Genomic DNA, 113,480 nt, shown 5'->3' with positions numbered 1-113,480 from the left:
GATCCGGGCACCGGCGGCCACATACTCGTCGTCCGTGATCGAGGAGCCGACGCCGGCGGCGCGCTCGATGACGACCTGGTGGCCATTGCGCACCAGCTCGTGCACACCGGCGGGGGTGATGGCCACCCGGAACTCGTTGTTCTTGACCTCGCGGGGGATGCCGACCTTCACGTCGATCACGGTCCTTGGCTCAGAGGGTATGGGGGGTGCATTACATGACATACCCAGGCATGCAGGGCACACCGGGAGACACCGCAGGAGGACGCGGCAGAGCCAGTTTAATGAAGGTGTTCCGGCTGTCTAGCCTTTCATTGCATCAATCTTCGTCGGATGCACTACGGATTTCGCAGGCTTCAGCGTCCTGTTTCGGACTTGTTTCGTCCTCCAGGGTCTCCCCGATCAGCATGCGCTCGGCCGCGCCGCGGTGCAGACAGGCGGCGGCCGAGTCGCCGAGACGCTCCAGCGTGTCGGCCAGCCGGAGCTGCAGCGCCGCCTGCAGCCGGACGTCGTCGGCACGCCGCGCCCACTCCACCGCCTCCTGGCAGGTGCGCAGCGACTCCGCGAGCCGCCCCGCGTACTCCTGCACCCGGGCCAGCTCGCTCAACGCCCGCGCGTGCGCGGCGACATCGCCGCCCTTGCGATACCCGGCGACGGCGGCCCGCCAGTTCCTGAGGCCCTCGCCGTAGCGGCCCGCGTAGGTGTGCGCGGTGGCGATCCGGCCGTACAGCCGGGCGGCCTGCTCGCGCTCGCCCCGGGCCAGCCGCTCGGCCAGCGCCCGGCCGAACCAGTCGGCGGCCCGGTCGTAATCCCCCAGCTCCTGGTAGGCGCCACCTACGGATTCCATTGCGCGGCCGGTTGCATACGGGTCATTTGCTCTGCGCCCGGCATCCAATGCCAACCGATATCGTGCCAGCGCGTCCTTCGTACGGCCGGTCTGGGCGTCCACGTCGCCCAGGTTCAGCAGGGCCGCGGCCTCCTCCCGGGGCAGGCCGCGCCGCTTGGCGACATCGAGGACCAGGCTGTGTACGTCGTACAGATCGGGCGCCGCCGCGTGGGTGCCCTCATGCGCCACCATGGCCCTGACCAGCTGGGACATCAGCCGGCGGGCGAGGTTGTCCAGCTCGCCGTCGGCCACCGCGAGCCGCGCGGACGCCAGCAGGGCGGGCCGCCGGATGCGCAGCCAGTCGGCGGCCGCCCTGGGGTGCGGGAAGCGCACTTCGCGGGGCATCGCGTTCAGCTTCTCGCGGGCCTGCGGGCTGTCCGTCTCGGTGATCGCCCGGCAGGACTGCAGCAGCCGTACGGTCCGCTCCAGCATCCGGGCCCGGGCCAGCTGCAGCTCCGCGGGCCGCTCCTGGCTGTGCGCAGCGGCGCGCAGCAGCGGGTGCAGACAGCCGGGGACGTCGTACTGGGGCAGCGGGGAGTCCACCGCGCGCAGCAGGCCGAGAGCCACGAAGTCGTCCAGGGTGGTGCGGGCGAAGCTGACCGAGCAGCCGGCGAGGGCCGAGGCGGTGTGCGGGTCGATCAGGCCGGCCGGGGCGAGGGAGAGCAGCCGCAGGATGCGGGCGGCCTGGCCGGGCAGCTCCTCCTGGACCTGCCGGAAGACGTGGGCCGGCGGGGTGGTGTCGCTGCCGTCGTCGGGGACCATGCGCAGCCGCTTGGCGAGGTCGGAGACGGCGGCCTTGGGACGCGCGGCGAGCCAGCCGCCGGCCAGCACGAGCGAGGCCGGATGCCCGTGGCAGGCTTCCACCAGGCTCTCGGCGGAGCGCGGGTCGACCGTGATGCGGACCGCGCCGGTGTAGCGGGTGAGCAGTTCCACCGCGGACTTGGTGTCCAGGCCGCCCAGGGTGCAGGGGCGGACGTCCGCGATACCGGTCAGCGGGCCCGAGGAGACGGCCACCACCAGGCACTCCGGGGCGTCCGGGAGCAGCGCGTCGACCTGCTCGGCGCCGGCCGCGTCGTCCAGCAGCAGCAGTGTGCGCCGGTCGGCGAGGGCGGCGCGCAGCACCCCGGTCAGCTCGTCCTCGGCGGCGCCGGCCGGGGCCGACCGCTCCAGCGCGGCGAGCAGCTGACGGGCGACGTGCCCGACCGGGACGGGGGTGCCGTCGGGCTCGCTGAGCCGGGCCCGCAGCACCCCGTCGGGGTAGCGGTCCGCCACCTGGCGTACGAGTTCCTCGGCGAGGGCGGTGCGGCCGGAGCCGGGGCGGCCCGCGATCAGGAGCACGCGCGCGCGAGGGGCTTTGCGGCCGGAGAGGGTGTCCAGTCCCGCGCGCTCGATGTCGGCGCGCAGCTCCTTCAACTCCCTTGTACGGCCCAGGAAATGGTCTTCCGCGCTCTCGCGCGCCGACAGCCGCACGCCGCCTGTGTCCACCACCTGATCCGTCACGGGCCACGCTCCCGTCCCACCGCACACGCAAGCCCGCCGGATCTTCCGCAACGGGCGTACACGAGCCTAGTTCACGCTCTGCGACGTGCTGTGAGGAGCGCGGCGGACGGATCCCCTGATCGGATCAGGCGATCGTCACACCAGTCAGCCGAACGGGTGCGGCTCAGGCCGTGAACGGGCGGGCCGGCCAGGGGGCGTCGGCCGGGCGGAGCGCGTCGAGGCCGTCGCCGCTGCGGGCGGCCACCAGGGACAGGACGCCGACGACCAGGCAGTTGTTGTGCACATCGCCGGCCAGGACGCCGCGCACCAGTTCCTCGACCGGCACGCGCGCGTACTGCATGTCGGTCTCCTCGTGCTCCGCCTCGAAGCGCTCGCCCTGGGCCTCGGACAGGCCACGGGCGAGGAAGACCCGTACGGCCTCGTCGCAGCCGCCGGGCGTGGTGTAGACGTCGGTCAGCACCCGCCAGTCCTCGGCCTTGACGTGCGCCTCCTCGTACAGCTCGCGCTGGGCGGCGTGCAGCGGGTTCTCACCGGGGATGTCGAGCAGGCCGGCCGGGATCTCCCACAGCTTGTGCCGCACCGGGTGGCGGTACTGCTTGATGAGCAGCACCCGGTCCTCCTCGTCCAGGGCGAGGACGGCGACCGAGCCGGGGTGGACCTGGTAGTCGCGGCGGACCACCGAGCCGTCGGGCATGACCACCTCGTCCGTGCGGACGGAGGTCTTGTTGCCCACGAAGGGGGTCTCCGTCGCCCGGATCTCCCATGCCTCGGGGGTGTCCTTGATCGTCATGCCCTGTCCCTCCACACGTGCACCGGCGGCCGGGGCGCGGTCTTTCTGCGTCCGCGCGCCCCGGCCACCGTACAACTCCTGTGCTACTTCGCGATCTTCCGCTCGACGGCGGCCTTCACCAGGCCGGCGAAGAGCGGGTGCGGACGCGTCGGCCGCGAGCGCAGCTCGGGGTGCGCCTGGGTGGCGACCAGGTAAGGGTGCACCTCGCGCGGATACTCGACGTACTCCACGAGCTTGCCGTCGGGCGACGTGCCGGAGAACAGGATGCCCGCCTTCTTCTCCAGCTCCGCGCGGTAGGCGTTGTTGACCTCGTAGCGGTGGCGGTGGCGCTCCTCGACGTACTCCTTGCCGTCGTACACCTCGCGCACGATCGAGCCCTCGGCCAGCTTGGCCGGGTACATGCCGAGCCGCATGGTGCCGCCCATGTCGCCCTCACCGGCGACGATGTCCATCTGCTCGGCCATGGTGGAGATCACCGGGTGACCGGTGGCCGGGTCGAACTCGGTGGAGTTGGCGTCCGGGATGTCGGCCAGGCTCCGCGCGGCCTCGATCACGATGCACTGCAGGCCCAGGCAGAGGCCGAGCAGCGGGATCTTGTTCTCGCGGGCGAAGCGGATGGCGCCGACCTTGCCGAGCACACCGCGGTCGCCGAAGCCGCCGGGGATGCAGATGCCGTCGACGTCGCCGAGCGCCGCCTTGGCGCCGGCCGGGGTCTTGCAGTCGTCCGAGGTGACCCACTTGATCTTGACGCGGGCCTTGTTGGCGAAGCCGCCGGCGCGCAGCGCCTCGGTGACCGAGAGGTAGGCGTCGGGCAGGTCGATGTACTTGCCGACCAGGGCGAGGGTGATCTCGTGGTCGGGGTTGTGGACGCGGTCCAGCAGGTCGTCCCAGGTCGTCCAGTCGACGTCCCGGAACGGCAGGTCGAGCTTGCGCACGACGTAGGCGTCCAGGCCCTCGGTGTGCACGACCTTCGGGATGTCGTAGATCGAGCGGGCGTCGGGGCAGGCGACCACGGCGGCCTCGTCGACGTCGCACATCAGCGAGATCTTGCGCTTGATCGCGGTCGGCACCTCGCGGTCGCAGCGCAGCACGATCGCGTCGGGCTGGATACCGATGTTGCGCAGCGCGGCGACGGAGTGCTGGGTCGGCTTGGTCTTCAGCTCGCCGGACGGGCCGATGTACGGCAGCAGCGAGATGTGCACGACGAAGACGTTGTCCCGGCCGACCTCGTGGCGGACCTGGCGGACGGTCTCCAGGAACGGCAGTGACTCGATGTCGCCGACCGTGCCGCCGACCTCGGTGATGACGACGTCCACCTCGTCGGTGGCCATACGGCGGATGCGGTGCTTGATCTCGTTGGTGATGTGCGGGATGACCTGCACCGTGTCACCGAGGTACTCGCCGCGCCGCTCCTTGGCGATCACGGTCGAGTAGACCTGGCCCGTAGTGACATTGGCGCTGCCGTCCAAGTCGCGGTCGAGGAAGCGCTCGTAGTGTCCGATGTCCAGGTCGGTCTCGGCGCCGTCGTTGGTGACGAAGACCTCACCGTGCTGGAAGGGGTTCATCGTGCCCGGATCGACGTTGAGGTACGGATCCAGCTTCTGCATCACGACGCGCAGACCGCGGGCCTTGAGCAGCATGCCCAGGCTGGAGGCGGTCAGGCCCTTGCCGAGCGAGGAGGCGACGCCCCCGGTGACGAAGATGTGCTTGGTCGTCGTGGCTGTGCTCGATCGAAAAGCACTGGGCGGCATGGCCAAGAGGGGGCTCCCGTGGTCGCTGTCTGTGATGCGGTGCGGCTGCCTGCCCGGCGATTTCCGGGGGTGCCGTCGCTGCGGTTCGGGGGTTTCAGGCCCACCGGTCCACGGGCTACCAGGGTATCAGCGCCTGGACGAGATGGCTTCCGGCCACGCTCCGCGCATGTCCGGGCACAAAATGTCTCACCGTCCGTGTCAGCACAGGCACGCCCAGGTCACACGGTTATTACCCGCTGCTCACCCGTTCGGCCCACACGGGTTGCCCCGAGGGGCACGCAGATCATCTACGTGCGTCGTATCCTGCTCGGACACTCGCTGCCGTGCCCGGCCGGACCGAGGGCACACCCCCGCCTGCATCACCCGGAAACAACGAGCGCGCGGCAGTTCGTTGAGCAAAGACTGTCGTGTTGCCTCAGGGCTCGGCGGGCTGCTTTGCTTCACCGCTCAACGACGCATAACAACGACCCCTTGACCGCACTAGCGACCGCCCCCTGCGCGGGGGTGACGTGGCCGTTCGACTGGAGTTGCACGTGGCCGGGCGCATCGAAGACTACGCACTCATCGGAGACATGCAGACCGCCGCACTGGTCTGCCGGGACGGCACAGTGGACTGGCTGTGCCTGCCCCGCTTCGACTCGCATGCCATCTTCGCCGGCCTGCTGGGCACCGAGGAACACGGCTTCTGGCGGCTCGGCCCGGCGCACGCCGCCGACTCGGCTCCGCCGACGGCCACCCGGCGCAGCTACCGCGGTGACTCGCTGATCCTGGAGTCGGAGTGGGACACCCCACGCGGCACGGTCCGGGTGACGGACTTCATGCCCCCGCGTGAGGGCGCTCCGCAGCTGATCCGGATCGTGGAGGGCGTCACCGGCCGGGTGCCGATGCGCTCGGCCCTGCGGATGCGGTTCTCCTACGGCCGGGTGGTGCCCTGGGTGCACAAGCACGAGGGGCGGACCGTGGCCGTCGCCGGTCCCGACTCGGTGTGGTTCGACACCGAGGCGGAGACCTACGGAAAGTCGCTGACGACGTACGCCGACTTCACGGTCGCCCCGGGGGACCGGATCGCGTTCACGATCTCGTGGCAGGCCTCGCACAAGGAGCCGCCGCCGCTGCCGGAGCCGGAGGCCTCGCTGGAGGCGACGGAGGACTTCTGGCGCGAGTGGGTCGAGCACTGCACGTACCACGGGCCGTACCGCGAGGCGGTGGTCCGCTCGCTGATCACCCTCAAGGCGCTGACGTACGCCCCCACCGGCGGCATCGTCGCCGCCCCGACCACCTCCCTGCCCGAGGACATCGGCGGCGTCCGCAACTGGGACTACCGCTACACCTGGCTGCGCGACGCCGCGATCACCCTGTCCTCCCTCCTGCGCACCGGCTACCGCGAGGAGGCCCGCGCCTGGCGCGAGTGGCTGCTGCGCGCGGTCGCCGGCGACCCGGAGAACCTGCAGATCATGTACGGCATCGCCGGCGAGCGCGAGCTGGGCGAGGCCGAGCTGGACTGGCTGCCCGGCTACGAGCAGTCCGCCCCGGTCCGGGTCGGCAACGGCGCCGCCCACCAGCTCCAGCTGGACGTGTACGGCGAGGTCACCGAGGCCCTGCACCTGGCGCACATGACGGGCCTGGCCCGCAACGACTACGCCTCCCTGCTCCAGCTCAAGCTGATCCGCTACCTGGAGGACCACTGGCAGGAGCCGGACGAGGGCATCTGGGAGGTGCGCGGACCGCGCCGGCACTTCGTCCACTCCAAGGTGATGGCCTGGGTGGCGGTGGACCGCACCATCAAGCTGATCGAGTCCGGGGACGCGGACGGCCCGCTGGAGCGCTGGAAGGAACTGCGCGACGACATCCACCGGGACGTCTGCGAGAAGGGCTACGACAAGGAGCGCAACACCTTCACCCAGTCCTACGGCTCCCGGGAGCTGGACGCCTCGCTGCTGCTGATCCCGCAGATGGGCTTCCTGCCACCCGACGACAAGCGCGTCATCGGCACGATCGAGGCGATCCAGCGTGAGCTGTCCACCCCGGACGGGTTCATCCTGCGCTACCCGACGGAGGGCGCCCACGAGGGCGTCGACGGCCTGCCGGGCGACGAGGGCGCCTTCCTGGCCTGCTCGTTCTGGATGGCGGACGACCTGGCGATGATCGGCCGGGTGGACGAGGCCCGCAAGCTGTTCGAGAAGCTCCTCGCCCTGCGCAACGACCTCGGTCTGCTCGCCGAGGAGTGGGACCCGCGCCTGCAGCGCCAGGTCGGCAACTTCCCACAGGCGTTCAGCCATGTGCCACTGATCGACACGGCACTGCGACTGACCGCCTCCGGCGCCTACGGCGGCTAGCTTACGGCGGCTGGAAGGGTGTCGGTCGTCTGCGGGTCCGTCGTGGCTGGTCGCGCAGTTCCCCGAGCCCCGTCGGGGCGCTCCGGCCTAGGCTGGTAGCGCACAAGACCCCCTTCACCGGAAAGGGGGCGGCGATGGCTTCCCCCTCCAAGGCGCGCACGGCCCTCGCCGGGTTGCGCGAAGACCTGGCGGGCGAGGTGTTCGCCCCGCAGGACCCCGGCTACGACGAGGCCCGGGCGGTCTTCAACGCGATGATCGACCGGCGCCCGGCCGTGATCGCCCAGTGCGCGCACGCGACCGATGTCGTACGGGCCGTGCGCTTCGCCCGCGATCTGGATCTGCCGATCGCGGTGCGCGGCGGCGGCCACAGCGTGGCCGGGTCGGCGCTCGGCGACGGCGCGCTCGTGGTGGACCTGCGCCGGATGCACGAGGTGACCGTCGACCCGGCGGCCGAGGCGGTCCGCATCGAGGGCGGCGCCACGATGAGGGACCTGGACCGGGCCGCCCAGCCGTACGGCCTCGCGACCACCGGCGGCCGTGCCTCCACCACCGGGGTCGGCGGCTTCGTCCTCGGCGGCGGCACCGGCTGGCTGGACCGCGCCTTCGGCCTCGCCGTGGACAACCTCCTCGGCGTGGAGCTGGTGACCGCCGACGCCGAGCGGGTGCACGCCAACGCGGACGAGAACCCCGAGCTGTTCTGGGCGCTGCACGGCGCAGGCGGCAACTTCGGCATCGCCACCGCGCTCACCCTGGAACTGCACGAGCTGCCGGTGTTCTCCGTCGCGCTGCTGATGTACCGGCCGCGGCTCGGCCCCGAGGCGATCCGTACCTTCCGCGATGTCGTCCTCGGCGGGCCCGACGAGGCCGGCGGCGCCGTGCTGTACGTGACGGGGCCACCGGAGGCGTTCGTACCGCCGGAGCTGGTCGGCAGGCTGCTGTGCGGGCTGCTGCTCACCTACGCGGGCGACGAGGAGGGCATGCGCAAGCTCGCCGAGCCGCTGCTGGCCCTGCCGCACGAGGTGGAGGTGGCCGGTGCGATGCCGTACGCCGATGTGCAGTGCATGCTCGACTTTCCGGCCGGACTGCGGAACTACTGGTCGGCGGAGTACCTGACCGGTCTGCCGGACGAGCTGGTGGACGTCTTCTGCGCCCGCGCGGACAGCATGCCGGTGCCGACCGGCAGCCAGCAGATCCTGTTCCCGCAGGGCGGGGCGGTCGCCGCCGGTCCGCACGCGTACCCGGTGCCGTACCGGGACGCGCCCTGGGCGGCGCACCCGTTCGGCATCTGGGCGGACCCGGCCGAGGACGAGGGGGCGATCGCCTGGGTGCGGGGCGTGTGCGCCGACGTACGGCCCTGGAGCACCGGCGACGTCTATCTGAACTTCATCGGCGACGAGGGCCCGGAGCGGGTGCGGGCGGGGCTCGGCGAGGGCAACACACTGCGCCTGGAGAAGGTGAAGCGGCGCTACGACCCGGACAACGTCTTCCGCTTCAACCACAACATCAAGCCCATCTGACAGGGAGCTGTCCCGAGGGCGTTTACGCAGGTAGCGTCCGCTGCATGGACAGCCGTACGGACCACCGATTCGACACCCAGGGCGCCGGGATCACCGTGCAGCGGGCGCTGGAACTGCCCGGACTGCGCAGCGGGCTGCCGGAGATCGTGGCGGGGGCCGACCGGCTGGGGCGCACGGTGCGCTGGGTGCACGCGGGCGAGGTGCCGAACATCGCCTCGCTGCTCAAGGGCGGCGAACTGCTGCTCACCACCGGCTACGGCCTCGGCACCCGCCCGGCCGAGCAGCGGGCGTTCGTGCGCACCCTCGCCGAGCGCGGGATCGCCGCCCTGGTGGTGGAGCTGGGCCCGCGTTTCGCGCGGCTGCCCGCCGCCCTGGTGGACACCGCCCGCGCCGCCGGGCTGCCGCTGGTCCAGCTGCACCGCGAGGTGCCGTTCGTGACGGTGACCGAGGAGATCCACACCGAGATCGTCAACGGCCACTACGCCCTGCTGCAGCGGGCCGAGGAGGTGCACCGGCGCTGTACCGAGGCGCTGCTGGGCGGCGGCGGGGTGCCGCAGGTCCTGGGCATCCTGGCGGACTTCAGCGGCAACCCGGTGTTCCTGGAGACCGCCGACGGCCGGCTGCTGTACGCCGCCGGAGAGGGCCCGGAGGGCGCGGATCCGCTCCAGGTGTGGGAGGGGCTGCGCGGCCCGCACAAGGACGCGCCGCCGCCCGCCGGTTCGGTGCTGGTGGACGTGCCCGGCGGTGGCCCGGGTACGGCGGGCTCGGTGCGCGCCCGGCTCGTCCTGCTGCCGGTGCGCTCGCCGCTGGCCCCCGTGCACCGGATCGCCGCCGAGCGGGCCGCGGGCATCCTCGCCGTGGTGCTGATGCAGGCCCGCCAGGAGGAGGAGCTGGCCGCCCGCGGGCGCGGTGACTTCCTCACCGATCTCGCCGAGGGCCGGATCGCCGCGGAGGACGCCCCGGCGCAGGCCCGGGTCCTCGGGTTCAAGCCCGGTGACAGCCCGCTGCTGCCGGTGGTGATGCGGATCGGTGACTCCCTGTCCCCCGGCGGGGGTTGGGCGGTGCTGGCGCGCGCGGTGTCCGAGGAGCTGGCCGCGGTGGGGGTGCCGGTGCTGCTGGGGGTGCGGCCGGTGGAGGGCCGGGTGCTGGTGCTGCTCGGGCTGCGCTCGGAGTCGGAGCGCTCAGCGGTCGCGGACCGGGTGGCGACGGCGCTGCGGGCGGGCGTGGAGCGGGCCGGGATGCGCCGGCCGGGCTCGCCGCCGCCGGTCGTGGTCGTCGGCGTGGCGGGCGGCTGGGCGGCCGCGTCGGCGGGGCTCAGGCACGCGGCGGAGACGGCGACGGCCGCGCAGGGCCTGACCGACCGGCCCTGGTACGACGCCCGCCGCCTGGACATCGACCTGCTCCTGTGGCGGCTGCGCGACCACCCGGATCTCGCCGCGTTCGTGGACCGTGCGATCGGCCCGCTGCGCGACCACGACCACCGCTCCAAGCCACCGCTGCTGCCGACCCTGCAGACCTATCTGGCGCACGCGGGCCGCAAGGCGGAGACGGCCCGCGAACTGCACCTGAACCGGCAGACCCTCTACAACCGGCTCGCCCGCATCGGGGAGTTGCTGGGCACCGACCTCGACGACCCGCAGACGGTCCTGGCGTTGAGCCTGGCGCTGCGGGCCCGCCGGCACGTGCCCTGACGGACTGGAGGCCGACCACCCTGCGGCGGGCGCGCGCCTTGCACTCCGCGTCGGCCGGGTTCGCCTTCGCCAGGTCCTGACTCTGTCGGGGATCTTGGCGGTCTGCTCAGTCTCTGGCGGACCGCCAAGACCTCGGCCGGGGGATCCCGTGCTGGTCCAGGTAGTTCTGGAAGGCGGTCGGCGGCCGTGACGGGGGTGTTTCTCCGGTCGGCGGCCGTCGGCTGAGGCGCTCGATGTTTGCGGCGATGGCTGTGAACACGTGCTGTAAGTGGGCTTTGTGCTGTCCCCGGTAGCGGCAGCGGCGCATGCCGTGTCCGTGGGCGAGTTCGTTGATGGTGCCTTCCACTCCGGAGCGGACCGCGTAGCGGGCCTGCCATTCGGGTGTCTGCTGCTCGGCGCGGACGCGGAGTTGCAGGTCACGGAGTTCTCGCGGGGGAAAGCCCACGCTCCGGGCGTTGTCGGTGGTGGTCGTGCAGCGGGTGCGGACCGGGCAGGGACGGCACTGGCTCTTGGTGAACCGTGCCACGATCAGAGGTGCCGCGGTGGGTGAGGAGGTCGGGTAGGGGCCGTGCCATCCCGCGCTGGTCTCGCCCTGCGGGCAGGTGACCTGGCGGCGGTCGAAGTCGATGTGGAAGTCGTCGCGGCCGAAGCCGTTGTTCCTGCGGTTCTGGCGGGTGGTGTTGACCGGCAGTGGTCCGGTGACCCTGACCTGGTGTTCGCGGGCTGCCTGTTCCAGATGGACCAGGGAGGTGTAGCCGCCGTCGACCAGATGCTCGGCGGGCAGCAGCCCGCGATGCTTGAGCCGGGTGTGGATGCCGGGCAGAGCCTTCGCGTCGTACCCGGTGGCGTCGGTGGTGGCCACATCTGTGATCACGTTGACGCCGTCGGGATCACAGGTTTCGGTGAGGTGTGCGACGAACCCCTTCCAGCGGGTGATGTGTCCGCGGCGCGCGTAGCGGGCCGTCGGGTCGTAGGGCGAGACGACTGCGACGGCAGAGGGCGGCAGCCCGCCGTCCTCGGCGGTGCGCCAGCGCAGGCGGCCGGCCCCGTCGCGGTAGTAGTTCTGCACCATGATCTGCCGCAGGGCTTGGACGCGGGGACCGGACAGGCGTTCCGGCCCGTGCTGCCCGAGGTGCTCGATCAGCCGGACGGCGTCGCCTCCGGTGGCGAGGATTCTGGTCTTGGGGCGGGTGGGGTTCTTGCCCAGACGGACCGGGCGGCCGTAGCGGCGCCCCCACTCCTCGTCGACCAGGCCGGCCAGCAGGTGCGAAGCTGTGCCGGCCAGTTCTTCCAGCGCGGCGCGGACGGCCTCGGTGACCAGTTCCAGCCGGGTCAGGTCGCGGACCGCGGCCAGGACGTGGGTGGAGTCCGTGCGCTGGGTGGTGCGCTCGCGGACGAGACCGGCCTCCTTCAGGCGCGCGAGCGCGAGGTCGAGGAGACGGTCGGCTCGGCCGTCCTCGGTGAGACGGTCGCGGAAGTCGGCCAGCACGCTGTGGTGGAAGCCGGGATCGTCCAGGTCCATGGCCAGCGCGTACTTGAAATCGATGCGGCAGCGAACCGCTTCGGCCGCCTGCCGGTCCGACAGACCGAGGAGGAACTGGAGCACGCAGACGGTGGCCAGCTGGGCGGGCGAGAGGCTGGGGCGGCCGTCACGCGGGTACCAGTCGGCGAAGTCCTCGTCACCCCACAGCCCGCCCAGGTGGTCTCTCACCCACATCGCCGTTGTACCGCCCGGATTGCTCGCCCGCGCCATCTGCGCGGTCAGAGACGGGACTTGCTCACCAGAACGGGCATGGAGCGACAACGAGCACCTCGACAACTGCATCGGTCCTTGAACAGAGCCGAGCATGCCCGTTGATCACGCTGCCCCGCCGGGGATCCTCAAGATCCCCGACAGAGTCAGGACCTAGGCGAGCGGGCGGGGCTGGGCCAACTCGTCGTAGATGCTGAGGACTTGGGCGACGGTCTCGTCCTCGGTCGGCCAGCTCACGGCCTGCCGTACGCCCGCCTCGCGCAGTTCCTCCCGGCGCTCGGGGTCGGCGAGGAGGCGTACGACGGCGTCCGCGAGTGCGTCCGGGTCGCCGTACGGGACGAGTTCGGCCGCCTCGCCGACGAGATCGGGGATGCCGCCGACCCGGGTGGCAATGAGCGGCACGCGCGCGTACAGCGCCTCCTGGGCCAGGACGGAGCGTGATTCCCAACTGCTCGTCAGCAGCGCCAGATCGGCCGCGGCGAGCAGTTCGGGCACGTCCTCGCGGCGGCCGATGAGCCGCACCGGCAGACCCTCGTCCTCGATCCGCCGCTGCAGCGCCGGCCGCTGCGGTCCCTCCCCGGCGATGACGAGCAGCGGCACGGGGTCGAGATCGCGCCAGGCACGGGCCGCGTCCAGCAGGACGTCGTAGCCGCGGTGCCGGTCGAGGGAGCCGACCGCGATGAGCAACGGGCGGTCGGTGGCGCCGAGTTCGGCCCGGACCTTGGGGCGCAGCCGGTCGGGATCGTCGAGGACGACGGGCCGGCGCTGTCCAGGCAGCCCGACGGCGGCGAGCCGGGCGTCCCGCGCCCCCGTGCTGCGGGCCCGGTCCACCAGGTCGGAGCTGGTGCCGAGGACCACGGACGCCGTACGCACCACCCGCCGCTCCAGCAGCCGCAGGAACTGTGCCCGCGCGCCCTGTGCCTGCGCCCGGTCGTGCCAGGTGACCACCAGCGGGGTGCGCCGGCCGCTCAGCGCGAGCACCGCCCGGAAGGAGGCGTGCAGCCCGTGCGCGTGCACCAGGTCGGCATCCGTGCAGGCGGCCCGCAGCGCGGCCACGGAGCCCGGGTCGCTGCTGCGCGGCACATGCACATGCTCGGCACCGGCGCCGGTGAAATCGTAGGCGCGGTCGGCCTCGACGGGGGCGCACACCGTGACCCGTACGCCCCTCGCCACGAGCCCCTCGGCCAGCGAGCGCACGTGCGCGCTGCTGGCGGCGTTGCCTCCGCCGAGCACCTGCACGGTGCGCAGCGTCGACTGGCCGTGCGACGCGTTGCTGCTCAGGGGGGTCACGGGGCCGGGGCTCCTGGTTCGACGTGGGCGGTCACGAGGAAACGTACAGAAGGTAGCGGGATCACGGGGGCGGACGGACGTACCCCGCGCGCCTCCCGCGCGGACCGTGTTCCCTCAAGCATGCCAGGGCGATGGGCCGTTACGGGAAATCCGGCGGGCGCACCGTGCGGCGGGCCGGGGCAATGCGCCGGAGCACGTCACCCACATGGGTGAGGCCAACTCGCCTCGGCCGCACCCGGGCGATCGCGTCCGGCGAGGTCAGAGGGTCACAGCGAGCGGGCCCACGCGGTCACCCGGTCTCCGTGCACGGCCGCGGCCACGACCGCGACGGCGTGCGCGAGCAGGCCGGGGCGCCGGTTTCCGGCCACGACGGCCGCCCCCAGCGCCGCACCGAGGGCATGCGCCCCCGTGTCCCCGATCATCGCGCGCTCCGCGAGATCGTCCGGCAGGACGGCCGCGGCCGCGCCCATAGCGGCGGCCGACAGCTCGGCCCCGGGCTCCTTCCGCAGCAGCCCCGGCGCGCCGAGCGCGAGCACCGCGCCGGCGGCGCGCCCCGGCCGTACGTCGACGAGGTTGACGAAGTGCGCCGTACCGGCGATCACGCACCCGGCGAGGAGCTTGTCCAGCGGCCGCTCCTTCAGGAGCGCTCCCGCGACCAGCGCGGCGGCCGAGATCCCGAACAGCTTCACGGCCCCGCTGGTGACTTCGCCGTCCCGCAGCGCACCGAGATGCGCGCGGAAGCCGCGCCGGGTGTCGCCGGAGAAGTAGCCGGCGACGTCGTCGTACGCCCCGCAGGCGCCGACGGCGAGCACGGCGGCCCCGGCGGCGGGATGCACCCGGGCGGCGGAGAGCGCCACGCCGACGGCGGAGGCGGGCCCGGCGTACAGCTCGACGGTCCGCCCGGCGTAGTTCTCGCGCTCCCAACGCGCCCGCGAACCCGGCGCGTTACGGCGCAGGGCGGCGATCCCCGCCCCGGTGACGGCGGCGGCCAGCGCGAAGGCGCCCGCCCGGCCCCTCACCCGTCCGCCCGGGCCGTCGCCAGCAGTTCCTCCGCGTGCGCGCGGGCCGTCTCGGAGTCCTCCTGCCCGGCCAGCATCCGGGACAGCTCGCGGATCCGCTCCTCGCCCTCCAGCACCTTCACACCGGACCGGGTGACCGAGCCGTCGTTGGTCTTCTCGACCAGCAGCTGCCGGTCGGCGAAGGCGGCGACCTGGGGCAGGTGGGTGACCACGACGACCTGCGCGGACTTGGCGAGCTTCGCGAGGCGCCGGCCGATCTCGACCGCTGCCTTGCCACCGACACCGGCGTCGACCTCGTCGAACAGATACGTCGGCACCGGGTCCGTGCCCGCGAACACGACCTCGACGGCGAGCATCACGCGGGACAGCTCACCGCCGGACGCGCCCTTGGCGATCGGCCGGGGCGGCGCGCCCGGGTGCGGGGCGAGCAGCAGCTCGACCTCGTCCACGCCCGACGGCCCGTACGCGACCGCGCGTCCGCCGACCTCGACGCCCTCCGGGTCCTCGGTCTGCCGGATGGCGAAGGACACGCGCGCGTGGGGCATCGCCAGCGAGGCCAGCTCGGCCGTCACGGCGGCGGCGAACCGCTCGGCGGCCTCCGTCCGCGCGTCCGTCAACGCCTGGGCGAGTCCGCCCAGTTCGGTGCGGAGCGCATCCCGCTCGGCGGTCAGCTCCTCGATCCGCTCGTCGTCGCCGTCCAGCTCGGTGAGCCGGGCGGCACTCCGCTCGGACCACGCCAGTACGGCGTTGACGTCGTCGCCGTACTTCCGGGTGAGCGCGGTCAGGGCCGCCCTGCGCTCCTCCACCGCGGCCAGCCGCAGCGGATCGGCGTCGAGGTCGTCGGCGTACCCGGCCAGCTCCCCGGCGACGTCGCCGAGCAGGATCCCGATCTCGCCGATGCGATCGGCGAGGGAAGCCAGCGCCGGGTCGTGCGACCGCACGGCCTCCAGTGCCCGATGGGACCCCGCGACGAGGGTCGAGGCGTCGATGCCCTCGGGGTCCTCGGGATTGCCCGCGAGAGCGGCGTGCGCGGCCGTCGCTGCGGACGACAGCGACTCCGCGTGCCCGAGCCGCTCGGCCTCCTCGGCCAGTTCGACGTCCTCGCCGGCCCGTGGCTCGACGGCGGCGATCTCGTCGAGGCCGTACCGCAGCATGTCGGCTTCCTGTGCCCGCTCACGCGCGCGTGTGGTGATCTCCGCCAGCTCGGCGGAGACGGCCCGCAGCCGGCGGTAGGCCTCGGTGTACTTGGCGAGCGGCACGGCGACGCCGTCGCCCGCGTACCGGTCCAGCGCCTGTCGCTGCCGGGACAGCTTCAGCAGCCCCTGCTGGTCGGTCTGCCCGTGCACGGCCACCAGCTCGTCGGCCAGCTCGGCGAGCAGCCCCACCGGCACCGAGCGCCCGCCCAGATGGGCCCGGGACCGGCCCTCGGCGGAAACGGTACGGCTGATCAGCAGGGACCCGTCGTCCAGCTCGGCCCCGGCCTCCTCGGCGCGTACGACGGCGGCGGCGCCCGCGGCGACGCTGAGCCGCCCCTCCACGACCGCCTTCTCGGCCCCGATCCGCACGAGCGCCGGGTCCGCCCGCCCACCGAGCAGCAGCCCCAGGCTGGTGACCACCATGGTCTTGCCCGCACCCGTCTCACCGGTGACGGCGGTGAACCCGGGCGACAGCTCGACGACGGCATCGTCGATGACCCCGAGCGACCGTATCCGCATCTCCTCCAACACGGAACAGACCATACGAGGTCCGGGGCGGAGAGTGCACACAGGCCGCTCTTTCTAGTGAGGCGCCCCGCGCCACCCCGTGGTCGGCAGGGCGAATTTCGCCACAAGTCGATCGGTGAAGGACGAATGATGCAGCCGAGCGAGCCGCACCGGCACGGCTCCCCGCCGCACCTCCACCCGCGCCCCCGGCGGCAGCTCGACGGTCCGCCGCCCGTCGCACCACAGAACGCCCGGCGAGATGTGCGGCAGAACCTCCACGGCGAGCACCGAATCCGGCGACGTGACCAGCGGCTTGGCGAACAGCGCGTGCGCGCTGATCGGCACCATCAGCAACGCCTCGACCTCGGGCCACACCACGGGCCCGCCCGCGGAGAACGCGTACGCCGTGGACCCGGTGGGCGTGGAGAGGATCACCCCGTCGCAGCCGAACTCCGACACCGGCCGGCCGTCGATCTCCAGCACGACTTCCAGCAGCTTCTCGGCGCCGGCCTTCTGCACGGCCGCCTCGTTCAGCGCCCAGTCCGTGTGCACGAGGTCCCCGTTGCGGTGCACGACGACATCGACGGTCATCCGCTCCTCGACCTCGTACGACCGCGCCACCACCCGGTCGACCACCCGGTCGAGGTCGTCCCGCTCGGCCTCCGCGAGGAACCCCACCCGGCCGAGGTTGACGCCGAGCATCGGCACCCCGGAGGCCCGGGCGAACTCCGCCCCGCGCAGCAGCGTGCCGTCGCCGCCGAGCACGATCAGCAGCTCGCATCCGTCGAGGCACTGCGGAGTGGCCTCCTTGACCAGCACCACCTCGTCCGGCAGCGGCAGGTCGCACGCCTCCTCCTCCAGCACCCGCACCCCGATGCCATGCCGCAGCAGGCCCTTGACGACGAGTTCCGCACTGCGGATCGCCGCGGGCCGCCCGGTGTGGGCGAGCAGGAAAACAGTACGCGCCAGGTTCTGTGTCAACGCGGCCCCTCCGCCACTGCACGGTCGACGTCGGCCGGGTCCACCTGGGGTGCCCCCGCCCGCAGCCAGAGAAAGTACTCCACGTTCCCCGAGGGCCCCGGCAGCGGACTGGCGGTGACCGAACGCACCCCGAGCCCCAGCTCCCAGGCCTTCTCGGCCACTGTCCGCACGGCCTCCGCCCGCAGCTGCGGACTCCGTACGACACCCCCGCTGCCGAGCCGCTCCTTCCCCACCTCGAACTGCGGCTTGACCATCATCACCAGGTCGGCGTCCGGCTTCACGCACCGCTTCAGGGCCGGCAGCACCAGCCCGAGCGGGATGAAGGACAGATCGCCCACGACAAGATCCACAGGTTCCCCATCGATCGCCTCGAGCGTCAACTCGCGTACGTTCGTACGGTCCTTGACGGTGACGCGTTCATCGCTCTGCAGAGACCAGGCGAGCTGGCCGTACCCGACGTCCACGGCGACGACATGGGCGACGCCCGCGCGCAGCAGGACGTCGGTGAAGCCGCCCGTGGACGCGCCGGCGTCCAGCGCGCGCCGGCCCTCGACCACGAGCCCCTGCGGCACGAAGACATCGAGCGCGCCGGCGAGCTTGTGCCCGCCCCGGGAGACGTAGTCGGGGTCGTAGTCGTCGTCCTGGACCACGATCGAGGCGGCGGTCTCGACCTGGGTGGCCGGCTTGGTCGCCACGGTCTTGCCGACGGTGACCCGGCCGGCGGCGATCAGCTGGCCGGCGTGCTCACGCGAACGCGCGAGCTTCCGGCGGACCAGCTCCGCGTCCAGACGACGGCGTGCGACTCCTGCCACGTTCGGTTCAGCTCCTGCTCTGGTGGTACGAGGGTGACTGGGGGGCCGGAGGGCCCGGGCGGGCGTCGAGCGCGGTGAGCGCGTCGCGCAGCCCCCCGTGTACATCCTCGTACACCTCGACATGTCCGTCGGTGGCGAGGTGGTCGGCGTCGGCCAGCCGCTCCAGCCGGGCGTCGACCTCGGCGTTGCCGGTGGGGGTGCGCGGGACGTTCAGGGGGGCGGGCGCGGCGGGGTCGTACGCCTGCGGCGCCTGCGCCGCCTCCTGCACCGAATCCTGCGGGATCTCCGTCTCCGGAACCGAGTCGTTCATGCCCCGACGCTACCTCGAACCGCTGGGGTACCGTCGGGGGCGATGGCCACGATCGAGGAGTGCCGCGCCGCACTGGGAAAGCTTTCGGACAACATGCAGGGCGCCGAGGGCGACGTGCGCGCGGCCGCCGTGCTGGACCGCTCGGTGAGCTGTCACATCACCGATCTGGACGTCACCTTCGCCGGCCGGATGACGGGCGGCCGGATCGAGGTGGACGGCACCCACCCCGGCCCGCCGCGGGTCAAGGCGCAGATCAGACTGGCCATGGCCGGGGACGACCTGGTGTCCCTGGTGGCCGGCGAGCTGAACTTCGCGACCGCCTGGGGCAAGGGCCGGGTGCGGCTGGAGGCGAACCTGCTGGATCTGTTCCGGCTCAGGAAGCTGCTGTGACCTTCTCCGACCGTGCCTTGCGCGCCGCCGGTACGACCAGCGGGGTGCCGGTCTCCGGGTCGTCGATGACCTGACAGCGCAGCCCGAACACCTGCTGTACCAGCTCGGCGGTGACGATGTCGTTCGGGGCGCCCTCGGCGATCACTTCGCCGCCGCGCAGCGCGATGAGGTGGGTGGCGTAGCGGGCCGCGTGGTTGAGGTCGTGCAGCACGGCGACCAGGGTGCGGCCCTGGGTCTCGTGCAGTTCGGCGCACAGGTCGAGGACGTCGATCTGGTGCTGGATGTCCAGGTAGGTGGTCGGCTCGTCCAGGAGCAGCAGCGGGGTCTGCTGGGCGAGCGCCATGGCGATCCACACCCGCTGCCGCTGCCCGCCGGACAGCTCGTCGACGTACCGGTCGGCCAGCTCGGCGACTCCGGTCTGCCGCATCGACTCCTCTACGACCCGCTCGTCCTCGGCCGACCACTGGCGCAGCAGGCCCTGGTGCGGATAGCGGCCGCGGCCGACCAGGTCGGCGACGGTGATGCCGTCGGGCGCGATGGACGACTGCGGCAGCAGGCCGAGGGTCCGCGCCACCTTCTTGGCGGGCATCGACTGGATGGCCTGCCCGTCGAGCAGCACCCGCCCCGCAGTCGGCCTGAGCATCCGTGACAGCGCCCGCAGCAGCGTCGACTTGCCGCACGCGTTCGGACCGACGATCACCGTGAAGGAGTTGTCGGGGATCTCCACCGACAGCTGCTCGGCGATGACGCGCTGGTCGTAGGCGAGGGTGACGTTCTCGGCGGACAGGCGGTTCACAGTGCTCCTCTTGCTGACTGACTCGGGGACGGCGCTCATATCCGGCCCGCCCTGCGCTCGGTGACCAGCAGCCACAGCAGATAGCCGCCGCCGAGGACGCCGGTGACCACGCCGACGGGCAGCTGGTCGGCGCCGAAGGCGCGCTGGGAGGCCCAGTCGGCGGCGACCAGCAGGGCGGCGCCCATGCACAGGGAGGGCACCAGGTTCGGGCCCGGCATGGGGGCACCTCCCGCGCCCTTAAGGCAGCGGGGGAGGGTGAGGCGCCGGGCGAGCTGGGGCGCGGTGAGCGCGACGAAGCTGACGGGTCCGGCGGCCGCGGTGGCGGCCGCGGTGAGCAGCACGGCGCAGACCATCAGCACCAGCCGGACCCGGTGCACACGCACCCCGAGGGCGTTCGCGACGTCGTCGCCCATCTCCATCATCCTGAGGCCGCGCGCGTTCGCGAGGACCACCGGGACGAGGACCGCGCACAGGGCGAGCAGTGGCCAGACCTGGTCCCAGTCACGGCCGCCCAGGGAGCCGGTCATCCACACGACCGCGCGGGCCGCGTCGACGAGGTCGGCCTTGGTGAGCAGATAGCCGTTGACGGCCGTGGCGATCGCGGAGACGCCGATGCCGACCAGGACCAGCCGGTACCCGTGCACGCCCTGCTTCCAGGCGAGCAGATAGATGGCGAGGCCGGTCGCCAGGCCACCCGCCAGGGCACCGAGGGTGACCTGGGTGGTATTGCCGGACAGCAGCACGATCACGACCAGCGCGCCGGCCGTCGAGCCCTGCGACAGGCCGAGGACGTCCGGGCTGCCGAGCGGGTTGCGGGAGACGGACTGGAACAGAGCGCCGCCGAGGCCGAGCGAGGCGCCGACCAGCAGGCCGACCAGGACCCGCGGCAGCCGCAGCTCGTTGACGATGAAGTCCTGGTAGGCGTTGCCGTTCCCGGCGAGGGTCCGGAGCACGTCGGCGGCCGGTATCTTCGCGTCGCCGGTGCCGATCAGCGCGACGCCCGCGGCGCAGGCGGCGACCAGCAGCAGGGCGACGACGACGAGGGCCCGCAGGTCGAGGCGCAGGGAGAGCCCGCCCGGCGTGCGTACGGCCCGGTTCATGGATCGGGTCTTCACAGCTGGGCCGTCCTCCGCCGTCGTACGAGAAAGATGAAGACCGGGCCGCCGATGATCGCGGTGACGATGCCGACCTGGAGCTCCGAGGGGCGGGCCACGACCCGGCCGATGACGTCGGCGCCGAGCAGCAGCACGGGCGACAGGACCGTCGCGTACGGCAGGATCCAGCGCAGGTCGGGGCCGGTGAAGGAGCGCACGACGTGCGGGACCATCAGGCCGACGAACACGATCGGACCGCAGGCGGCGGTCGCGGCACCGCACAGCACGGTGGCGGCGAGCATGGCCAGCGCGCGGGTGCGGCCCAGGTTGGCGCCGAGGGCGCGGGCGGTGTCGTCGCCCATCGTGACCGCGTTCAGCGGCCTGGCCAGCCCGAGCGCGAGAAGCGTGCCGACCGCGAGGAACGGCAGCACCTGCAGGATGGTCGAGTTCGTGGCCGAGGCCAGTGAACCCACCGTCCAGAAGCGCATCTTGCCCAGCGCCGCGTCGTCCATGATCATCACGGCCTGCAGATAGCCGTACAGGGCGGCACTGATGGCCGTGCCGGCGAGCGCGAGCCGCACGGGGGTGGCGCCCCGGCTGCCGCCGAGGAACCAGACCAGCGCGCCGACCGCGGCCGCCCCGAGGAAGGCGAACCACACATAGCCCGTGAGGCTGGTGACGCCGAAATAGGTGATGGCCGTGACGACGGCGGCGGAGGCACCCGCGTTGATCCCGAGCAGTCCGGGGTCGGCCAGCGGATTGCGGGTGAGCGCCTGCAGCACCGCGCCCGAGAGGCCGAGCGCGGCACCGGCGAGCAGGCCCAGGACCGTGCGCGCGAGCCGCTCGTCCACGACGATGTCGCCATAGCTCCCGGTGTCATGGAACAGGCCGTGCCAGACCTGGTCCGGTGACAGGGCTTTCGCCCCGATCGCGATACTCGCCAGAGCGACGAGCACCAGGATCGCGGCGGAGAGCAGGAGCCCAAGAGCCCTTGCCGCCCGACGGGTTGGGGGCGCGGGGGCGGTCTCCGCGCGCTGTTCCGGAGGACTGTCGACCAACACGAGGTTAGGTTAGCCTACCCTGGCTACCGATCTCGATCCCGGGCCTCGTCGCTGTCGTTCGCCGGGCCTCGTCGATCTCGATCTCCGAGCCTCGTCGTACTCGTTCGCCGCGGCCTCCTCACAGCCCGAGACGCGCCAGTGCCTTCCCCCCGTCCAGCTCGCAGGAGCCCTCGCCGGCCGCCGTCCAAGCCGCCGCGCACAGGGCCCGCAGCCCGTCCAACGGCTCGCCCTCACCCTCCAGTTCCATCCGGTCCGCCCCGGCCGTCGCCGTGAACCCTCCGCAGCAGAAGCCCTCCACGAGCGGGACCACCTCCGGCTGCCCGGTGAGCAGCCCGCGCAGATCCGCGTCCACGAACGTCGGCCGGTGCCGCGGCGGCGCGGCGAGCAGCTGGGCGCCGTCGGTGACACCGGTCAGCACCAGCAGCGAGTCGACCCCGCCGTTGAACGCACCCTCGATGTCCGTGTCCAGCCGGTCCCCGACCACCAGCGGCCGCTCGGCGCCGGTACGGAGAATCGTCTCCTTGTGCATGGGCGGCAGCGGCTTGCCCGCCACCTGCGGCTCCTTGCCCGTCGCGATCCGTACGACCTCCACAGCCGCGCCGTTGCCCGGCGCGATGCCCCGCCCGCTCGGGATCGTCAGATCGGTGTTGGAGGCGAACCACGGCACCCCGCGCGCGACCGCGTACGACGCCTCCGCGAACCGGCCCCAGGCCAGATCCGGCCCGCCGTACCCCTGCACGACCGCCGCCGGATCGTCGTCCGCCGACTCCACGGGGGCCAGCCCCCGCTCGCGCAACGCCGCGCGCAGCCCCTCACCGCCGACGACCAGCACCCGCGCCCCGGCCGGCACCTGCTCGCTGATCAGCCGTGCGACCGCCTGCGCGGAGGTGATGACGTCGTCCGCCGCCGTCGGTATGCCCAGCTCCGTGAGGTGCTCGGCGACGGTGTCCGGGGTCCGCAGCGCGTTGTTGGTGACGTACGCCAGATGCATCCCGCCCGAGCGGGCCACCGCCAGCGAGTCGACTGCGTGCGCGATCGCGCTCCCGCCCGCGTACACCACCCCGTCCAGATCGAGCAGCGCCGTGTCGTACGCCTCGCTCAGGGGCTGCCCACTGCCCTCGGGCCTCGTCCTGACCGCCTGGCTCATTCCGCATCGCTCCTCGTTCAGTGACCTTCAATGGCGTCCAAAGGCCTTTCCCCCGATCATCCCGCACGCCACTGACACACGTACGATGCCCTGATGAACACTGCAGGTCACTCGGAAGCAACGGCGCACCGGGGCCTGGAACTCACCCCGTTCCGAGGCCTTCGCTACGACCCCGACCGGGTCGGCAGCCTCGCCGCCGTCACCTCCCCGCCGTACGACGTCGTCGTACGCCCCGATGGGGTGCACCACCTCCAGTCCGCCGACCCGCACAACATCGTCCGTCTGATCCTCCCGCAGGCCGGCACCCCGAGCGCCAGTACCGAGCAAGCGGCCGACACCCTGCGCCGCTGGCTGCACGAGGGCATTCTCGCCGCGGACCCGGAGCCCGGCCTGTACGTCTACGAACAGCGCGACGGAGGAGACATGCTGCAGCGCGGTGTCATCGGCGCGCTGCGGGTCTCGGAGCCCGCCGAAGGCGTGGTGCTGCCGCACGAGGACGTCATGCCGCCCGTGGTCGCCGACCGCGCCGCCCTGATGCGCGCCACGCGCGCGAACCTCGAACCGCTGCTGCTGACCTACCGCGGCGACGGGACCGCGGCCGAGGTCGTCGAACGCACGGCGGAGAAGCCCCCGCTACTGGACACGACCACCGAGGACGGCTTCCACCACCGCCTGTGGTCCGTCACCGACCCCGCCGACGTGGCCCGCATCCAGTCCGACCTCGCCCGCCAACAGGCCCTGATCGCCGACGGCCACCACCGCTGGGCCACCTATCTGCGGCTGCGCGCCGAGCATCCCTCCCCCAGCCCCTGGGACCACGGCCTGGTCCTGCTCGTCGACACCGCCCGCTACCCGTTGCGTGTCCGCGCCATCCACCGCCTGCTGCACCGCCTGCCGGTCGCCGACGCGCTCACGGCGGTCGAGGGCCTGTTCCGGACACGACGCCTCGACACACCGCTCACCGAGGCGCTGGCGGCGCTCGCGGACGCGTCCTGCGCGGGCAACGCCTTCCTGCTGGCCGGCGACGGCGCGTTTCACCTGCTCGACCGCCCCGACCCGGAGCTGCTGGCCCGGACGATCCCGGCCGACCGCCCACCCGCCTGGCGCTCCCTGGACGCCACGGTCCTGCACACCACGCTCCTCGACCACGTCTGGCACATCCCCGAGGACTCCCCGGCCCACATCGCCTACATCCATGACACGGCCGCGACGGTCGCCAAGGCGGAACGCGACGGCGGTACGGCGGTCCTGATGCACCCCGTCCGCGAGGAGGTCGTACGCGACCTGGCCCGTCAGGGCGTGATGATGCCCCGCAAGTCGACCTCGTTCGGCCCGAAGCCGGCGTCCGGGCTGGTGCTGCGGGCACTGGAGATCTGAGCCGTACCGGCCCCCGAGCTTCCTGACGCCGGAACGCGAAAGAGGGCAGGCCCCCTGGGGAGCCTGCCCTCTTCTCGTCTCAGCGACTACACGTCAGCCGTCGTCCGGCACGTCAGTTCTCGTCGGCGTCTCCGTCGCCGTCCTTCTGCGCCGCGTTCTCGGGCTCGCCTTCGCCCTCGCCTTCGCCCTCGCTGTCGTCCAGCGCGTCGACGAACTCCACGCCGTCCAGCTCGGCGAGCCGGTCGGAGGCGTCCGTGCTTCCGTCCCGGTCGGCCTCCACGGCCTTCGCGAACCACTCCCGCGCCTCGCCTGCGCGGCCGGCGGCCAGCAGGGCGTCGGCGTAGGCGTACCGAAGGCGCGCGGTCCACGGCTGGACCGAGTTGGAGGCCAGCTCCGGGCTCTGCAGGGTCACGATGGCCGCGTCCAGCTGTCCCATGTCACGCCGTGCACCGGCCGCGACGAGCCGCATCTCGACCTGACCGGCCTTGTCCAGCTTGTGCACATCCGGGGCGCCGGCCATGTCCAGCGCCTTCTCCGGCCGGCCGAGCCCGCGCTCGCAGTCGGCCATCACCGGCCACAGCTCCACGCTGCCGGTCATCCGGCGCGCGGCCCGGAACTCGGCGAGGGCTTCGCTGTACTTCTGGTTGGCGTACGCCGCGAACCCCGCGGCCTCGCGTACGGCGGCCACACGGGACGCCAGCCGCAGGGCCACCTTCGAGTAGCCGTAGGCGCCCTCGGGGTCCTCGTCGATGAGCCGGGCGACCATCACCAGGTTCTTGGCGACGTCGTCCGCGAGCGTCTTCGGCAGGCTCTGCAGCTCCTGCCGCACATCCTTGTCGATCTCGTCACCGGTGACGTCCTCCGGGATCGGCAGCCGCTTGATCGGCTCCCGGTCGCGGTCGCGGTCCCTGTCGCGGTCGTCGCGGAAGCGGCCACCGCCGCGCCGGTCGTCACGGCGGTCGTCACGGCGGTCGTCACGCCCCCGGAACCCACCCGGCCGACCACCGCGGTCGTCCCGACGGGGCCCACGGTCACGGTCGTCCCTACGGCCGTAGCCGCCACGGTCACCGCGGTCGTCCCGGCCGCGGAACCCACCACGGTCACCCCGGCTGTCGTCCCGGCGGAAGCCACCGCGGTCATCGCGACGGTCGTCACGGCGGTCGTCACGGCGGTCGCCGTAGCCACCACCACGATGGTCATCGCGCCGGCCGTGGCCGCCGCGGTCGTCCTCACGGCGGAAGGCGGGACGCTCCCCGCCGCGGTCGTCACGCCGGAAACCACGGTCGTCACGGCGGTCGTCCCGACGCGGCCCACGGTCATCCCGCTGGAACCCCGGACGCGGACCCCGGTCACCCTCACGACGGTCATCCCTACGGCCGTAGCCACCACGGTCACCACGGTCGCCGTAGCCGCCACCGCGACGGTCGTCCCGGCGGAAGCCACCGCGGTCATCACGCCGGTCGTCGCGACGGTCGTCGCGACGGTCGCCGTAGCCACCACCACGATGGTCGTCACGCCGGCCGTGGCCGCCGCGGTCGTCGTCACGGCGCAAGGCCGGACGCTCCCCGCCGCGGTCGTCACGCCGGAAACCACGGTCGTCACGGCGGTCGTCCCGACGCGGCCCACGGTCACGGTCATCCCGCTGGAACGCCGGACGCGGACCCCGGTCACCCTCACGACGGTCATCCCTACGGCCGTAGCCGCCACGGTCACCACGGTCGTCCCGGCCGCGGAACCCACCGCGGTCACCCCGATTGTCGTCCCGGCGGAAGCCACCGCGATCATCACGACGGTCATCACGACGGTCGTCACGGCTTCCGTCGCGACGGTCGCCGTAGCCACCACCGCGGTTGTCGTCGCGACGTCCGTAACCACCCCGGTCGTTGTCACGACGGTCGTTGTCACGACGGAAGCCGCCACGGTCGCCCCGGTAGCCGCCGCGGTCACCGCGGTCACCACTGTCCCGTCGGCGCTGGTCGCGCTCCGGTCGGTCGTCGGGAGAGTTGGTGGACATGGTGACTCCTGTCTTCGGTACCGCAAGCATTGTAAAAACAAAAGGACCCCTGGTCCCAGCTGAACGCTGGGACCAGGGGTCCTCCAAAGATTGTTCGGCGGTGTCCTACTCTCCCACAGGGTCCCCCCTGCAGTACCATCGGCGCTGTGAGGCTTAGCTTCCGGGTTCGGAATGTAACCGGGCGTTTCCCTCACGCTATGACCACCGAAACCCTAATGGTTTCGAGCGAACAAGCACACTTTGTAGTTATGCGTTCTGCTCTGAGCTGGCAACAGTCGTTGCCTCAGAACTAACACAGTGGACGCGAGCAACTGAGGACAAGCCCTCGGCCTATTAGTACCGGTCACCTCCACCAGTTACCTGGCTTCCAGATCCGGCCTATCAACCCAGTCGTCTACTGGGAGCCTTACCCCATCAAGTGGGTGGGAGTCCTCATCTCGAAGCAGGCTTCCCGCTTAGATGCTTTCAGCGGTTATCCCTCCCGAACGTAGCCAACCAGCCATGCCCTTGGCAGAACAACTGGCACACCAGAGGTTCGTCCGTCCCGGTCCTCTCGTACTAGGGACAGCCCTTCTCAAGACTCCTACGCGCACAGCGGATAGGGACCGAACTGTCTCACGACGTTCTAAACCCAGCTCGCGTACCGCTTTAATGGGCGAACAGCCCAACCCTTGGGACCGACTCCAGCCCCAGGATGCGACGAGCCGACATCGAGGTGCCAAACCATCCCGTCGATATGGACTCTTGGGGAAGATCAGCCTGTTATCCCCGGGGTACCTTTTATCCGTTGAGCGACGGCGCTTCCACAAGCCACCGCCGGATCACTAGTCCCGACTTTCGTCCCTGCTCGACCCGTCGGTCTCACAGTCAAGCTCCCTTGTGCACTTACACTCAACACCTGATTGCCAACCAGGCTGAGGGAACCTTTGGGCGCCTCCGTTACCCTTTAGGAGGCAACCGCCCCAGTTAAACTACCCATCAGACACTGTCCCTGATCCGGATCACGGACCCAGTTAGACATCCAGCACGACCAGACTGGTATTTCAACGACGACTCCACACACACTGGCGTGCATGCTTCACAGTCTCCCAGCTATCCTACACAAGCCGAACCGAACACCAATATCAAACTGTAGTAAAGGTCCCGGGGTCTTTCCGTCCTGCTGCGCGAAACGAGCATCTTTACTCGTAGTGCAATTTCACCGGGCCTATGGTTGAGACAGTCGAGAAGTCGTTACGCCATTCGTGCAGGTCGGAACTTACCCGACAAGGAATTTCGCTACCTTAGGATGGTTATAGTTACCACCGCCGTTTACTGGCGCTTAAGTTCTCAGCTTCGCCTGGACGAATCCAAGCTAACCGGTCCCCTTAACGTTCCAGCACCGGGCAGGCGTCAGTCCGTATACATCGCCTTACGGCTTCGCACGGACCTGTGTTTTTAGTAAACAGTCGCTTCTCGCTGGTCTCTGCGGCCACCCCCAGCTCACCGAGTAAATCGGATCACCAGGCGTGGCCCCCCTTCTCCCGAAGTTACGGGGGCATTTTGCCGAGTTCCTTAACCATAGTTCACCCGAACGCCTCGGTATTCTCTACCTGACCACCTGAGTCGGTTTAGGGTACGGGCCGCCATGAAACTCGCTAGAGGCTTTTCTCGACAGCATAGGATCATCCACTTCACCACAATCGGCTCGGCATCAGGTCTCAGACTTAATGGCGTGCGGATTTACCTACACACCGTCCTACACCCTTACCCCGGGACAACCACCGCCCGGGATGGACTACCTTCCTGCGTCACCCCATCACTCACCTACTACCAGATTGGTCCGGCGGCTCCACCACTTTCCATTCCCCGAAGGGTCCGGAACGGCTTCACGGCCTCAGCATCACTGGATTCGATGTTTGACGCTTCACAGCGGGTACCGGAATATCAACCGGTTATCCATCGACTACGCCTGTCGGCCTCGCCTTAGGTCCCGACTTACCCTGGGCAGATCAGCTTGACCCAGGAACCCTTAGTCAATCGGCGCACACGTTTCTCACGTGTGTATCGCTACTCATGCCTGCATTCTCACTCGTCAACCGTCCACGACTACCTTCCAGTGCCGCTTCACCCGGCAGACGACGCTCCCCTACCCATCACAGCACCCGTTGGGGCTTATACTGCAATGACACGACTTCGGCGGTACGCTTGAGCCCCGCTACATTGTCGGCGCGGAATCACTAGACCAGTGAGCTATTACGCACTCTTTCAAGGGTGGCTGCTTCTAAGCCAACCTCCTGGTTGTCTCTGCGACTCCACATCCTTTCCCACTTAGCGTACGCTTAGGGGCCTTAGTCGATGCTCTGGGCTGTTTCCCTCTCGACCATGGAGCTTATCCCCCACAGTCTCACTGCCGCGCTCTCACTTACCGGCATTCGGAGTTTGGCTAAGGTCAGTAACCCGGTAGGGCCCATCGCCTATCCAGTGCTCTACCTCCGGCAAGAAACACACGACGCTGCACCTAAATGCATTTCGGGGAGAACCAGCTATCACGGAGTTTGATTGGCCTTTCACCCCTAACCACAGGTCATCCCCCAGGTTTTCAACCCTGGTGGGTTCGGTCCTCCACGAAGTCTTACCTCCGCTTCAACCTGCCCATGGCTAGATCACTCCGCTTCGGGTCTTGAGCGTGCTACTGAATCGCCCTGTTCGGACTCGCTTTCGCTACGGCTTCCCCACCCGGGTTAACCTCGCAACACACCGCAAACTCGCAGGCTCATTCTTCAAAAGGCACGCAGTCACGAGAACGTGCAAGCACGTTCCGACGCTCCCACGGCTTGTAGGCACACGGTTTCAGGTACTATTTCACTCCCCTCCCGGGGTACTTTTCACCATTCCCTCACGGTACTATCCGCTATCGGTCACCAGGGAATATTTAGGCTTAGCGGGTGGTCCCGCCAGATTCACACGGGATTTCTCGGGCCCCGTGCTACTTGGGTGTCTCTCAAACGAGCCGCTGACATTTCGACTACGGGGTCTTACCCTCTACGCCGGACCTTTCGCATGTCCTTCGTCTACATCAACGGTTTCTCACTCGTCCCACGGCCGGCAGACCGCAGAAGAGAGATCCCACAACCCCGTATACGCAACCCCTGCCGGGTCTCACACGCATACGGTTTGGCCTCATCCGGTTTCGCTCGCCACTACTCCCGGAATCACGGTTGTTTTCTCTTCCTGAGGGTACTGAGATGTTTCACTTCCCCTCGTTCCCTCCACACTGCCTATGTGTTCAGCAGTGGGTGACAGCCCATGACGACTGCCGGGTTTCCCCATTCGGAAACCCCCGGATCAAAGCCTGGTTGACGACTCCCCGGGGACTATCGCGGCCTCCCACGTCCTTCATCGGTTCCTGGTGCCAAGGCATCCACCGTGCGCCCTTAAAAACTTGGCCACAGATGCTCGCGTCCACTGTGCAGTTCTCAAACAACGACCAGCCACCCATCACCCCACCAGAACATCCGGTGAGTGCACTGGGGCCGGCGACTGAGGAAAGGTTCGTTCCCTCAGACACCCAACAGCGTGCCCGACACGACCAGCCGACCAGATCAGCGTTCCACGCCCCGAAGAGCAGTACTAGCGCCTGGTCCATCCTGGACCGTGCCGAATAATCAACGTTCCACCCATGAGCTGACCACCGCCAGACATTTGCTGGCGTAGTGGCTCTGGCTGCCTTGCGGCAGCTAGATGCTCCTTAGAAAGGAGGTGATCCAGCCGCACCTTCCGGTACGGCTACCTTGTTACGACTTCGTCCCAATCGCTAGTCCCACCTTCGACAGCTCCCTCCCACAAGGGGTTGGGCCACCGGCTTCGGGTGTTACCAACTTTCGTGACGTGACGGGCGGTGTGTACAAGGCCCGGGAACGTATTCACCGCAGCAATGCTGATCTGCGATTACTAGCGACTCCGACTTCATGGGGTCGAGTTGCAGACCCCAATCCGAACTGAGACCGGCTTTTTGAGATTCGCTCCACCTCACGGTATCGCAGCTCATTGTACCGGCCATTGTAGCACGTGTGCAGCCCAAGACATAAGGGGCATGATGACTTGACGTCGTCCCCACCTTCCTCCGAGTTGACCCCGGCGGTCTCCTGTGAGTCCCCATCACCCCGAAGGGCATGCTGGCAACACAGAACAAGGGTTGCGCTCGTTGCGGGACTTAACCCAACATCTCACGACACGAGCTGACGACAGCCATGCACCACCTGTACACCGACCACAAGGGGGACCCTGTCTCCAGGGTTTTCCGGTGTATGTCAAGCCTTGGTAAGGTTCTTCGCGTTGCGTCGAATTAAGCCACATGCTCCGCCGCTTGTGCGGGCCCCCGTCAATTCCTTTGAGTTTTAGCCTTGCGGCCGTACTCCCCAGGCGGGGAACTTAATGCGTTAGCTGCGGCACCGACGACGTGGAATGTCGCCAACACCTAGTTCCCACCGTTTACGGCGTGGACTACCAGGGTATCTAATCCTGTTCGCTCCCCACGCTTTCGCTCCTCAGCGTCAGTAATGGCCCAGAGATCCGCCTTCGCCACCGGTGTTCCTCCTGATATCTGCGCATTTCACCGCTACACCAGGAATTCCGATCTCCCCTACCACACTCTAGCTAGCCCGTATCGACTGCAGACCCGAGGTTAAGCCTCGGGCTTTCACAATCGACGTGACAAGCCGCCTACGAGCTCTTTACGCCCAATAATTCCGGACAACGCTTGCGCCCTACGTATTACCGCGGCTGCTGGCACGTAGTTAGCCGGCGCTTCTTCTGCAGGTACCGTCACTTGCGCTTCTTCCCTGCTGAAAGAGGTTTACAACCCGAAGGCCGTCATCCCTCACGCGGCGTCGCTGCATCAGGCTTGCGCCCATTGTGCAATATTCCCCACTGCTGCCTCCCGTAGGAGTCTGGGCCGTGTCTCAGTCCCAGTGTGGCCGGTCGCCCTCTCAGGCCGGCTACCCGTCGTCGCCTTGGTGAGCCATTACCTCACCAACAAGCTGATAGGCCGCGGGCTCATCCTTCACCGCCGGAGCTTTCCAGCCTCCACGATGCCGTGGAGGCTCGTATCCGGTATTAGACCCCGTTTCCAGGGCTTGTCCCAGAGTGAAGGGCAGATTGCCCACGTGTTACTCACCCGTTCGCCACTAATCCACCCCGAAGGGTTTCATCGTTCGACTTGCATGTGTTAAGCACGCCGCCAGCGTTCGTCCTGAGCCAGGATCAAACTCTCCGTGAATGTTTTCCCGTGATCGGGATGAACACCACGAGAGCGGAACAGTCGGATGGAATGACCCGACCGTTCACAGCGTCCTCGCTGTGTTTTTCAAAGGAACCTCGACCATCGGAATGTTTCCGACGGACGGGGTATCAACATATCTGGCGTTGATTTTTGGCACGCTGTTGAGTTCTCAAGGAACGGTCGCTCCCTTTGTACTCACCCTCTCGGGCTTTCCTCCGGGCGCTTCCCTTCGGTGTTTCCGACTCTATCAGATCCTTTCGGCGTCCGATTCCCGGTCGGCGGGATTCGTCTGGGGGTTTTCGGCTTTCGCCGTGGCCCTTTCGACATTCACTACGTTAGCTCATTCTCTCGGCGACTCATAATCGAGTCTCGCGGCTTCGAATTCGGGCACACGGGCGCGCCGAAATCGACCCCGCAGAGGGGTTGTAGCTGAGTAGTGGGGGTGCCGCTCCGGCTGCAGGCGAGTGCCGTACCCGGTTCAGCGGCTCGGGATACATTACGCACCTTCTCAAGGCACGTCAACTTGAGCGGCGCTTCGGTACATGGGCCCGATAGGGGCTCACCGTCGGGTCGTTGGCCACCCAGTAGCGCCAGGGATGGACGTCGCCGTTCCCGCCTTCGCCGGCGACTCCGGTGCGGGGGCCGCTTCGTACCTGGTCAGCGGGTACGGGCGTACCGGTCAGCATCCGCAACGGAGTCTCGCCGGTGGTGCACGCGTCCGTACCGTCCAGGGCGCGATCGACTTCCAGGGCCGTCGCGAGGCGGGCCGGACCCTTGGCCAATTCCTTGTCGTTCCGGGCCGAAAGTCGTCGTTTGCGGGCCAGTTCGACCCCCTCGACAACCTCGCCGGCGCGGAGCAGCACGGCGCTCGCCCGGCCCTCGGGGCCGCAGACGAGGTTCATGCAGTGCCACATGCCGTAGGTGAAGTAGACGTACACGTGTCCGGGCGGACCGAACATCACCGCGTTGCGGGCGGTGCGGCCGCGGTAGGCGTGTGAGCCGGGGTCGTTTGGGCCGTCGTACGCCTCGACCTCCGTGAGGCGGAGGGCGATCGGGCCGTCGGGGGTCGTACGGACGAGGATGCGGCCGAGCAGGTCCGGTGCCACGTCGAGGACCGGGCGGTCGAAGAACTCTCGGGGCAGTGGCGTACGGTCCGGTGGCGCGATCATGCCGTCCGAGGGTAGTGCAGCCGGGACACCGGCCCGGCGGAACCGGTCAGAGGCGGAGCGCGTTTGTAGGGGTCGAGGGTCCTTCGTAAAGGGAGAGTCAATGGCGTTCAAGAAGCTGCTCGCGAGCCTCGGTGCCGGTGGGGCGTCGGTCGAGACCGTGCTCACCGAGGTCAATGTGGTGCCGGGCGGTGTCGTCCAGGGTGAGGTGCGCATCCAGGGCGGCTCCGTGAACCAGAGCATCGAGGGGCTGTCCGTCGGTCTGCAGGCCAAGGTCGAAGTGGAGAGCGGCGACCAGGAGTACAAGCAGGACATCGAGTTCACGAAGGTGCGACTGGGCGGTGCCTTCGAGCTGCAGGCCGGTGCCGTGCACGCGGTGCCGTTCGGTCTTGAGATCCCCTGGGAGACGCCGGTCACCATGATCGGTGGGCAGGCGCTGCGCGGGATGCACATCGGGGTGACGACCGAGCTGGCGATCGCGCGGGCCGTGGACTCCGGCGACCTGGACCCGGTCAACGTCCACCCGCTGCCGGCGCAGAAGGCCATCCTGGACGCCTTCATCCAGCTGGGCTTCCGCTTCAAGAACGTGGACATGGAGCGCGGTCACATCCGGGGGACGCGGCAGACGCTCCCCTTCTACCAGGAGATCGAGTTCTACCCGCCGTCGCAGTACCGGGGTCTGAACCAGGTGGAGCTGAGCTTCGTGGCCGACGAGCACGCGATGGACGTCGTACTGGAGATGGACAAGAAGCCGGGCCTGTTCAGTGAGGGCTCGGACACCTATCGCTCCTTCCAGGTGGGACAGCACGACTGGCAGGGGACCGACTGGGCGGCTCATCTGAACCAGTGGCTGTCCGAGGTCGGCAGCAAGCGCAACTGGTTCTAGGCTCGGGAACTGCTGGTTCCAGATCATCGATCAGGAGGTACCGAGGTGACCGAGCTCAAGCGGCGGCCGCTCCCCCACGACTTCCATCCGCCCGTGCCGTCGTTCACCGTGACGAGCGCGGACGTCGCGGAGGGTGCGACGCTCAAGAGCGCCCAGGTCTACGCGGAGGGCAACACCTCTCCGCAGCTGCGCTGGGCGGGCTTCCCGCCCCAGACCAAGAGTTTCGCCGTGACCTGCTACGACCCCGACGCGCCGACCGGCAGTGGGTTCTGGCACTGGGTCCTGTTCGACATCCCGGCCTCCGTGACGGAGCTGCCGGCGGGTGCGGGCAGCGGCAAGTTCGAGGGCCTGCCCGAGGGCGCGGTGCATGTGCGCAACGACTACGGGTCGAAGGACTTCGGCGGTGCCGCACCGCCGCCCGGGGACGGGCCGCACCGGTACGTCTTCACGGTGTATGCGGTGGACCAGGAGAAGCTCGGTCCGGATGCCGATGTCTCGCCCGCCGTCGTCGGTTTCCATCTGCGGTTCCACGCGATCGCGCGGGCCCAGCTCATCGGTGAGTACGAGAATCCCGCGCAGGGCTGAGCGCAGCGCCGCGATTCAGCCGAGCGTTCATTGAACGTTTGCCCGCCTCCGGTCTTGGACGTGATCGGAGGCGGGCATTTTTTATTGCGTTGTCCATCTCGGCGCGCCCGTACAGAGTTGATCCCAGCCCGCCGGGGGTGGGCAGGTGCGCACGGGAGGTGGGCTGGAATGCGGGACACGCTGGTTCTGAATGCGAGCTTCGAGCCGCTGTCGACGGTGACGTTGAATCGAGCCGTCGTTCTGGTGCTCCAGGACAAGGCCGTCGTCGAGCAGGCCCATCCCGAGCTGCGTATGCGCGGTGCCGATGTGGACATACCCGCGCCTCGGGTGATCAGGCTGTGCAGGTATGTACGGGTGCCATTCCGAAGACAGGCGCCGTGGTCGAGGCGGGGTGTGCTGGTCCGGGACCGGCACCGGTGCGCGTACTGCGGGCGCAGGGCGACGACCGTGGACCATGTGGTGCCGAGGGCGCAGGGTGGGCAGGACACGTGGCTGAATACGGTGGCCGCGTGTGCGGAGGACAATCACCGGAAGGCCGACCGGACTCCCCAGCAGGCCGGTATGGATCTTCTTCGGGAGCCGTTCGAGCCGACGCCGGCCGATGCGATGCTCTTGGCTTTGGGGCGGGAGGACTTCGATGCGCTTCCTGAGTGGCTTGCTCGAGATGCTGCCTGATCGTCTGCCGAGTTCGCCGTGGCGGCGGCTGCAGGATGTCTTTGGTTGATCGCGCCCACGCGGCGGAGTCGCATATTGATACGTCCCCGCGCCCTGAGGGGCGCGGGGAATCCGGCGTTTTCCGGTAGCCCTCAGTCGATGTTCGGCTTTTCCCAGCGGTCCGGGCCGTTGTTCTGGGGCGGGACGGATTTTCCGTTGTTGCCCGAACCGCCGCCCAGGGAGCCGAAGTTGCCCATGGCGCCGGAGAGGCCCTTGAGGGCGTCGCCGATTTCGCTGGGGACGATCCAGAGCTTGTTGGCGTCGCCCTCGGCGATCTTCGGGAGCATCTGGAGGTACTGGTAGGAGAGGAGCTTCTGGTCCGGGTCTCCGGCGTGGATCGCCTCGAAGACCGTACGGACCGCCTGGGCCTCGCCCTCCGCGCGCAGGGCGGCGGCCTTGGCCTCACCTTCGGCGCGCAGGATCTGGGACTGCTTCTCGCCCTCCGCGGTGAGAATGGCGGCCTGGCGCGTACCTTCCGCGGTGAGGATCGCGGCGCGCTTGTCACGGTCGGCGCGCATCTGCTTCTCCATCGAGTCCTGGATGGAGGTCGGCGGCTCGATGGCCTTCAGCTCGACGCGGTTGACGCGGATGCCCCACTTGCCGGTCGCCTCGTCGAGGACGCCGCGCAGAGCTGCGTTGATCTCCTCGCGGGAGGTCAGGGTGCGTTCGAGGTCCATGCCGCCGATGATGTTGCGGAGCGTGGTGACCGTCAGCTGCTCGATCGCCTGGATGTAGCTGGCGACTTCGTAGGTGGCCGCGCGGGCGTCCGTCACCTGGTAGTAGATGACCGTGTCGATGTTGACGACCAGGTTGTCCTGGGTGATCACCGGCTGGGGCGGGAACGGTACGACCTGTTCGCGCAGGTCGATGCGGTTGCGGATGGTGTCGATGAACGGGACCACGATGTTCAGGCCCGCGTTCAGGGTGCGTGTGTAGCGGCCGAAGCGCTCGACGATGGCTGCGCTGGCCTGTGGGATGACCTGGATGGTCTTGATCAGGGCGATGAAGACCAACACCACCAGAATGACCAGGACGATGATGACCGGTTCCATCGTGCTCCCTGTACCCCTCTCCGCCTCGGCAGATCCCGTACCTGTAGAAGATCTTGCTGGTCGAGTCTGACAGACTTCGTCCAACTCGTGGGCCGGATGCCTCAGATGACGATGGCGGTGGCCCCTTCGATGTCCACGACGTCCACCTCCTGGCCCACCTCGTAGGCGCGGCCGGTGTCGAGGGCGCGGGCCGACCAGATCTCTCCGGCGAGCTTGATACGGCCGCCACCGCCGTCGACGCGTTCGAGGACGACGGCCTGTTTGCCCTTCAAGGCGTCGACACCGGTGGCGAGTTGGGGGCGTTGTCTGCTGTGCCGGGCCGCGATGGGGCGGACCACGGCGATGAGCGCGACGGAGACGACGACGAACGTGAGGACCTGGAGCACGGCGTCGAAGCCGAGTCCGGCCACGACGGCGGCCGCGACGGCTCCCACCGCGAGCATGCCGAATTCCGGCATCGCGGTGACCACGAGGGGGATTCCGAGCGCCGCCGCGCCGACGAGCCACCACACCCATGCGTCGATGTCGTTCACACGGTCATGGTAGGGCCGCGGTCGGGCGGCGGACAGGGCGCGAGGCGAAGCGCCGAGGGGGGTCAGGACAGGGGCAGTCCCTGGGCGGTCCAGCGGTCGCCGACCTGTTCGACGACGAGCGGGAGGCCGAAGCAGCGGGAGAGGTTGCGGGAGCTCAGTTCGAGCTCGATCGGACCGGCGGCGAGGACCTTGCCCTGGCGGATCATGAGGACGTGGGTGAAGCCCGGGGCGATCTCCTCGACGTGGTGCGTGACCATGATCATCGAGGGGGCGATGGGGTCGCGGGCGAGCCGGCCGAGGCGGCGGACCAGGTCCTCGCGGCCGCCGAGGTCGAGGCCGGCGGCGGGCTCGTCGAGCAGGAGCAGCTCGGGGTCGGTCATCAGGGCGCGGGCGATCAGGGTGCGCTTGCGCTCGCCCTCGGAGAGGGTGCCGAACTTCCGGTCGAGGTAGTCGCTCATGCCGAGGCGGTCGAGGAAGGCGCGGGCGCGCTGCTCGTCGACCTCGTCGTACTCCTCGTGCCAGCCGGCGGTCATGCCGTAGGCGGCGGTGAGGACGGTCTGGAGGACGGTCTGGCTCTTGGGGAGCTTCTCGGTCATGGCGACGCCGGCCATGCCGATGCGCGGGCGCAGATCGAAGACGTCGATCTTGCCGAGGGTGTCGCCGAGGATGGTGGCGGTGCCCTTGCTGGGGAAGAGGTAGCTGGAGGCGACGTTCAGGAGGGTGGTCTTGCCGGCGCCGTTGGGGCCGAGGATGACCCAGCGCTCGCCCTCCTTCACCGACCAGGAGACCTGGTCCACGAGAGCCCGGCCCTCGCGGACCACGGATACGTCCTGAAGCTCCAGAACATCGCTCATGAGCGCGTTGTCTCCCCTTGCAGTGTGCCGGTGTCGGCCGTCGCGTACGCCAGTGGGTGGTCCGCCGCGCCGGTGGACGCAGCCCCCTCATGAAATCTACGCCACGAGTACGCCGCTCCATTCCTTCGGTCCGGTCCTTAGGGTGGAGGCATGCTCTCGGAACCGCGTTCAGGACGCCTTGCCGCTTGGGGAAATGCCCTTTTGGCCGGACTTGTCTCACCGGATGACGCCGTGCTCGCCATTGTGGCCGAGGACACGGTGCACCGGGTGGAGGGGCTGCCCGGGGAGTCCGCACCGGTCGGGCTCACGCTCGCGCTGGGGCGGCTGCGGACGCTGGGGGTGACCGGCCTGCGGGTGGCGCTGCCCGCACCGGGGCATCCGCTGGGCCTGAGCGGGCCGCCGGAGTTCAATGCGCGGGCTCTGGACGCCGAGGAGGCGGTGGTCTGCTTCGGGGCCGCGTTCGGCCTGGTGCCCGAGGTGTACGAGGCCGGTCCCGCCGGTGATGTACATGCCGAGGTGGTCTGGCACGTGCTGCCGGTGCGGGAGGCTCCGCCCGCCGATGTGCCGTCACTGGGCGAAGCCGAGCGGGAGCTGGCGGAGGCGCTGCGCGAGGCGACCCAGGTGCTGTCGAAGCTGGACGTCGCCGGGTCGGGGCCGGTGGCGGAGGCGGCGATCGACGCGTACCGGGCGCGGGCCGAGCGCGGGCGCGAGGTGCTGGCGCCGGGTTATCCGCCGCGTGCGGTGCGGGTGTTGGAGCTGGCGCGGCGGGTCGCCCTGCTGGTGTCGCTGGCGTACGACAACGGGCACGGGGCGGCGGTCACGTCCGCGGAGATGGCCGCCAGGTCCGAGGCGCTGCGGCCGGTGGAGCGGACGGCCCGGCGGGCGCAGGTCGCGGCCTACAACTCGATTGTGGAGGAGCGGGAGCGAGGAGTCCGCTGAACGACCCCGTACTCAAGCGCCGGACGGGCTGTTCTTCGCCCGGCCGGCGCCGAGAAGTGGACCTCAGTGGTTCTCAGCTGTTGACGCCAACGTTGCCGATGGCGGGGTTCAGCACGCCGATCACGCTCGCGGTGTTGCCGACCACGTTCAGCGGGACGTGCACCGGGGCCTGGACGAGGTTGCCCGAGACAACGCCCGGGGAGCTCTGGGCGCTGCCGCAGGCGTGGGCGCCCTCCGTGGCGGAGGCCATCCCCGCTCCGGCGGCCACCAGGCCACCGGCCACCATCGCCACGGCCGCGACCTTCTTCAGGTTCTTCACTTTCCAACCCCTCCTAGACATTCACCGCGGCGGTTCGCCGCAGCACGCACTGGAGAACGGCGGATATCGTCGGATGGATGCGCCATCCGGGGGACTTTCCCACGACGGTATGAATCTCAGTCCATAACCTGACCCTTCGGGTTGCCCTCGGTGAGGCCTTGGTGAGGGTGTTTCAGCCGGTCAGGCCATGGCGAACGGCCCACAGCGCGGCCTGGGTGCGGTCGGCGAGGTCGAGCTTCATCAGGATGTTGGAGACATGCGTCTTGACGGTCTTCTCGGACAGCACGAGGGCGCGGGCGATCTCGCGGTTGGAACGGCCGTCCGCGATCAGGCCGAGCACCTCGCGCTCCCGGTCGGTGAGGGAACTGCCTCTGCTCTGGGGCGAGTTGGCCTCCTCCTGGGAGAGCAGGGCGCCGGCGACCTCCGGCTGGAGCAGGATGTGCCCGGCGTGCACGGAGCGGATGGCGCCGGCGAGGGCATCGGGGTCCACGTCCTTGTAGACGTAACCGGCGGCGCCCGCGCGCAGGGCCGGTACGACCGTGCGCTGCTCGGTGAAGCTGGTGACGATCAGCACGCGCGCGGGGTTGTCGAGTTCGCGCAGCCGACGCAGGGCGTCGATGCCGTCCATGCCCGGCATCTTGACGTCCATCAGCACGACGTCCGGGCGCAGCTCCTCGGCGCGGGCCACGCCCTCGGCGCCGTCGGCGGCCTCGCCGACGACCTCTATGTCGTCCTGCACTTCCAGGAAGGTGCGCAGGCCCCGGCGGACGACCTGGTGGTCGTCGACGAGCAGCACCCTGATCGCGTCAGCCACCGGGGACCTCCATCTCGATCGTGGTGCCCTTGCCGGGCACCGAGTCCACCGTCAGCGTGCCGCCGACGCCGCTGGCGCGGTCCCGCATCGAGACCAGGCCGAGATGCCGGCCGGCGCGGCGGACCGCCGTGGGGTCGAAGCCACCTCCGTCGTCGGTGACGCGCAGCACGGCTGCGCTGCCGCGCCGGCCCATGCTCACGTCGACGTGTGCGGCGCCGGAGTGGCGCAGTGCGTTGTGCAGGGCCTCCTGGGCGACCCTGAGCAGGGCTTCCTCCTGGGCGGCGGGCAGGGCGCGGAAGCCGTTGCTCGCGAAGGTCACGCGCGCGGTGTGGGCGCGGTCGAGCACCTGGGTCTGGGTGCGCAGGGTGGCGATCAGGCCGTCCTCGTCCAGGGCGGCGGGGCGCAACTCCACGACGGCGGCGCGCAGTTCGTCGGCGGCCTCGGCGGCGAGCGCGGCGACCTGGTGCAGTTCGCCCTTGGCGCGGGCGGGGTCGCGGTCGACGAGGGCCGCCGCGGCCTGAGCGGTCAGGCGCAGTGAGAAGAGCTTCTGACTGACCGCGTCGTGCAGTTCATGGGCGAGGCGGGAGCGCTCCTCGGCGATGGTGAGTTCGCGGCTGCGTTCGTAGAGCCGGGCGTTGGTGAGGGCGATGGCGGCGTGCTGGGCGAGGATGGCGAGCAGTTCCTCGTCCTCGACGGTGAAGCCGCAACGTCCCTCCGGCTTGGGGCATGGGGGGTGTCCCTCCACAGGACGCAGCTTGTTGGCCAGGAACAGGGCGCCGATGACCTCGTCGCCGTCGCGGATCGGCAGGCCGAGGAAGTCGGCCAGGTCCGGGTGCGCGGCCGGCCAGCCTTCGAAGCGGGGGTCCTTGCGCACGTCGGCGAGGCGCTCGGGGCGGGCCTCGTGCAGCATCGCGGCGAGGATGCCGTGCTGCCGGGGCAGCGGGCCGATGGCCTTCCACTGGGCGTCGCTGACTCCGTCGACGACGAACTGGGCGAAGCCGCCGTGGTCGTCGGGGACGCCGAGGGCGGCGTACTGCGCGTCGAGCAGCTCGCGGGCGGAGGCGACGATCGTCTTGAGGACGTCGCGCACCTCGAGATGCCTGCTCATGGCCAGCAGCGCGGCACTGACCGCGGCGAGGCCGGACCGGGGGCCTTGACTCATGACCTCACGGTACCGGCGGGGTCTGACAGCGGGGATCGGACCTGTGGCGGCCGGTCCCGGTCCGCTGGTCCTAGGACCGCCGGGGTAGGTCCCCGGGCCCGCGGCCTGCGGTGTACGCCGAAGGACCCCTCTCTATTGCGGCCCGCGTCCGAGGCGGCCGCGGCGGTGCCGTTCCTACCGTGTGGTCACCGTCCGGCGGTGGACGGTGGGCGACGAGGGGACGGCAGTCATGGCGGTGGCGATCATCACGGGGGCCTCTAAGGGCCTGGGGCAGGCGCTCGCCGAGGCGCTGGCCGCGCGGGGCTGGGATCTGGTGCTGGACGCCCGGGGTGCCGCGGCTCTCAAGGAGGCCGCGGAGAGCGTCGCCGGGCACGGCACGCGCGTGGAGGCACTGGCCGGGGATGTCACGGATGCCGGGCACCGGGCGAAGCTGGTGGCGGCGGCGCGCACGCTCGGCGGGGTGGATCTGGTCGTGAACAACGCGGGGATCCTGGGGGCCGAGCCCCTGGTTCCGCTCGGCGCCCAGCCGTTGGACGGCTTCCGGGCCGCGCTGGAGACCAATGTGGTGGCGCCGCTGGGACTGCTGCACGAGGCGCTGCCGCTGCTGCGCGAGGCCCCGGCGGGTGCGGTGATCAACGTGAGCTCGGACGCGGCGGTGGAGGCCTACCGCACGTGGGGCGCGTACGGGGCGACGAAGGCCGCGGTGGACCAGCTGTCGGCGGTACTGGCGGTGGAGGAGCCGGGGCTGCGGGTGTGGTGGGTCGATCCGGGCGGCATGCGGACGGAGATGCTGGCCGCCGCGGAGCCGGGCGAGGACCTGTCGGGGACGCCGGCGCCGGAGAGGATCGCTCCCGCTTTTGTGCGGCTGCTGGACCGGCGCCCGGCGAGCGGCCGGTACACGGCGGCGGCGCTGCTGGAGGCGCGGTGACCGTCACCGTGCGGGTTCCGCCGGAGCTGTCCGCGCGCGTGCCCGCCGAGCAGCGCGGTCCGGGGCTGGACCGGGACGCCGTACGGCTGCTGGTGTCACGCGGTACGGAGGTGACGCATCACGCGTTCGCCGAGCTGCCGCGGCTGCTGCGGGCCGGGGACCTGCTGGTGGTGAACACCTCGCCCACGCTGGCCGCGGCGGTGGACGGGCGGATCGGGCATGCGCGCGTGGTGGTGCATTTCTCGACGCGCGGGGACGACGGCCGGTGGGCGGTCGAGCTGCGGGAACCGGACGGACGGGGCACCACGCGCCCGCGTGCGGGCACGCGCGCGGGAACAGAGGTGGTGCTGCCGGGGGCCGGGCGGCTGGTACTGGAGGAGCCACTGAGCCCGCGCCGGGAGCGGCTCTGGTGGGCTCGGGCGGCCGGGGACGCCCTTGAGCTGCTGCGCGCGTACGGGCGGGCCATTCGTTACTCCTATACGGAGCGGGATCAGCCGCTGTCGGCGTACCAGACGGTGTTCGCGCTGCCGGCGCCGGACGGGGCGGGCAGTGCGGAGATGCCGAGTGCGGCGCGGCCGTTCACCGCGCGGCTGGTGGCGGAGCTGGTGAGCCGGGGCGTGCAGTTCGCGCCGGTCACGCTGCACACGGGAGTGGCGTCGGCGGAGGCGCACGAGCCGCCGTATCCGGAGCGCTTCGCGGTACCGGCGGCGTCCGCGCGGCTGGTCAACGCCGTCGGGGCGGGCGATGGCAGGGTGATCGCGGTCGGTACGACGGCCGTGCGGGCCGTGGAGTCGGCGGCCGGTCCTGACGGGGTGGTGCGGGCGGCCGCGGGGTGGACGGATCTGGTCGTGACGCCGCGGCGCGGGGTGCGGGTGGTGGACGGGCTGCTGACTGGGCTGCACGAACCGGAGGCCTCGCATCTGCTGATGCTGGAGGCGGTCGCGGGGCGGGCCGGGGTCGACCGCGCGTACGAGGAGGCGCTGCGGGGGCTCTACCTGTGGCACGAGTTCGGCGACGTCCATCTCATCCTCCCGGAGGAGACCCCTCACTCAGAGCGTTGCGACGGCAACTCCTGGTGAAACTGTTACGTCTCCGATGTGAGCCCGCACATAGGGTCCACATCACGTACGAAGGTGCATAGGAGATAAACCGCCCTTTATGAACGGGACAGACGTTCCAGTCTGTCCCGTTTTGCCCTTCCCTGATCCACTACCCGGGATCGTACGTCACACCTTTGCCTGGGCATTTTGCGGCCGCTAAGAATTGCTCCCGTCGCTCAGCGCCGCGGGTCTTCCGGCCCCGGCGTTCGTGCGGGAGGAACCGATTCCCCCGGCGGACGTGCAGAGCGACCTCCGCGCTCACGAGAGGTCCATCAGCCATGCCCAAGAACGTTCTCAACCGAGCCCATAGTCGTGCCCTGACCAAGCAGGGCAAGATCGCCATCGCCGGTGTCGCCGCTCTCGGCGCCGCCGCCGTGGCCCTCTCGGCCGTCCCCGGCAACACGGGCACCGTCATCAACGGCGCCCCGGCCGCCGACGTCAAGGTCGCCTCCGGCACGCAGCTGAAGAACGTCAAGGGCACGGTCACCGACCAGCTCGCCACCCAGTCGGTCAAGCTCGACGCGTTCGCCACGCAGAAGAAGGCCGCCGACGAGGCCGCCGCCGCGAAGAAGGCCGCCGACGCCGCCGACGCGGCCAAGAAGGCCGCGCAGGACCGCGCCGCCCAGCAGCAGACCGCGAGCCGCTCCACCGAGCGTCTCGACATGCAGCCGGTCGCCGCGAAGACGTACGCGAACAACCTCGACGGCTGGATCCGGCAGGCGCTGGACATCATGAGGCAGCACAACATCCCGGGCTCCTACAGCGGCCTGCACCGCAACATCATCCGGGAGTCCTCGGGCAACCCGATGGCCATCAACAACTGGGACATCAACGCCGTCAACGGCATCCCGTCCAAGGGTCTGCTCCAGGTCATCCAGCCGACCTTCAACGCCTACCACGTGTCCGGCACCTCGTGGAACATCTACGACCCGGTCGCCAACATCACCGCCGCCGCCAACTACGCGGCCCACCGGTACGGCTCGATGGACAACGTCAACAGCGCGTACTGAGGTCGGCGCGGACCTCTGACGTACGCGGAAGGGCGGCACCCCGTTGCGGGGTGCCGCCCTTCGGCATTGCGTGACGTGCACGGCGGCACCGTGTGACGTGCGCGGCGGCTACTTGCGCATGACCTCCGGCTCGTGGCGGCGCAGGAAGCGGGCCACGAAGAAGCCGCAGATCACACCGAGCAGGATCAAGATGATCATGTCCATGGTCCAGGCTCCGCCCGTGTGGTTCCACAGCGGGTCGGTGCTGCCCGGGTCGTCGGTGTTCGGGGCGATGTTGTTGAAGTCCAGCGTGGTGCCGGCGGCGGCCACTCCCCAGCGCGACGGCATCAGGTACGAGATCTCGTTCACACCGAGCGTGCCGTGCAGGGTGAAGAGGCAGCCGGTGAAGACGACCTGGATGATCGCGAACATGACCAGCAGCGGCATGGTCTTCTCGGCGGTCTTCACCAGCGAGGAGATCACCAGGCCGACCATCATCGAGGTGAAGCCGAGGGCCATGATCGGCAGGCACAGTTCCAGAAGGGTGGAGCTGCCGAGGATGAGTCCCTGGTCGGGGACGGCACGGCTGGAGAAGCCGATCAGGCCGACCATCAGTCCCTGCAGCAGGGTGACGGCGCCGAGCACGACCACCTTGGACATCAGGTAGGCCGACCGGGACAGACCGGTCGCCCGCTCGCGCTCGTAGATCACCCGTTCCTTGATCAGCTCACGCACGGAGTTCGCGGCGCCCGCGAAGCACGCGCCGACCGCGAGGACCAGCAGTACCACCGTGGCCGTGCTGTTGGGCACGTGCAGGCCGGTCTGCGGGTTGATCGTCGCGTTGACCAGCAGACCCTTGCTGTGCTGGATCGGCAGGCTGACCACGCCGAGGACCGCCGGCAGGACCACCGACAGCAGCAGGAAGCCCCGGTCGGAGGCGATGACCGACACATAGCGCCGGACCAGGGTCAGCAGCTGCGAGCCCCAGGCCTGCGGCTTGGGCGGCCTGATGGCCTGCGGCGGAGGCATGTGGTGGACCGACTGCGGGGCGACGGAGTCAATGTCCGCGGCGTACATCTGGTAGTGCTGCGAGCCCTTCCAGCGGCCCGCCCAGTCGTAGTCGCGGTAGTTCTCGAAGGCCGAGAAGACGTCGGCCCAGGTGTCGTAGCCGAAGAAGTTCAGCGCCTCCTCCGGCGGGCCGAAGTAGGCCACCGCGCCGCCCGGCGCCATCACCAGCAGCTTGTCGCACAGGGCCAGCTCGGCCACCGAGTGGGTGACCACGAGGACCGTACGGCCGTCGTCGGCGAGGCCGCGCAGCAGCTGCATGACATCGCGGTCCATGCCCGGGTCGAGGCCGGACGTCGGCTCGTCCAGGAAGATCAGCGACGGCTTGGTGAGCAGCTCCAGGGCCACCGAGACACGCTTGCGCTGGCCACCGGAGAGGGAGGTGACCTTCTTCTCCTTGTGGATGTCCAGCTTGAGCTCGCGCAGCACCTCGTCGATACGGGCCTCGCGCTCCTGCGCCGTGGTGTCGGCGGGGAAGCGCAGCTTGGCCGCGTACTTCAGGGCCTTCTTGACGGTCAGTTCCTTGTGCAGGATGTCGTCCTGCGGGACCAGCCCGATGCGCTGGCGCAGCTCGGCGAACTGCTTGTACAGGTTGCGGTTGTCGTACAGCACCTCGCCCTGGTTGGCGGGCCGGTAGCCGGTGAGCGCCTTGAGCAGGGTCGACTTGCCGGAGCCGGACGGGCCGATGACCGCGACCAGGGACTTCTCCGGGACGCCGAAGGAGACGTCCTTCAGGATCTGCTTGCCACCGTCGACCGTGACGGTCAGATGGCGCGCGGAGAAGGAGACCTCACCGGTGTCGACGAACTCCTCGAGCCGGTCGCCCACGATCCGGAAGGTGGAGTGGCCGACGCCGACGATGTCGGCCGGGCCCAGCTGCACCGAGCCGCCCTTGGGGATCGGCTGGCCGTTGACATAGGTGCCGTTGTGCGAGCCGAGGTCGCGGATCTCCAGGCGGCCGTCGGGCGTGGCGTGGAACTCGGCGTGGAGCCGGGAGACCTGCAGGTCGGAGACGACCAGCTCGTTCTCCAGGGCACGGCCGATGCGCATCACGCGGCCGACGGCGAACTGGTGGAACGTGGTCGGGCTGCGGTCGCCGTGGACCGGCGGCGCCCCCGCGCCCCCACCGGGTGCCTTCTGCGCGTACTGATCGGCGGGCGCCGCCTGCTGCTGCGGGAACGCGGGCGCCTGCTGCCAGTCCGGCTGCGGGGCCTGCGGCTGCGCGGGCGTCTGCGGCGGCACGGCCTGCTGCGGTACGGGCTGCTGGGGAGCCGGTGCCTGCGGCTGGGCCGCGGCGGCCTGCTGGGCCCAGCCCGGCGCACCGGCGCCCTGTGCGGCGTACGGCGCCGGCTCCTGCCGGCCCACCGCGGCTCCGGACAGGTTCAGCCGCGGTCCGTCGGTCGCGTTGCCGAGATGCAGCGACGCACCCGGCCCGATCTCCACCTGCTGGATCCGCCGCCCCTGCACGAACGTGCCGTTGGTGCTGCCGTGGTCCTCGATGACCCAACTACGGCCGTTGAAGCTGACCGTGGCGTGCCGCCAGGACACCCTGGCGTCGTCGAAGACGATGTCACCCTGCGGATCGCGGCCGAGGGTGTAGGGCCTGGACGGGTCGAGCGTCCAGGTCCGTCCGTTTGTTTCCAGTACGAGTTCAGGCACTCCATGCCCCACTGAGTTGTCCCCCGAGTTACCCCCATCGCAGGGAGTCTAGGGATGTCGAACATCGTGGGGAACTATTCCAGGCTCCGCCCCCTGACCGAAACCCGGGCCTTGTCATGAGCGCCCTCACGCGCTCCAACTCGCCCCGACGACGGGGGTTGAACCGGGCCGGAGCGTGGTAATCCCGGCGAGGGGGACAGACCCGGCCCCGGTGTCGCGCTGCGGATCGGGGGTCTGCGACAACGGCGGATCGCGGGGCCTGCCGTGAAATCAGGGGGGTCTGCCGTGAAAATCGAGGTGCTGTGATGGAGGCTGCCGCGAGTGGCGTGAGCGCGCGGCGCGCTACGGCGGTGCCCCGGAAGGACGTCGCGTTGTCGGCAATAGCCGCGGTGAGCTGGGCGTTGACCGGGATGGCAGGCACGGCCGCGCTCGGCCTGCGGCTCCCGAGTGCCACAACGGCCGGCGATGTGTCCGCCTTCAGCCTGAAAGGCGCCGACCTTCACACCACCGTCGAAATCACGCCACTCGGGGGGAGCCTGGTGAGTGCCCTGCTGTTCTCGTGGTTCTTCCTACGCTCCCTGCGCACGGCCGGAGTTGTCGTCGCCCCCGCCGAACTCCTCACCCACGCGGGCACGGTGGTTGTGCTTCTCGCACCTTTGCCGGCCGGACGGGCGGGGAGTGGCAAGGGAGGTGGTGCAGCGGGCGTCCGCGGTCTCGATGGCACGGGCGGACCGCTGCCGGAACGGATCGGGCCCCTCGTCCACGCCAAGATCTCGGTCGGCTTCACCGTGGACACGGTGGCCGCATCCCTCGACGGTGCGGGCCGGCGTGCCTGCGGCCTACTGATCACCCTGCCCGCCGCGCTCCCCTTCCGCCCGGTTGGTCCGCCGTGCACCGGGTGGTACGGCCGGCGGTCTCGACCCTCGTCACCGTGCTGCTGGTGACCGTGGCGGCGCGGCTCGCGGCAGCGGCGTACGCGGCGATCGGCGCCGACCATCCGGGCCGGTTCGCCGCACGGCGCCGCTCGGCACACGGAACGGCGCCTGACTCGGCCTCCCACTCCGCCCGTTCGTCCCATGGACCGGCCACGCCACCGGCACCTCCTCCCCCACCCGCTGGACCAGTTCCTCGGCCCCCGCTCCGACCGACCTCCCGTGACACTGAGCCGACTGGCCGAGCCGGACGGCCGAGCTGGACGGCCGGGTGTGGTTACGGGCCGTGGCGGCGGCGCCGGCAATGCTGCTGGCCAGGGTCCTGACGGCCACGCGCACGCCGGTGATACGACCGCCCTGCCGAGTCCTCGGATCACGACCGTCCGCCCACGTCCTCGCGCTACGACCGCCGGGCCGGAGCGTCCGGGCTCCGGCCGTTCGACCATGCCTTCGGGCTTCGGCCACCAGAGAACGTCCTCGGACCTCAGCCGTCCGACCGTGGCCTCGGACTGCGGCCGCCGGACAACACTCTCGGACACGGGCCCTCCGACCGTACCCTCGAGCTTCGGCCGCCGGACAACGCCCCGGACTAGGCTCGCCGCCCACCTGACGAACGTGGCGGTGAGCGCCTCCTTGTCCATGCTGGGCCTCGATGCCTTGGGCTCGGACCTCCAACTGCACGGCCACCTCGGCACGGCCCTCCTGCTCAGCGCGGTGCGGGGCGCGGGCCTGGGGCGTACGGTGCATCGGCGGCGAGGGCCAGCGGGGCGGCGGGTGCGCGGACGGCGTCGGCGGGGACGGCTTGGGCAGGTCGCGGGGTGCAGGGGCGAGAGGGACCGGGCGGAGCCGGGGCGAGGAAGAGCGGTGGCAGGGAGGAGGTACTCGGACATCGTGGGGGCGCTGTACGGGTGGGGCCGGAGGCCCGGAGTACGGAGGTACGGCAGAACCCTCCCCGTTCGGCGGCCCGGGTACCGGGAATGGCGGGCGCCCTGGACACAGCGCCGATGCCGGGCCGTACGCGCCGAGTACGCCGTACCGGCCGCCCGACCCGGACACGAATCCCCATCTCCAGTTTCCCGGAGGACCTCCAGGTGCCGGAAGATCTGCGCGAGGAACCGCCGGACGCCGGACCGACCACCGCCGGAGACGAGATGTTCGGCGGCGCGGGCGGCACCGAGCCGTTCGACGCCGCTCCCCCACCGCCCCGGAGCCGACGGCGTCGGCCACGTCAGCGAGTACTGTGCGGCCCCGGCGGAGCCATCCGGGGTGCTTCGGCTTCTCGGGTGATGCGAGCCTCCGGCCCCGCCCCTGGGATTCCCGCTCCCCCGCCGACCGGGCAAGAAACAACACCGCCGGCGTCCCGCCCCCCTGACCCCCTGACCGCCCCGCCGCCCCCGGCCAAGTGCCCGACCGGCGTCATCCCGCCTCTGCTCCTATCCCTGCTCGCATCCTTGCCCCTGTCCCTGCGCCTGCCCGTCAGGGCTTCTCGTGGCACAGTCGAGGTGGAGCCGGGGCCGCTGTGTGTCGTGTGCAGGGTGTCTCCCGGTAGCAAGATCCCTGACACCGGCGCGACACCCATTGTTCCGTGTCCGTCAGGCGGACCTCGGCGGCGGACGGCACTGGGTGCCGGATACGGTGGTGACACCATGAGCGCTTCGCAGACCTCTGCTTCACAGACCCCCGAGGTCCCCACTCTCCTCGTCAAGATCTTCGGCAAGGACCGGCCGGGCATCACGGCGGGCCTCTTCGACACCCTCGCCGCGTACCTCGTCGACGTGGTCGACATCGAACAGGTCGTCACCCGAGGCCGTCTGGTGTTGTGCGCGCTGGTGACCCAGCCGCCGGCCGGCCTGGAGGGCGATCTGCGGGCCACCGTGCACAGCTGGGCCGAGTCGATGAAGATGCAGGCGGAGATCATCTCGGGGCACGGCGACAACCGGCCGCGCGGTCTCGGGCGTTCGCTGGTGACCGTCCTCGGCCATCCGCTGACCGCCGAGTCGACGGCTGCCATCGCCGCCCGGATCGCCAAGACCGGCGGCAACATCGACCGTATCTTCCGGCTCGCCAAGTACCCGGTGACGGCGGTGGAGTTCGCCGTCTCCGGGGTGGAGACCGAGCCGCTGCGCACCGCGCTCGCCTCCGACGCGGCGGCACTGGGTGTCGACGTGGCCGTGGTGTCGGCGGGGCTGCACCGACGCGCCCAGCGGCTCGTGGTGATGGACGTGGACTCGACCCTGATCCAGGACGAGGTCATCGAGCTGTTCGCGGCGCACGCCGGCTGTGAGGACCAGGTCGCCGAGGTGACTGCGGCGGCGATGCGCGGGGAGCTGGACTTCGAGCAGTCGCTGCACGCGCGCGTGGCGCTGCTGAAGGGGCTGGACGCCGCGGTGGTGGAGAAGGTGCGCAACGAGGTCCGGCTGACGCCGGGTGCCCGCACCCTGATCCGCACGCTGAAGCGGCTCGGCTACCAGGTCGGAGTCGTCTCGGGTGGCTTCACCCAGGTCACGGACGATCTGAAGGAACGGTTGGGCTTGGACTTCGCGCAGGCCAACACGCTGGAGATCGTCGACGGCAAGCTCACCGGGCGGGTCACCGGCGAGATCGTGGACCGCGCGGGCAAGGCGCGGCTGCTGCGCCGGTTCGCCGCGGAGGCCGGGGTGCCGCTGTCACAGACGGTGGCGATCGGCGACGGCGCCAACGACCTGGACATGCTGAACGCGGCCGGTCTGGGCGTCGCCTTCAACGCCAAGCCGGTGGTCCGCGAGGCGGCGCACACGGCGGTGAACTTCCCCTTCCTCGACACGGTGCTGTACCTGCTCGGCGTCACCCGCGAAGAGGTCGAGGCGGCCGACACGCACGACGAGGGCTGAGCCGGTCCGGTCACCCGGACACTGCAGGCCCGGTACCGCCCCGCGTGGTGCCGGGCCCCTTGTCCGTCAGCTGTGCGGAGCCCAGAAGTCGACCAGCTTGGCCACGCCGTGCTCCACGGACTTCCAGGAGCCCTCGAAGGTGAGCATCGCGAAGGCGGAGGTCGGGAAGCCGGTGCGGTTCATCCGCGCGAGCACCTCACCCTCGGCTTCTCCCGCGAGTGCGTCGGCGAGAGCGTGGACGCCCGGGTTGTGACCGATCAGGACGAGGTTGCGCACGTCGTCCGGCGTCTCGTTGAGCAGGGCGATCAGCTCGCCCAGGGACGCCTCGTAGACCCGCTCCTCGTAGACGGTCCTCGGCCGCTGGGGAAGCTCGTGGACGGCGAGCTTCCAGGTCTCCCTGGTGCGGACCGCGGTGGAGCACAGGGCCAGGTCGAAGGTGATCCCGGTGTCCGCCAGCTTGCGGCCGGCGACGGGGGCGTCCTGGCGGCCGCGCTCGGCGAGGGGCCGTTCGTGGTCGGACTCCTGGCCCCAGTCGGCCTTCGCGTGTCGGAGGAGGACGATCGTGCGAGGTGCTTCAACGCTCATGGCGCCCAGCTTCGCATGAAACGGGCCACCCGGTGCAGGGAGTTGACATGCGGCTTCACCGCGCACGGGGGCTCCGGGTCAGCGCGCGACGAGCTGCTGGGCGCGCTCGAAGAGGTGCGTGATCGCCGGGTCGCCGCTCGCCGCATGGGCGTCCGACGGGTTCAGTATCAGCACGAGCAGTGCGATGAAGGCGAGCGCGGGCAGGGCGAGCGCCCACCAGGGCAGCCGGATGTCGACGCCGCCCGTCGTCGCCGGGTGGGGCCGGGAGTGGGTGCGGGCCGACATGCTTGCCTCCGTGGGTCTTCGAGCTGGTCCGTGACCTTCGCGCGGTCACATCTCGAAGCTACGGAATCCGGGGCCGCGAACCCATCCGGAATTCCACCCAGTTGACCCTGACCCTGACCCCCTAGGGGATGGTGGGGCTAGCCCCACCATCCGCCGCAAGACGCGGTCGGGACGCCGCCGTCACGGGGAGGCGAGGGTCGCGATGATGGCGATGATCACGAAGATGGCGAAGAACGAGCCGAAGACGATCAGCATCTTCTTCTGACCGTTCTGCGGGTTCGGGTCGAGCACAGGCTGCATGGGCCCAGTCTCGCACCCTCCTTCCGGGCCCCGCCGGGAGGGGTCGGCGCGTCGCCCCCTCCGAGCCCCGTCCGCGGCGTTCGGCGCGCCGCCGCGTCCAGGGCCCGTCGCAGGGTCAGCGCGCGGCTGCCTCTTCCTCCACCGTGCGGTCGCGGCCCGCCAGGAAACCGACCACGATCTGCGGCACCATCAGCGCCGCCATGAGGGCGATCGGCAGTCCCCAGCCGCCGCTCTGCTGGTAGAGCACGCCGACCAGCAGCGGGCCGGGGATGGAGATCAGATAGCCGGTGCTCTGCGCGAACGCGGACAGCTGGGCCACGCCCGGCCCGCTGCGGGCCCGCATCCCGACCATCGTCAGGGCCAGCGGGAAGGCACAGTTGGAGACGCCGAGCAGCACGGCCCAGGCCCAGGCGCCGGCGGCGGGCGCGAAGTACAGGCCGGCGTATCCGGCGAGACCGCACACGCCCAGGACCAGCACGATGGGCCCCTGCTGAGGCAGCCGGGTGGCGACCCGCGGGATGACGAAGGCCAGCGGCACGCCCATCACCATGGTGACCGCGAGCAGCACGCCCGCCGTGCCGGCCGGGACGCCGGCGTCCCGGAAGATCTGCGGCATCCAGCCCATGGTGATGTAGGCGGCGGTGGCCTGGAGACCGAAGAAGACGGCGAGCGCCCAGGCGGTGCGGCTGCGGGTGATCCGCACGGGCGCGTGCTGCGCCACAGGCTTGTGCTGCGCCACGGGCGCGTGCTGTGCTTTCGCCCGGCGGTCCTGCGCCTGCTCGGGCGCGCTGCCGCGGTCCCGTACGAGCGGCAGCCAGGGCAGCACGGCGGCGCCCGCGATGACGGCCCAGACGGCGAGGCCAGACCGCCAGCTGCCGCCCATGGCGTCGGTCAGGGGCACCGTCACCGCGGCGGCGAGGGACGTGCCGAGGGCGAGCGCCATCGAGTACAGGCCCGTCATGGAGCCGACCCGGTCGGGGAACCAGCGCTTGACGATGACCGGCATGAGCACGTTGCTGACGGCTATGCCCATCAGGGCGAGCGCGCTGGCGCCCAGGAACCCGGCCGTGCCGCCGACGAAGGGGCGTATGAGCAGGCCCGCGGTGATGGCGGCCATGCCCGCGCACACCACGGCGGCCGGCCCGAAGCGGCGGGCCAGCCGGGGAGCGGTGACGCCGAAGACCGCGAAGCAGAGCGGGGGCACGGAGGTGAGCAGGCCCGCCACGCCGCCGCTCATGCCGAGCCCGTCGCGGACCTCTTCCAGGAGCGCGCCGAGGCTCGTGATGGCCGGGCGGAGGTTCAGCGCGGACAGCACGATGCCCAGGACGACCAGGCGGGTCGCCCACGCGCGCGTGCGGCCCGCGCCGGGCTCTGTCTCGGGGGTGTGTGTCGCGGGGGCCGTACCGCGCTCGGTCGATGACATCGCCGTACGGGGCTCCACTGTCCGGGTTTCCTCTCGTGCCATGAGACCTATCATAGAATCATAGGATGATTGGTTGTCCATTCCCGGCGTCTCCAGGCCCGGTCCTGTCGTGCGAAGGTGTGCCATGCCCCTGAGCCACCCGCGCCGTTCGGCGCTGTCCGAGCAGGTCATCGCCGCGCTGCGAGGCCAGATCGCCTCCGGCGAGTGGCCCGTCGGCTCGCGCATTCCGACGGAGCCGGAGCTGGTAGAGCAGCTCGGCGTCGCCCGCAACACCGTCCGCGAGGCCGTCCGCGCGCTCGCGCACAACGGCCTGCTGGACATCCGGCAGGGCTCCGGCACCTATGTGGTGGCGACGAGCGAGCTGGCCGGTGTGATGCACCGCCGGTTCGCCGACGCCGACCCCCGGCACATCGCGGAGCTGCGCGCGGCTCTGGAGTCGGCCGCGGCGAAGCTGGCCGCCGAGCGACGCACCGAGAAGGACCTCAAGCAGTTGGACGCGCTCATGGAGCGGCGCGAGCAGGCCTGGGAGACGGGCGACGCGGAGGCCTTCGTGACGGCCGACGCCACCTTCCACATGGCCGTCGTGGCCGCCTCCCACAACGACGCGATGACGGCGGTGTACGCCGATCTGGGCGAGGTGCTGCGGGACTGGCTGCGCGCGGACGTGGGTGCGGAGCTGACCCCGGAGACGCACATGGACCACGCGCGGCTGGTGGAGGCGATCCGCACCGGGGACGCGGAGGGAGCGGCGGCCGAGGCCGCCAGCTATCCGTTCCTGTGCCGGCCGGGCCGGTTCAGTGCTCGTTCTGGTGACTGATCCAGACCGAGCGGACTTCCTTCCAGCACCGGCCCTTGAGCCGTACGGTCATCGCGGGCCCGGTGTCGACCGGCGCGCTGTCGGTGTCGATGTCCCACCAGCGGGCGCACTCGATGTGCAGGCGCACGCGATCGGTGTCGACATACGGATTGTGGCAGTAGGCCACCACATGGGAGCCACGGACGGCCGTACGGCAGGCGGCCCCGAAGAGGCTCGGCGCGGCGGGATTTCCGTCGGCCACGCGCGCGTAGGGCACCGCGTCGTACGGCAGGGAGAGCACGAGGGCCGCGGCCAGGGTCACCGGGGCCAGGCTGCGGGACAGGCGCACCAGGGGACCTCCTCGGCCGGGCTGCGAGGGGCGCGTGGGTGAACGCGTCATCCAACGCGAGTCCCAACGCGTAGTCCCCACGCGTAATCCAGGGTGCGCAGTCCGCAGCGGTGGGCGCCCGGCCGGCGGACCGAACGAGTGACGCCCCGGTCCCCGCGTACGAGCGGGTACCGGGGCGTCACCTGTGTACTGCGAAGATCAGGCTCCGATGGCGTGCAGACCGCCGTCGACGTGGATGATCTCGCCGGTGGTCTTCGGGAACCAGTCGCTCAGCAGGGCGACGATGCCGCGGCCGGCCGGCTCCGGGTCCTTCAGGTCCCACTCCAGCGGGGAGCGGGAGTCCCACACGGCGGCCAGGTCGCTGAAGCCCGGGATGGACTTGGCGGCCATGGAGCCGATGGGGCCCGCGGAGATGAGGTTGCAGCGGATGTTCTGCTTGCCCAGGTCGCGCGCCATGTAGCGGCTGGTCGCCTCCAGGGCGGCCTTGGCCGGGCCCATCCAGTCGTACTGCGGCCAGGCGTACTGCGCGTCGAAGGTGAGGCCGACGACCGAGCCGCCGTTCTGCATCAGCGGCAGGCAGGCCATGGTGAGCGACTTCAGGGAGAACGCCGAGACGTGCATGGCCGTGGAGACCGACTCGAACGGCGTGTTGAGGAAGTTGCCGCCGAGCGCGTCCTGCGGCGCGAAGCCGATCGAGTGCACGACGCCGTCGAGGCCGCCCAGCTCCTCGCCGACGATGTCGGCCAGCCGGCCGAGGTGCTCGTCGTTGGTGACGTCCAGCTCGATGACCTTGGTGGGCTTCGGCAGCTTCTTGGCGATGCGCTCGGTCAGCGTGGGCCGCGGGAACGCGGTCAGGATGATCTCCGCGCCCTGCTCCTGCGCCAGCTTGGCCGCGTGGAAGGCGATGGAGGACTCCATCAGCACACCGGTGATCAGGACGCGCTTGCCCTCGAGGATTCCGCTCATGGTGATCAGTGACCCATTCCCAGTCCGCCGTCAACGGGAATGACGGCTCCAGTGATGTACGAGGCGTCGTCCGAGGCGAGGAACCGCACCGTCGCGGCGATCTCCTCCGGCTGCGCGTAACGGCCGAGCGGCACCTGCGACACGATGTTCTGACGCTGCTCGTCGCTGAGCACCTTGGTCATGTCGGTGTCGACGAAACCGGGCGCGACGACGTTGAACGTGATGTTGCGCGAGCCCAGCTCGCGGGCGAGGGAGCGCGCGAAGCCGACCAGCGCGGCCTTGGAGGCGGCGTAGTTCGCCTGGCCCGCGGAGCCGAGCAGGCCCACCACGGACGAGATCAGGATGACGCGGCCCTTCTTGGCGCGCAGCATGGCGCGGTTGGCGCGCTTGACGACCCGGAAGGTGCCGGTGAGGTTGGTGTCGATGACCGAGGTGAAGTCCTCCTCGGTCATGCGCATCAGGAGCTGGTCCTTGGTCACGCCGGCGTTGGCGACGAGAATCTCGACCGGACCGTGCTGGTCCTCGATCTCCTTGTAGGCCTGCTCCACCTGCTCCGGGTCGGTGATGTCGCACTTGACGGCGAGAAAGCCGGCCGGCGGCTCACCCGAGCGGTATGTGATCGCGACCTTGTCGCCGGCGTCGGCGAATGCGCGGGCGATGGCGAGGCCGATGCCCCGGTTGCCTCCGGTGACGAGAACCGAGCGGCTCAACGGATCACCCTTTCGATAGCGGTCTGCAGATGTCCGACAACCCGCCCGAACACCTGGATGACAGGCGGCTTCATCGAAAACCTATCGGTACGGCCGGGTCCGTGGGCAATCGGGCACCGACAGTGGCGCGGGGGTGTCGCTGTCGGATCCCTACAGAAGCGGCCTCGCTCCGGTCGGGAAAGGTGTGGTCCGCCGGACCGCCGCCACGACATGATCGGACCTGACAGGCCACGACAGCAGGGAGACCTCCGTGCCTCATTCCATCGACGAAGCCTTCACGGCGCTTCCCCTACGGGCCCTCGCCGACGCCGCGCTGGCACGCGCGCGTGCGCTCGGGGCCGAGCACGCGGACTTCCGGTTCGAGCGGGTGCGCAGCGCGTCCTGGCGGCTGCGGGACGCCAAGCCCGCCGGATCGTCGGACACCACCGAGCTCGGGTACGCGGTCCGGGTCGTGCACGGCGGTACGTGGGGCTTCGCCTCCGGTGTGGACCTGACCATGGACGCGGCCGCCCGGGTGGCCTCCCAGGCGGTGGCCATGGCCAAGCTGTCCGCGCAGGTCATCAAGGCGGCCGGGTCCGAGGAGCGCGTCGAGCTGGCCGACGAGCCGGTGCACTCGGACCGCACATGGGTGTCGTCGTACGAGATCGACCCGTTCTCGGTGCCCGACGAGGAGAAGGCCGCGCTGCTGGCGGAGTGGAGCACGCGGTTGCTGGCCGCGAACGGCGTCAGCCATGTGGACGCCTCGCTGCTCACCGTGCACGAGAACAAGTTCTACGCCGACACCGCCGGGACCGTGACGACCCAGCAACGGGTCCGGCTGCACCCGGAGTTGACCGCGGTGTCGGTGGACGAGTCGAGCGGTGAGTTCGACTCGATGCGGACCCTCGCGCCGCCGGCCGGGCGGGGCTGGGAGTATCTGACCGGCACCGGCTGGGACTGGGACGCGGAGCTGGAGCGGATCCCCGAGCTGCTCGCCGAGAAGATGCGGGCACCGAGCGTGGAGCCGGGCCTGTACGACCTGGTGGTCGACCCGTCCAACCTGTGGCTGACCATCCACGAGTCCATCGGCCACGCCACCGAGCTGGACCGCGCGCTCGGCTACGAGGCCGCCTACGCCGGCACCTCCTTCGCCACCTTCGACCAGCTGGGCAAGTTGAAGTACGGCTCCGAGCTGATGAACGTCACCGGCGACCGCACCGCCGAGCACGGCCTCGCGACCATCGGGTACGACGACGAGGGCGTCGAGGCGCAGTCGTGGAACCTGGTGAAGGACGGCACGCTGGTCGGCTACCAGCTGGACCGGCGGATCGCGCGTCTCACCGGGTTCGACCGCTCCAACGGCTGCGCGTACGCCGACTCCCCCGCGCATGTGCCGGTGCAGCGCATGGCCAACGTGTCCCTGCAGCCGGATCCCGCCGGGCTGTCCACGGAGGACCTGATCGGCGGCGTGGACCGGGGCATCTACGTGGTCGGCGACCGGTCCTGGTCGATCGACATGCAACGGTACAACTTCCAATTCACCGGGCAGCGCTTCTTCAGGATCGAGAACGGGCGGATCACCGGGCAGCTGAAGGACGTCGCCTACCAGGCGACCACGACCGACTTCTGGGGCTCCATGGCGGCTGTCGGCGGTCCGCAGACGTACGTCCTCGGCGGCGCCTTCAACTGCGGCAAGGCCCAGCCCGGCCAGGTGGCCTCGGTGTCGCACGGGTGCCCGTCCGCCCTCTTCAAGGGCGTCAACATTCTCAACACCACGCAGGAGGCCGGTCGATGAGCGCCCCTACCCACAAGCCGCACGAGATCGTCGAGCAGGCGCTGGCGCTGTCCCGGGCCGACGGCTGTGTCGTCATCGCCGACGAGCACTCCACCGCCAACCTGCGCTGGGCGGGCAACGCGCTCACCACGAACGGTGTGACGCGCGGTCGTACGCTCACCGTGATCGCGACCGTGGACGGCAAGGAGGGCACCGCCTCCGGTGTCGTGTCGCGTTCGGCGGTCACCACGGCGGAGCTGGAGCCGCTGGTGCGGGCCGCCGAGACCGCCGCGCGCGGGGCCGGGCCCGCCGAGGACGCGCAGCCGCTGGTCGGCGATGTGCCGCCGGCACCGGACTTCACGGACGCGCCGGCCGAGACCTCCTCCGCCGTGTTCGCCGACTTCGCGCCGGCGCTCGGCGAGGCGTTCGCACGCGCGCGTGCGGGCGGGCGCGAGCTGTACGGCTTTGCCAACCACGAGATGGTGTCGACGTATCTGGGTACGTCCACCGGACTGCGTCTGCGGCACGACCAGCCCACTGGCACGCTGGAGCTGAACGCCAAGTCGCCCGACCGTACGCGCTCGGCGTGGGCCGGCCGCTCCACACGGGACTTCAAGGACATCGACCCGGGCGCGCTCGACGCCGAGCTGGCCGTACGGCTCGGCTGGGCCGAGCGGCGGGTGGAGCTGCCCGCGGGCCGCTACGAGACGCTGCTGCCGCCGACGGCCGTGGCGGATCTGCTGATCTACCAGCTGTGGTCGGCGTCGGGCCGGGACGCGGCCGAGGGCCGGACGGTGTTCTCCAGGCCGGGCGGCGGCACGCGCGTGGGCGAGCAGCTCGCCGAGCTGCCGCTGACCCTGCGCAGCGACCCGCACGAGCCGGGCCTGGAGTGCGCGCCCTTCGTGGTCGCCCACTCCTCCGGTGGCGACCAGTCCGTGTTCGACAACGGTCTGCCGGCCCACGCCACCGAGTGGATCGGCGGGGGCGCGCTCAAGCACCTGACCACCACCCGGCACAGCGCGGCCCTGACCGGGCTGCCCGTGGCCCCGGCGCTCGGGAACCTGATCCTGGACGGCGGAAACGACCGCTCTACGGCGGACATGGTCGCGGGCACCGAGCGCGGGCTGCTGCTGACCTGTCTGTGGTACATCCGCGAGGTCGACCCGGCGACGCTGCTGCTCACGGGCCTGACCCGGGACGGCGTCTACCTCGTGGAGAACGGCGAGGTGACCGGGCAGGTGAACAACTTCCGGTTCAACGAGTCGCCGGTGGACCTGCTGCGGCGGGCCACGGAGGCGGGGCGCACGGAGAAGACGCTGCCGCGGGAGTGGAGCGACTGGTTCACCCGGGCCGCGATGCCCGCGCTGCGGATCCCGGATTTCAACATGAGCTCTGTCAGTCAGGGCGTATAACCTCGTAGGCGTTCGTGGTCGGGTGTCACCCGGCCACCCGAAGATCACTGAGGAGACACGAGAACCGTGACGGACATCGTCGACGAGCTGAAGTGGCGGGGGCTCATCGCCCTCTCCACGGACGAGGACGCACTGCGCAAGGCGTTCGCGGACGGCCCCGTCACGTTCTATTGCGGCTTCGACCCGACCGCGCCCAGTCTGCACCTCGGCAATCTGGTGCAGATCCTGACGATGCGCCGCATCCAGCGGGCGGGCCACCGCCCGCTGGGCCTGGTCGGGGGTGCCACCGGTCTGATCGGTGACCCGAAGCCCACCGCGGAACGCACGCTGAACGCGCCGGAGATCGTCGCCCAGTGGGTGGAGCGGCTGCGCGCGCAGATCGAGCCCCTGCTGGACTTCGAGGGCCCGAACGCCGCGGTCATGGTCAACAACCTGGACTGGACCCAGGGCCTGTCGGCCATCGAGTTCCTGCGGGACATCGGCAAGCACTTCCGGGTCAACAAGATGATCGCCAAGGAGGCCGTCTCCCGGCGGCTCAACTCCGACGCGGGCATCAGCTACACCGAGTTCAGCTACCAGATCCTGCAGGGCATGGACTTCCTGGAGCTGTACCGGCGGTACGGCTGCACGCTGCAGACCGGCGGCAGCGACCAGTGGGGCAACCTCACCTCGGGCACCGACCTGATCCACCGGGTCGAGCCGGAGGCCGTGGTGCACGCGCTGGGCACCCCGCTGATCACCAAGGCGGACGGCACCAAGTTCGGCAAGACCGAGTCCGGCACGGTGTGGCTCGACCCCGAGATGACCACGCCGTACGCGTTCTACCAGTTCTGGGTCAACGCCGACGACCGGGACGTCTCCAAGTTCCTGCGCATCTTCAGCTTCAGGTCCCGTGAGGAGATCGAGGAGCTGGAGCGGCAGACCGAGGAGCGGCCGCAGGCTCGTGCGGCGCAGCGCGCGCTTGCCGAGGAGCTGACGACGCTGGTGCACGGCGCCGACCAGACGGCCGCGGTGATCGCCGCGTCCCGCGCCCTGTTCGGGCAGGGCGAGCTTTCGGAACTGGACGGCAAGACGCTGGCCGCGGCGCTGTCGGAGGTGCCGCACATCCAGGTCGCCGAGCTCGGTCCGGTCGTGGATCTGTTCGCCGAGGTCGGTCTGGTGGCCAGCAAGTCCGCTGGGCGGCGGACCGTGAAGGAGGGCGGGGCCTACGTGAACAACGTGAAGGTCGTCGCCGAGGACGCGGTGCCCTCGTCCGAGGATCTGCTGGACGGGCGGTGGCTGGTGCTGCGGCGGGGGAAGAAGAACCTTGCCGCGGTGGAGGTCATGGGCGCCTGAGCGCCGTGGGGGCGTGGGTGATCTCGCGGCTGCGGCTTCGTCGTGGCTGGTCGCGCAGTTCCCCGCGCCCCTTTCGGGGCGCTGCACCCCAGCGTGTTTTCACGCCCCGGCCCGCTGCTGCTTCCGCTTGCCCAGCGTCGCCATGTAGAGGGCGTCCACGGCTCCGACGATGATGATCGCGGCCACCAGCTGGAAGATGTGCCGGCTCCAGTCGATGCCGGGGGTGGCCGCGACGCCCACGGCGCGGGCGATCGCGTTGCCGGCGATGGCGCCGAGCATGCCGCAGATGGTGGTCAGCCACAGCGGGCTGTGCTGCTTGCCGGGGATGACCGCCTTGGCGATGAGGCCCAGCACGAATCCCACGATGATCGCCCACAACCAGCCCATGGCTGCCTCCTCGTACGGCTCGACGTGAGCATTACGGCCAGTGTGGGTCGGTGGGCCGTACGGCGCATGTCGGGGTCCCCTGTGCGCGGCGGGGCCGGAGGCATTACCGCAGGCAGCGGGCGACCCGGTCTCGTACCCGTCGCAGCCTCGGCGTAACGTGGGAGATGTCCCGGCCGGTTCCCCACCGAGTGTGGGACGACGGTGCGGGCCGGGGAGAGTCCGATGCGGGCGGATGGTGGAATGTGATGCGGAAACAGCACGGTGGCGGCGCCCAGGTGTTCCGGATCACCGGAGCCCGGACGGGACTCGCGGAGGATGTACGGGGCCGGCAGCGGCGGTACGTCATCTCGATGACGATCCGCACGGCGTCGGTGATCCTCGCTGTGGCGCTGTGGAACGTCGAGCGGTACGTCGCTTTCGTCGCGCTCGTGGCCGGTGCGCTGCTTCCCTATGTCGCCGTGGTGCTCGCGAACGCGGGCCGGGAGCGGCCGCCTTCGCTGCCCTCGACGTTCGGCATCGCGCCGACGCGGCTGATGATCATGCCGCCGCGGGCGGAGGAGGCGCAGGCGGAATCCGTTCCGGAGGACGCGGCGGCTCGTCCGACGGGGGCGCGTGGTGAGCGGTCCGACCCGGAGTGAGGGCCGTGGGCGGGGCGGAAGCGGAACCAGATCTCCCGTCAAGCTCAAGAAAAGCTCAGATCAATCGTGTAGTTCCAGTGCCGGGCGGCGGGGTACCCGTGACATACTGCGTACGCGCTCCGCATCCCCCGTCGGAGCGACGGACCGACGCCGGGCAGCTCCCCCCGTGGCTGCTCGGCGTCGCCTTGTCCAGGCCCTTTTCTGTGAGACGAACCTGTGAGTGACGAGACCCCGATCTGCTCCGCCAAGGGCTGCCGCGCCGCTGCTGTGTGGGTGCTGGCGTGGAACAACCCGAAGATCCATACGCCGGAGCGGCGCAAGACGTGGCTTGCCTGCGAGGAGCACCGCGAGCATCTTTCGCAGTTCCTCGGGGTCAGGGGGTTCTTGAAGGACGTGGTGAAGTTCGCGGACTGGCAGGATCCGGAAGGGGCCTGAGCCCTAGCCGCCGATCGCCGACATCGGTCGGTCGGGCTGGACGAAGGAAGGATCGTCCAGGCCCGCCCCCGCCTTCTTCCCCCACATCGCCAGCTTCCAGATGCGGGCGATCTCCTCGTCGGGGGCGTCGGAGCGCAGGGCTGCGCGGAGGTCGGTCTCCTCGGTTGCGAACAGGCAGGTGCGTATCTGGCCGTCGGCCGTGAGGCGGGTGCGGTCGCAGGCCGCGCAGAAGGGGCGGGTGACCGAGGCGATGACGCCGACCCGGTGCGGGCCGCCGTCGACCAGCCAGCGCTCCGCCGGTGCCGAGCCACGGGCGTCGGCGCCCTCGGCGGTGAGGTCGAAGCGGGTGCGCAGGGAGGCGAGGATGTCCCCGGCGGTGACCATGCCCTCGCGCTTCCAGCCGTGCTGGGCGTCGAGGGGCATCTGCTCGATGAACCGCAGTTCGTAGCCATGCTCCATGGCCCAGGCCAGCAGGTCGGGGGCCTCGTCGTCGTTCAGGCCCGGCATCAGGACCGTGTTGATCTTGACGGGGGTGAGGCCGGCCTCGTGGGCGGCTTGCAGGCCCTCGATGACGTCCTTGTGCCGGTCGCGGCGGGTCAGGGCCTTGAAGACGTCGGCGCGGAGGGTGTCCAGGGAGACGTTGACCCGGTCCAGGCCGGCGGCCTTCAGGGCGGTCGCGGTGCGCTTCAGGCCGATGCCGTTGGTGGTGAGGGACGTCTGGGGGCGCGGGGCGAGGGCGGCGACGCGCTCGACGATGCCGACCAGGCCGGGGCGCAGCAGGGGCTCGCCGCCGGTGAAGCGGACCTCCTCGATGCCGAGCATGCGCACGGCGATGTCGATGAGGCGGACGATCTCGTCGTCCGTGAGCAGGTCGGGCTTGGCCAGCCACTGCAGGCCCTCTTCGGGCATGCAGTACGTGCAGCGCAGATTGCAGCGGTCTGTCAGCGAGACCCTCAGGTCGGTGGCCACTCGGCCGTAGGTGTCGATGAGCACGTGGGCCCCCTCCCTCTTCGCTCCACTCATTGTCCGTCACGGGTGTGCCGTGCGTCATCGTCGAGCCTACGTGACACCACTGACATCGACAGCGGCCCGATCCGACGAGGTGCGGGACGGCCGCGTCGTAGGACCGTACAGTCCCGGGCGACGCGGCCGTCGTACGAAGGTGTCAGTGTGCTCCGGTGCCGGTCAGAGACCGCACCTCCAGTTCGGCGTACTTGCCGGCGTCCGGTGCCTCCTTCGACAGCAGGGTGCCCAGGGCGCCGAGCAGGAAGCCGACGGGGATGGAGATGATGCCGGGGTTCTCCAGCGGGAACCAGTGGAAGTCGACGCCGGGGAACATCGAGGCCGGGCTGCCGGAGACCACCGGTGAGAACAGCACCAGGCCGACCGCGGTGACCAGGCCGCCGTAGATCGACCAGAGGGCGCCTGCGGTGGTGAAGCGCTTCCAGAACAGGCTGTAGAGGATGGTCGGCAGGTTGGCGGAGGCGGCGACCGCGAAGGCGAGGGCGACCAGTCCGGCCACGTTCAGGTCGCGGGCGAGGGCGCCGAGGACGATGGAGACCGCGCCGATGCCGACGGTCGCCCAGCGGGCCGCGCCCATCTCCTGCTTCTCGGTGGCCTGCCCCTTCTTGATCACGTTGGCGTAGATGTCGTGCGCGAAGGAGGACGACGAAGCCAGGGTGAGGCCGGCGACGACCGCGAGGATGGTGGCGAAGGCGACCGCCGAGATACTGGCGAGCAGCACAGCGCCCCAGCTGGAGTCGACGCCGCCCAGGTGCAGCGCCAGGAGCGGCGCCGCCGTGTTGCCCGCCTTGTTGGAGGCGATGATCTCGTCCGGCTTGATGAGGGCCGCCGCGCCGAAGCCGAGGGCGAGGGTCATCAGGTAGAAGGCGCCGATCAGGCCGATCGCCCAGATGACGGACTTACGGGCGGCCTTCGCGGTGGGCACGGTGTAGAAGCGGATCAGGATGTGCGGCAGGCCCGCGGTGCCGAGGACCAGGGCGAGGCCGAGCGAGAGGAAGTCCAGCTTGGTGGTGCCGGTGGCGCCGTACTTCAGGCCGGGCTCCAGGAAGGCCGTGCCCTTGCCGCTGTTGTCGGCGGCCCTGCCGAGCAGGTCGGAGATGTTGAAGTGGAACTTCAGCAGGACCAGGAAGGTCAGCAGCAGGGCGCCGAGGATCAGCAGGACGGCCTTGACCATCTGGACCCAGGTGGTGCCCTTCATGCCGCCGATGGTGACGTACACGATCATCAGGACGCCGACCAGAGCGACGATGCCGATCTTGCCGGCGTCGCTGGTGATGCCGAGCAGGAGCGAGACGAGGACGCCGGCGCCGGCCATCTGCGCGAGCAGGTAGAAGATCGAGACGACGATGGTGGACGTGCCCGCCGCCGTGCGGACGGGGCGCTGGCGCATGCGGTACGCCAGTACGTCGCCCATGGTGTAGCGGCCGGAGTTGCGCAGCGGCTCGGCGACCAGGAGGAGGGCGACGAGCCAGGCGACGAGGAAGCCGATGGAGTAGAGGAATCCGTCGTAGCCGAAGAGGGCGATGGCGCCGGCGATGCCGAGGAAGGACGCGGCGGACATGTAGTCGCCGGAGACGGCGAGGCCGTTCTGGAAACCGGTGAACTGCCGTCCGCCGGCGTAGAAGTCGGCAGCGTCCTTGGTCTGGCGCCCCGCCCAGACGGTGATGACGAGGGTCGCGGCGACGAACACCGCGAACAGCGTGATGATCAGCGGCCGGTGCTGGGTCGCCTCGCCGGCCGCGAGCAGCGTGTGCGGTGCGGGGCTCATGCGCCGCCCTCCATCCGGGACTTGATGGCCTCGGCCTTGGGGTCGAGCCTGGCGGCGGCGTGCCGGGCGTACCACCAGGCGATCAGGAACGTGGTGAGGAACTGGGCGAGGCCCAGGACGAGGGCGACGTTGATGTTGCCGACGACCTTGGTGCCCATGAAGCCGTCCGCGTAGTTGGAGAGCAGCACGAAGAGCAGGTACCAGGAGATGAAGGCGATGGTCAGAGGGAAGGCGAAGGAGCGGTGGGCGCGGCGCAGTTCACCGAACTCGGCGCTGTACTGCACCTCGGCGAACTCCTCGGTGGAGGGCAGGGGGGTCCCCGGCGTGGCGGGGGGCGGTGTCTCGGTGGCCACGGAGTCTCCTCGCGTTGCGGATGCACTGACGAACGGGGGATCGATGGTGCTCACGCACTCTGCCCAAGGTCCACGTCGCCACGCGAGGACCGGTTCAAGTCCTATGAGTTCTTTCGCAAGCGGTCTGGACAAGCCATTGCCAAGACATTGCTGTGCGGTGAGCCGTGGGGATAGCTTCTGCCTGCACCACTCGTCATGTACCTGCCCGATCGCCACCGTGTCTCGGGGTCTCGGGCTGTTTCGTATCCGGATGAAGTGGAGATCCCATGGCTCATCTGCGCTCCAGACGCCGGCTCGCGCTCGCGGTGCCCGTCATGCTGTCGCTGACCGCCTCGCTCGGTTTCCTGCCGGCGGCGGCCTCGGCGGCGCCCGCCGCGGCCTCGGCGGCACGGGCGGCACGGGCGGCGGACGACGGACCGGCCCTCGCGTACGTGGTCAACACCCGTACGGATCACCGCACGATCGAGTCCGTGCAACGCGCGATCACCGGCAACGGCGGGTCCGTCGTGGCCAGTTACGACACGATCGGCGTGATCGTCGTCCACTCCGCGAACCCGGACTTCGCCGCGCGGATGCGCGCGGTGCGCGGGGTGGACTCGGCGGGTGCCACGCGCACCGCGCCGTTGAGTGCCGCGGGGACGACCGACGAGGGCGCGCTGCAGGTTCTGTCGAAGGCGCAGGCCGCGAAGCTCGCCGCGAACGCGGCGCCGGGTGAGGAGCCGTACGAGGCGGACCAGTGGGATCTGCGGGCGATCGGCGCCGACCGGGCCGCGCGGATCAACCCGGGCAGCCCGAGCGTGACCGTCGGCGTCATCGACACCGGCGTCGACGACACCCACCCGGACATCGCCCCGAACTTCTCCGCCGCCCAGTCGGCGAACTGCGTGAGCGGCAAGGCGGACACGACGTACGGCGCGTGGCGCCCGGTGGACGCCGGCCATTACCACGGCACCCATGTGGCCGGCGAGATAGCCGCGGCCCGCAACGGCATAGGCGTGGCCGGTGTGGCGCCGGGCGTGAAGGTCGCGAGCATAACGGTGGCCCAGCCGGACGCGAGATCGCTGTTCTATCCGGAGAGCGTGGTCTGCGCGTTCGTGTTCGCCGCGGACCACGGCATCCAGATCACCAACAACAGCTACTACGTTGATCCATGGATGTACAACTGCATGGACGACCCGGATCAACGGGCCATCGTTGACGCGGTCAACAGGGCGCAGCTGTACGCACAACGCAAGGGCACGCTCAATGTGGCCTCGGCCGGCAACTCCAACCACGACCTGGCCGCGGACGCGATCACGGACACCTCCAGCCCCGACGACTCGACCGCCACGACCCGCACGGTCGATCCGCACGAGTGCTTCGACGTGCCGACCCAGCTGCCCGGCGTGGTGACCGTGAGCGCGGTGGGCGTGAAGGGCGCCAAGTCGTACTACTCCAGTTACGGACTGGGCGTGATCGACGTGGCGGGTCCCGGCGGCGACAAGTACCAGATCCCGGACACCCCGTCGAAGAACGGGCGCATCCTGTCCACGCTCCCGAACGACCAGTACGGCTTCCTCCAGGGCACCTCGATGGCCTCCCCGCACGTGGCCGCGGTCGCCGCGCTGCTGAAGTCGGCGCATCCGCACGCCACTCCGGCCCAGTTGCAGGCGCTGCTGAAGGCCGAGGCGGACAACCCGGGCTGCCCGAGCGGCCCCTACGACGGCGACGGGGACGGGGTCGTGGACGCGACCTGTGTCGGCGGCGAGCGCGTCAACGGCTTCTACGGCTTCGGCACGGTGAACGCCCTGGCCGCGGTGACGAGGTAAGGCCGTATGGCCGGCCCGCTCCACTCCGCCCGTACATGAGTCATAAGTTGATTGAATCAATGTTGATCAATCAATAATGCATAGTGTAGTCATGAGTACAGACATCGAGTCTGCATGGACTGCACTGGGCGGCGATCCCGCCCTCGTCTCCCGGGTGACGCCGGTCGAGCGCCCCGGCGCTCTTCCGGCCCGGCTTCCCGTGCGGGAGCTGGCGCGCGCGTGCGTCGGCGCGTGTGCGCTGGCCGCCGCGGAGCTGGCGGCACGCCGGGCCGGACTCGCCGAGGTGCCCGGCGTCCGGGTCGACGACGGTGCCGTGGCGGCCGCCTTCCACAGCGAACGGCACCTGCTGGTGGACGGGCGGGCGCCGGTCGTCTTCGCGCCGCTGTCGCGGTTCTGGCGGACCGCCGACGGCTGGGTGCGCACCCACGCCAACTACCCGCACCACCGGGCCCGGTTGCTGGGCGCGCTGGACCTGCCGGCGGACGCCGCGGCGCAGACCGTGGCCGCCCGTCTCGCCGAGCGCTCCGCGCGGGAGGTCGAGGAGGCCGTCCACGGCGCCGGCGGTCTCGCGGTGGCCCTGCGCACCCCGGCTCAGTGGCGGGCGCACGAGCAGGCCGCCGAGGTGGCCGCACGGCCGCTGGTCGAGCGCGAGCGGCCGACCGCGGCACCCGCGCGCGTGCTCGCGCCCCTGGACCCGGCCGCCGCTCCCCTGCTGCCCGCCGCCGGGCTGCGCGTGCTGGACCTGACCCGGGTCCTGGCCGGCCCGGTGGCCACCCGCACCCTCGCCCTGCTGGGCGCGGACGTGCTCCGCCTGGACGCCCCCTGGCTGCCCGAACTCCCGGACCTGCACGCCGACACGGGCTTCGGGAAGCGGTCCGCCACGCTCGATCTGGGCGCCGACCCCGGCACCTTCGAGGAACTGCTGGCCGCGGCCGACGTCGTCGTCACGGGCTACCGGCCGGGCGCCCTCGACCGGTTCGGGCTCTCCCCGAAGGCACTGTTCGCGCGCCGGCCCGGGCTGGTCGTGGCGCAGGTCTCGGCGTGGGGCGCGTACGGCCCCTGGGGCGCGCGACGCGGCTTCGACAGCCTGGTACAGGTCGCGACCGGCATCGCCGCCACCGAGGGCTCGGCCGGGCAGCCGGACGCGCTGCCCGCGCAGGCACTGGACCACGGCACCGGCTATCTGCTCGCGGCGGCCGTGCTGCGGGCGCTGACCGAGCAGTCGTACGACGGGGGCGGCCGGCTCGTGCGGCTGGCGCTGACCCGCACCGCGCACTGGCTGACGGACGGGATCCGGCCGGCCGCGGCCACGGGGGCGCCGTACCAGGGGCCGGAGGCCTGGCTGGCCGAGACGGACGGCCCGCTGGGGCGGCTGCGGTACGCGCGCCCGCCGATGACCTTCGCGGGTGGCCCCGCCGACTACGCACGGCCGCCGGTGCCCTGGGGGTCGGACAGCGCGCGCCGGCGGTGAGTGCACGGGCGGCCGGAAACGTACGGATGCGGGGAATGCCGTACACCCGTTTGTTTTCCGGTACTTGCCCGGTTCTGCGGTGACTGGCGAAGATCGCGGGGTGAGTGCGATACGACCGGCCGCCGAGGTGACCGACGAGCGGAGCCCCGCGCGGCGGCCCGGTGCCGGCCGCGCCGTCGTCCTGCTCGTCCTGGTGGCGCTCGGCGCCCTGATCCCCCTGCTGGGGCCGTCAGCCGCGCTGCACGGCACCGGGGAGGCCGCCGCGCCGGGGGTCGGCGGCATCGGGGCGCTGCGCGCCGTGGTCCTCGCCGCCGTGAGCGTGCCGCTCGGCGAACTGTTCGTGCACCGGCTCGCCCGGCGCCTGCCCGGCGTCCCGCCCGAACGGCCGTGCAGCTGGGCGCCGTTCGTCACCGTCGCCGGTTTCGTGGCCGCGCTGGCGCTCGCCGCGGTGGTGTCCGCCGGCAATCTGATCCCGCACCGCCTCGGCCAGCTCGACGTCGGCGGCCTGTACGGCTCCCGCGACGGCAGGCTGGCGCTGCTGGAGGTCAACGGCCTTCTGCTGGCGGCCCTGTGCTCGTTCTCCCGGCGCCCGGCGGCCCAGGTGTGGCCGCTGGCCGCGGTGGTCTTGGCGGAGGCGCTGCGCGCGCACCCCACGACCGAGCAGAGCCCGCTGCTCGGCTCGGCCCTGACGCTGGTGCACCTGACGTGCGCGACGCTGTGGACCGGTGGTCTGCTGCACGCCCTGCGGCTGCTCAGGCTGTGGCACGGCGCCCCGGCCGGGGCCGCGCTGCTCGCCCGCTACGCGCGCGTGGCGGCCGTTCTGCTGGCGGCCATCACCGCGACGGGGGTGTGCAGTTCGCTGCGGCGCATGCCGTCGGCCACGATCCTGGACCAGCTGACGACGACGGCGTACGGACGCACCCTGCTGGCCAAGGTGATCCTGGTCGCCGCCGTCGCGCTGCTCGCCCTGTGGGCACGGATCCGGCTCGGCCGTGCCGCCGACCCGCTGACCGCGTACGCGCCCGCGCGGGCCGAGGTGATCGCCCTGGGCGCGGTCGTCGCGCTGCTCGCCCTGTGGGCACGGATCCGGCTCGGCCGTGCCGCCGACCCGCTGACCGCGTACGCGCCCGCGCGGGCCGAGGTGATCGCCCTGGGCGCGGTCGTCGCGGTCTCGGGCCTGCTCACGGCACTGCCACTGCCGATCCGCTGGTCCTAGGTGTGCTGTCCGGCAGACCCCGGCGGACTAGCCGTTGGTGACGAGCACCTTGAGGGCGGTGCGCTCGTCCATCGCCTTGTAGCCGTCGGGCACGCCCTCGATGCCGACGGTCAGGTCGAACACGGGCGAGGGGTCGATCGTGCCGTCCAGGACGTCGGGCAGCAGGTCCGGGATGTAGGCGCGGACCGGCGCGACACCGCCGCGCAGGGCGATGTTCCGGTCGAACATGACACCGAGGTCGAGGCCGGTGCCGCTGCCGTGCGGCACGCCCACGAAGCCGATCGCGCCGCCGTCGCGGGTGATGTTGACTGCGGTACGCATGGATTGTTCGGTACCGACGGCCTCGACGACGGCGTGCGCGCCCTGGCCGCGGGTGAGTTGCCGGACGGCCTCGACGGCCGCGTCCCCGCGCTCGGCGACGACGTCGGTGGCGCCGAAGCGACGGGCGATGTCGGTACGGACCTCGTGCCGGCCGAGCGCGATGATCCGCTCGGCGCCGAGCCGCTTGGCCGCCAGGACGGCGCACAGGCCGACCGCGCCGTCCCCGACGACGGCGACCGTGGCGCCGGGCCGGGCGCCCGCGCCGAGGGCCGCGTGGTGGCCGGTGCCGAGGACGTCGGAGAGGGTCAGCAGGGCGGACAGCAGATGGTCGTCGGAGGCCGCGTCCTTGGGCAGCTGGACCAGGGTGCCGTCGGCGAACGGCACACGCACGGCCTCGCCCTGGCCGCCGTCGTAGCCGACGGAGCCCCAGAAGCCGCCGTGCTCGCAGGACGTCGTCAGGCCATCGCGGCAGTAGTCGCAGACCCCGTCGGACCACATGAAGGGCGCGACCACCAGGTCACCGCGCTTGACCGTGTCCACCTCGGAGCCGGTCTCCTCGACGACGCCGAGGAACTCGTGCCCGATCCGCTGTCCCGGCTGCCGGGCCGCCTCGCCGCGGTAGGCCCACAGGTCGCTGCCGCAGATGCAGGCGCGCAGCACCCGTACGACGGCGTCGGTGGGCAGCTGCACCACGGGCTCGGGGACGTCCTCCACGCGCATGTCGTACGGGGCGTGGATGGTGGTGGCGCGCATGGCGAGGGTCCTTCTCGTGCGGGGTCGTGCGGGGTGCTCACGGGGTGATCGAGCGCACTTCACCGTACGACGTCGCGTGTGGCCGGCGCTCGCCGAGGGGGCCGTGGAAGCCCGGCGCGGGTGGTCAGACGCCCGCGGCGCCCAGCAGGCTGCCCGCCGCATAGGTGACCCCCATGGCCAGGGCCCCGCCCATCACGTTGCGCAGGACCGCCCGCTTCGGGTCGGCCGAGCCGAGCCGGGCGCTGGTCCAGCCGGTGAGGACGAGCGCGGCCAGGACGGAGACGACGGTCACGGCCAGCCGCCAGGCGGCCGGGGGCAGCACGATGGCCAGCAGCGGCAGCAGCGCGCCCACGGTGAAGGCCAGGAAACTCGCCCAGGCCGCGTGCCAGGGGTTGGTCAGGTCGTCGGGGTCGATGCCGAGCTCCACGCGCGCGTGTGCCCGCAGCGCGTCCCGCGCGGTGAGCTGTTCGGCGGCCTCCCGGGCCACCTCGCGGGACAGGCCGCGCTCCTGGAGCAACGTGGTCAGCTCCAGCAGCTCGGCCTCCGGCTGGTCGCGCAGTTCCTGTCTCTCCACGGCCAGCGCGGCCACCTCGGAATCGCGCTGGGTGGAGACGGAGACGTACTCGCCGGCCGCCATGGACATCGATCCCGCGAGCAGGCCGGCCAGTCCGGCGGTGAGCAGCGCGGACCGGCTGTCGGTCGCGCCGGCCACGCCGACGACGATGCCCGCGGTGGAGACGATGCCGTCGTTCGCGCCGAGCACGGCGGCCCGCAGCCAGTTCAGCCGCGAGCCGAGTGCACCTCCATGGGCCTCTTCGTGGGTGGGTTCGGTCACAGCAGGGAGGATCGCACTCCACGGGCCACCCATGCCGCACCGACGCTCCCCCGCCGCGGACGCCGGCCGCGACCGACACCCCCTCGCCGTCGACGGCGGCACGCACCACACCCGGAGCGAAGCCCTCGGGCGAACACCGGGCTGGTCGCGTCCGCCGGGGGTTCCGGGAGGGGCTCGGCTACTTCGGTCACGTGGGACCCACCTTCGCCGCGATGGGGTCGAGGCGGGCGAGGTCGAAGCCGTAGACGCGGGCCGCGTTGCCGCCGGGCATGGCGGCCGGCTCCTCGCGCGGGACGACCTCTCCGGTGATCCGCTCCAGTCGGCGCACCTTCTCGTGGCGCACGCAGTGCAAGTGCACCAGCACCGGGTCGGTTTCGAAGCCCGAACGATCCACGGCGGGAAGGAACTTGAAGCAGAAGTCGGTGGTCACTTCGCCGAGTTTCTCGGGCTCGCCGAAGACCTCGCGCCCGCCGGTGAGGGCGCGCTCCTGGGTCATCACGAGCGGGCTGCCGGTGGGTTTCAGGGGTGGCGGCAGCACCGCGGCGATCGCGTCCGGGCCGGTCTCCCAGACGGCCACTACCCCGGTGGACCAGATGGCGGGACGCCGCGCGCTCGCGGTGCGGGTCGTGGCGATCTCCCGCTCGGTCCGTGCGCCGTACCGTACGCGTGCCGTACGTCGTACCGCCCTTCTGCCGGCGGGCACGGACCCGCTCCTGACGGATCGTCACCTATAACACAGTTAACAGAGGAGCGCGTTGACCCGGATGCCCTGCTCGACACCCTCCGGAGCGCACCATGGCCGAGCTCGGCGAGATCCGCCCCTGCGGTCGCACCCCCTGATGTTCCTGCCCGCCCAGCGGGTCCTGGTGCGCGAGGCGCGCGCCGCCGGGCTGCGTGGCGAGCGGGCCGCCGGGTTCGTGCGGGCCGTGCGGTTCCAGGTCGTCGGGCGGGTGCTGGTGGAGCGCGACCGGGAGCGGGCTCCGGCACAGCACCCCGACGAGCGGGAGCCGTGGAGCGCCGGGACCGCCGGAGACGACCCGGCGCCGGCACGTGCGCCGGCCTTGCCGGTGGACACGGAGCGGCTCTTCCTGACGGCCGTGAGCGCGCTGGTACGTCGCTGCCGGTCCCGGCCTCGCCCACCCGTGCGCCCGACCCGGTCGGATGAGCGGTCCAGGACCGGCACGCACGCGTGTGCGGTGGCCGAGCGGCCGGGCGGAAATCGGCGGAGCCGCCGGTACCTGAAGGTCAGCGCTGTCAGTCGTGGCCCGTATCCTCAATGACCATGCTCGAAGACCGTGCGACCGCAGTGTCCTCCCCCACCCAGTGGCCGGCCGTGTATCCGAAGGGATACGCGGTCGTTGACGTGGAGACCACCGGCCTGGCCCGGGACGACCGCATCATCTCGGCCGCCGTCTACCGGCTGGACGAGCGCGGCGAGGTCGAGGACCACTGGTACACGCTGGTCAACCCGGAGCGCGATCCGGGACCCGTGTGGATACACGGTCTGACGAGCGAGGTGCTCGAAGGGGCGCCGCTCTTCGCGGACATCGCCGAGGAGTTCGCGACCCGGCTGGAGGGCCGGGTGCTGGTCGCGCACAACGCCGTCTTCGACTGGCAGATGATCGCGCGGGAGTACGCGCGCGCGAAGCGCGAGGCGCCGGTGCGTCAGCGACTGTGCACCATCGCGCTGTCGAAGGAGCTGGGGCTGCCGCTGCCCAACTTCAAGCTGGAGTCGCTGGCGGCGCACTACGGCGTCGTACAGCAGCGGGCGCACCACGCGCTGGACGACGCGCGCGTGCTGGCGGAGGCGTTCCGGCCCAGTCTGCGAGCCGCCGCCGCGGGCGGCGTGCGGCTGCCGCTGCTGGAGTGCCGGCCGCTGACGGAGTGGTCGGACCGCCCGGTGCCCCGGCAGTCGTCGGGCGGATACGGGGGCTACAGCGGCTATCGGCAGGGCAGTTGGCGGCCCTCCCGCAAGAAGCCCGCATGCCCGTACCCCAATCCGGGGCGCTACGAAAACGGCAAACGACTCAAACAGGGCATGCGGGTGGCGTTCTCCGGCGACACCTCCGTGGACCGCGAGCTGCTGGAGGACCGGGCCACGGAGGCCGGTCTGCATGTGGCGTCCAGCATCTCCAGGCTGACCAGCCTGCTGGTCACCAACGACCCCGACTCGGGCACGTCCAAGGTGGTCAAGGCGCGGCAGTTCGGCACGCCGGTCGTCGACGAGGCCGCGTTCGGGCAGCTGCTGCGGGATGTCGAGCCCGCCGACGAGTGATCGTACGCATGCGAGTGACCACACCGTTGGGAGTGATCGTACGAATGAGTGATCGACACACGACTCACCCGGCACCCGCTCGCCCCGGTCCCGGTGACGGCCCACCCTGTGGCGCATGGCGAAATGTGAAGTTTGCGGCAATGACTACGGGATGACCTTCGAGGTCCATGCACAGGGTGCGGTTCATGTGTTCGACTGCTTCTCCTGTGCGATCCACCGCATGGCACCCATCTGCGAGCACTGCCGGGTGCAGATCATCGGCCAGGGGGTGGAGGCCGACGGCGCGTTCTACTGCGGCGCCCACTGCGCCCGCGCCGACGGGAAGGCGGGGATCGTCGATCGCGTCTGACCCGGTACCCGCCCGAATGCACCCCACGGCGCGGAGGTAACGTCGTGGGGTGCATCGCTACCGCTTCCTGTTGTCCCGCCAGTGGGTGATCCTCACCATCGTCGCGATCGCGCTGATCCCGACGATGATCAGGCTGGGTTTCTGGCAGAAGCACCGCTACGAGGAGCGCACCGCGCGCAACGACCTGGTCTCCTCGGCGTTGCACGCCAAGCCGGTCCCGGTCGAGCGGCTGACCTCCCCGGGGCACACCGTGACCCGCACCGAGAGGTACCGCACGGTCACCGCGACCGGCACCTTCGACACCGCCAGGGAGGAAGTGGTCCGGCGCCGGACCAACTCCGACAACGAGGTCGGCTTCCATGTGCTCACCCCGTTCGTCCTCGGCGACGGCAAGGTGGTGCTCGTCAACCGCGGCTGGATCCCGGCCAACGGAGCCCAGACCGCGTTCCCGAAGATCCCCGCCCCGCCGTCCGGCCGGACCACCATCACCGGGCGGCTGATGGCCGACGAGACGACTGCGGCGAGCGGCATCAAGAACGTCCAGGGCCTCCCGGACCGGCAGATCATGCTGATCAACAGCGCGGAGGAGGCGCACCGGCTCGGCGCCTCGGTGCTCGGCGGCTACCTCGAGCAGACGGGGCCCCAGACCGACTCCCCGGAACAGATCTCCGACCCGGGCAGCGAGGACGCCCCGCTGAACTACGCGTACATGATCCAGTGGTGGCTGTTCGCCGCGGGCGTCCCGGTCGGCTGGTGGTTCCTGGTCCGGCGGGAGATCCGCGACCAGGAGGAGGCCACCGCGGAGGCGAAGCCGGAGGAGACGGAACCGGCCGCCGTATAGCCGCCGTACAGCCGTCGCCCGGACGCAAGCGGCGCCGCCGTACAGACGGAACCGGCCGTCGTACAGCCAGGGCGACAGCCGTGGCACGCGCGCCGGGCGGACCACCTGTTCGGCCCTCTTGCCCGCCGGGAAAGCCGGGAAACCGGATCCCGTGAACGCGCGCATCGAGGACTACGCCCTCATCGGCGACGAGCAGACCGCCGCGCTGGTCGGCAGGGACGGCTCGATCGACTGGCTGTGCCTGCCCCGCTTCGACTCCGGCGCCTGCTTCGCCCGGCTGCTGGGCGACGAGGACCACGGCCACTGGCGGATCGCCCCCAAGGGAGCGCGCACCTGCACCCGCCGCGCCTACCGGACCGACACCCTCGTCCTCGACACCGAGTGGGACACCCACGACGGCACGGTCCGCGTCACCGACCTGATGCCGCAGCGCGACCGCGCCCCCGACGTCGTACGCATCGTCGAAGGTGTCAGCGGCCGGGTCACCGTGCGCAGCACCCTCCGGCTGCGCTTCGACTACGGCTCGATCATGCCGTGGGTGCGCCGCTCGGACGGGCACCGGGTGGCCGTCGCCGGACCGGACTCGGTCTGGCTGCGCTCGGAGCCCCCCGTGCACACCTGGGGCGAGGACTTCGGCACCCACGCGGAGTTCACCGTCACCGAGGGCCAGCGGGTCGCGTTCGTGCTCACCTGGCATCCCTCGCACGAGCGCCGCCCGCCGCTCACCGACCCCTACGAGGCGCTGAGCAACAGCGTCCACGACTGGCGGCGCTGGACGTCCCGCTGCCGCTACGACGGGCCGTACCGGGACGCCGTCGTACGGTCCCTGATCACGCTCAAGGCGCTCACCTACGCCCCGACGGGCGGGATCGTCGCCGCTGCCACCACCTCGCTGCCCGAGGAGCTGGGCGGCGTACGCAACTGGGACTACCGCTTCTGCTGGCTGCGCGACTCCACCCTCACCCTCGGCGCCATGCTGGCCGCGGGCTACCACAGGGAGGCCGAGGCCTGGCGCGACTGGCTGTTGCGCGCGGTCGCGGGCGACCCGGCGGACCTGCAGATCATGTACGGCCTGGCGGGCGAGCGCCGGCTGCCGGAGTGGGAGCTGCCCTGGCTGCCCGGCTTCGCCGAGTCCGCGCCCGTACGCATCGGCAACGCCGCCGTCGGCCAGCTCCAGCTGGACGTGTACGGCGAGGTCATGGACACGCTGTCGCTGGCCCGCGACCAGGGCCTGCCCACCAAGCCCCACATGTGGGCGATCCAGCGCTCGCTCATGACGTTCCTGCAGTCGTCCTGGCGGCAGCCCGACGAGGGCCTGTGGGAGGTGCGCGGCGGCCGGCGCCAGTTCGTGCACTCGAAGGTGATGGTGTGGGTGGCCGCCGACCGCGCCGTACGGACGCTGGAGACGTACCCGGAGCTGCAGGGCGACGCGGACGGCTGGCGGGCGATGCGTGACGAGGTGCACCGGGAAGTGTGCGAGCAGGGCTACGACGCCCGGCGCCGGACCTTCACCCAGTACTACGGCTCGCGCGAACTGGACGCCGCCCTGCTGCTGATCCCCCGGGTCGGTTTCCTGCCGCCCGACGACCCCCGGGTGATCGGCACGGTCGACGCGATCCGCGCGGATCTGGGACACGGCGGCTTCGTGCGCCGGTACGACACCGACGCCGTCGGCATCGACGGGATGCCGGGCGGCGAGGGCGCCTTCCTGGCCTGCTCGTTCTGGCTCGCGGACGCCCTGCACCTGACCGGCCGCACGGCCGAGGCCCGGGAACTCTTCGAGCGGCTGGTGGCGCTCACCAACGACGTGGGGCTGCTGTCGGAGGAGTACGACCCCGGGCTGAGCCGCCAGGTGGGCAACTTCCCGCAGGCCTTCAGCCATATCGCCCTGGTGAACACCGCGCTCACGCTGTCCGGGGGCGAGCGGGCAGGATAGGGGCCATGGATCTTGGACTGAAGGACCGGGTGTACGTCGTCACGGGCGCGACCCGGGGGCTGGGCAACGCCGCGGCGCGCGAGCTGGTCGCCGACGGGGCGAAGGTCGTCATCAGCGGGCGGGACGAGAAGCGGGTCGCCGAGGCCGCCGCCGAACTGGGCCCGGACGCGGTGGGTGTCGCCGTCGACAACTCCGACGCGCAGGCTCCCGAGCGGCTGGTCGCGGCCGCCCGTGAGCGGTTCGGCGGCTTCCACGGCGTGCTGGTGAGCGTGGGCGGACCGGCGCCGGGGTTCGTCGCGGACAACACCGACGAGCAGTGGCGGAACGCGTTCGAGTCGGTGTTCCTCGGTGCGGTGCGGCTCGCGCGGGTGGCAGCGGCGGAGCTGGAGCCGGGCGGGGTCATCGGGTTCGTGCTGTCGGCGTCGGTGCACGAGCCGATTCCGGGGCTGACCATCTCCAACGGGCTGCGGCCCGGGCTCGCCGGGTTCGCCAAGTCGCTCGCCGACGAGTTGGGGCCGCGGGGGATTCGGGTGCTGGGGCTGCTGCCGTCGCGCATCGACACGGATCGCGTGCGCGAGCTGGACGGGTTGTCCGCGGATCCTGAGGCCACTCGGGCAGCGAACGAGGCGCGGATCCCGTTGCGGCGGTACGGGGCGCCGGAGGAGTTCGGGAAGGTCGCGGCGTTCTTGCTCTCTCCGGCGGCTTCGTATCTGAGTGGGGTCATGCTGCCCGTGGACGGGGGCATGCGGCACGGGTTCTGAGGGACCCCTGCCGTGTCAACTGACCCTCTCCGCATGGTGCTTGACCGCCCGCAGTCGTATCTCCACCGGTAGAGACGGAAGCCGCGCCGACTCGCGGGCGTCGGTCAGGGCCTGGGTCGTGAAGTCGTTCAGGGCCGTCGACGGATCCACGTGGGGCTCCAGTTGGAGCCAGATTCTTGCCGTGGGTTTCGTGCGGCGGCCGCGCAGGACGATCTCCGCGTGGGCCACGCCCTGCTGCCGTACGGCGGCCTGGGCCAGGGCCGACTCCAGGGCGCGGCCGCGCAGCACGGCGGACTCGCCGTCGCCGGTGTCGATGAGGATCTCGGACAGCCGGCGGCGGCGCAGGACCGTGGTGAGCCACCACAGGGCGAGCAGGACGAGGACCGCCAGGGTGGCGAGGACGGCCGGCCACCACCAGCCGGTGCCGCGCCAGTGGGTGCGTTCGGCCCTGGTGAGCAGGACGTCGTGCGGGCCGGTGTGCACCCACCAGGAGGGCGGCGCCGCGCCCAGGCCGACCGCCAGGACCGACCCGCCGAGCACGAACAGGAGCAGGCCGACGAGGGCCAGCAGGACGCGGTGGAGACCAGCCCGGCGCATCGCCGTCACCCCTTCCGTCCGGGCCGTGTCACATGGACGGACAGCGTGGGCGGCCGGCCGAGGCCGAGGCCCCGGATCGCGTCCGTGAGCACGGTGTCCAGGTCGGCGCGTACGTCGTCCAGGTCACGGAAGTGCGAGACGACACGGACGTCGGCCTTCCCGCGGCGCATCCGCACCCGCACCGACCGGACCCCGGAGACGTCCATGACCCGGTCGCGCAGCAGCAGAGCCGCCGCGTCGCGCCGGAGTGCGGCGCGGACGTCGGGGTGCGGGCGCCGCATGGGCAGCAGACCGCGCAGTCCGGGGGTGACCGCGAGGGCGATCAGCCAGAGGCCGAGTGCGGCGGCGACGGCCGCTCCGGTCAGCACCCAGGTGTCGTCCAGGGGGCGTTCGGCCAGGTGCCGGGCCAGTGCGCGGCGCCACTCCATCGCGGGGTGGTGGGCGCGTACGGCCGCGATGTCGTACAGCAGGAGGCCGGCGCCGGCCAGCAGCAGGGCGGCGACGACGGCCGCCGGGACGCGGCGCGGCGACCAGAAGCGGCCGCTGCTCCCGGCGGCGGGCGGCGTGGGGACGGGGTCCTTGTGGAGCGTCTGGATGGTCGTCTGCGGCTCGCTCATCATGCCCTCCCGTGCGGTGCCGGGTGCAGCCGTTCGACCTGGACGGCGACCTCGGCCACCGGCATGTCCACCAACGCGTCTACCCGCTCGGTGACATGACGACGCACGGCGGCGCAGTGGGCGCCGATGTCGCAGGGGTAGCCGAGTTCGAGATGGACGCGTACGCGGGCCGTGTCCCTGGGGAGTACGACCACCGTGGCGTGCGGGACGGCCGCCTCGGCAGGCAGCGGGGGCAGCGCCTCGCGGGCGGCCTGCGCGGCGATCTTCGCGACGACCCGGTCGGCGATCCGGGTGGCGCCGCGCTCGCCCGGCGGCACCAGGTCCGACGGCGGCCGGGCCGCACCGGTGTCGGCGGCCATCGCCGGTCACCGCCGCCGGTCGCGCCGGTCGTCGCGGGTGCGGAAGAAGTCCCCCGGTTCCAGGTCGCCCTCCGCGAACCGGCCGGCGACGAACCCGATCGCACCCAGCGCCGCCACCAGCAGGAAGGCCCCGAAGCCGCCGAAGTACCCGGCGAAACCCAGCGCCATTCCGGCGATCATGCCGACCACGGCCATGCTCATGCAGCACTCCTCAGCTCGTCGGGCGTGCGGTGCCGGGTCGCCGGTGCGTCACTGGATGCGCGGCGGCTCGGGCTCCTCGTCCTCTTCATCGGGCAGCTTCACGTCGCTGACCGCGATGTTGACCTCGACCACCTCTAGTCCGGTCATCCGTTCCACGGAGGCGATCACGTTCTCCCGTACGGCACGGGCGACATCGCCGATCGAGACGCCGTAGTCCACGACGATCTCCAGGTCGAGTGCGGTCTGCACCTCTCCGACCTCGGCCTTCACGCCCCGCGTCACCGACCTGGAGCCGCCGGGCACGCGGTCGCGCACGGCGCCGAAGGTGCGGGCCAGGCCACTGCCCATGGCATGCACGCCGACGACGTCCCGCGCCGCGAGGCCCGCGATCTTCTCCACGACGCCGTCGGCGATGGTGGTCCGTCCCCGGGTCGCCGGATCGCCGCCGCCGCGGCGGGTGGTCTTGCGGGTCGACACCTGCGGTTCCTGGTCGCCTTCCGGGGTCGTCGTCATGTCGGTCATCGCCGTACGTCCCTTTCGGTCGTCGTCCCCTTCGATCGTCCCTTGCCCACCGTATGCATGGTTCCCCTGCCGTGCGCCGGTGATACGGCAGGCTGGAGGAATGACGGCGGACCGGTGGACAGAGTTGGTACGGCGCCAGGTCGGGCTCGGCAGGCTGCTGCCGCTCGGTGGGCCGCGCGACGGCGCGTGGATCGCGGAGGTCGCGGCGGCGGCGGTACTGGAGCGTGCGGCGGCGGCCGGGGTGCCGGGGGTGCGGCTGGGCGCGCTGCGGCTCACGCTCGCCGATCCGGAAGCGGCGCGGCAACCCGTCGTACCGGCTCCGCCGAGCGCGCTGCCGCCGGGCCCGCTGCGGCTGACGGCGGACTTCGCCGCGACGGCCGCCGAGCCGCTGCCCGCGGTGGCGTCCCGGCTGCGGCTCACCCTGGCGACGGCCGCTGCGGGGCAGCTCGGACTCACGCTCTCGGAGGTGGACCTGTGGGTGACCGATCTGCTGGACACGGAGGAACCGGCCACGGCGGTACGTGCGCCACGGCCGGTGTCCGCGCGGGAAGCCACGGACCCGGACGAGGCCCGCGCGGCCGCGGCCGCCCTCGCCGTCCCCGGTGTGACCGGCTTGACAGCTTCCCTGGGCGGTCTCGGCCGCGGAGTGCACCTGGAGGAACGCCCGGCCGACACGGCTCTGCCGCACCGGCACGTGCGCGTGGAACTGTCGACAGGCTCGGACCACCGGGCCGTCGACGTGGCCCGACAGGTCCGCACAGCCGTACGGAACGCTCTGGAGGACCGGCCGACGGTGGCGGTTTTGATTACGGCGGTGGACTAGGGAACTCGGGAACTCGTCCTGCTCGCTGTGGGCAGCGCAGGGGTTATTCGCCGAGCCCGGCCAGATCGCGGAGCCGGCGTGCCTGAGCAGCGCGCTCGGCCGCCCGCTGCTCGTCGTACGTACGGTCCGCCGCACCTCGCAACAACGCCTTGGTCTCCGCCACGGCGTCCCGCGGCGCGGCCAGCAGTGCCGCGGCCAAGTCCCGCACGGCGTCGTCCAGTTGGTCGCCGGGCACGGCAGCGTTGGCCAGCCCGGATGCCACGGACTCCGCCGCGCCGACGAACCTTCCCGTGGCGCAGATCTCCAGCGCACGGGCGTACCCGACGAGACCGACCAGCGGATGCGTGCCGGTCAGGTCGGGTACGAGGCCGAGGCTGGTCTCGCGCATGGCGAACTGCACGTCCTCCGCGACGACCCGCAGGTCGCACGCGAGCGCGAGCTGGAAGCCGGCCCCGATGGCGTGTCCCTGGACGGCGGCGATGGACACGATGTCGTTCCGCCGCCACCAGGTGAACGCCTCCTGGAACTCGGCGATGCTCGCGTCGAGCCCGGCGTCGTCACGGCGCGCGAGATCGATGAAGGTCGGCTCGCCCGGGATCCCCTCCGGGGTGAACATCTGCCGGTCGAGACCGGCGGAGAAGGACCTGCCCTCGCCGCGCAGCACGACGACCCGGACGGAGCCCGGCAGCAGCCTCCCGGCCTCGGCGAGCGCCCGCCACAGGGCGGGGCTCTGCGCATTGCGCCTGGCCGGATTGGCCAGCGTCACCGTGGCGAGCGCGTCGTCTACGGTGAGCCGTACGCCGTCCTTGTCGAGTACAGGAGCGAGGTCCTGGTCGGGCGAAGCCATGGGGCGCCTCCGATGGGTGCGGTCATCCGGGCATGCCGGGGGCATGCGTAAGTGACTGCACAGTAACCACCCGGCCGATCAGATTGCCGACCGGGTGGTCACCATCGAAGTCGATGGACCGCCCGGCGTCAGACCGATGCGGCCTTCTTGCCCCGGGTCGCTCCGCCACGCCCACGCAGGACGACGCCCGACTCGGTGAGCATCCGGTGCACAAAGCCATACGAGCGGCCGGTCTCCTCGGCCAGCGCCCGGATGCTCGCACCGGAGTCGTACTTCTTCTTCAGGTCTGCCGCGAGCTTGTCGCGCGCGGCGCCGGTCACCCGGCTGCCCTTCTTCAGAGTCTCGGCCACCCGTGCCTCCTCATGGGAAGTGCGCTCTGGTCTCCTCATGATCACCCCTCTTGGGCGTGATGGCCACCCATTCGGCAAGGTCCGTGGGACATCGTTGTGACGACAGGAGTGGATCCCCACAAGCGGAACACGCAATTCCATGGAGTGGTGTCCATGGGACCGAACGGGTGGATTCGCGAAGTACCAGGTCAGCGACGCGGAACGGCCGACCCCTTGGCACACGGGGGATCGGCCGGAAAATCCGTGTACGACACACCCCGATACGAGGAGATCTCACACAGATGATGGATCACGGATGAGCCGAATGATCCATACGGAGTTGATCACGCCAGGGCGACGAGGTCCGCGTAGTCGGAGCCCCACAGATCCTCGACGCCGTCCGGCAGCAGGATGATCCGCTCGGGCTGGAGCGCCTCCACGGCACCCTCGTCGTGGGTGACGAGGACGACCGCGCCCTTGTAGGTGCGCAGGGCGCCGAGGATCTCCTCGCGGCTGGCGGGGTCGAGGTTGTTGGTCGGCTCGTCGAGGAGGAGCACGTTCGCCGAGGAGACGACCAGGGTGGCCAGGGCGAGACGGGTCTTCTCACCACCCGAGAGGACACCGGCCGGCTTGTCGACGTCGTCGCCGGAGAAGAGGAACGAGCCCAGCACCTTGCGCACCTCGACCAGGTCCATGTCGGGGGCGGCCGAGCGCATGTTCTCCAGGACGGTGCGGTCGGGGTCCAGGGTCTCGTGCTCCTGGGCGTAGTAGCCGAGCTTGAGGCCGTGGCCGGGGACGACCTGGCCGGTGTCGGGCTGCTCGACGCCGCCGAGCAGGCGCAGCAGGGTGGTCTTGCCGGCGCCGTTCAGGCCGAGGATGACGACCCGGGAGCCCTTGTCGATGGCGAGGTCGACGTCGGTGAAGATCTCCAGCGAGCCGTACGACTTCGACAGGCCCTCGGCCATCAGCGGGGTCTTGCCGCAGGGCGACGGCTCCGGGAAGCGGAGCTTGGCGACCTTGTCGGACATCCGGACCTCTTCGAGGCCGGAGAGCAGCTTCTCGGCCCGGCGGGCCATGTTCTGCGCGGCGACCGTCTTGGTGGCCTTGGCGCGCATCTTGTCGGCCTGGGCGTTGAGGGCGGCGGCCTTCTTCTCGGCGTTGGCCCGCTCCCGCTTGCGGCGCTTCTCGTCGGCCTCGCGCTGCTGCTGGTAGAGCTTCCAGCCCATGTTGTAGACGTCGATCGTGGAGCGGTTCGCGTCCAGGTAGAACACCTTGTTGACGACCGTCTCGACCAGGTCGACGTCGTGGGAGATCACGATGAAGCCGCCGCGGTACGTCTTCAGGTAGTCCCGCAGCCAGATGATCGAGTCGGCGTCGAGGTGGTTGGTCGGCTCGTCGAGCAGCAGGGTGTCGGCGTCCGAGAAGAGGATGCGGGCCAGCTCGATACGGCGGCGCTGACCACCGGAGAGGGTGTGCAGCGGCTGGCCGAGGACGCGGTCGGGCAGGTTCAGCGCGGCGGCGATGGTGGCGGCCTCGGCCTCGGCGGCGTACCCGCCCTTGGTCAGGAACTCCGTCTCCTGGCGCTCGTACTGCCTGAGGGCCTTCTCGCGGGTGGCGCCCATGCCGTTGGCGATGCGCTGTTCGTTGTCCCGCATCTTGCGGATCAGTACGTCGAGCCCGCGCGCGGAGAGGATGCGGTCCCGGGCCAGGACGTCCAGGTCGCCGGTGCGGGGGTCCTGCGGGAGGTAGCCGACCTCGCCGGAGCGGGCGATCTGGCCGGCGGCCGGGATGCCCTCGCCGGCCAGGCACTTGGTGAGGGTCGTCTTACCGGCGCCGTTGCGGCCGACGAGGCCGATGCGGTCGCCCTTGGCGACACGGAAGGTGGCGTTCTCGATGAGGATGCGCGCACCGGCGCGCAGCTCGATACCGGAGGCGGAGATCACGGACAGACTCCAGGGCGTACAGGGATTGACGGGTGGGCGGCTGAGGACGTTCCCGCCGTCTAATGCGCGAGGAGAATGGCCATGGGGAGAAGTCTAACGGGGGTGTGCAAGCGGTTTTTCTACGTCCGCGCGTTCGGTCCCTGCCCGGGGAGATCGTTCCCTGCTCTGGGAGATCGTTCCCGAGACGGTCCCCGTGGGGGACCGTCCACAGGTGCGGGGTGGGCGGGGGAAGGAGGGGGCTACCGGACCGGCGACATGGAGCAGTGCGACACGTGCCGCTGAGGCGTTGTCTCTGAGGCGTTGTCAGTGGCGGCTGCAAGACTGAACGGGACGCCACAGAACCGGCGTGCGAAGGCGTACGAGGCCGGACGAAGGAGTGATCGGCAATGGCAGGTATGGGCGGAGGACGGCCGAGCATCTACCCCTCGCTGCTGTACGCGGACGCGAAGGCGGCGATCAGACAGCTGACGGAGGCCCTCGGCTTCACCGAGCTGTCGGTGTACGAGACGGAGGACGGCAAGGTGATGCACGCCGAGCTGGCCCAGGGCAACGGCGCGGTGATGATCGGTTCCAAGGGCCGCGGCGGCCGTTTCGACACGGCAATGAAGGACGCCGGGCCCACCGGTGTGTACGTCGTCGTGGACGACGTGGACGCCCACCACCAGCGGGCCCTGGAGCACGGCGTGGAGATCCTGATGCCCCCGACCGACCAGGACTACGGCTCGCGCGACTACATGGCCCGCGACGCCGAGGGCAACATCTGGAGCTTCGGTACGTACGCCCCGGAGATCGGCGCCTGAGCGGCCCCCGCGCCGCTCATCCCCCGGTGTGCACCTGGAAGGCGGCCCGGCGTACGGCCTTGGCCAGGGCCGGGTCGGGGTGGGCGGCGGCGAGCGCGACGAGGACCTGCACGGTGCGCGGGTGACCGACGGCGCGGACCTCGTCGAGCAGCTGGGGGACCGTGGGCTGCACCGCGGACTCCAGATGCCGGACCAGCATCGGCGACTCGCCGTGGTCGGCGACGGCGGCGGCGGTGTCCACCCACAGCCAGGTCGCCTCTTCCCGGGTGAGGACCTCGTGGGCGTCCTCGGGGTCGACCCCGTCGTGCTCGGCAAGCCACAGCAGGGCGTACGGCCTGAGGGCGGGTTCGTCCACGACACCGCGTACGTCGGGCTCGGCGGGGGCGCCGACGACCCGTAGCGCCTCGAAGGCCAGGCCGCGCAGCAGGGCGTCCTCGCCGCGCGCGGCGTGGATCAGCTCGGTGACGGCGCTGCCGACGGGGCGGGCGGCCAGCCAGGCGCGGTATTCGGCGCGGGCGGCGTTGGGGCGGAGCTGGGCGCAGCCGCGGAGCATGTCCTCGGCGGCCTGCTCGATATTGCCGGCCGGGCTCTGCGCGGCCACGCAGATCTGCTCCAGCTTGACCCACACCGCCCAGCTGCCCAGCGGGGTGAGGGTGGCCTGGCCGTCGCCGTAGGTCAGCGCGCCGACGAAGACGAGGGCCTGCAGCGCCCAGTCGAGGAGCGGGGCGAGCGGGGTGTCGGCGGCGACCGCGAAATCGGGGGCGAGGGCGGCGGCGTCAGGGTCCGCCGGGTCCGGGAAGTCGGCCACCGGCCGGGCGTGACCGGACGCGGACGCGGACTCGGGTGACTGCCGGGCCCCCGGCACGGTCGGCTGTGCGGGCGCGGACCCGTCGGGGCGCTCGGCGCCGGACTCGTAGGGGACCTCGCAGCGCTCGGTGCGCAGTTCGGTGACCCGCTGCTGGAGCAGGTCGAGGAGCTGCTCGACCGGGACGGGCCCGGCGGACAGCTGGAGGAAGGAGAGCACCTGGGGCATGGCGGAGACGACCTCGGCGACGGCGGCCGGCTCAAACTCCTCCGGTTCCGGGGAGGCGAGCGACCAGGCGTCGAAGAGGGCGACCCAGCCGCGCAGCACGGCGCTGTCGTCGCGGTCCCAGGCGCGCAGCCGCCAGCCGGGGCGCGCGCTGTCGCCGTGCACCTCGACGAGTCCGGCGAGGCGGGCGGTGTCCCAGTCGGCGCTGACCTGAGCGGTGCTCAGGCCCAGGTCGGCGGCGGCCCGTTCGGCGGTGGCGGCGGAGAGGGTGGCCTTGCCGTCCGCGGTGGCGCCGTCGCTGCCGGGGCCGAGTGCGGTGTCGGCCCAGCGGGCGACCCGGACCGGGCCGGACAGCCCGGTGCGGGCCAATCTGGCCAGTTCCGCGGGGGCGGGGGTGCCCTCCGGCGGCCGGGGTGCGGGGCGCCGTGGGCGCCGCTGGTTCACAGCTCTGGGGGCGGCGGCCAGGGGTCGCGGTCGGACGAGTCGGAGCCTGGAGTCGCGCGGGATACGGGACGTCACGGGTGCAGTCTTCCGGTTGACGGTGCGAAAACCCAAACGGAATGTCACCGCGGGCGACGGGGCTGGCCAAGGCACGGGGCCCGGCATGGGGTGAGGAGCCGTGATCAGGCCACTCGTACACCCTTAAACGGAATCCCCGGCACCGGGGAGAGGGCTGGGGTCGACGCCAGGGGCGGGGGTGTCGTCGGGGGCGGGGTCAGGGGACGGCACTGGGGGCGTGGCTGGGGGGACCGGGGGTGGTCGAGGGCCGTGACCGAAGGCCTGGTCGGGTCTCGTGACCGGGAGATGTAGTCAAGGGCCGCGACCGGGAGCCGTGACCGAAGGCCGTGGTCAGGGCTCGTGGCAGGGAGCCGTGACCGGGAGCTGTGGCCGAGAGCCGTGGCCAGGAACCGAGCCGAGCACCGTGATCGAAAGCCATGACCGAAGGTCGTGGTCAGGGCTCGTGACCGGGAGCCGTGGCCAGGAGCTGTAGTCGAGGGCCGCAACCGGGAGCCGTGACCGTGGGCCGTGACGGGAGCCCTGGCCGAGCACCGTGGCCAGGAGCCTGGCCGAGCACCGTGACCGGGAGTCCTGGCCCAGGGCCCTCGCCAAGGACCCTCACCAGGTGTCCCGGCCGAGCGCCGCACCCAAGCGCCGTCGCCGAGCGCCGCGTTCGAGCGCCGTCGCCAAGCGCCACGGTCGCGCGCCGTCGCCAGGGACCATAGTCGGGGGCCGTACTCGGCGGCCGTACTCGGTGGGCGTACTCGGCGGCCGTACTCGGCGGGCGTACTCGGCGGCCGTACTCGGGACCCGTCAGACCAGTGGGGTCAGGAAGCGGCGTAGGCGCTCCTGGTAGTCCTCCGGATCGGCGTTCCACATCGCCGCGTGCGGGGCCTGCGGCACGGTGTGCAGGGCGACCAGATCGGTGCGGCGGTGGGCCAGGCGGCGGGAGAGTTCCCAGGGAGCCACCTGGTCGTCGGGTCCGTGGAAGATCAGGGTCGGCACGGTGAGCCGCCGGGGGTCGGTGATCTCGGCGACCCGGTCGGCGTGCAGGCAGGCGCGGCCCTGCGCAGCCCGTACGGCGAGCGGCAGCAGCAGCGGCGGGGTGTGGCGGGCCCGGGCGAGGGCGCGCAGGGTGACCTCCCAGCTGAGCACCGGCGAGTCGAGGACCAGTCCGGCGATGCGCTCGCGCACCGGGGAGCGCTCGGCGGCGCGCAGCGCCATCGTGGCGCCGGTGGACCAGCCGAGCAGCACGACCCGGCGGGCGCCGTAGCGGACGGCGTAGCGGATCGCCGCGTCCAGGTCGCGCCACTCGGTCTCGCCGAGGTGGTTCAGTCCGTCCGGCGGGACGGGGGCGCCGAGGTCGCCCCGGTAGGCGAGCGCGAGGACCGGCACCCTTCGGGCGTGCAGCGGGGCCATGAGGTTCATGGCCTGTTCGCGGGTGGTGCCGAGGCCGTGGACGGCGATCAACCAGGTGTCCCGGGCGCCGGGCACGAACCAGGCGGGCAGTTCGCCGAGTTCGCCGGGCACGTCGATGTCGGCGTGGTCGAGGCCGAGGGCGGTGCCGGGATTGCCGACGTACAGGTTCGGGGTGAGCCACACCGCGTCGCCGGCGGCGAGGCTCCCGTGTGTGACGCGTTCCAGGCGGCGTACGACGGTGTCGGCCGCGTGCCGGGCCGCCTCCAGGACGGGGCCGACGACCGCGTGGGAGCCGTCGCCGGCGAGGCCGTAGGTGCCGGGGCGCAGCGAGGCCAGATCGCGGGTGAGGGTGATCTGGCCGGCGGCGGTGCCGTGCACGGTGAGCCGGGGTTCGGTGGGCAGGGGGCGGCCTGCGGGCGCCTTCAGCGCGGCGTCGCTGGCGAGCCGGCCGGCGGCGACGGACGCCACGCCGGCGGCGAGGACCGCGGTGACTGCGGTGGCGGTCGCTTTGACTGGGCGCACGGGTCCAGTGTCGTGGGGGTTCGGGCCACCGGCCAGCCGAAAGAGCGCCGGGGTGCGCGCGGCGGGGGGCGGCCGGGTTCGGCGCCTCCCCCACTGCCTCGCCCTCACAACGGACAAGGATCAAAGGAGGATCAGCGGAGCCGAAGAGTGGTGGTCACTTCCGTTGGCCGTACCCCTTCAAGCGTGCCGCCGCCTCCGTCAGCTGTGTCTCCGTCAGCAGGGACGGGGTCAGACCCGGTATGGACGACGCCGTCAGCCACAGGTGGCACATCCACTCCAGCTGGGCGGTGCGGTCGTAGGCCTGGTCGAGGGTGGCGCCGTAGGTGATCGTGCCGTGGTTCTGCAGGAGGCAGCCGGTGCGGTCGGTCAGGGCGCGGAGCATGTTCTCGGCCAGTTCGTCGGTGCCGTAGGTGGCGTAGGGGGCGACGCGGACGGGGCCGCCGAGGGTGGCCGCCATGTAGTGGACCAGGGGCAGCTCGGGCACGAGGGTGGAGACCGCCGTGGCGTGCACGGCGTGGGTGTGGACGATGGCGCGGGCGTCGGTGGAGCGGTAGACGGCGAGGTGCATGGGCAGCTCGCTGGTCGGCGCGAGCGTGCCGAGCACCTGGCGGCCGGTGAGGTCGACGCCGGTGAGGTCGTCCGGGGTGAGCCGGTCGTACGGCACGCCCGACGGGGTGACCAGCACGAGGTCGCCGACGCGCGCCGAGACGTTGCCCGAGGTGCCGACCACCAGTCCGTCGGTTACGGTCCGCCGTGCCGTGGCGACCAGTTCCGCCCAGAGGTGTTCCCGTTCCGCGTCCCGCCGCTGTTCAGCCATGCCGCGATCCTGCCAGCCGCGCCCGCGGTCAGGGGGTGGGCGGGTGCTTCCGGCCGGAAGTACGTACCCCCGAAAGGCGGAAGTCGCGGTGAATCGCCGCAAATGGGCGCTGATTCGGGGGATCGCCAGGCCTTCAATGGTCCCCCTTGACCGCCGGACGATCTTGCGTCCGCCGACCTGGGGAGACGCATGGCCAGTGAACGCACACCCTTCCGTCGCCGCGCCGGTGTCCTCGTGGCGGCCACGGCGGCGCTCGCCCTGACGGGCACCGCGGGCACCGCGGCCGCGGCGGCCGGAGCTCCGGCGCTGGCCGTGAGCAAGCCCCGCGGTCACGATGTCTCGTCCCACCAGAAGCGCGTCGGCTGGCAGGGCTCCCGGTCCAAGGGCGCGCGGTTCGTCTACGTGAAGGCGACCGAGTCCACGAACTACCGCAACCCCTACTTCGCCCAGCAGTACAACGGTGCGCACAAGGCGGGCCTGGTCCGGGGCGCGTACCATTTCGCCCGGCCGGACAAGTCGTCCGGCGCCAAGCAGGCCGCGTACTTCGTGCGGCACGGCGGCGGCTGGCGGGCGGACGGCTGGACGCTGCCGCCCGCGCTGGACATCGAGTACAACCCGTACAACAAGAAGCACAAGTGCTACGGGCTGAGCAAGAAGCGGATGGTCCGCTGGATCCGGTCCTTCAGCGACGAGGTCAAGCGCAGGACCGGCCGCCGCCCGGTGATCTACACGACGAGCCAGTGGTGGAAGCTCTGCACCGGCAACAGCCGCGCGTTCTCGAAGAGTCATCCGCTGTGGATCGCCCGGCACGGCGTCAAGAAGCCGGGGGCGCTGCCGGGCGGGTGGCACTACTGGACGTTCTGGCAGTACCAGTCCGAGGGCACGCTCCCGGGTGACCAGGATCTCTTCAACGGGTCCCAGAGCCGGCTGCGGGTCTTCGCGCGTAGCCGGTAGCCAAGGGGCGTCTGGGGCACCGGTGTCGAACCGGAGCGAAACGGAACACCAACCCCCCTCCCAGGACACCCCCAGGCCCGCCTCAGTTCACCTTCCGTTCATCCAGGTTGCCTACGTTCGTCCAGCCAATGACCTCGAAAGATTGCCTGGGTAAATGGAAAGCTTCTCGCTGATCCTCGCGATTGTGGTCGTCACCGCACTCGCGTTTGATTTCACGAACGGTTTCCACGACACCGCCAACGCGATGGCCACCACCATCTCGACAGGCGCTCTGAAGCCCAAGATCGCAGTGGCCATGTCCGCCGCCCTCAATCTGGTGGGCGCCTTCCTCTCCGTGGAGGTCGCGAAGACGATCTCCAAGGGTCTCGTCAACGAGACCGGCATCCGTCCCGAGGTCATCTTCGCCGCCCTGGTCGGCGCGATCCTCTGGAACCTGGTGACCTGGCTGGTGGGCCTGCCGTCCAGTTCCTCGCACGCTCTGATGGGCGGCCTGATCGGCGCCACCGTCGCCTCCGCCGGCTTCGGCGCCGTCCACGGTGACGTCCTGGTCACCAAGGTGCTCCTCCCGGCGGTCGCCGCTCCGGTCGTGGCCGGCCTCGCGTCGATGCTGGCCACCCGGTTCTCCTACGGCATCGGCGGCAAGGCCGAGGGCGAGGCCACCCGCAAGGGGTACCGCGCCGGGCAGATCGCCTCCGCCGGCCTGGTCTCCCTCGCGCACGGCACCAACGACGCCCAGAAGACGATGGGCATCATCACCCTCGCGCTGATCACGGGCGGTGCCATCGCCCCCGGCTCCAACCCGCCGGTCTGGGTCATCCTCTCCGCCGGCCTGGCCATCGCGCTCGGCACCTACATCGGCGGCTGGCGCATCATCCGCACCATGGGCACGGGCCTGACCGACCTGGAGCCGCGCCAGGGCTTCGCCGCCCAGACCAGCGCCGCGACCGCCATCCTGGCCTCCTCGCACCTGGGCTTCTCCCTCTCCACCACACATGTCGTCTCCGGTTCGGTGATGGGCGCGGGCCTCGGCCGCAAGGGCGGCGTGGTCCGCTGGTCCACCGCGACCCGGATGGCCGTCGCCTGGGTGCTCACGCTGCCGGCCGCCGCGGTGGTCGGCGCGGGCGCCGAGTCCGTCACGGACCTGGGCGACTGGGGCACCGCCGCCGTCGCGGTCTTCCTCGTCGCCGCCAGTGCCGCGATCTGGAAGATCTCCCGCCGCGAGGTCATCGACCACACCAACGTCGTCGCCGAGACCGAGGAGCCGCCCGGCGTGGTGACCACCGCCATCGCCGCCGTGACCCCGCCCCCGGCCGGCACGGTCGCCGAGGACCTGACGGCGACGATCGCCGCCCCGGCCCCCGCCGAGCCCACGACCCGGACCGCCCCGCCGGCCGCCACCGTCTGACCCCGGCCACCCGGTTACCGAAGGAAGCATCATGAAGATCGACTGGGCAGCCATCGGCTCCGTCTTCGGCGTCAGCCTCGTGTTCACCGTGGCCCTGGTGACCCTGTTCACCCTCGGTGTGGGCGGTCTGGCCCGACGCGAGAAGGCCGCCGCGCAGGGCGGCTCCGCCACGCTCGCCGTGACCGGTGCCTACGTCTGCTTCGCCGCCTGCGCGGCGGCGGTGGCGTACGGCATCTACCTGATCGTCGCCAAGGCCTGACAGCCCGCCAGGAACCGGGCGGTACCGTCACAGGCACCGCGAACCGACCCTCACGAAGGCTCCTCTCCGCCCGCCGCGGAGGGGAGCCTTCGCCGTGCGCACCGGCCACGGGCGCCCCGCGATGTGGGGATCGGCACACTCTCCCCGTGCAGGTCAACGGCAAGTTGACGGCCGTTCCGGGCGCGTGGTGGACTGCCCACGCCATGTACGGCGGCAGGAGAGGAAGCCGGTGCGAATCCGGCGCGGTCCCGCCACTGTCACCGGGGAAGAACCCCCCGGGAGCCAGGAACTCTCACCGCCGAATCTCGTCGAACCAGGGCGCGGACACCCTGAGTGAGGACACCGATCGCCATGCCCGGCTGCCGAAGGACCCCTGCCAGGCCCGCTCCTGTACCTACGGCCGGCTGAGCCGATGGGTGCCGATCGCAGTTACGCGTACGGCGCCGCCGCCGGCCTTCTCGGTGATCTGCTCCTCGGCGATCCGCGCCGCGGGCATCCGGTCGCCGCGTTCGGGCGTGCGGCCGCTGCCGTGGACGGCGCGTTGTGGCACGACCACCGCGGCTGGGGCGCCCTGCACACCGTGGTGTGCGCCGGTGGCGCCGTCGCACTCGGCACGGTGGCCGCACGCGCCGTACGCCCCTCCCCCGCCGCCTCCGTCGCGCTGACCGCCGCCGCCACCTGGGCGGTGGTCGGCGGCACTTCGCTCGCCCGCGAGGCCCGCGCCATCGGCAGCGCCCTGGAGCGCGGGGACGTCGAGACGGCGCGGGCGCGGCTGCCGCATCTGTGCGGCCGGGACCCGCAGGCGCTGGACGCCGACGGGATCGCCCGGGCCGTGGTCGAGTCGGTCGCCGAGAACACCTCCGACGCCGTCGTGGGCGCGCTGGTGTGGGGAGCCGTGGCCGGGGTGCCCGGGCTGCTCGGCTTCCGGGCCGTCAACACGCTGGACGCGATGGTCGGTCACAAGTCCCCGCGCTACCGCCGCTACGGCTGGGCCTCGGCCCGCCTCGACGACGTGGCCGGCTGGCCGGGCGCCCGGCTGACCGCCGTACTCGCCGCCGCGGCCGGACCCGACCCGCGGGGTGCGCTGCGCGCCTGGCAGGCCGACGCCCACCGGCACCCGAGCCCCAACGCGGGCCCCGTCGAAGCGTCGTTCGCGGGCGCGCTCGGCGTCCGCCTGGGCGGCACGCTCTCCTACGGCGGCCGGGTCGAGCGCCGGCCCGTCCTCAACGGCGGCAGGGGCCGGGCGGTCCGGGTGACCGACGTCGACCGGGCGGTACGGCTCTCCCGCCGCGTCGGCCTGCTCGCGCTCGGCACCACGGTCGCCGCGCGCCTCCTCGTCACAAGCGTCAAGAGCCTCAAGAGCCCGAAGGGACGTGGAAAGTGAACGGGGGACTCCTCGTCGCCGGGACCACCTCCGACGCCGGCAAGAGCGTCGTGACGGCCGGGATCTGCCGGTGGCTGGTGCGTCAGGGCGTGAAGGTCGCGCCGTTCAAGGCGCAGAACATGTCGCTCAACTCCTTCGTGACCCGCGAGGGCGCGGAGATCGGGCGGGCGCAGGCCATGCAGGCCCAGGCGTGCCGGACCGAGCCGACCGCGCTGATGAACCCGGTGCTGCTCAAGCCCGGCGGCGAGCAGAGCAGTCAGGTGGTGCTGCTGGGCAAGCCGGTGGGCGAGCTGAGCGCGCGCGGCTACCACGGCGGGCGGCAGCAGCGGCTGCTCGGCACGGTGCTGGACTGCCTGGCCGAGTTGCGGGGCACGTATGACGCGGTGATCTGTGAGGGTGCGGGTTCACCGGCGGAGATCAATCTGCGCCGGACGGACATCGTGAACATGGGGATCGCGCGGAACGCGCGGCTGCCCGTGCTCGTCGTCGGCGACATCGACCGCGGCGGCGTCTTCGCCTCCTTCTTCGGCACGGTCGCCCTGCTCTCGCCCGAGGACCAGGAGTTGGTCGCCGGGTTCCTGGTGAACAAGTTCCGCGGCGACGTCTCCCTGCTGGAGCCCGGGCTGGAGATGCTCCACGGCCTCACCGGGCGGCACACCTTTGGCGTCCTCCCCTTCCGGCACGGGCTCGGCATCGACGAGGAGGACGGCCTGCGGGTGTCGCTGCGCGGCACCGTCCGCGAGTCGGCCGTCACTCCCCCGGTCGGCGAGGACGTGCTGCGCGTCGCCGTGTGCGCGATCCCGCTGATGTCCAACTTCACGGACGTGGACGCGCTGGCCGCCGAACCGGGGGTCGTGGTGCGGTTCGTGGACCGCCCGGAGGAGCTGGCGGACGCGGACCTGGTGGTGATCCCGGGCACGCGGGGCACGGTGCGTGCGCTGCAGTGGCTGCGCGAGCGCGGGCTCGCGCAGGCGCTCGTCACAAGGGCCGCCGAAGGACGCCCGACCCTCGGCGTCTGCGGCGGGTTCCAGATCCTCGGCGAGCACATCGAGGACGAGGTCGAGAGCCGCGAGGGGCACGTGGCCGGCCTGGGGATCCTGCCCGTGCGGGTGCGGTTCGCCCGCGAGAAGATGCTGACCCGGCCGGAAGGGGAAGCTCTCGGCGAGCGGGTCGAGGGGTACGAGATCCACCACGGCGTCGCCTCCATAGAGGGAGGAGAACCCTTCCTCGACGGCTGCCGGGTCGGCCGGACCTGGGGCACCCACTGGCACGGTTCGCTGGAGTCGGACGGCTTCCGGCGGGCCTTCCTGCGCGAGGTGGCCGCCGCCGCGGGCCGCCGCTTCGTGCCCGCGCCGGACACCTCCTTCGCCGCGCTGCGCGAGGAGCAGCTCGACCGGCTCGGCGACCTGATCGAACAGCACGCGGACACGGACGCGCTGTGGCGGCTCATCGAGTCGGGCGCGCCGCAAGGACTGCCTTTCATCCCCCCGGGAGCGCCTGCATGAGCACAGTGTTGTTGTTGTCGACCGCCGACACGGATCTGCTGGCGGCCCGGGCCTCCGGCGCGGACTACCGCATCGGCAACCCGACCCGGGTGGGCGTCACCGAGGAGCTGCCGGGGCTGCTCGACGGCGCGGACCTCGCCGTCGTACGGCTGCTGGGTGGCAAGCGCGCCTGGGAGGAGGGGCTGGCCGCGCTGAAGGCGGCCGGGATCCCGACCGTGCTGCTGGGCGGCGAGGCCGTACCGGACGCCGAGCTGATGGCCGAGTCGTCGGTGCCGGCCGGTGTGGTGGCGGAGGCGCTGAAGTACCTGGTCGAGGGCGGCCCGGCGAACCTGCTGGAGCTGTCCCGGTTCCTGTCGGACACCGTGCTGCTGACCGGCGAGGGCTTCGAGGAGCCGCGGAAGATGCCGGAGTACGGCGTCCACGGCTCCTACGCAGTACGGGACGGCCGCCCGACCGTGGGCGTGCTCTTCTACCGCGCGCACGAACTGAGCGGCAACACCGCCTTCGTGGACACCCTGTGCGAGGCGATCGAGGCGAAGGGCGCCAACGCCCTGCCGGTGTACTGCGGTTCGCTGCGCGGCGCGGACGCCGGGCTGTACGAGCTGCTGGGGAGGTCCGACGCGCTGGTCGCCACCGTGCTCGCGGCGGGCGGCACCCACGCCTCGCAGGCCTCGGCGGGCGGTGACGAGGAGGCCTGGGACATCGGGGCGCTCGCCGACCTGAACATCCCGGTGCTGCAGGGTCTCTGTCTCACCTCGTCCAAGAAGGCCTGGGACGAGTCGGACGCCGCCCTGTCCCCCATGGACGCGGCGATGCAGGTCGCCATCCCGGAGTTCGACGGCCGGCTGATCACCGTGCCGTTCTCCTTCAAGGAGCAGGGCCCCGACGAGGTCCCGGTGTACATCGCCGACCCGGAGCGGGCCGCGCGCGTCGCCGGAATCGCCCTGCGCCACGCCCAGTTGAAGCACAAGCCGAACGCGGAGAAGAAGGTCGCGCTGGTCTTCACCGCGTACCCGACCAAGCACTCCCGCGTCGGCAACGCGGTCGGCCTGGACACGCCCGCGTCGGCGGTACGGGTGCTCGACGCGCTCCGGGACGCCGGGTACGGACTCACCGAGTACCCCTCCGGCGGCGACGAGCTGATCCACCGGCTGATCGCGGCCGGCGGCCATGACGTCGAGTGGCTCACCGAGGAGCAGCTGGCCGCCGCGCCCGCGCGGGTGCCGCTGGCGGACTACCGGGCGTGGTTCGAGACGCTGGACCCGGACCTCAGGGACGCCATGGTGGAGGCGTGGGGCGAGCCGCCGGGCAGCCTGTACGTCGACGGCGAGGACATCGTGCTGGCGTCGCTGCGGTTCGGGAACGTCGTCGTGATGATCCAGCCGCCGCGCGGCTTCGGCGAGAACCCGATCGCGATCTACCACGACCCCGACATGCCGCCCTCGCACCACTACATGGCGGCCTACCGGTGGCTGGAGAACAGCTTCGGCGCGGACGCGATCGTGCACATGGGCAAGCACGGCACGATGGAGTGGCTGCCGGGCAAGGGCCTCGGCCTGAGCGCCGGTTGTGCCCCGGACGCGGTCCTCGGCGACCTCCCCCTCATCTACCCGTTCATCGTCAACGACCCCGGTGAGGGCACCCAGGCCAAGCGGCGCGGGCACGCCACGGTGGTCGACCATCTGGTGCCGCCGATGGCCCGCGCCGACACCTACGGCGACCTGGCCAAGCTGGAGCAGCTGCTGGACGAGTACGCGCTCGTCTCCGACCTGGACCCGACGAAGGCCCCGGCGGTGCGCGCCCAGATCTGGACCCTGGTCAAGGCGGCCGAGCTCCACCACGACCTGCATGTGGACGAGCAGCCGGACGAGGACGACTTCGACGAGTTCGTCATGCACATCGACGGCTATCTGTGCGAGATCAAGGACGTGCAGATCCGGGACGGTCTGCACATCCTGGGCGGCGGCCCGGTCGGCGAGCCGCGCGTGAACCTGGTGCTGGCCGTGCTGCGGGCGTCGCAGGTGTGGGGCGGCCAGGCGAACGCGCTGCCGGGACTCAGGGCCTCGCTCGCCGCCCATTTCGGGCTGGACGAGAAGGAGTTGCTGGCTGAGCCGGGCGCCCCGGTGAAGGTGCCGGCGGAGCTGACGGACCTGGTGGAGGGCCCGTCCCGTAGCGCCGCCGACGCGATCGACCTGCTGGAGCAGTTGTGCCGGCGGATCGCGGAGGGCATGGAGGCGCGGGCGTGGGACCGTGCGGTGGTTCCCGCCGTCCTGCGGGGCGTGCTCGGCACCGAACTCCCCGAGGGCGTCGCCGTGCTGGAGTTCGCGTGCGACGAGGTCGTACCGCGGCTCGCCCGCACCACCGACGAGATCGGGCACATCCTGCGGGCCCTGGACGGTGGTTACGTCCCGGCGGGTCCGTCGGGTTCGCCGACGCGCGGCCTGGTGAACGTCCTGCCGACCGGCCGCAACTTCTACTCGGTCGACCCCAAGGCGATTCCGTCCAGGCTGAGCTGGGAGGTCGGCCAGTCGCTCGCCGACTCGCTGGTGCAGCGGTACCTCCAGGACACCGGCGAGTATCCGAAGTCCGTCGGCCTGACGGTCTGGGGTACGTCCGCAATGCGCACCCAGGGTGACGACATCGCCGAGATCCTGGCGCTGCTGGGCTGCCGTCCGGTGTGGGACGACGCCTCGCGCCGGGTCACGGGCTTCGAGGTCGTGCCCCTGGCGGAGCTGGGCCGGCCGCGCATCGACGTCACGGTCCGCATCTCCGGCTTCTTCCGGGACGCGTTCCCGCACGTCGTCGGGCTGATCGACGACGCCGTACGGGCGGTGGCCGAGCTGGACGAGCCCGCCGCGAGCAACTTCGTGAAGGCGCACGCCGACGAGGACACCGCCGAGCACGGCGACCGGCGGCGCGCCACGGCCCGTGTCTTCGGCTCGAAGCCGGGGGCGTACGGCGCCGGTCTGCTGCCGCTGATCGACGCCCGCAACTGGCGCAGCGACGCGGATCTGGCCGAGGTGTACGCCGTCTGGGGCGGCTACGCCTACGGGCGCGGGCTCGACGGGCGGGCGGCGCGCGGGGACATGGAGACCGCGTTCAAGCGGATCGCGGTCGCCGCGAAAAACGTCGACACCCGCGAGCACGACCTCGTCGACGCCGACGACTACTTCCAGTACCACGGCGGCATGGTCGCGATGGTCCGGCATCTGACCGGCGCCAACCCCGAGGCGTACGTGGGCGACAGCGCCGTACCGGACCAGGTGAAGACCCGCACGCTGGGCGAGGAGACGCACCGCGTCTTCCGGGCCCGGGTGGTCAACCCGCGCTGGATGGCGGCCATGCGCCGGCACGGCTACAAGGGCGCCTTCGAGATGGCGGCGACCGTCGACTACCTCTTCGGGTACGACGCCACGGCGGGCGTGGTCGACGACTGGATGTACGAGAAGCTCAGCGCGGAGTACGTCTTCGACCCGGAGAACCGGGACTTCATGAAGAAGTCCAACCCATGGGCCTTGCGGGGTATTACCGAGCGGCTCCTTGAGGCGGCGGACCGGGGGCTGTGGGCCGAGCCGGACGCGGACACGCTGGAGCGGCTGCGCGCCACCTACCTGGAGCTGGAAGGCGACTTGGAGGGCGACGACCAGTGACAACTCCCTTTCCTTTCACGGCCGTTGTCGGCCAGGACGACCTGCGGCTCGCGCTGCTGCTGAACGCGGTCAGCCCCGCGGTCGGCGGTGTGCTGGTGCGCGGCGAGAAGGGCACGGCCAAGTCGACGGCCGTACGGGCCCTTTCGGCACTGCTGCCGGAGGTCGCCGTCGTCCCCGGCTGCCGGTTCTCCTGCGACCCGGCGGCCCCGGACCCGTCCTGCCCGGACGGTCCCCACGAGGCCGGGGCCGGTGCGGCGCGGCCCGCGCGGATGGTGGAACTCCCCGTCGGCGCCTCCGAGGACCGGCTGGTCGGCGCGCTGGACATCGAGCGGGCGCTCGCCGAGGGGGTGAAGGCGTTCGAGCCGGGCCTGCTGGCCGACGCGCACCGGGGCATCCTGTACGTCGACGAGGTCAACCTCCTCCACGACCACCTGGTCGACCTGCTGCTGGACGCGGCGGCGATGGGCGCCTCGTACGTGGAGCGCGAGGGCGTCTCCGTGCGGCACGCGGCGCGCTTCCTGCTCGTCGGCACGATGAACCCCGAAGAGGGCGAGCTGCGGCCGCAGTTGCTCGACCGGTTCGGGCTGACCGTGGAGGTCGCGGCCTCCCGGGAGCCGGACCAGCGGGTCGAGGTGGTACGGCGCCGGCTGGCGTACGACGACGACCCGGCCGCCTTCGCCGCGCGATGGGCCGAGGAGGAGTCCGGCGTACGGCAACGGATCGTGGCGGCACGGGAGTTGCTGCCGCAGGTGCGGCTGGGCGACGGTGCGCTGCGGCAGATCGCGGCGACCTGCGCGGCCTTCGAGGTGGACGGCATGCGGGCCGACATCGTGATGGCGCGTACGGCGACCGCGCTCGCCGCGTGGGCCGGGCGGACGGATGTGCTGGCGGAGGACGTGCGCCAGGCCGCTCTGCTCGCGCTGCCGCACCGCAGGCGGCGCAATCCGTTCGACGCGCCCGGTCTGGACGAGGACAAGCTGGACGAGACGCTGGAGCAGTTCTCCGGCGAGGACGAGGGCGAGGACGATCCCGATCCGGACGGACCGGGTGGGGGCGGCGGGCGGCCGCAGCCCGACTCCGGCCCGCAGAGCGGCGGGGACACCGCCGCGCGGCCCGAGGCCGGGGAGAGCGGGGAGCCGCAGGCGTCCGGCTCCGCTCAGGAGCAGTCGGCCGTACGGGCCGCCGAGCCGTTCCGTACCAAGGTGCTGACCGTGCCCGGGATCGGTGCGGGGGCGGCGGGCCGGCGTTCGCGCGCCCGCACCGAGCACGGGCGGACCACCGGGGCACGGCGGCCGCAGGGCGCGCTGACCAAGCTGCACCTGGCCGCGACCGTGCAGGCGGCGGCTCCGCATCAGCGGGCGCGCGGCCGGTCCGGGCCCGGGCTGGTGATCCGCCGGGAGGATCTGCGGCAGGCGACCCGGGAGGGGCGCGAGGGCAACCTCGTGCTGTTCGTGGTGGACGCCTCCGGGTCGATGGCGGCCCGGCAGCGGATGAGCGCCGTGAAGGGTGCCGTGCTCTCGCTGCTGCTGGACGCCTACCAGCGGCGGGACAAGGTGGGGCTGGTGACCTTCCGGGGCTCCGGTGCGGAGGTGGCGCTGCCGCCGACCTCGTCCGTGGACGCGGCCGCCGTACGGCTGGAGTCGCTGCCGACGGGCGGTCGTACGCCACTGGCGGCCGGGCTGCTGAAGGCGCACGAGGTGCTGCGCGTGGAGGGGCTACGGGATCCGGCGCGACGGGCGCTGGTCGTGGTGGTGACCGACGGGCGGGCCACCGGTGGCCCGGAGCCGGTCGCGCTGGCGGGGCGGGCGGCGCGGCTGTTCGCGGCCGGTCAGGTCGCCTCGGTGGTCGTGGACTGCGAGTCGGGGCCGGTGCGGCTGGGGCTCGCCGGGCAGCTCGCGGGTGAGCTGGGCGGTACGGCCGTCACGCTGGACGAGCTGCGGGCCGACTCGATCGCCGGGCTGGTGAAGGGAATTCAGGACAGGAGGGCCGCGTAATGCCGCAGGGACAGCCGAGTGTCGTGCCCGATGACGGTCTGACGACGCGTCAGCGGCGGAACCGGCCGCTCGTCGTCGTGCACACCGGGATCGGCAAGGGCAAGTCGACCGCCGCGTTCGGGCTCGCGCTGCGTGCCTGGAACCAGGGGTGGCCCATCGGGGTGTTCCAGTTCGTCAAGTCGGCCAAGTGGAAGGTCGGCGAGGAGAACGCGCTGCGCGTGCTCGGCGCCTCCGGCGAGGGCGGCACCGTCGACTGGCACAAGATGGGCGAGGGCTGGTCGTGGGTCCAGCGGGACCAGCAGATGGACAACGAGGAGAAGGCCCGGGAGGGCTGGGAGCAGGTCAAGCGGGACCTGGCGGCCGAGACGTACCGGCTGTACGTGCTGGACGAGTTCGCCTATCCGATGCACTGGGGGTGGGTGGACACCGATGAGGTGATCTCCGTGCTGCAGGACCGGCCGGGCACCCAGCACGTCGTCATCACCGGGCGGAACGCGCCCGAGGAGCTGGTGGACTTCGCCGACCTCGTCACCGACATGTCCAAGGTCAAGCACCCCATGGACGTGGGGCAGAAGGGCCAGAAGGGCATCGAGTGGTGATGTCGTCGGTGCCCCGGCTCGTCATCGCCGCGCCTTCCTCCGGCAGCGGCAAGACCACCGTGGCCACGGGGCTGATGGCCGCGTTCGCCGCGCGGGGGCTCACCGTGTCCCCGCACAAGGTCGGGCCGGACTACATCGACCCCGGTTATCACGCGCTCGCGACCGGGCGGGTCGGGCGGAACCTGGACGCGTACCTGTGCGGGCCGGAGCTGGTCGCTCCGCTGTTCCTGCACGGGGCGCGCGGGTGTGACCTGGCCGTGGTCGAGGGCGTGATGGGGCTGTACGACGGGGCGGCGGGGGAAGGGGAGCTGGCCTCCACCGCGCATGTCGCCAAGCTGTTGCGGGCGCCGGTGGTGCTCGTGGTGGACGCGTCGTCGCAGTCGCGGTCCGTGGCGGCGCTGGTGCACGGGTTCGCTTCCTGGGATCCGGAGGTGCGGGTCGGGGGTGTGATCCTCAACAAGGTCGGGTCCGACCGGCATGAGGAGTTGCTGCGGGAGGCGTTGGACTCGGCCGGTGTGCCTGTGCTGGGCGCCTTGCGGCGGGCTCAGCAGGTGGACACGCCTTCCCGGCACCTCGGGCTGGTGCCGGTCGCCGAACGGCAGTCCGCGGCGGTGGAGGCCGTAGGGGCGATGGCGGCGCTGGTGTCTCGGGGATGTGACCTGGACGCCCTGGAGGCACTTGCGCGTACTGCCGCTCAGGTACCAGGGGGCTCCTCCGCCTGGGCCCCCGCCTCGCCCACCCACCACCCGACTCCCTCAGCCGAAAGGCGAAGGCCAGTGGTCGCCGTAGCCGGTGGCCCCGCCTTCACCTTCTCCTACGCCGAGCACACCGAACTGCTCACCGCCGCCGGTGCCGAAGTCGTCACGTTCGATCCGCTCCGCGATGAGCAACTGCCGGACGGGACAGCCGGGTTGGTCATCGGGGGCGGCTTCCCCGAGGTGTACGCCGGTGAGCTGTCCGCCAACGAGCCGCTGCGCAAGGCGATCGCCGAGCTGGCTCTCAGCGGTGCGCCCGTTGCCGCCGAGTGCGCCGGGCTCCTCTATCTCTGCCGGGAGCTGGACGGCAAGCCCATGTGCGGGGTACTGGATGCCACCGCGCGGATGACGGAGCGGCTCACCCTGGGCTATCGGGACGCCGTGGCCGTCGGGGACAGTGTGCTGGCCGTCGCCGGGACGCGGATGCGGGGGCACGAGTTCCATCGCACGGTCGTCGAGCCCGGCGCCGGAGCCGCTCCGGCGTGGGGGGTGCGGACACCCGTACGGCGGGTCGAAGGTTTCGTACAGCGGGGCGTGCACGCGAGTTACCTGCACACGCACTGGGCGTCCGAGCCCGGTGTCGCCCGTCGGTTCGTGGAGAGGTGCCGGACGTCATGAGCAGCAGGCTGGTCGGAGTCGGGGTCGGTCCGGGTGATCCGGAGCTGGTGACCGTCAAGGGGGTCAACGCCCTGCGGGCCGCCGAGGTCGTCGTCGTACCGGTGATGGACACCGGGGAGCGGGGGCGCGCGGAGGCGACCGTGTCGCACTACGTGCCCGAGGACAAGGTCGTCCGGGTGGTGTTCGCGCTGAACGAGCGGACCGACCGGGCGCGCCGGGAGGCCGCCTGGGACGCCGCGGGCGAGCGGGTCGCCGAGCTGCTGAAGCGGCATGCGTCCGTCGCCTTCGCCACCATCGGCGATCCGAACGTGTACTCGACGTTCACCTATCTCGCGCAGACGATCGCCGAGCTGGTGCCGGGCGTCGTCGTGGAGACCGTGCCCGGGATCACCGCCATGCAGGATCTGGCGGCGCGGTCCGGTGCGGTGCTGACGGAGGGCACCGAGCCGCTGACGCTGGTGCCGGTGACGGCCGGGTCGGCGGTGCTGAAGGAGGCCCTGGCCGGGCCGGGGACCGTCGTCGCGTACAAGTTCGGACGGCAGGCTGCCGAGGTCGCGGATGCGCTGCGGGAGACCGGGCGGCTCGGCGACGCCGTGTGGGGTTCGGCGCTGGGCCTGCCGGAGGAGTCGGTGCGGCCGGCCGGCGAGCTGGACGGGGCGCCGCTGCCGTATCTGTCGACGCTGATCGCACCCCCGCGCCGGGACGGCGGACGGGGCGGGAAGCTGTGAGCCGGCCGAGACGGCCGGCCCGTTCAGCCGCCGGAGAGGCCGACCACCAGCCAGATGAAGGCCGCGCCCGCGACCGTGCACAGCAGGGTGGAGCGCGCCGGGTGTTCGTGGTGGGCCTCGGGCAGGATCTCGGCGGCGGCGAGGTACAGCAGGACACCGCCGAAAAGGCCGAGGTAGCCGCCGAGCACCGCTTCGGGGATGTGGATGAAGGCGGTCGACAGCGCGCCCACCAGGGGTGCGCAGGCGTCGGCCACCAGCATCGCGATCGCGCGGCGGCGGGCGTTGCCGTACAGGCTCGTGATGGTGAAGGTGTTGAATCCGTCGGCGAAGTCGTGCGCGATCACGGCGAGCGCGACGGCCGCGCCCATGCCGCCGCCGACCTGGAAGGCCGCGCCGATCGCCACGCCGTCCATGGCGCTGTGCCCGACCATCGCGGCGGCGGCCGTCAGGCCCACCTCGGGCGCCCGGTGGCCCGGCCCCTCGGCACCGCCGTGGGCCGCCTGGCGTGCGGCCAGCGTGCGCTCCACCAGATGGGCCAGCAGGAATCCGGCCACGAACAGCAGCAGGGCGGCGGGTACGCCGAAGACCTCGCGGTCGGCGGCGTGCAGCGCCTCCGGCAGCAGATCCAGGCCGACGACGCCGAGCATCAGACCGCCGGCCAGGCCCAGGACGAGGTGCCGACGGTCGGTCACGCGCTGTGCCGTCCAGCCGCCGGCCAGCGTCATCAGGAACGCGCCGAGCGCGACGAAGACCGCCATAGGCCCTTGCTATCCGATCGAGGCGCCTCCGCGCACCTCCGGCACCGATCACACTCCCCCAGAACCTGACATTTCACCGATTCCGACTCGCGCATCCGCGGTCCCCGCAGTCCGTAGTTCCGCAGCCCCGTAGTCCCGCAGTCCCGTAGTCCCGTAGTTCCCGCAGGAGAGGACCCTTCCCATGGCCGATGCCCCCACCGGCAAGGTGACGTTCGTCGGTGCCGGCCCCGGCGCCGCCGATCTGCTGACGTTCCGCGCCGCACGCGCGATCGCGGACGCGGACGTGGTGATCTGGGCGGCGAGCCTGGTCCAGGCGGAGGTCCTCGAGCACGCGCGCGACGACGCGGAGATCCTCGACTCGGCGGCCATGTCCCTGGAGGACGTCGTCGCCGTCTACCGGCGTGCCCGGGCCGAGGGGCTGAAGGTGGCCCGGATCCACTCCGGCGACCCGGCGCTGTGGGGCGGCACGCAGGAGCAGCTGGACCGGTGCGCGGAGCTCGGGATCGCGACCGAGGTCGTCCCCGGCGTCTCGGCCTTCTCCGCCGTGGCCGCGCTCGCGCAGCGCGAGCTGACCATCCCCGAGGTCGCGCAGTCCGTCGTGCTCACCCGGCTGGGCGGCGGCAAGACGCCGATGCCGCCCGGCGAGGAGGTGCGCGAGTTCGCCCGGCACGGCACCACCATGGCGATCTTCCTGTCGGCGGCGCGCAGCGGACAGCTGGTGCGCGAGCTGCTGGAGGGCGGCTACCCGACGGACACCCCGGTCGTCGTCGCCTATCAGGCGACCTGGCCCGAGGAGCTGGTCGTGCGGTGCACGGTCGGCACGCTGGAGGAGACGGTCAAGGAGCACAAGCTCTGGAAGCACACGCTCTTCCTGGTCGGCCCGGCGCTGGACGCCCACGGGACGCGTTCGCACCTGTACCACCCCGGTCACTTCCACGGGTACCGCAAGGCCGACCCCCAGGCCCGGCGGGCCCTGCGCGAACAGCGGGCGAAGAGTTGATCACGGTCGTCGGTACGGGCACGGGCGCGCCGGTCCCGGAGGGTCTCCTCGCGGGGGCCGCGCTGGTCGTCGGCGGGCGCCGGCACCTGGACGCGGCACGGCTGCCCGCCGGCGCCGCGCGGGTCGTCCTCGGGCCGCTGGCCCCGGCGCTGGACGCGATCGCGGAGTATGCGGACAAGGACGTCGTGGTGCTGGCCTCGGGGGATCCCGGGTTCTTCGGGATCGTGCGGGCGCTGGCCGAGCGGTTCGGCGCCGAGCGGCTGGATGTGCGGCCGGGGGTGTCCTCCGTGGCCACCGCGTTCGCACGGCTCGGGCTGCCCTGGGACGACGCGGTGGTGGTGAGCGCGCACGGCCGGGACCTTCGTACGGCGGTGAACGTCTGCCGTGCGCAGCCCAAGGTGGCCGTGCTCACGGGCCCGGGGGCCGGGCCCGCCGAGCTGGGGGCCGCGCTCGGCGACGGTCGTGTCCTCGTCGTGGCGAGCGCGCTCGGCGATCCGGAGCGGGAGCGCGTGGAGCGGGTGACGCCCGCCGAGGCGGCGGCCCGGGACTGGGGTACGGCGGTGAGCGTGGTGCTGTGCCTGGACGAGGCGCGGGCGCTGGGTGCCGTGCGTACGGTCGCCGGGGTGCTCGCGCGGCCGGCCGGCTGGGCGCTGGACGAGGGGGCGTTCGCGCACCGGGACTCGATGATCACCAAGTTCGAGGTGCGGGCGCTGGCGCTGGCCCGGCTCGGTCCCCGGCTGGGCGACCTGGTGTGGGACGTGGGCGCCGGCTCGGGCTCGGTGGCGGTGGAGTGCGCGCGGCTCGGCGCGGCCGTCGTCGCCGTCGAGAAGGCCGCGGACGGGGTCGAGCGGGTCCGGGCCAACGCCCGGGCCCACGGGGTCGATGTGCGGGTGGTGCACGGCTCGGCGCCGGACGCGCTGGCCGGCCTCGCCGACGATCCCGACGCCGTGTTCGTCGGCGGCGGGGGGCGCGAGCTGCCCGCCGTGGTGCGGGCCTGCGCCCGGCGGGCGCGGCGGACCGTGGTCGTCGCCATGGCCGCCCTCGACCGGGTGCCGGCGGCCCGCGAGGCGCTCACGGCCGCCGGGTTCACCTGCGACGGGGTGCTGCTGCAGTCGTCGCGGCTGGCGCCGCTGCCGGGGGATGTGACCCGGCTCGCGGCGACCAATCCTGTGTTTCTGCTCTGGGGCGTGCGAACCCCGGGATCCAGTAAGGGAGTTGACGAGTGATCGGCCTCATTTCCGCCACCGCGGCGGGGGCGGCGGCGCGGGACCGGCTGGCCGCGGCCTGGCCGGACCGGACGCGGGTGTACGAGGGTCCCGTCGGGGAGGCGGTACGGGAAGCGTTCGCCGAGTGCACGCAGCTGGTGTGCTTCCTGGCGACGGGCGCGACGGTACGGCTGCTCGCGCCGCTGCTCGGCGACAAGACGGCCGACCCGGGTGTGGTGTGCGTGGACGAGGGCGGCCGGTTCGCGGTGTCGCTGGTCGGCGGGCACGCGGGCGGCGCCAATGAACTCGCCCGCGCGGTGGGCGAGTTGCTGGGTGCCGAGCCGGTGGTGACGACCGCCACGGACTCCGTCGGACTGGCCGGGCTGGACACGCTGGGGCTGCCCTACGAGGGTTCGGTGGCCCTGGTCTCCCGGGCCCTGCTGGACGGCGAACCGGTCGCCCTGGAGACGGAGGTGGCGTGGCCGCTGCCGCCGCTGCCGACCTCACCGCGGGGGGCGTACACCGTCCGGCTCACCGACCGGGACGTCGTGCCCGGCGAGCACGAGGTGCTGCTGCGGCCGCCGTCGCTGGTGGTCGGGGTCGGCGCGTCCAAGGGCGCGCCGGAGGCGGAGGTCCTCGGACTGATCGAGGAGACGCTGCGCGAGGCGGGGCTGTCGGTGCGGTCCGTGGCCGAACTGGCCACCGTGGACGCCAAGGCGGGGGAGCCCGGCATCGTGGCGGCCGCCGAACGGCTCGGCGTGCCGCTGGTGACGTACCCCGCCGAGGAGCTGGCGGCGGTCGAGGTGCCCAACCCCTCCGAGGCGCCGCTCGCGGCCGTCGGTACGCCCTCGGTGGCGGAGGCCGCCGCCCTGCTCCGGGGCGGTGAACTCCTCGTACCCAAACGGAAGTCGGGGGCGCGGCCCGCGATGGCGACCTGTGCCGTCGTACGGCGTCCGGGGCGCGGACGGCTCGCGGTGGTCGGGCTCGGACCCGGCGCCCGGGATCTGCTCACCCCGCGCGCCACGGCCGAACTCCGGCGCGCTGCCGTTCTGGTGGGGCTGGACCAGTACGTCGACCAGATCCGCGACCTGCTGCGGCCCGGCACCCGGGTGCTGGAGTCGGGGCTCGGCGCCGAGGAGGAGCGGGCCCGTACGGCGGTCGAGGAGGCCCGCAAGGGGCAGGCGGTGGCGCTGATCGGCAGCGGGGACGCGGGCGTGTACGCCATGGCCTCCCCGGCGCTCGCCGAGGCCTCGGACGACATCGACGTGATCGGGGTGCCGGGCGTGACGGCGGCGCTGGCCGCCGGGGCGATCCTGGGCGCGCCGCTGGGCCACGACCACGTCTCCATCAGCCTGTCCGACCTGCACACGCCGTGGGAGGTCATCGAGCGGCGGGTGCGGGCGGCGGCCGAGGCGGACCTCGTCGTCACCTTCTACAACCCGCGCTCCCGGGGCCGCGACTGGCAGCTGCCCAAGGCGCTCGCGCTCCTCGCCGGGCACCGGGAGCCGACGACACCGGTCGGTGTCGTACGCAACGCGTCCCGCCCGGACGAGTCGAGCCGGGTGACCACCCTGGGGGCGCTCGACCCGGCGACGGTCGACATGATGACGGTCGTGACCGTGGGCAACACCGCGACCCGGATCATCGCCGGGCGCATGGTGACCCCGCGCGGCTACCGCTGGCAGGCATCGCAGGAGGAGGCGAAGTGAACCGTGTCGTCCACCCGATCGAGCAGGAGTCCTTCCGGCGGCTGCGCGCCCGCCTGGACACCTCGCACTTCCCGCCGCTGACCCGGGCGGTGGTGGAGCGGGTCATCCACTCCGCCGCCGACCTGGAGTACGCGACCGACCTCGTGACCGACGAGGACGACCTGGTGACGGCGCATGCCGCGCTGCACGCCGGGGCGCCGGTCGTCGTGGACGTGGAGATGGTCGCGGCCGGGATCACCCGCCGGGAGACCGTCTGCCGTCTGAAGGACGTCGGGTCCGGGCCGGGTCTGACCCGGTCGGCCCATGCGATCCGGCTCGCCTACGAGGAGGTCGGCCCCGGGGCCCTGTGGGTGATCGGCTGTGCGCCGACCGCCCTGGAGGAGCTGCTCACCCTGGACGCCTCCCCCGCGCTCGTCATCGGCCTGCCCGTCGGCTTCGTCGGCGCGGCCGAGTCCAAGGCCGCGTTGCGCGAGAGCGGGCTGCCCGCCGTGAGCAACGTGTCCGAGAAGGGCGGTTCGGCGGTCGCCGCCGCCGCGCTCAACGCCCTGCTGTACCACCCCGTTTCGTCTGAGGAGACCTCGTGACCACCCCGCCCGCCCTGCTCATCGCCGGACACGGCACCCGTGACGACGCCGGCGCCGAAGCCTTCCGCGACTTCGTCCGAGAGCTCGGGCGCCGCCACCCCGAGCTGCCCGTCGCGGGCGGCTTCATCGAACTGTCCCCGCCGCCACTGGGCGACGCCGTCGCCGAGCTGGTCGAGCAGGGGGTGCGCCGGTTCGCGGCGGTGCCGCTGATGCTGGTGTCCGCCGGGCACGCCAAGGGCGACATCCCGGCCGCGCTGGCCCGCGAGAAGGAACGGCACCCGGGCATCTCGTACACCTACGGCCGCCCGCTGGGCCCGCACCCGGCGCTGCTGAGCGTGCTGGAGCGGCGGCTGGACGACGCGCTCGGCGGCCCGGCCCGCACGCCCGCGGACCGGGCCGATGTGACCGTGCTGCTGGTGGGGCGCGGTTCGACGGACCCCGATGCCAACGCCGAGGTGTACAAGGCGGCGCGGCTGCTGTGGGAGGGCCGCGGGTACGCCGGGGTGGAGACGGCGTTCGTGTCGCTGGCGGCGCCGGACGTGCCGAGCGGCCTGGACCGGTGCGCGGCGTTGGGGGCGCGCAGGATCGTCGTCCTGCCGTACTTCCTGTTCACCGGGATCCTCCCGGACCGGGTGCGGCAGCAGACCGAGGGCTGGGCCGCCGCGCACCCGGAGGTCGAGGTGCGGTCGGCCGATGTCATCGGGCCCGAGCCGGAGCTGCTCGACCTGGTGATGGAGCGGTACGAGGAAGCCGTCAAGGGTGATCTGCGCATGAACTGCGACTCGTGCGTGTACCGGATCGCGCTGCCGGGCTTCGAGGACAAGGTGGGGCTGCCGCAGCAGCCGCACTTCCACCCGGACGACGACGGCCACCATCACGGCCACGACCACGGGCACCACCATCACGGGGGGCACTCGCACAGCCATGCGCACTGACGACACCGGCGGGTCCGGGCACGATCTGCGGCATCACGGGGACGCCGAAGTACGGGACGACGGGGCCGCGTTGACCGACCTCGCCGTCAACGTGCGGGCGGACACTCCGCCGTCGTGGCTGCGGGAGGAGATCGCCGGCTCGCTGTCTTCCCTCGCGGCCTACCCGGACGGGCGGGCCGCGCGGGCGGCGGTGGCGGCGCGGCACGGGCTGCCGGTGGAGCGGGTACTGCTGACGGCGGGCGCGGCGGAGGCGTTCGTGCTGCTGGCCCGCGCGCTGAAGGTACGGCGACCGGTCGTCGTACATCCGCAGTTCACCGAGCCCGAGGCGGCTCTCCGGGACGCGGGGCACAGCGTGGACCGGGTGCTGCTGCGGGAGGAGGACGGGTTCCGGCTGGATCCGGCGGCGGTGCCGGAGGATGCCGATCTGGTGGTGATCGGGAATCCGACGAACCCCACGTCCGTACTGCATCCGGCGGGCGCGCTGGCAGAACTTGCCCGTCCCGGGCGGGTGTTGGTGGTCGACGAGGCGTTCATGGACGCCGTGCCGGGTGAGCGGGAGGCGCTGGCCGGGCGGACGGATGTGCCGGGGCTGGTCGTGCTGCGCAGTCTGACCAAGACCTGGGGTCTGGCCGGGCTGCGGATCGGGTACGTACTGGCAGCCGCGGAGATCATCGCCGACCTGGAGCGGGCCCAGCCGCTGTGGCCGGTGTCGACACCCGCGCTGGCCGCGGCCCAGGCGTGTGTGACGCCGCGGGCCCTGGCAGAGGCGGGGCATGCGGCGCATCGCATCGCGGCGGACCGGACCCATCTGCTGGCGGGGCTGTCGGAGTTCGCCTCGCGCGGCGTACGGGTGGTGCAGCCGGCGGAGGGGCCGTTCGTGCTGGTCGGGATGGCGGGGGCGGCCGCTGTACGGCGGCGGTTGCGTGACCTTGGTTATGCGGTGCGGCGGGGTGACACGTTTCCGGGGCTCGGGGAGGACTGGGTGCGGGTGGCGGTGCGGGACCGCGGGACGGCGAACGGCTTCCTGAAGGCACTGTCGGCCGCCCTCCGGTAGCCGGGGCTCCGCCCGGGAGGCCGCTCCCCGCCCGAGGGGACGGTCGGGCGGGGAGCGGCTGGGAACCCGGTGTCAGTGCCTGCGGCGGCGGGCCACCGTCACCGCTCCCCCGCCGACCAGCACCAGCGCCAGGGCGCCGCCCGCGATGTACGGGGTCGCGGAACTGCTGCCCGTTTCCGCGAGGCCGGACTTCGACACGCCGCCCTGGGGCTTCGGGTCGGCGGACGGGGCCGTCGGGGACTCACAGGTCGCCTTGGCCAGAGTGACCGTTCCTTCGACGTCGGCCACGTTGAGCTTCAACGGGTTGACGGAGACCTTGAGTTCGAGGGCGGTCGCGGCCGCCGTACGGGTCGTGGTGTCGTGCTGGGCGAGGCGGAGGCGGACGTCGCCGACGCTGGGGACCTTCACCTCGGTCGGGCCGCCGGCGGTGAGCGTGACGCGCTTGCCGAGGACGGTGACGGCGCCGAGGACGTTCGCCGAGGCGACGGGCGCCTTGCCGGCCTCGCAGGTCGCCTCGGCGGTGACCGTGTCGGCCTCGATCAGGGACAGCAGGGGCAGGCCGGGGACGTGCAGCCGGGCGTGGACGAGCCGGACCGAGCCCTCGGCGCGCTGCGACGTCACCGTGGCCTTCGCGGAGGCGACGTCCGCGCCGAGGACGGTGAACGGCTTGCCGTCGGCCACGCCGTCGAGCCGGGCGGACAGCGCGGTCTTGTCGGCGCTCCGCGGCGCCTGGACGTTGTTGAGGGTGACCGCGAGCGGGACGTCGACGCTCTTGTTGAGCAGGGACACGTCGAGCCCGGTGCGCAGGACGACGGCGGAGGCGCGACCGTGGTCTGCGGTCGCGTGCGCGGCGCCCGCGCCCAGGACCGCGGGACCGGCGGCCAGGGCGGTGACCGTCAGGGCGGTGGCCAGACGGCGTGCGGGCATGCGGAAGTCGTTGCTGTTCAAGGTGGTGGGACCCCCAGTGGGAACATGCTTGGGACCCGTCAACCTTGTACGCACTACGGGTGAACGGTCGGCAATCCTCGGTTACTTCACTCAATCGAGGAGAATCGGCACACCTCTTCGAATCGTGAAGCACACGCGTTCCCCTGCGCCTCGGTCACTCCACGACTCGCCCGTCGAGCACCACCCGGCGCGGCGCCGCCAGCACCCGTACGTCGGCCCGCGGATCGCCCTCGTACACCACCAGGTCGCCCGGCGCGCCCTCCTCCAGGCCGGGGCGGCCGAGCCAGGCGCGGGCGCCCCAGGTCGTCGCCGACACCGCCGCCACGGCCGGGACACCGGCGGTGACCAGCTCCGCGACCTCACTCGCGACCAGGCCGTGGGCCAGTGAGCCGCCGGCGTCCGTGCCGACGTACACCGGGATGCCGGCGTCGTAGGCGGCGCGCACGGTGTCGTAGCGGCGCTCGTGCAGCCGGCGCATGTGCGCGGACCAGCGCGGGAACTTGCTCTCGCCGCCGGCCGCGAGCTGCGGGAAGGTGGCGATGTTGACGAGGGTGGGGACGATCGCGACGCCCCGTTCGGCGAAGAGCGGGATCAGCTCGTCGGTCAGGCCCGTCGCGTGCTCGACGCAGTCGATGCCGGCCTCGACCAGGTCGCGCAGGGAGTCCGTGGCGAAACAGTGCGCGGTGACGCGGGCGCCGAGCCGGTGTGCCTCCGCTATCGCGGCCCGGGCCGCCTCGCGGGGCCAGCAGGCGGACAGGTCGCCGAGGTCGCGGTCGATCCAGTCGCCGATCAGCTTGACCCAGCCGTCGCCGCGCCGGGCCTCCTGGGCGACGTAGGCGACCAGGTCGTCCGGTTCGATCTCCCAGGCGTAGTTGCGGATGTAGCGGCGGGTGCGGGCGATGTGCCGGCCGGCCCGGATGATCTTCGGGAGGTCGGCGCGGTCGTCGATCCAGCGGGTGTCGGAGGGCGAGCCGGCGTCCCGCAGCAGCAGGGCGCCCGCCTCCCGGTCGGTGAGCGCCTGCTTCTCCGCGGTGTCGGCGTCGACCGGGCCGTGCGCGTCGAGGCCCACATGGCAGTGGGCGTCGACCAGGCCGGGCAGCACCCAGCCCTCGACGGTCCGGACGTCCCGGGCTCCGGCGGGGCGGTCGTAGGACACCCGGCCCCCGACCACCCACAGCTCGTCGCGGACGTCCTCGGGCCCGACGAGGACCCGCCCCTTCACGTGCAGCACGGCGCCATCGCTCATGCCCGCACCTTAACTACCTAGGGCTGGTCCTTCCCCACCCGGCCTGAGGTCCTCTCCTCCACCGCCTCCTGGACCTCGGCCATGGCCGGGTCGAGCAGGCGGGACAGGAAGTGGCGGGTGCGCTCGTGCTGGGGGTCGCCGATGACCCGGTCGGGGGTGCCGTCCTCGACGATCACGCCGCCGTCCATGAAGACGACGCGGTCGGCGACCTCGCGGGCGAAGGTCATTTCGTGGGTGACGACCATCATCGTCATGCCCTCCTCGGCCAGCCTGCGCATCACCGCGAGGACGTCCCCGACCAGCTCGGGGTCGAGGGCGGAGGTCGGCTCGTCGAAGAGCATCACCTCGGGTCCCATGGCGAGGGCGCGGGCGATGGCCACCCGCTGCTGCTGGCCGCCGGAGAGGGAGGAGGGGTAGGCCGCGGCCTTCTCGGAGAGGCCGACGCGGGCCAGGTTCTCGGCGGCGATCCTCGCGGCCTCGGCCTTGTCCCGCTTGAGGACCCGGCGCTGCGGCAGCGTGAGGTTCTCGGTGACGCTGAGGTGCGGGAAGAGGTTGAACTGCTGGAAGACCATGCCGATCCGGCGGCGTACGGCGTCGATGTCGACGTCCGGGTCGGTGATCTCGGTGCCGCCGACGAAGACCTGGCCCTTGCCGGGCTCCTCCAGCAGGTTCACACAGCGCAGCAGCGTGGACTTGCCGGAGCCGGAGGGGCCGATGACACAGACGACCTCGCCCTGGCCGATCTCCAGGTCGATGCCGCGCAGGACGTGGTTGTCGCCGAAGGACTTGTGCAGGTCCTGGACGCGGATCTCTGGGTAGGTCACCGGATCTCCCTCAGGGCCTTGGATTCCATACGGCGCACGACGAGGCTGAGCGGGATCGTGATCAGCAGATAGCACAGGCCCGCGACCAGGATCGGCGTGGAGTTCGCGGTCGAACTGGCCAGGTCGTTGCCGAACTTGGACAGTTCGCGCTCCTCCAGGGTGACGCCGAGGAACAGCACCAGCGAGGAGTCCTTGAAGAGCAGGACGAGTTCGTTGGTCAGCGGCGGCAGGATGATCCGGAAGGCCTGCGGCAGGATGATGGAGATCATGGCCCGGGCCGGCGAGAACCCGAGCGAACGGGCCGCCTCCATCTGCCCCTTGGGCACGGCCTGGATGCCCGCGCGGATCGTCTCGGCCATGTAGGCGGCGGAGACCAGCCCGAGGGCGACGGCGACCTTGCCGTAGGTGCCGCCCGGGTACTGGATGCTCGGGAAGGCCAGTGGCACGCCGACGCCGACGAAGATGAAGATCAGCAGCGCGGGCAGGCCGCGGAAGATCTCGATGTAGGTGCCGGCGAGCCAGCGGTACGGCCCCACGGACGACAGGCGCATCAGGGCGATGACCATGCCGAGGGCCAGACCGACGACGAAGCCGGACAGCGTGTAGAGCACGGTGTTCTTGAGGGCCACCGTGATGAGGTCCGGGAACAGCTGCCTCGCGATGTGGGCCTGCGCGAACTGGTTCTGCAGCCGGCCCCAGTCCGCGCTGACCGCGAAGGCGATCACCGCGGCGACGAAGACGGCGTACTGCGCCGCGCGGGAGAGCCGGCGCTTCTGCCGGCGGGTCAGCCCGGTCTTCTTCGGCTGGATGGGGGTGTCCGTGTCGGTCATGGGGTCAGGAGCCGGCCGGGGAGGCGACGGAGGCCCCGTTTGCCGTAGAAGCGGTGTATGGGCCGATCCACTGCTCGTAGATC

Annotated in this window: 102 protein-coding genes, 3 rRNA genes, 1 pseudogene and 1 riboswitch (2 of these 107 running past the window's edge); of the genes and pseudogenes, 48 read left to right on the top strand and 58 right to left on the bottom strand. The window is 71.5% G+C overall.

Features of this window, described 5'->3' with window-relative positions:
* The 4 genes from ald to AB5L52_RS33800 form a co-directional block, all read right to left on the bottom strand.
* Window positions 1–171, bottom strand: partial view of an alanine dehydrogenase gene (ald, locus tag AB5L52_RS33815; RefSeq protein ID WP_351022364.1) — the start only. The gene continues 945 nt to the left of window position 1, outside the view; the window shows 171 of its 1,116 coding nt (coding positions 1–171); the start codon lies at window positions 169–171; its stop codon lies beyond the left edge, outside the window.
* A 145-nt stretch (window positions 172–316) separates the two neighbouring features.
* Entirely contained in the window at window positions 317–2,383 is a 2,067-nt protein-coding gene (locus AB5L52_RS33810) for a tetratricopeptide repeat protein (protein WP_369367512.1), read from the bottom strand.
* 163 nt (window positions 2,384–2,546) lie between these two features.
* Complete coding sequence (locus AB5L52_RS33805; protein ID WP_351022323.1) at window positions 2,547–3,173, bottom strand: NUDIX hydrolase; 627 nt, start codon at window positions 3,171–3,173, stop codon at window positions 2,547–2,549.
* A gap of 83 nt (window positions 3,174–3,256) precedes the next feature.
* On the bottom strand, window positions 3,257–4,924 hold the full coding sequence (locus AB5L52_RS33800) for a CTP synthase (RefSeq protein WP_351022326.1): 1,668 nt from the start codon (window positions 4,922–4,924) through the stop codon (window positions 3,257–3,259).
* Window positions 4,925–5,457: 533 nt separating this feature from the next.
* Here AB5L52_RS33800 and AB5L52_RS33795 point away from each other — a divergent pair.
* From AB5L52_RS33795 to AB5L52_RS33785, 3 genes are all read left to right on the top strand, one after another.
* Complete coding sequence (locus AB5L52_RS33795; RefSeq protein WP_351022366.1) at window positions 5,458–7,260, top strand: glycoside hydrolase family 15 protein; 1,803 nt, start codon at window positions 5,458–5,460, stop codon at window positions 7,258–7,260.
* Window positions 7,261–7,394: 134 nt separating this feature from the next.
* Entirely contained in the window at window positions 7,395–8,777 is a 1,383-nt protein-coding gene (locus AB5L52_RS33790) for an FAD-binding protein (RefSeq protein WP_369367511.1), read from the top strand.
* A gap of 44 nt (window positions 8,778–8,821) precedes the next feature.
* Window positions 8,822–10,468, top strand: coding sequence for a PucR family transcriptional regulator (locus AB5L52_RS33785; RefSeq protein WP_351022332.1), 1,647 nt, complete (start codon window positions 8,822–8,824; stop codon window positions 10,466–10,468).
* Between the two features lie 106 nt (window positions 10,469–10,574).
* Here the strand turns inward: AB5L52_RS33785 and AB5L52_RS33780 are convergent, their stop codons facing one another.
* The 7 genes from AB5L52_RS33780 to AB5L52_RS33750 all read right to left on the bottom strand — a co-directional run bounded on the left by AB5L52_RS33780 (window position 10,575) and on the right by AB5L52_RS33750 (window position 18,336).
* The gene (locus AB5L52_RS33780; protein WP_369367510.1) at window positions 10,575–12,185 is read right to left on the bottom strand and encodes an IS1182 family transposase; all 1,611 of its coding nucleotides are present in this window, start codon (window positions 12,183–12,185) and stop codon (window positions 10,575–10,577) included.
* Window positions 12,186–12,374: 189 nt separating this feature from the next.
* Complete coding sequence (locus AB5L52_RS33775; RefSeq protein ID WP_369367509.1) at window positions 12,375–13,511, bottom strand: glycosyltransferase family 4 protein; 1,137 nt, start codon at window positions 13,509–13,511, stop codon at window positions 12,375–12,377.
* Between the two features lie 266 nt (window positions 13,512–13,777).
* On the bottom strand, window positions 13,778–14,530 hold the full coding sequence (locus AB5L52_RS33770; protein WP_369367508.1) for a hypothetical protein: 753 nt from the start codon (window positions 14,528–14,530) through the stop codon (window positions 13,778–13,780).
* Window positions 14,527–16,269: a DNA repair protein RecN gene (recN, locus tag AB5L52_RS33765; protein WP_369367507.1), complete on the bottom strand. Its 1,743-nt coding sequence runs from the start codon at window positions 16,267–16,269 to the stop codon at window positions 14,527–14,529. Before recN ends, AB5L52_RS33770 begins: the two co-directional genes overlap by 4 nt.
* Window positions 16,270–16,308: 39 nt before the next feature.
* Window positions 16,309–17,214, bottom strand: coding sequence for an NAD kinase (locus AB5L52_RS33760; protein ID WP_351034103.1), 906 nt, complete (start codon window positions 17,212–17,214; stop codon window positions 16,309–16,311).
* Window positions 17,211–18,026 (bottom strand): TlyA family RNA methyltransferase, encoded by an 816-nt coding sequence (locus AB5L52_RS33755; RefSeq protein ID WP_369367506.1) that lies wholly within the window; start codon window positions 18,024–18,026, stop codon window positions 17,211–17,213. The genes AB5L52_RS33760 and AB5L52_RS33755 overlap by 4 nt, the downstream gene beginning before the upstream one ends.
* Before the next feature lie 7 nt (window positions 18,027–18,033).
* Entirely contained in the window at window positions 18,034–18,336 is a 303-nt protein-coding gene (locus AB5L52_RS33750; protein WP_351580506.1) for a hypothetical protein, read from the bottom strand.
* A 42-nt stretch (window positions 18,337–18,378) separates the two neighbouring features.
* Between AB5L52_RS33750 and AB5L52_RS33745 the strand changes: the two genes are divergently transcribed.
* On the top strand, window positions 18,379–18,726 hold the full coding sequence (locus tag AB5L52_RS33745; RefSeq protein ID WP_351580504.1) for a sterol-binding protein: 348 nt from the start codon (window positions 18,379–18,381) through the stop codon (window positions 18,724–18,726).
* Here the strand turns inward: AB5L52_RS33745 and AB5L52_RS33740 are convergent.
* The 4 genes from AB5L52_RS33740 to AB5L52_RS33725 all read right to left on the bottom strand — a co-directional run bounded on the left by AB5L52_RS33740 (window position 18,710) and on the right by AB5L52_RS33725 (window position 22,824).
* Entirely contained in the window at window positions 18,710–19,561 is an 852-nt protein-coding gene (locus AB5L52_RS33740) for an ABC transporter ATP-binding protein (RefSeq protein ID WP_351580501.1), read from the bottom strand. The two genes, AB5L52_RS33745 and AB5L52_RS33740, sit on opposite strands and share 17 nt — an antisense overlap.
* Window positions 19,558–20,622: an iron chelate uptake ABC transporter family permease subunit gene (locus AB5L52_RS33735; RefSeq protein WP_351580518.1), complete on the bottom strand. Its 1,065-nt coding sequence runs from the start codon at window positions 20,620–20,622 to the stop codon at window positions 19,558–19,560. Before AB5L52_RS33735 ends, AB5L52_RS33740 begins: the two co-directional genes overlap by 4 nt.
* Before the next feature lie 11 nt (window positions 20,623–20,633).
* Window positions 20,634–21,677, bottom strand: coding sequence for a FecCD family ABC transporter permease (locus AB5L52_RS33730; RefSeq protein WP_369367505.1), 1,044 nt, complete (start codon window positions 21,675–21,677; stop codon window positions 20,634–20,636).
* 118 nt (window positions 21,678–21,795) lie between these two features.
* Window positions 21,796–22,824 (bottom strand): HAD-IIA family hydrolase, encoded by a 1,029-nt coding sequence (locus AB5L52_RS33725; protein WP_369367504.1) that lies wholly within the window; start codon window positions 22,822–22,824, stop codon window positions 21,796–21,798.
* A 93-nt stretch (window positions 22,825–22,917) separates the two neighbouring features.
* Between AB5L52_RS33725 and AB5L52_RS33720 the strand changes: the two genes are divergently transcribed.
* Window positions 22,918–24,201: a DUF1015 domain-containing protein gene (locus AB5L52_RS33720; RefSeq protein WP_351580492.1), complete on the top strand. Its 1,284-nt coding sequence runs from the start codon at window positions 22,918–22,920 to the stop codon at window positions 24,199–24,201.
* Window positions 24,202–24,313: 112 nt separating this feature from the next.
* Here the strand turns inward: AB5L52_RS33720 and AB5L52_RS33715 are convergent, their stop codons facing one another.
* On the bottom strand, window positions 24,314–25,075 hold the full coding sequence (locus AB5L52_RS33715) for a hypothetical protein (RefSeq protein WP_369369014.1): 762 nt from the start codon (window positions 25,073–25,075) through the stop codon (window positions 24,314–24,316).
* Window positions 25,076–25,393: 318 nt separating this feature from the next.
* Here AB5L52_RS33715 and AB5L52_RS33710 point away from each other — a divergent pair, with 318 nt between their 5' ends.
* Window positions 25,394–26,278, top strand: a complete 885-nt coding sequence (locus AB5L52_RS33710) for a hypothetical protein (RefSeq protein ID WP_369369094.1) — start codon at window positions 25,394–25,396, stop codon at window positions 26,276–26,278.
* Between the two features lie 29 nt (window positions 26,279–26,307).
* Here the strand turns inward: AB5L52_RS33710 and rrf are convergent.
* From rrf to AB5L52_RS33690, 4 genes are all read right to left on the bottom strand, one after another.
* Window positions 26,308–26,424 (bottom strand): 5S ribosomal RNA (rrf, locus tag AB5L52_RS33705).
* 104 nt (window positions 26,425–26,528) lie between these two features.
* Window positions 26,529–29,645, bottom strand: a 23S ribosomal RNA gene (locus AB5L52_RS33700).
* Between the two features lie 304 nt (window positions 29,646–29,949).
* Window positions 29,950–31,475, bottom strand: a 16S ribosomal RNA gene (locus AB5L52_RS33695).
* Together the 16S, 23S and 5S rRNA genes form the textbook arrangement of a ribosomal RNA operon.
* 521 nt (window positions 31,476–31,996) lie before the next feature.
* Window positions 31,997–32,647, bottom strand: coding sequence for a DNA-3-methyladenine glycosylase (locus AB5L52_RS33690; protein ID WP_351031270.1), 651 nt, complete (start codon window positions 32,645–32,647; stop codon window positions 31,997–31,999).
* 100 nt (window positions 32,648–32,747) lie between these two features.
* On the opposite strand from AB5L52_RS33690, the gene AB5L52_RS33685 reads away from it, so the two are divergent.
* From AB5L52_RS33685 to AB5L52_RS33675, 3 genes are all read left to right on the top strand, one after another.
* Window positions 32,748–33,530, top strand: a complete 783-nt coding sequence (locus AB5L52_RS33685) for a sporulation protein (RefSeq protein WP_369367503.1) — start codon at window positions 32,748–32,750, stop codon at window positions 33,528–33,530.
* Window positions 33,531–33,575: 45 nt separating this feature from the next.
* On the top strand, window positions 33,576–34,115 hold the full coding sequence (locus tag AB5L52_RS33680) for a YbhB/YbcL family Raf kinase inhibitor-like protein (RefSeq protein ID WP_351031274.1): 540 nt from the start codon (window positions 33,576–33,578) through the stop codon (window positions 34,113–34,115).
* 168 nt (window positions 34,116–34,283) lie between these two features.
* Window positions 34,284–34,790, top strand: a complete 507-nt coding sequence (locus AB5L52_RS33675; RefSeq protein ID WP_351031277.1) for an HNH endonuclease — start codon at window positions 34,284–34,286, stop codon at window positions 34,788–34,790.
* A gap of 131 nt (window positions 34,791–34,921) precedes the next feature.
* Here AB5L52_RS33675 and AB5L52_RS33670 read toward each other — a convergent pair whose 3' ends face one another.
* The 3 genes from AB5L52_RS33670 to AB5L52_RS33660 all read right to left on the bottom strand — a co-directional run bounded on the left by AB5L52_RS33670 (window position 34,922) and on the right by AB5L52_RS33660 (window position 37,268).
* Entirely contained in the window at window positions 34,922–35,881 is a 960-nt protein-coding gene (locus AB5L52_RS33670; RefSeq protein ID WP_351031279.1) for an SPFH domain-containing protein, read from the bottom strand.
* Window positions 35,882–35,982: 101 nt separating this feature from the next.
* Window positions 35,983–36,414 carry an NfeD family protein gene (locus AB5L52_RS33665; protein WP_351031281.1) on the bottom strand — a complete coding sequence of 144 codons (432 nt, stop codon included), beginning with the start codon at window positions 36,412–36,414 and terminating at the stop codon, window positions 35,983–35,985.
* Window positions 36,415–36,476: 62 nt separating this feature from the next.
* Window positions 36,477–37,268, bottom strand: coding sequence for an ABC transporter ATP-binding protein (locus tag AB5L52_RS33660; protein ID WP_351031284.1), 792 nt, complete (start codon window positions 37,266–37,268; stop codon window positions 36,477–36,479).
* Window positions 37,269–37,418: 150 nt separating this feature from the next.
* On the opposite strand from AB5L52_RS33660, the gene AB5L52_RS33655 reads away from it, so the two are divergent.
* Entirely contained in the window at window positions 37,419–38,207 is a 789-nt protein-coding gene (locus tag AB5L52_RS33655) for a hypothetical protein (protein ID WP_369367502.1), read from the top strand.
* Window positions 38,208–38,280: 73 nt separating this feature from the next.
* Here the strand turns inward: AB5L52_RS33655 and AB5L52_RS33650 are convergent, their stop codons facing one another.
* The 3 genes from AB5L52_RS33650 to AB5L52_RS33640 all read right to left on the bottom strand — a co-directional run bounded on the left by AB5L52_RS33650 (window position 38,281) and on the right by AB5L52_RS33640 (window position 40,502).
* Window positions 38,281–38,526, bottom strand: a complete 246-nt coding sequence (locus AB5L52_RS33650; protein ID WP_369367501.1) for a chaplin — start codon at window positions 38,524–38,526, stop codon at window positions 38,281–38,283.
* 172 nt (window positions 38,527–38,698) lie between these two features.
* A complete protein-coding gene (locus AB5L52_RS33645; protein ID WP_351031291.1) occupies window positions 38,699–39,340 on the bottom strand; it encodes a response regulator transcription factor in 642 nt (213 codons plus the stop codon).
* The gene (locus tag AB5L52_RS33640) at window positions 39,333–40,502 is read right to left on the bottom strand and encodes a GAF domain-containing sensor histidine kinase (RefSeq protein WP_369367500.1); all 1,170 of its coding nucleotides are present in this window, start codon (window positions 40,500–40,502) and stop codon (window positions 39,333–39,335) included. Before AB5L52_RS33640 ends, AB5L52_RS33645 begins: the two co-directional genes overlap by 8 nt.
* Before the next feature lie 229 nt (window positions 40,503–40,731).
* Between AB5L52_RS33640 and AB5L52_RS33635 the strand changes: the two genes are divergently transcribed.
* The 3 genes from AB5L52_RS33635 to AB5L52_RS33625 all read left to right on the top strand — a co-directional run bounded on the left by AB5L52_RS33635 (window position 40,732) and on the right by AB5L52_RS33625 (window position 43,540).
* Window positions 40,732–41,430, top strand: a complete 699-nt coding sequence (locus AB5L52_RS33635) for an SDR family NAD(P)-dependent oxidoreductase (protein ID WP_369367499.1) — start codon at window positions 40,732–40,734, stop codon at window positions 41,428–41,430.
* Complete coding sequence (locus AB5L52_RS33630) at window positions 41,427–42,509, top strand: S-adenosylmethionine:tRNA ribosyltransferase-isomerase (protein ID WP_369367498.1); 1,083 nt, start codon at window positions 41,427–41,429, stop codon at window positions 42,507–42,509. The genes AB5L52_RS33635 and AB5L52_RS33630 overlap by 4 nt, the downstream gene beginning before the upstream one ends.
* A 299-nt stretch (window positions 42,510–42,808) precedes the next feature.
* Window positions 42,809–43,540: a transglycosylase SLT domain-containing protein gene (locus AB5L52_RS33625; protein WP_351031300.1), complete on the top strand. Its 732-nt coding sequence runs from the start codon at window positions 42,809–42,811 to the stop codon at window positions 43,538–43,540.
* A gap of 108 nt (window positions 43,541–43,648) precedes the next feature.
* Here the strand turns inward: AB5L52_RS33625 and AB5L52_RS33620 are convergent, their stop codons facing one another.
* Entirely contained in the window at window positions 43,649–46,243 is a 2,595-nt protein-coding gene (locus tag AB5L52_RS33620) for an FHA domain-containing protein (protein ID WP_369367497.1), read from the bottom strand.
* 305 nt (window positions 46,244–46,548) lie between these two features.
* Here AB5L52_RS33620 and AB5L52_RS33615 point away from each other — a divergent pair, with 305 nt between their 5' ends.
* Both AB5L52_RS33615 and serB read left to right on the top strand, forming a co-directional pair.
* Complete coding sequence (locus tag AB5L52_RS33615) at window positions 46,549–47,187, top strand: streptophobe family protein (protein WP_369367496.1); 639 nt, start codon at window positions 46,549–46,551, stop codon at window positions 47,185–47,187.
* A gap of 1,634 nt (window positions 47,188–48,821) precedes the next feature.
* A complete protein-coding gene (gene serB / locus AB5L52_RS33610; protein WP_351031306.1) occupies window positions 48,822–50,045 on the top strand; it encodes a phosphoserine phosphatase SerB in 1,224 nt (407 codons plus the stop codon).
* Window positions 50,046–50,111: 66 nt separating this feature from the next.
* Here the strand turns inward: serB and AB5L52_RS33605 are convergent, their stop codons facing one another.
* The 4 genes from AB5L52_RS33605 to AB5L52_RS33590 all read right to left on the bottom strand — a co-directional run bounded on the left by AB5L52_RS33605 (window position 50,112) and on the right by AB5L52_RS33590 (window position 52,692).
* Complete coding sequence (locus AB5L52_RS33605; protein ID WP_369367495.1) at window positions 50,112–50,630, bottom strand: histidine phosphatase family protein; 519 nt, start codon at window positions 50,628–50,630, stop codon at window positions 50,112–50,114.
* A gap of 78 nt (window positions 50,631–50,708) precedes the next feature.
* On the bottom strand, window positions 50,709–50,915 hold the full coding sequence (locus tag AB5L52_RS33600) for a hypothetical protein (RefSeq protein WP_351031311.1): 207 nt from the start codon (window positions 50,913–50,915) through the stop codon (window positions 50,709–50,711).
* 180 nt (window positions 50,916–51,095) lie between these two features.
* Window positions 51,096–51,215, bottom strand: coding sequence for an SGM_5486 family transporter-associated protein (locus AB5L52_RS33595; protein WP_267133403.1), 120 nt, complete (start codon window positions 51,213–51,215; stop codon window positions 51,096–51,098).
* A 115-nt stretch (window positions 51,216–51,330) separates the two neighbouring features.
* Window positions 51,331–52,692 carry a CynX/NimT family MFS transporter gene (locus tag AB5L52_RS33590; protein ID WP_369367494.1) on the bottom strand — a complete coding sequence of 454 codons (1,362 nt, stop codon included), beginning with the start codon at window positions 52,690–52,692 and terminating at the stop codon, window positions 51,331–51,333.
* A 70-nt stretch (window positions 52,693–52,762) separates the two neighbouring features.
* Between AB5L52_RS33590 and AB5L52_RS33585 the strand changes: the two genes are divergently transcribed.
* Window positions 52,763–53,455 (top strand): FadR/GntR family transcriptional regulator, encoded by a 693-nt coding sequence (locus AB5L52_RS33585; RefSeq protein WP_351031316.1) that lies wholly within the window; start codon window positions 52,763–52,765, stop codon window positions 53,453–53,455.
* Here the strand turns inward: AB5L52_RS33585 and AB5L52_RS33580 are convergent.
* From AB5L52_RS33580 to fabG, 3 genes are all read right to left on the bottom strand, one after another.
* Window positions 53,433–53,783: a hypothetical protein gene (locus AB5L52_RS33580; protein ID WP_369367493.1), complete on the bottom strand. Its 351-nt coding sequence runs from the start codon at window positions 53,781–53,783 to the stop codon at window positions 53,433–53,435. The two genes, AB5L52_RS33585 and AB5L52_RS33580, sit on opposite strands and share 23 nt — an antisense overlap.
* A gap of 198 nt (window positions 53,784–53,981) precedes the next feature.
* A complete protein-coding gene (gene fabI / locus AB5L52_RS33575; RefSeq protein ID WP_351031322.1) occupies window positions 53,982–54,749 on the bottom strand; it encodes an enoyl-ACP reductase FabI in 768 nt (255 codons plus the stop codon).
* Window positions 54,750–54,754: 5 nt separating this feature from the next.
* A complete protein-coding gene (gene fabG / locus AB5L52_RS33570) occupies window positions 54,755–55,459 on the bottom strand; it encodes a 3-oxoacyl-[acyl-carrier-protein] reductase (RefSeq protein WP_351031325.1) in 705 nt (234 codons plus the stop codon).
* A gap of 250 nt (window positions 55,460–55,709) precedes the next feature.
* Between fabG and AB5L52_RS33565 the strand changes: the two genes are divergently transcribed.
* From AB5L52_RS33565 to tyrS, 3 genes are all read left to right on the top strand, one after another.
* The gene (locus tag AB5L52_RS33565; protein WP_351570243.1) at window positions 55,710–57,233 is read left to right on the top strand and encodes a TldD/PmbA family protein; all 1,524 of its coding nucleotides are present in this window, start codon (window positions 55,710–55,712) and stop codon (window positions 57,231–57,233) included.
* Window positions 57,230–58,624, top strand: coding sequence for a metallopeptidase TldD-related protein (locus tag AB5L52_RS33560; protein ID WP_369367492.1), 1,395 nt, complete (start codon window positions 57,230–57,232; stop codon window positions 58,622–58,624). The genes AB5L52_RS33565 and AB5L52_RS33560 overlap by 4 nt, the downstream gene beginning before the upstream one ends.
* A gap of 66 nt (window positions 58,625–58,690) precedes the next feature.
* Window positions 58,691–59,959: a tyrosine--tRNA ligase gene (gene tyrS / locus AB5L52_RS33555; RefSeq protein ID WP_369367491.1), complete on the top strand. Its 1,269-nt coding sequence runs from the start codon at window positions 58,691–58,693 to the stop codon at window positions 59,957–59,959.
* A gap of 99 nt (window positions 59,960–60,058) precedes the next feature.
* Here tyrS and AB5L52_RS33550 read toward each other — a convergent pair whose 3' ends face one another.
* The gene (locus tag AB5L52_RS33550) at window positions 60,059–60,346 is read right to left on the bottom strand and encodes a GlsB/YeaQ/YmgE family stress response membrane protein (RefSeq protein ID WP_351031336.1); all 288 of its coding nucleotides are present in this window, start codon (window positions 60,344–60,346) and stop codon (window positions 60,059–60,061) included.
* A 245-nt stretch (window positions 60,347–60,591) separates the two neighbouring features.
* Here AB5L52_RS33550 and AB5L52_RS33545 point away from each other — a divergent pair, with 245 nt between their 5' ends.
* Together AB5L52_RS33545 and AB5L52_RS33540 are read left to right on the top strand one after the other, a co-directional pair.
* The gene (locus AB5L52_RS33545; RefSeq protein ID WP_351031339.1) at window positions 60,592–60,984 is read left to right on the top strand and encodes a DUF3099 domain-containing protein; all 393 of its coding nucleotides are present in this window, start codon (window positions 60,592–60,594) and stop codon (window positions 60,982–60,984) included.
* Window positions 60,985–61,200: 216 nt separating this feature from the next.
* A complete protein-coding gene (locus tag AB5L52_RS33540) occupies window positions 61,201–61,419 on the top strand; it encodes a hypothetical protein (RefSeq protein ID WP_228623897.1) in 219 nt (72 codons plus the stop codon).
* 3 nt (window positions 61,420–61,422) lie between these two features.
* Here AB5L52_RS33540 and moaA read toward each other — a convergent pair whose 3' ends face one another.
* The 3 genes from moaA to AB5L52_RS33525 form a co-directional block, all read right to left on the bottom strand.
* On the bottom strand, window positions 61,423–62,412 hold the full coding sequence (gene moaA, locus AB5L52_RS33535) for a GTP 3',8-cyclase MoaA (protein WP_351031342.1): 990 nt from the start codon (window positions 62,410–62,412) through the stop codon (window positions 61,423–61,425).
* Between the two features lie 172 nt (window positions 62,413–62,584).
* On the bottom strand, window positions 62,585–64,210 hold the full coding sequence (locus AB5L52_RS33530; RefSeq protein WP_351570253.1) for a cation acetate symporter: 1,626 nt from the start codon (window positions 64,208–64,210) through the stop codon (window positions 62,585–62,587).
* Window positions 64,207–64,563 carry a DUF485 domain-containing protein gene (locus AB5L52_RS33525; protein WP_369367490.1) on the bottom strand — a complete coding sequence of 119 codons (357 nt, stop codon included), beginning with the start codon at window positions 64,561–64,563 and terminating at the stop codon, window positions 64,207–64,209. Before AB5L52_RS33525 ends, AB5L52_RS33530 begins: the two co-directional genes overlap by 4 nt.
* 266 nt (window positions 64,564–64,829) lie before the next feature.
* Here AB5L52_RS33525 and AB5L52_RS33520 point away from each other — a divergent pair, with 266 nt between their 5' ends.
* The 3 genes from AB5L52_RS33520 (at window position 64,830) to AB5L52_RS33510 (ending at window position 69,058) form a co-directional block, all read left to right on the top strand.
* Window positions 64,830–66,371, top strand: a complete 1,542-nt coding sequence (locus AB5L52_RS33520) for a S8 family serine peptidase (RefSeq protein ID WP_369367489.1) — start codon at window positions 64,830–64,832, stop codon at window positions 66,369–66,371.
* A gap of 91 nt (window positions 66,372–66,462) precedes the next feature.
* A complete protein-coding gene (locus AB5L52_RS33515; protein ID WP_369367488.1) occupies window positions 66,463–67,842 on the top strand; it encodes a CoA transferase in 1,380 nt (459 codons plus the stop codon).
* Between the two features lie 100 nt (window positions 67,843–67,942).
* Window positions 67,943–69,058 (top strand): CopD family protein, encoded by a 1,116-nt coding sequence (locus AB5L52_RS33510; RefSeq protein WP_369367487.1) that lies wholly within the window; start codon window positions 67,943–67,945, stop codon window positions 69,056–69,058.
* A 27-nt stretch (window positions 69,059–69,085) separates the two neighbouring features.
* Here the strand turns inward: AB5L52_RS33510 and AB5L52_RS33505 are convergent, their stop codons facing one another.
* From AB5L52_RS33505 to AB5L52_RS33495, 3 genes are all read right to left on the bottom strand, one after another.
* Window positions 69,086–70,132: a zinc-dependent alcohol dehydrogenase family protein gene (locus AB5L52_RS33505; protein WP_351570262.1), complete on the bottom strand. Its 1,047-nt coding sequence runs from the start codon at window positions 70,130–70,132 to the stop codon at window positions 69,086–69,088.
* 124 nt (window positions 70,133–70,256) lie between these two features.
* A complete protein-coding gene (locus AB5L52_RS33500) occupies window positions 70,257–70,967 on the bottom strand; it encodes a VIT family protein (protein WP_351570265.1) in 711 nt (236 codons plus the stop codon).
* Between the two features lie 187 nt (window positions 70,968–71,154).
* Window positions 71,155–71,670, bottom strand: a complete 516-nt coding sequence (locus AB5L52_RS33495) for a hypothetical protein (RefSeq protein WP_369367486.1) — start codon at window positions 71,668–71,670, stop codon at window positions 71,155–71,157.
* An 83-nt stretch (window positions 71,671–71,753) separates the two neighbouring features.
* Between AB5L52_RS33495 and AB5L52_RS33490 the strand changes: the two are divergent.
* From AB5L52_RS33490 to AB5L52_RS33465, 6 genes and pseudogenes are all read left to right on the top strand, one after another.
* A pseudogene (locus AB5L52_RS33490) lies at window positions 71,754–72,247 on the top strand (hypothetical protein); the annotation flags it as partial.
* Between the two features lie 2 nt (window positions 72,248–72,249).
* Window positions 72,250–73,242, top strand: a complete 993-nt coding sequence (locus AB5L52_RS33485; RefSeq protein ID WP_369367485.1) for a DEDDh family exonuclease — start codon at window positions 72,250–72,252, stop codon at window positions 73,240–73,242.
* A gap of 115 nt (window positions 73,243–73,357) precedes the next feature.
* Window positions 73,358–73,591: a hypothetical protein gene (locus AB5L52_RS33480; protein ID WP_351031366.1), complete on the top strand. Its 234-nt coding sequence runs from the start codon at window positions 73,358–73,360 to the stop codon at window positions 73,589–73,591.
* Between the two features lie 49 nt (window positions 73,592–73,640).
* Window positions 73,641–74,432, top strand: coding sequence for an SURF1 family protein (locus AB5L52_RS33475; protein ID WP_369367484.1), 792 nt, complete (start codon window positions 73,641–73,643; stop codon window positions 74,430–74,432).
* A gap of 151 nt (window positions 74,433–74,583) precedes the next feature.
* On the top strand, window positions 74,584–76,368 hold the full coding sequence (locus AB5L52_RS33470; protein ID WP_369367483.1) for a glycoside hydrolase family 15 protein: 1,785 nt from the start codon (window positions 74,584–74,586) through the stop codon (window positions 76,366–76,368).
* A 5-nt stretch (window positions 76,369–76,373) separates the two neighbouring features.
* Entirely contained in the window at window positions 76,374–77,129 is a 756-nt protein-coding gene (locus tag AB5L52_RS33465; RefSeq protein WP_351031373.1) for an SDR family oxidoreductase, read from the top strand.
* 15 nt (window positions 77,130–77,144) lie between these two features.
* Here the strand turns inward: AB5L52_RS33465 and amaP are convergent, their stop codons facing one another.
* From amaP to AB5L52_RS33440, 5 genes are read right to left on the bottom strand one after another with little or no spacing between them, the layout of a single operon-like run.
* Window positions 77,145–77,726, bottom strand: coding sequence for an alkaline shock response membrane anchor protein AmaP (amaP, locus tag AB5L52_RS33460; RefSeq protein WP_369367482.1), 582 nt, complete (start codon window positions 77,724–77,726; stop codon window positions 77,145–77,147).
* A gap of 5 nt (window positions 77,727–77,731) precedes the next feature.
* A complete protein-coding gene (locus AB5L52_RS33455; RefSeq protein ID WP_369367481.1) occupies window positions 77,732–78,343 on the bottom strand; it encodes a DUF6286 domain-containing protein in 612 nt (203 codons plus the stop codon).
* On the bottom strand, window positions 78,343–78,702 hold the full coding sequence (locus AB5L52_RS33450) for a hypothetical protein (RefSeq protein WP_369367480.1): 360 nt from the start codon (window positions 78,700–78,702) through the stop codon (window positions 78,343–78,345). Before AB5L52_RS33450 ends, AB5L52_RS33455 begins: the two co-directional genes overlap by 1 nt.
* A 6-nt stretch (window positions 78,703–78,708) precedes the next feature.
* A complete protein-coding gene (locus AB5L52_RS33445; protein WP_351570291.1) occupies window positions 78,709–78,903 on the bottom strand; it encodes a hypothetical protein in 195 nt (64 codons plus the stop codon).
* A 48-nt stretch (window positions 78,904–78,951) separates the two neighbouring features.
* On the bottom strand, window positions 78,952–79,425 hold the full coding sequence (locus AB5L52_RS33440; RefSeq protein WP_351031383.1) for an Asp23/Gls24 family envelope stress response protein: 474 nt from the start codon (window positions 79,423–79,425) through the stop codon (window positions 78,952–78,954).
* Window positions 79,426–79,525: 100 nt separating this feature from the next.
* Between AB5L52_RS33440 and AB5L52_RS33435 the strand changes: the two genes are divergently transcribed.
* On the top strand, window positions 79,526–80,248 hold the full coding sequence (locus AB5L52_RS33435) for a nucleopolyhedrovirus P10 family protein (RefSeq protein WP_369367479.1): 723 nt from the start codon (window positions 79,526–79,528) through the stop codon (window positions 80,246–80,248).
* Between the two features lie 43 nt (window positions 80,249–80,291).
* Here AB5L52_RS33435 and AB5L52_RS33430 read toward each other — a convergent pair whose 3' ends face one another.
* The 3 genes from AB5L52_RS33430 to AB5L52_RS33420 form a co-directional block, all read right to left on the bottom strand.
* Window positions 80,292–81,095: an enoyl-CoA hydratase/isomerase family protein gene (locus tag AB5L52_RS33430; protein ID WP_369367478.1), complete on the bottom strand. Its 804-nt coding sequence runs from the start codon at window positions 81,093–81,095 to the stop codon at window positions 80,292–80,294.
* 128 nt (window positions 81,096–81,223) lie between these two features.
* Window positions 81,224–81,445, bottom strand: coding sequence for a helix-turn-helix domain-containing protein (locus tag AB5L52_RS33425; RefSeq protein WP_023551707.1), 222 nt, complete (start codon window positions 81,443–81,445; stop codon window positions 81,224–81,226).
* 323 nt (window positions 81,446–81,768) lie between these two features.
* Window positions 81,769–83,367, bottom strand: coding sequence for an ABC-F family ATP-binding cassette domain-containing protein (locus tag AB5L52_RS33420; protein ID WP_351570300.1), 1,599 nt, complete (start codon window positions 83,365–83,367; stop codon window positions 81,769–81,771).
* 386 nt (window positions 83,368–83,753) lie between these two features.
* On the opposite strand from AB5L52_RS33420, the gene AB5L52_RS33415 reads away from it, so the two are divergent.
* On the top strand, window positions 83,754–84,167 hold the full coding sequence (locus AB5L52_RS33415) for a VOC family protein (RefSeq protein ID WP_351570303.1): 414 nt from the start codon (window positions 83,754–83,756) through the stop codon (window positions 84,165–84,167).
* Between the two features lie 16 nt (window positions 84,168–84,183).
* On the opposite strand, the gene AB5L52_RS33410 is transcribed toward AB5L52_RS33415, so the two are convergent.
* The 3 genes from AB5L52_RS33410 to AB5L52_RS33400 all read right to left on the bottom strand — a co-directional run bounded on the left by AB5L52_RS33410 (window position 84,184) and on the right by AB5L52_RS33400 (window position 88,453).
* Entirely contained in the window at window positions 84,184–85,641 is a 1,458-nt protein-coding gene (locus AB5L52_RS33410) for a hypothetical protein (RefSeq protein WP_369367477.1), read from the bottom strand.
* A gap of 867 nt (window positions 85,642–86,508) precedes the next feature.
* Window positions 86,509–87,636, bottom strand: a complete 1,128-nt coding sequence (locus tag AB5L52_RS33405) for an alpha/beta fold hydrolase (protein WP_351031398.1) — start codon at window positions 87,634–87,636, stop codon at window positions 86,509–86,511.
* Between the two features lie 154 nt (window positions 87,637–87,790).
* Window positions 87,791–88,453: a class II aldolase/adducin family protein gene (locus AB5L52_RS33400; RefSeq protein ID WP_351570309.1), complete on the bottom strand. Its 663-nt coding sequence runs from the start codon at window positions 88,451–88,453 to the stop codon at window positions 87,791–87,793.
* A gap of 189 nt (window positions 88,454–88,642) precedes the next feature.
* Here AB5L52_RS33400 and AB5L52_RS33395 point away from each other — a divergent pair, with 189 nt between their 5' ends.
* The 10 genes from AB5L52_RS33395 to cobI all read left to right on the top strand — a co-directional run bounded on the left by AB5L52_RS33395 (window position 88,643) and on the right by cobI (window position 102,304).
* Window positions 88,643–89,407, top strand: coding sequence for a lysozyme (locus AB5L52_RS33395; protein WP_351031402.1), 765 nt, complete (start codon window positions 88,643–88,645; stop codon window positions 89,405–89,407).
* Between the two features lie 154 nt (window positions 89,408–89,561).
* Window positions 89,562–90,812 carry an anion permease gene (locus AB5L52_RS33390; protein ID WP_369367476.1) on the top strand — a complete coding sequence of 417 codons (1,251 nt, stop codon included), beginning with the start codon at window positions 89,562–89,564 and terminating at the stop codon, window positions 90,810–90,812.
* Between the two features lie 31 nt (window positions 90,813–90,843).
* Entirely contained in the window at window positions 90,844–91,071 is a 228-nt protein-coding gene (locus tag AB5L52_RS33385; protein WP_351031406.1) for a hypothetical protein, read from the top strand.
* A 171-nt stretch (window positions 91,072–91,242) separates the two neighbouring features.
* Window positions 91,243–91,386: riboswitch (cobalamin riboswitch) on the top strand.
* Between the two features lie 97 nt (window positions 91,387–91,483).
* Window positions 91,484–92,455 carry a cobalamin biosynthesis protein gene (locus tag AB5L52_RS33380; RefSeq protein WP_369367475.1) on the top strand — a complete coding sequence of 324 codons (972 nt, stop codon included), beginning with the start codon at window positions 91,484–91,486 and terminating at the stop codon, window positions 92,453–92,455.
* On the top strand, window positions 92,452–93,960 hold the full coding sequence (locus AB5L52_RS33375) for a cobyric acid synthase (protein ID WP_369367474.1): 1,509 nt from the start codon (window positions 92,452–92,454) through the stop codon (window positions 93,958–93,960). The genes AB5L52_RS33380 and AB5L52_RS33375 overlap by 4 nt, the downstream gene beginning before the upstream one ends.
* Window positions 93,957–97,610, top strand: a complete 3,654-nt coding sequence (gene cobN / locus AB5L52_RS33370) for a cobaltochelatase subunit CobN (RefSeq protein WP_369367473.1) — start codon at window positions 93,957–93,959, stop codon at window positions 97,608–97,610. The genes AB5L52_RS33375 and cobN overlap by 4 nt, the downstream gene beginning before the upstream one ends.
* The gene (locus AB5L52_RS33365; protein WP_369367472.1) at window positions 97,607–99,604 is read left to right on the top strand and encodes a putative cobaltochelatase; all 1,998 of its coding nucleotides are present in this window, start codon (window positions 97,607–97,609) and stop codon (window positions 99,602–99,604) included. Before cobN ends, AB5L52_RS33365 begins: the two co-directional genes overlap by 4 nt.
* Window positions 99,604–100,203, top strand: a complete 600-nt coding sequence (cobO, locus tag AB5L52_RS33360) for a cob(I)yrinic acid a,c-diamide adenosyltransferase (protein WP_351031416.1) — start codon at window positions 99,604–99,606, stop codon at window positions 100,201–100,203. The genes AB5L52_RS33365 and cobO overlap by 1 nt, the downstream gene beginning before the upstream one ends.
* The gene (locus AB5L52_RS33355) at window positions 100,203–101,576 is read left to right on the top strand and encodes a cobyrinate a,c-diamide synthase (RefSeq protein WP_369367471.1); all 1,374 of its coding nucleotides are present in this window, start codon (window positions 100,203–100,205) and stop codon (window positions 101,574–101,576) included. The genes cobO and AB5L52_RS33355 overlap by 1 nt, the downstream gene beginning before the upstream one ends.
* On the top strand, window positions 101,573–102,304 hold the full coding sequence (cobI, locus tag AB5L52_RS33350) for a precorrin-2 C(20)-methyltransferase (RefSeq protein ID WP_351031419.1): 732 nt from the start codon (window positions 101,573–101,575) through the stop codon (window positions 102,302–102,304). The genes AB5L52_RS33355 and cobI overlap by 4 nt, the downstream gene beginning before the upstream one ends.
* A gap of 23 nt (window positions 102,305–102,327) precedes the next feature.
* On the opposite strand, the gene AB5L52_RS33345 is transcribed toward cobI, so the two are convergent.
* Window positions 102,328–103,062: a ZIP family metal transporter gene (locus tag AB5L52_RS33345; protein ID WP_351031421.1), complete on the bottom strand. Its 735-nt coding sequence runs from the start codon at window positions 103,060–103,062 to the stop codon at window positions 102,328–102,330.
* Between the two features lie 181 nt (window positions 103,063–103,243).
* Between AB5L52_RS33345 and cobM the strand changes: the two genes are divergently transcribed.
* The 6 genes from cobM to cobC are packed head-to-tail and all read left to right on the top strand — an operon-like array spanning window position 103,244 to window position 109,549.
* The gene (gene cobM, locus AB5L52_RS33340; RefSeq protein WP_351031424.1) at window positions 103,244–104,062 is read left to right on the top strand and encodes a precorrin-4 C(11)-methyltransferase; all 819 of its coding nucleotides are present in this window, start codon (window positions 103,244–103,246) and stop codon (window positions 104,060–104,062) included.
* Window positions 104,059–105,288 (top strand): precorrin-6y C5,15-methyltransferase (decarboxylating) subunit CbiE, encoded by a 1,230-nt coding sequence (gene cbiE / locus AB5L52_RS33335; protein ID WP_369367470.1) that lies wholly within the window; start codon window positions 104,059–104,061, stop codon window positions 105,286–105,288. Before cobM ends, cbiE begins: the two co-directional genes overlap by 4 nt.
* Window positions 105,285–106,976, top strand: coding sequence for a precorrin-3B C(17)-methyltransferase (gene cobJ / locus AB5L52_RS33330; protein WP_369367469.1), 1,692 nt, complete (start codon window positions 105,285–105,287; stop codon window positions 106,974–106,976). Before cbiE ends, cobJ begins: the two co-directional genes overlap by 4 nt.
* The gene (locus AB5L52_RS33325; RefSeq protein WP_369367468.1) at window positions 106,973–107,560 is read left to right on the top strand and encodes a precorrin-8X methylmutase; all 588 of its coding nucleotides are present in this window, start codon (window positions 106,973–106,975) and stop codon (window positions 107,558–107,560) included. The genes cobJ and AB5L52_RS33325 overlap by 4 nt, the downstream gene beginning before the upstream one ends.
* Complete coding sequence (locus tag AB5L52_RS33320; protein WP_351031433.1) at window positions 107,557–108,495, top strand: sirohydrochlorin chelatase; 939 nt, start codon at window positions 107,557–107,559, stop codon at window positions 108,493–108,495. Before AB5L52_RS33325 ends, AB5L52_RS33320 begins: the two co-directional genes overlap by 4 nt.
* Window positions 108,485–109,549: an Rv2231c family pyridoxal phosphate-dependent protein CobC gene (cobC, locus tag AB5L52_RS33315; protein WP_369367467.1), complete on the top strand. Its 1,065-nt coding sequence runs from the start codon at window positions 108,485–108,487 to the stop codon at window positions 109,547–109,549. Before AB5L52_RS33320 ends, cobC begins: the two co-directional genes overlap by 11 nt.
* 72 nt (window positions 109,550–109,621) lie before the next feature.
* Here cobC and AB5L52_RS33310 read toward each other — a convergent pair whose 3' ends face one another.
* From AB5L52_RS33310 to AB5L52_RS33290, 5 genes are all read right to left on the bottom strand, one after another.
* The gene (locus AB5L52_RS33310; protein WP_369367466.1) at window positions 109,622–110,497 is read right to left on the bottom strand and encodes an SCO1860 family LAETG-anchored protein; all 876 of its coding nucleotides are present in this window, start codon (window positions 110,495–110,497) and stop codon (window positions 109,622–109,624) included.
* A 154-nt stretch (window positions 110,498–110,651) separates the two neighbouring features.
* Window positions 110,652–111,743, bottom strand: a complete 1,092-nt coding sequence (locus tag AB5L52_RS33305) for an amidohydrolase family protein (RefSeq protein ID WP_369367465.1) — start codon at window positions 111,741–111,743, stop codon at window positions 110,652–110,654.
* A 17-nt stretch (window positions 111,744–111,760) separates the two neighbouring features.
* Window positions 111,761–112,567 (bottom strand): amino acid ABC transporter ATP-binding protein, encoded by an 807-nt coding sequence (locus tag AB5L52_RS33300; RefSeq protein ID WP_369367464.1) that lies wholly within the window; start codon window positions 112,565–112,567, stop codon window positions 111,761–111,763.
* Window positions 112,564–113,397 carry an amino acid ABC transporter permease gene (locus tag AB5L52_RS33295; protein WP_369367463.1) on the bottom strand — a complete coding sequence of 278 codons (834 nt, stop codon included), beginning with the start codon at window positions 113,395–113,397 and terminating at the stop codon, window positions 112,564–112,566. Before AB5L52_RS33295 ends, AB5L52_RS33300 begins: the two co-directional genes overlap by 4 nt.
* Window positions 113,398–113,401: 4 nt before the next feature.
* A protein-coding gene (locus tag AB5L52_RS33290) for a transporter substrate-binding domain-containing protein (protein ID WP_351032549.1) crosses the window boundary here: on the bottom strand, window positions 113,402–113,480 show its end. The gene runs 788 nt beyond the window's last position; the window shows 79 of its 867 coding nt (coding positions 789–867); the start codon falls outside the window, past its right edge; the stop codon is at window positions 113,402–113,404.

The organism is Streptomyces sp. CG4, from assembly GCF_041080655.1.
Taxonomy (GTDB): Bacteria; Actinomycetota; Actinomycetes; order Streptomycetales; family Streptomycetaceae; genus Streptomyces.
The sequence above is the reverse complement of the archived record's forward strand: the minus strand, read 5'-3'. Positions and strand labels throughout refer to the sequence as shown.

Bases quoted from the DNA above. Each gene is read 5' to 3' on its own strand.
- AB5L52_RS33805 (WP_351022323.1), bottom strand. From the start codon at position 3,173: ATGACGATCAAGGACACCCCCGAGGCATGGGAGATCCGGGCGACGGAG.
- AB5L52_RS33800 (WP_351022326.1), bottom strand. From the start codon at position 4,924: ATGCCGCCCAGTGCTTTTCGATCGAGCACAGCCACGACGACCAAGCAC.
- AB5L52_RS33790 (WP_369367511.1), top strand. From the start codon at position 7,395: ATGGCTTCCCCCTCCAAGGCGCGCACGGCCCTCGCCGGGTTGCGCGAA.
- AB5L52_RS33785 (WP_351022332.1), top strand. From the start codon at position 8,822: ATGGACAGCCGTACGGACCACCGATTCGACACCCAGGGCGCCGGGATC.
- AB5L52_RS33780 (WP_369367510.1), bottom strand. From the start codon at position 12,185: ATGTGGGTGAGAGACCACCTGGGCGGGCTGTGGGGTGACGAGGACTTC.
- recN (WP_369367507.1), bottom strand. From the start codon at position 16,269: ATGGTCTGTTCCGTGTTGGAGGAGATGCGGATACGGTCGCTCGGGGTC.
- AB5L52_RS33750 (WP_351580506.1), bottom strand. From the start codon at position 18,336: ATGAACGACTCGGTTCCGGAGACGGAGATCCCGCAGGATTCGGTGCAG.
- AB5L52_RS33745 (WP_351580504.1), top strand. From the start codon at position 18,379: ATGGCCACGATCGAGGAGTGCCGCGCCGCACTGGGAAAGCTTTCGGAC.
- AB5L52_RS33740 (WP_351580501.1), bottom strand. From the start codon at position 19,561: ATGAGCGCCGTCCCCGAGTCAGTCAGCAAGAGGAGCACTGTGAACCGC.
- AB5L52_RS33735 (WP_351580518.1), bottom strand. From the start codon at position 20,622: ATGAACCGGGCCGTACGCACGCCGGGCGGGCTCTCCCTGCGCCTCGAC.
- AB5L52_RS33725 (WP_369367504.1), bottom strand. From the start codon at position 22,824: ATGAGCCAGGCGGTCAGGACGAGGCCCGAGGGCAGTGGGCAGCCCCTG.
- AB5L52_RS33720 (WP_351580492.1), top strand. From the start codon at position 22,918: ATGAACACTGCAGGTCACTCGGAAGCAACGGCGCACCGGGGCCTGGAA.
- AB5L52_RS33710 (WP_369369094.1), top strand. From the start codon at position 25,394: ATGGTCATCGCGCCGGCCGTGGCCGCCGCGGTCGTCCTCACGGCGGAA.
- AB5L52_RS33690 (WP_351031270.1), bottom strand. From the start codon at position 32,647: ATGATCGCGCCACCGGACCGTACGCCACTGCCCCGAGAGTTCTTCGAC.
- AB5L52_RS33685 (WP_369367503.1), top strand. From the start codon at position 32,748: ATGGCGTTCAAGAAGCTGCTCGCGAGCCTCGGTGCCGGTGGGGCGTCG.
- AB5L52_RS33675 (WP_351031277.1), top strand. From the start codon at position 34,284: ATGCGGGACACGCTGGTTCTGAATGCGAGCTTCGAGCCGCTGTCGACG.
- AB5L52_RS33670 (WP_351031279.1), bottom strand. From the start codon at position 35,881: ATGGAACCGGTCATCATCGTCCTGGTCATTCTGGTGGTGTTGGTCTTC.
- AB5L52_RS33660 (WP_351031284.1), bottom strand. From the start codon at position 37,268: ATGAGCGATGTTCTGGAGCTTCAGGACGTATCCGTGGTCCGCGAGGGC.
- AB5L52_RS33655 (WP_369367502.1), top strand. From the start codon at position 37,419: ATGCTCTCGGAACCGCGTTCAGGACGCCTTGCCGCTTGGGGAAATGCC.
- AB5L52_RS33640 (WP_369367500.1), bottom strand. From the start codon at position 40,502: ATGAGTCAAGGCCCCCGGTCCGGCCTCGCCGCGGTCAGTGCCGCGCTG.
- AB5L52_RS33635 (WP_369367499.1), top strand. From the start codon at position 40,732: ATGGCGGTGGCGATCATCACGGGGGCCTCTAAGGGCCTGGGGCAGGCG.
- AB5L52_RS33625 (WP_351031300.1), top strand. From the start codon at position 42,809: ATGCCCAAGAACGTTCTCAACCGAGCCCATAGTCGTGCCCTGACCAAG.
- AB5L52_RS33615 (WP_369367496.1), top strand. From the start codon at position 46,549: ATGGAGGCTGCCGCGAGTGGCGTGAGCGCGCGGCGCGCTACGGCGGTG.
- serB (WP_351031306.1), top strand. From the start codon at position 48,822: ATGAGCGCTTCGCAGACCTCTGCTTCACAGACCCCCGAGGTCCCCACT.
- AB5L52_RS33605 (WP_369367495.1), bottom strand. From the start codon at position 50,630: ATGAGCGTTGAAGCACCTCGCACGATCGTCCTCCTCCGACACGCGAAG.
- AB5L52_RS33600 (WP_351031311.1), bottom strand. From the start codon at position 50,915: ATGTCGGCCCGCACCCACTCCCGGCCCCACCCGGCGACGACGGGCGGC.
- AB5L52_RS33595 (WP_267133403.1), bottom strand. From the start codon at position 51,215: ATGCAGCCTGTGCTCGACCCGAACCCGCAGAACGGTCAGAAGAAGATG.
- AB5L52_RS33590 (WP_369367494.1), bottom strand. From the start codon at position 52,692: ATGATAGGTCTCATGGCACGAGAGGAAACCCGGACAGTGGAGCCCCGT.
- AB5L52_RS33585 (WP_351031316.1), top strand. From the start codon at position 52,763: ATGCCCCTGAGCCACCCGCGCCGTTCGGCGCTGTCCGAGCAGGTCATC.
- fabI (WP_351031322.1), bottom strand. From the start codon at position 54,749: ATGAGCGGAATCCTCGAGGGCAAGCGCGTCCTGATCACCGGTGTGCTG.
- AB5L52_RS33560 (WP_369367492.1), top strand. From the start codon at position 57,230: ATGAGCGCCCCTACCCACAAGCCGCACGAGATCGTCGAGCAGGCGCTG.
- AB5L52_RS33550 (WP_351031336.1), bottom strand. From the start codon at position 60,346: ATGGGCTGGTTGTGGGCGATCATCGTGGGATTCGTGCTGGGCCTCATC.
- AB5L52_RS33545 (WP_351031339.1), top strand. From the start codon at position 60,592: ATGCGGAAACAGCACGGTGGCGGCGCCCAGGTGTTCCGGATCACCGGA.
- AB5L52_RS33530 (WP_351570253.1), bottom strand. From the start codon at position 64,210: ATGAGCCCCGCACCGCACACGCTGCTCGCGGCCGGCGAGGCGACCCAG.
- AB5L52_RS33520 (WP_369367489.1), top strand. From the start codon at position 64,830: ATGGCTCATCTGCGCTCCAGACGCCGGCTCGCGCTCGCGGTGCCCGTC.
- AB5L52_RS33515 (WP_369367488.1), top strand. From the start codon at position 66,463: ATGAGTACAGACATCGAGTCTGCATGGACTGCACTGGGCGGCGATCCC.
- AB5L52_RS33505 (WP_351570262.1), bottom strand. From the start codon at position 70,132: ATGCGCGCCACCACCATCCACGCCCCGTACGACATGCGCGTGGAGGAC.
- AB5L52_RS33485 (WP_369367485.1), top strand. From the start codon at position 72,250: ATGCTCGAAGACCGTGCGACCGCAGTGTCCTCCCCCACCCAGTGGCCG.
- AB5L52_RS33480 (WP_351031366.1), top strand. From the start codon at position 73,358: ATGGCGAAATGTGAAGTTTGCGGCAATGACTACGGGATGACCTTCGAG.
- AB5L52_RS33465 (WP_351031373.1), top strand. From the start codon at position 76,374: ATGGATCTTGGACTGAAGGACCGGGTGTACGTCGTCACGGGCGCGACC.
- amaP (WP_369367482.1), bottom strand. From the start codon at position 77,726: ATGCGCCGGGCTGGTCTCCACCGCGTCCTGCTGGCCCTCGTCGGCCTG.
- AB5L52_RS33455 (WP_369367481.1), bottom strand. From the start codon at position 78,343: ATGAGCGAGCCGCAGACGACCATCCAGACGCTCCACAAGGACCCCGTC.
- AB5L52_RS33450 (WP_369367480.1), bottom strand. From the start codon at position 78,702: ATGGCCGCCGACACCGGTGCGGCCCGGCCGCCGTCGGACCTGGTGCCG.
- AB5L52_RS33445 (WP_351570291.1), bottom strand. From the start codon at position 78,903: ATGAGCATGGCCGTGGTCGGCATGATCGCCGGAATGGCGCTGGGTTTC.
- AB5L52_RS33440 (WP_351031383.1), bottom strand. From the start codon at position 79,425: ATGACCGACATGACGACGACCCCGGAAGGCGACCAGGAACCGCAGGTG.
- AB5L52_RS33435 (WP_369367479.1), top strand. From the start codon at position 79,526: ATGACGGCGGACCGGTGGACAGAGTTGGTACGGCGCCAGGTCGGGCTC.
- AB5L52_RS33430 (WP_369367478.1), bottom strand. From the start codon at position 81,095: ATGGCTTCGCCCGACCAGGACCTCGCTCCTGTACTCGACAAGGACGGC.
- AB5L52_RS33415 (WP_351570303.1), top strand. From the start codon at position 83,754: ATGGCAGGTATGGGCGGAGGACGGCCGAGCATCTACCCCTCGCTGCTG.
- AB5L52_RS33400 (WP_351570309.1), bottom strand. From the start codon at position 88,453: ATGGCTGAACAGCGGCGGGACGCGGAACGGGAACACCTCTGGGCGGAA.
- AB5L52_RS33395 (WP_351031402.1), top strand. From the start codon at position 88,643: ATGGCCAGTGAACGCACACCCTTCCGTCGCCGCGCCGGTGTCCTCGTG.
- AB5L52_RS33390 (WP_369367476.1), top strand. From the start codon at position 89,562: ATGGAAAGCTTCTCGCTGATCCTCGCGATTGTGGTCGTCACCGCACTC.
- AB5L52_RS33385 (WP_351031406.1), top strand. From the start codon at position 90,844: ATGAAGATCGACTGGGCAGCCATCGGCTCCGTCTTCGGCGTCAGCCTC.
- AB5L52_RS33380 (WP_369367475.1), top strand. From the start codon at position 91,484: ATGGGTGCCGATCGCAGTTACGCGTACGGCGCCGCCGCCGGCCTTCTC.
- cobN (WP_369367473.1), top strand. From the start codon at position 93,957: ATGAGCACAGTGTTGTTGTTGTCGACCGCCGACACGGATCTGCTGGCG.
- cobO (WP_351031416.1), top strand. From the start codon at position 99,604: ATGCCGCAGGGACAGCCGAGTGTCGTGCCCGATGACGGTCTGACGACG.
- AB5L52_RS33355 (WP_369367471.1), top strand. From the start codon at position 100,203: ATGTCGTCGGTGCCCCGGCTCGTCATCGCCGCGCCTTCCTCCGGCAGC.
- cobI (WP_351031419.1), top strand. From the start codon at position 101,573: ATGAGCAGCAGGCTGGTCGGAGTCGGGGTCGGTCCGGGTGATCCGGAG.
- AB5L52_RS33345 (WP_351031421.1), bottom strand. From the start codon at position 103,062: ATGGCGGTCTTCGTCGCGCTCGGCGCGTTCCTGATGACGCTGGCCGGC.
- cobM (WP_351031424.1), top strand. From the start codon at position 103,244: ATGGCCGATGCCCCCACCGGCAAGGTGACGTTCGTCGGTGCCGGCCCC.
- cobC (WP_369367467.1), top strand. From the start codon at position 108,485: ATGCGCACTGACGACACCGGCGGGTCCGGGCACGATCTGCGGCATCAC.
- AB5L52_RS33305 (WP_369367465.1), bottom strand. From the start codon at position 111,743: ATGAGCGATGGCGCCGTGCTGCACGTGAAGGGGCGGGTCCTCGTCGGG.
- AB5L52_RS33295 (WP_369367463.1), bottom strand. From the start codon at position 113,397: ATGACCGACACGGACACCCCCATCCAGCCGAAGAAGACCGGGCTGACC.